Source organism: Streptomyces sp. NBC_01433, assembly GCF_026340105.1.
Classification (GTDB): domain Bacteria; phylum Actinomycetota; class Actinomycetes; order Streptomycetales; family Streptomycetaceae; genus Streptomyces.
This window is the reverse complement of record NZ_JAPEPM010000001.1, coordinates 2,516,495-2,631,837: the sequence shown is the minus strand read 5'-3', so window position 1 is coordinate 2,631,837 and position 115,343 is coordinate 2,516,495. Positions and strand designations below refer to the sequence as shown.

At 70.8% G+C, this 115,343-nt stretch carries 97 protein-coding genes and 1 pseudogene (1 of these 98 cut by a window edge); 48 read left to right on the top strand and 50 right to left on the bottom strand.

What is annotated here, in order from left to right; translation table 11 throughout:
• Positions 1-386 precede the first annotated feature (386 nt).
• Positions 387-1,169 (bottom strand): polysaccharide deacetylase family protein, encoded by a 783-nt coding sequence (locus OG413_RS11830; protein WP_266804907.1) that lies wholly within the window; start codon positions 1,167-1,169, stop codon positions 387-389.
• Between the two features lie 256 nt (positions 1,170-1,425).
• On the bottom strand, positions 1,426-2,025 hold the full coding sequence (locus tag OG413_RS11825; protein ID WP_266804905.1) for a hypothetical protein: 600 nt from the start codon (positions 2,023-2,025) through the stop codon (positions 1,426-1,428).
• A gap of 346 nt (positions 2,026-2,371) precedes the next feature.
• Here OG413_RS11825 and OG413_RS11820 point away from each other — a divergent pair.
• Positions 2,372-2,467: pseudogene (locus tag OG413_RS11820) on the top strand (DNA-binding protein); the annotation flags it as partial.
• Between the two features lie 242 nt (positions 2,468-2,709).
• On the opposite strand, the gene OG413_RS11815 reads toward OG413_RS11820, so the two are convergent.
• Positions 2,710-3,111 carry a thiol-disulfide oxidoreductase DCC family protein gene (locus OG413_RS11815; RefSeq protein WP_266804903.1) on the bottom strand — a complete coding sequence of 134 codons (402 nt, stop codon included), beginning with the start codon at positions 3,109-3,111 and terminating at the stop codon, positions 2,710-2,712.
• Positions 3,112-3,576: 465 nt separating this feature from the next.
• On the opposite strand from OG413_RS11815, the gene OG413_RS11810 reads away from it, so the two are divergent.
• Complete coding sequence (locus OG413_RS11810; protein ID WP_266804901.1) at positions 3,577-4,713, top strand: hypothetical protein; 1,137 nt, start codon at positions 3,577-3,579, stop codon at positions 4,711-4,713.
• A 108-nt stretch (positions 4,714-4,821) separates the two neighbouring features.
• Here OG413_RS11810 and OG413_RS11805 read toward each other — a convergent pair whose 3' ends face one another.
• The 4 genes from OG413_RS11805 to OG413_RS11790 form a co-directional block, all read right to left on the bottom strand.
• Positions 4,822-5,820 carry a D-alanyl-D-alanine carboxypeptidase family protein gene (locus OG413_RS11805; RefSeq protein WP_266804899.1) on the bottom strand — a complete coding sequence of 333 codons (999 nt, stop codon included), beginning with the start codon at positions 5,818-5,820 and terminating at the stop codon, positions 4,822-4,824.
• Positions 5,821-5,935: 115 nt separating this feature from the next.
• The gene (locus tag OG413_RS11800; RefSeq protein WP_266804897.1) at positions 5,936-7,186 is read right to left on the bottom strand and encodes a HAMP domain-containing sensor histidine kinase; all 1,251 of its coding nucleotides are present in this window, start codon (positions 7,184-7,186) and stop codon (positions 5,936-5,938) included.
• A 5-nt stretch (positions 7,187-7,191) separates the two neighbouring features.
• Positions 7,192-8,007: a response regulator transcription factor gene (locus tag OG413_RS11795; RefSeq protein ID WP_266804895.1), complete on the bottom strand. Its 816-nt coding sequence runs from the start codon at positions 8,005-8,007 to the stop codon at positions 7,192-7,194.
• Positions 8,008-8,095: 88 nt separating this feature from the next.
• Positions 8,096-9,100 (bottom strand): endonuclease/exonuclease/phosphatase family protein, encoded by a 1,005-nt coding sequence (locus OG413_RS11790; protein WP_266804893.1) that lies wholly within the window; start codon positions 9,098-9,100, stop codon positions 8,096-8,098.
• A gap of 444 nt (positions 9,101-9,544) precedes the next feature.
• Between OG413_RS11790 and OG413_RS11785 the strand changes: the two genes are divergently transcribed.
• The 11 genes from OG413_RS11785 (at position 9,545) to OG413_RS11735 (ending at position 25,739) form a co-directional block, all read left to right on the top strand.
• Positions 9,545-10,168: a hypothetical protein gene (locus OG413_RS11785; protein WP_266804891.1), complete on the top strand. Its 624-nt coding sequence runs from the start codon at positions 9,545-9,547 to the stop codon at positions 10,166-10,168.
• 143 nt (positions 10,169-10,311) lie between these two features.
• Entirely contained in the window at positions 10,312-12,408 is a 2,097-nt protein-coding gene (locus tag OG413_RS11780) for a flotillin family protein (RefSeq protein ID WP_266804889.1), read from the top strand.
• Positions 12,409-12,572: 164 nt separating this feature from the next.
• Positions 12,573-17,552, top strand: a complete 4,980-nt coding sequence (locus tag OG413_RS11775; RefSeq protein WP_266804887.1) for a DNA repair ATPase — start codon at positions 12,573-12,575, stop codon at positions 17,550-17,552.
• Between the two features lie 302 nt (positions 17,553-17,854).
• Positions 17,855-19,078, top strand: a complete 1,224-nt coding sequence (locus OG413_RS11770) for an ATP-binding protein (protein WP_266804886.1) — start codon at positions 17,855-17,857, stop codon at positions 19,076-19,078.
• Entirely contained in the window at positions 19,075-19,479 is a 405-nt protein-coding gene (locus tag OG413_RS11765) for a roadblock/LC7 domain-containing protein (RefSeq protein WP_073728024.1), read from the top strand. Before OG413_RS11770 ends, OG413_RS11765 begins: the two co-directional genes overlap by 4 nt.
• On the top strand, positions 19,476-19,850 hold the full coding sequence (locus OG413_RS11760; RefSeq protein WP_073728022.1) for a DUF742 domain-containing protein: 375 nt from the start codon (positions 19,476-19,478) through the stop codon (positions 19,848-19,850). Before OG413_RS11765 ends, OG413_RS11760 begins: the two co-directional genes overlap by 4 nt.
• Positions 19,825-20,415 (top strand): ATP/GTP-binding protein, encoded by a 591-nt coding sequence (locus OG413_RS11755; protein ID WP_073728020.1) that lies wholly within the window; start codon positions 19,825-19,827, stop codon positions 20,413-20,415. Before OG413_RS11760 ends, OG413_RS11755 begins: the two co-directional genes overlap by 26 nt.
• 61 nt (positions 20,416-20,476) lie before the next feature.
• Positions 20,477-21,883, top strand: coding sequence for a cytochrome P450 (locus OG413_RS11750; RefSeq protein WP_266804884.1), 1,407 nt, complete (start codon positions 20,477-20,479; stop codon positions 21,881-21,883).
• Between the two features lie 443 nt (positions 21,884-22,326).
• A complete protein-coding gene (locus OG413_RS11745) occupies positions 22,327-23,457 on the top strand; it encodes a cytochrome P450 (protein WP_266810090.1) in 1,131 nt (376 codons plus the stop codon).
• Positions 23,454-24,269, top strand: a complete 816-nt coding sequence (locus OG413_RS11740; protein ID WP_266804883.1) for an enoyl-CoA hydratase/isomerase family protein — start codon at positions 23,454-23,456, stop codon at positions 24,267-24,269. Before OG413_RS11745 ends, OG413_RS11740 begins: the two co-directional genes overlap by 4 nt.
• A gap of 195 nt (positions 24,270-24,464) precedes the next feature.
• Positions 24,465-25,739: a phosphoribosyltransferase gene (locus tag OG413_RS11735; protein WP_266804882.1), complete on the top strand. Its 1,275-nt coding sequence runs from the start codon at positions 24,465-24,467 to the stop codon at positions 25,737-25,739.
• A gap of 24 nt (positions 25,740-25,763) precedes the next feature.
• Here OG413_RS11735 and OG413_RS11730 read toward each other — a convergent pair whose 3' ends face one another.
• Positions 25,764-26,372: a GNAT family N-acetyltransferase gene (locus tag OG413_RS11730; protein WP_266804880.1), complete on the bottom strand. Its 609-nt coding sequence runs from the start codon at positions 26,370-26,372 to the stop codon at positions 25,764-25,766.
• 153 nt (positions 26,373-26,525) lie between these two features.
• Here OG413_RS11730 and OG413_RS11725 point away from each other — a divergent pair, with 153 nt between their 5' ends.
• A complete protein-coding gene (locus OG413_RS11725) occupies positions 26,526-27,323 on the top strand; it encodes a VOC family protein (protein WP_266804878.1) in 798 nt (265 codons plus the stop codon).
• 45 nt (positions 27,324-27,368) lie between these two features.
• Here the strand turns inward: OG413_RS11725 and OG413_RS11720 are convergent, their stop codons facing one another.
• Complete coding sequence (locus tag OG413_RS11720) at positions 27,369-27,647, bottom strand: hypothetical protein (RefSeq protein ID WP_266804876.1); 279 nt, start codon at positions 27,645-27,647, stop codon at positions 27,369-27,371.
• A 140-nt stretch (positions 27,648-27,787) separates the two neighbouring features.
• On the opposite strand from OG413_RS11720, the gene OG413_RS11715 reads away from it, so the two are divergent.
• Positions 27,788-28,153 (top strand): PH domain-containing protein, encoded by a 366-nt coding sequence (locus OG413_RS11715; RefSeq protein ID WP_266804874.1) that lies wholly within the window; start codon positions 27,788-27,790, stop codon positions 28,151-28,153.
• Between the two features lie 88 nt (positions 28,154-28,241).
• On the opposite strand, the gene OG413_RS11710 is transcribed toward OG413_RS11715, so the two are convergent.
• From OG413_RS11710 to OG413_RS11700, 3 genes are all read right to left on the bottom strand, one after another.
• Positions 28,242-29,012 (bottom strand): peptidoglycan recognition protein, encoded by a 771-nt coding sequence (locus OG413_RS11710; RefSeq protein ID WP_266804872.1) that lies wholly within the window; start codon positions 29,010-29,012, stop codon positions 28,242-28,244.
• Positions 29,013-29,115: 103 nt separating this feature from the next.
• Positions 29,116-30,342 carry a cation:proton antiporter gene (locus tag OG413_RS11705; protein WP_266804870.1) on the bottom strand — a complete coding sequence of 409 codons (1,227 nt, stop codon included), beginning with the start codon at positions 30,340-30,342 and terminating at the stop codon, positions 29,116-29,118.
• Between the two features lie 155 nt (positions 30,343-30,497).
• Positions 30,498-32,027: an alpha/beta hydrolase gene (locus OG413_RS11700; protein WP_266804868.1), complete on the bottom strand. Its 1,530-nt coding sequence runs from the start codon at positions 32,025-32,027 to the stop codon at positions 30,498-30,500.
• 247 nt (positions 32,028-32,274) lie between these two features.
• Between OG413_RS11700 and OG413_RS11695 the strand changes: the two genes are divergently transcribed.
• Complete coding sequence (locus tag OG413_RS11695) at positions 32,275-34,563, top strand: MMPL family transporter (RefSeq protein ID WP_266804866.1); 2,289 nt, start codon at positions 32,275-32,277, stop codon at positions 34,561-34,563.
• A 346-nt stretch (positions 34,564-34,909) separates the two neighbouring features.
• On the top strand, positions 34,910-35,188 hold the full coding sequence (locus OG413_RS11690; protein WP_266804864.1) for a hypothetical protein: 279 nt from the start codon (positions 34,910-34,912) through the stop codon (positions 35,186-35,188).
• On the opposite strand, the gene OG413_RS11685 is transcribed toward OG413_RS11690, so the two are convergent.
• The 5 genes from OG413_RS11685 to OG413_RS11665 form a co-directional block, all read right to left on the bottom strand.
• A complete protein-coding gene (locus OG413_RS11685; protein WP_266804862.1) occupies positions 35,173-35,376 on the bottom strand; it encodes a hypothetical protein in 204 nt (67 codons plus the stop codon). The two genes, OG413_RS11690 and OG413_RS11685, sit on opposite strands and share 16 nt — an antisense overlap.
• Before the next feature lie 255 nt (positions 35,377-35,631).
• Positions 35,632-35,997 carry an SCO5918 family protein gene (locus tag OG413_RS11680; RefSeq protein WP_266804860.1) on the bottom strand — a complete coding sequence of 122 codons (366 nt, stop codon included), beginning with the start codon at positions 35,995-35,997 and terminating at the stop codon, positions 35,632-35,634.
• 254 nt (positions 35,998-36,251) lie between these two features.
• The gene (locus OG413_RS11675; protein WP_266804858.1) at positions 36,252-37,826 is read right to left on the bottom strand and encodes a DEAD/DEAH box helicase; all 1,575 of its coding nucleotides are present in this window, start codon (positions 37,824-37,826) and stop codon (positions 36,252-36,254) included.
• 247 nt (positions 37,827-38,073) lie between these two features.
• Positions 38,074-38,277 carry a cold-shock protein gene (locus OG413_RS11670; RefSeq protein WP_073727988.1) on the bottom strand — a complete coding sequence of 68 codons (204 nt, stop codon included), beginning with the start codon at positions 38,275-38,277 and terminating at the stop codon, positions 38,074-38,076.
• A 283-nt stretch (positions 38,278-38,560) separates the two neighbouring features.
• Positions 38,561-38,887 carry a MerR family transcriptional regulator gene (locus OG413_RS11665; protein ID WP_266804855.1) on the bottom strand — a complete coding sequence of 109 codons (327 nt, stop codon included), beginning with the start codon at positions 38,885-38,887 and terminating at the stop codon, positions 38,561-38,563.
• A 660-nt stretch (positions 38,888-39,547) separates the two neighbouring features.
• On the opposite strand from OG413_RS11665, the gene OG413_RS11660 reads away from it, so the two are divergent.
• The 5 genes from OG413_RS11660 to OG413_RS11640 all read left to right on the top strand — a co-directional run bounded on the left by OG413_RS11660 (position 39,548) and on the right by OG413_RS11640 (position 43,583).
• The gene (locus OG413_RS11660; RefSeq protein ID WP_266810088.1) at positions 39,548-39,991 is read left to right on the top strand and encodes a hypothetical protein; all 444 of its coding nucleotides are present in this window, start codon (positions 39,548-39,550) and stop codon (positions 39,989-39,991) included.
• Between the two features lie 14 nt (positions 39,992-40,005).
• Positions 40,006-40,587, top strand: a complete 582-nt coding sequence (locus OG413_RS11655) for a toxin (protein ID WP_266804853.1) — start codon at positions 40,006-40,008, stop codon at positions 40,585-40,587.
• Between the two features lie 39 nt (positions 40,588-40,626).
• Positions 40,627-41,943 carry an MAB_1171c family putative transporter gene (locus OG413_RS11650; protein WP_266804851.1) on the top strand — a complete coding sequence of 439 codons (1,317 nt, stop codon included), beginning with the start codon at positions 40,627-40,629 and terminating at the stop codon, positions 41,941-41,943.
• Between the two features lie 167 nt (positions 41,944-42,110).
• Positions 42,111-42,629, top strand: a complete 519-nt coding sequence (locus OG413_RS11645; protein ID WP_266810086.1) for a hypothetical protein — start codon at positions 42,111-42,113, stop codon at positions 42,627-42,629.
• A 105-nt stretch (positions 42,630-42,734) separates the two neighbouring features.
• A complete protein-coding gene (locus OG413_RS11640; protein WP_266804849.1) occupies positions 42,735-43,583 on the top strand; it encodes a GNAT family N-acetyltransferase in 849 nt (282 codons plus the stop codon).
• A gap of 53 nt (positions 43,584-43,636) precedes the next feature.
• Here the strand turns inward: OG413_RS11640 and OG413_RS11635 are convergent, their stop codons facing one another.
• The 3 genes from OG413_RS11635 to OG413_RS11625 form a co-directional block, all read right to left on the bottom strand.
• Positions 43,637-44,116: a hypothetical protein gene (locus OG413_RS11635; RefSeq protein WP_266804847.1), complete on the bottom strand. Its 480-nt coding sequence runs from the start codon at positions 44,114-44,116 to the stop codon at positions 43,637-43,639.
• A gap of 37 nt (positions 44,117-44,153) precedes the next feature.
• Positions 44,154-45,878 carry a SpoIIE family protein phosphatase gene (locus OG413_RS11630; RefSeq protein ID WP_266804845.1) on the bottom strand — a complete coding sequence of 575 codons (1,725 nt, stop codon included), beginning with the start codon at positions 45,876-45,878 and terminating at the stop codon, positions 44,154-44,156.
• 90 nt (positions 45,879-45,968) lie between these two features.
• Positions 45,969-46,862 carry an alpha/beta hydrolase gene (locus OG413_RS11625; protein ID WP_266804843.1) on the bottom strand — a complete coding sequence of 298 codons (894 nt, stop codon included), beginning with the start codon at positions 46,860-46,862 and terminating at the stop codon, positions 45,969-45,971.
• Positions 46,863-47,018: 156 nt separating this feature from the next.
• On the opposite strand from OG413_RS11625, the gene OG413_RS11620 reads away from it, so the two are divergent.
• From OG413_RS11620 to OG413_RS11610, 3 genes are all read left to right on the top strand, one after another.
• Complete coding sequence (locus OG413_RS11620; RefSeq protein WP_266804841.1) at positions 47,019-47,504, top strand: peroxiredoxin; 486 nt, start codon at positions 47,019-47,021, stop codon at positions 47,502-47,504.
• A 104-nt stretch (positions 47,505-47,608) separates the two neighbouring features.
• Positions 47,609-48,118 (top strand): hypothetical protein, encoded by a 510-nt coding sequence (locus OG413_RS11615; RefSeq protein WP_266804839.1) that lies wholly within the window; start codon positions 47,609-47,611, stop codon positions 48,116-48,118.
• A 162-nt stretch (positions 48,119-48,280) separates the two neighbouring features.
• Positions 48,281-49,747, top strand: a complete 1,467-nt coding sequence (locus tag OG413_RS11610) for a flotillin family protein (RefSeq protein ID WP_266804837.1) — start codon at positions 48,281-48,283, stop codon at positions 49,745-49,747.
• Positions 49,748-49,887: 140 nt separating this feature from the next.
• Here OG413_RS11610 and OG413_RS11605 read toward each other — a convergent pair whose 3' ends face one another.
• From OG413_RS11605 to OG413_RS11595, 3 genes are all read right to left on the bottom strand, one after another.
• Complete coding sequence (locus OG413_RS11605; protein ID WP_266804835.1) at positions 49,888-52,239, bottom strand: FtsX-like permease family protein; 2,352 nt, start codon at positions 52,237-52,239, stop codon at positions 49,888-49,890.
• Positions 52,236-52,943 carry an ABC transporter ATP-binding protein gene (locus OG413_RS11600; RefSeq protein WP_266804833.1) on the bottom strand — a complete coding sequence of 236 codons (708 nt, stop codon included), beginning with the start codon at positions 52,941-52,943 and terminating at the stop codon, positions 52,236-52,238. The genes OG413_RS11605 and OG413_RS11600 overlap by 4 nt, the downstream gene beginning before the upstream one ends.
• A gap of 84 nt (positions 52,944-53,027) precedes the next feature.
• Complete coding sequence (locus OG413_RS11595) at positions 53,028-53,441, bottom strand: hypothetical protein (protein WP_266804831.1); 414 nt, start codon at positions 53,439-53,441, stop codon at positions 53,028-53,030.
• A 284-nt stretch (positions 53,442-53,725) separates the two neighbouring features.
• On the opposite strand from OG413_RS11595, the gene OG413_RS11590 reads away from it, so the two are divergent.
• Both OG413_RS11590 and OG413_RS11585 read left to right on the top strand, forming a co-directional pair.
• Positions 53,726-54,196: a cation:proton antiporter regulatory subunit gene (locus tag OG413_RS11590; protein ID WP_266804829.1), complete on the top strand. Its 471-nt coding sequence runs from the start codon at positions 53,726-53,728 to the stop codon at positions 54,194-54,196.
• A gap of 2 nt (positions 54,197-54,198) precedes the next feature.
• Entirely contained in the window at positions 54,199-55,578 is a 1,380-nt protein-coding gene (locus OG413_RS11585) for a cation:proton antiporter (RefSeq protein ID WP_266804827.1), read from the top strand.
• Between the two features lie 103 nt (positions 55,579-55,681).
• Here the strand turns inward: OG413_RS11585 and OG413_RS11580 are convergent, their stop codons facing one another.
• Positions 55,682-56,164, bottom strand: a complete 483-nt coding sequence (locus tag OG413_RS11580; RefSeq protein ID WP_266810085.1) for a MarR family winged helix-turn-helix transcriptional regulator — start codon at positions 56,162-56,164, stop codon at positions 55,682-55,684.
• A 242-nt stretch (positions 56,165-56,406) separates the two neighbouring features.
• On the opposite strand from OG413_RS11580, the gene OG413_RS11575 reads away from it, so the two are divergent.
• The 3 genes from OG413_RS11575 to lysA all read left to right on the top strand — a co-directional run bounded on the left by OG413_RS11575 (position 56,407) and on the right by lysA (position 59,000).
• Positions 56,407-56,862 carry a tellurite resistance TerB family protein gene (locus OG413_RS11575; RefSeq protein ID WP_073727960.1) on the top strand — a complete coding sequence of 152 codons (456 nt, stop codon included), beginning with the start codon at positions 56,407-56,409 and terminating at the stop codon, positions 56,860-56,862.
• Positions 56,863-57,215: 353 nt separating this feature from the next.
• The gene (locus OG413_RS11570; RefSeq protein ID WP_266804824.1) at positions 57,216-57,608 is read left to right on the top strand and encodes an SAV_915 family protein; all 393 of its coding nucleotides are present in this window, start codon (positions 57,216-57,218) and stop codon (positions 57,606-57,608) included.
• 12 nt (positions 57,609-57,620) lie between these two features.
• Entirely contained in the window at positions 57,621-59,000 is a 1,380-nt protein-coding gene (gene lysA, locus OG413_RS11565; protein WP_266804822.1) for a diaminopimelate decarboxylase, read from the top strand.
• A 60-nt stretch (positions 59,001-59,060) separates the two neighbouring features.
• Here the strand turns inward: lysA and OG413_RS11560 are convergent, their stop codons facing one another.
• Complete coding sequence (locus OG413_RS11560; protein WP_266804820.1) at positions 59,061-60,680, bottom strand: MFS transporter; 1,620 nt, start codon at positions 60,678-60,680, stop codon at positions 59,061-59,063.
• Positions 60,681-60,945: 265 nt separating this feature from the next.
• Positions 60,946-62,019 (bottom strand): CdaR family transcriptional regulator, encoded by a 1,074-nt coding sequence (locus OG413_RS11555; RefSeq protein ID WP_266804818.1) that lies wholly within the window; start codon positions 62,017-62,019, stop codon positions 60,946-60,948.
• Positions 62,020-62,462: 443 nt separating this feature from the next.
• On the opposite strand from OG413_RS11555, the gene OG413_RS11550 reads away from it, so the two are divergent.
• On the top strand, positions 62,463-64,487 hold the full coding sequence (locus tag OG413_RS11550; RefSeq protein ID WP_266804816.1) for an NAD(P)-binding protein: 2,025 nt from the start codon (positions 62,463-62,465) through the stop codon (positions 64,485-64,487).
• A gap of 77 nt (positions 64,488-64,564) precedes the next feature.
• On the opposite strand, the gene trpS is transcribed toward OG413_RS11550, so the two are convergent.
• Positions 64,565-65,698, bottom strand: a complete 1,134-nt coding sequence (gene trpS, locus OG413_RS11545; RefSeq protein WP_266810084.1) for a tryptophan--tRNA ligase — start codon at positions 65,696-65,698, stop codon at positions 64,565-64,567.
• 406 nt (positions 65,699-66,104) lie between these two features.
• Entirely contained in the window at positions 66,105-66,233 is a 129-nt protein-coding gene (locus tag OG413_RS11540; RefSeq protein ID WP_241838796.1) for a DUF6126 family protein, read from the bottom strand.
• A gap of 267 nt (positions 66,234-66,500) precedes the next feature.
• Between OG413_RS11540 and OG413_RS11535 the strand changes: the two genes are divergently transcribed.
• The 4 genes from OG413_RS11535 to OG413_RS11520 all read left to right on the top strand — a co-directional run bounded on the left by OG413_RS11535 (position 66,501) and on the right by OG413_RS11520 (position 72,762).
• Positions 66,501-67,628 (top strand): LLM class flavin-dependent oxidoreductase, encoded by a 1,128-nt coding sequence (locus OG413_RS11535; protein WP_266804814.1) that lies wholly within the window; start codon positions 66,501-66,503, stop codon positions 67,626-67,628.
• A 4-nt stretch (positions 67,629-67,632) separates the two neighbouring features.
• Positions 67,633-68,301 (top strand): FMN reductase, encoded by a 669-nt coding sequence (locus OG413_RS11530; RefSeq protein WP_266804812.1) that lies wholly within the window; start codon positions 67,633-67,635, stop codon positions 68,299-68,301.
• Positions 68,302-68,535: 234 nt separating this feature from the next.
• Positions 68,536-68,958: a universal stress protein gene (locus OG413_RS11525; protein WP_266810079.1), complete on the top strand. Its 423-nt coding sequence runs from the start codon at positions 68,536-68,538 to the stop codon at positions 68,956-68,958.
• 261 nt (positions 68,959-69,219) lie between these two features.
• Complete coding sequence (locus OG413_RS11520) at positions 69,220-72,762, top strand: AAA family ATPase (RefSeq protein ID WP_266804810.1); 3,543 nt, start codon at positions 69,220-69,222, stop codon at positions 72,760-72,762.
• Between the two features lie 104 nt (positions 72,763-72,866).
• Here OG413_RS11520 and OG413_RS11515 read toward each other — a convergent pair whose 3' ends face one another.
• The 5 genes from OG413_RS11515 to OG413_RS11495 form a co-directional block, all read right to left on the bottom strand.
• Positions 72,867-74,144 (bottom strand): MerR family transcriptional regulator, encoded by a 1,278-nt coding sequence (locus OG413_RS11515; RefSeq protein WP_266804809.1) that lies wholly within the window; start codon positions 74,142-74,144, stop codon positions 72,867-72,869.
• A 119-nt stretch (positions 74,145-74,263) separates the two neighbouring features.
• Positions 74,264-75,121: an ABC transporter permease gene (locus OG413_RS11510; RefSeq protein WP_266804808.1), complete on the bottom strand. Its 858-nt coding sequence runs from the start codon at positions 75,119-75,121 to the stop codon at positions 74,264-74,266.
• Positions 75,118-76,089 (bottom strand): ATP-binding cassette domain-containing protein, encoded by a 972-nt coding sequence (locus tag OG413_RS11505; protein ID WP_266804807.1) that lies wholly within the window; start codon positions 76,087-76,089, stop codon positions 75,118-75,120. Before OG413_RS11505 ends, OG413_RS11510 begins: the two co-directional genes overlap by 4 nt.
• Before the next feature lie 117 nt (positions 76,090-76,206).
• On the bottom strand, positions 76,207-76,776 hold the full coding sequence (locus OG413_RS11500) for an NADPH-dependent FMN reductase (protein WP_266804806.1): 570 nt from the start codon (positions 76,774-76,776) through the stop codon (positions 76,207-76,209).
• A gap of 139 nt (positions 76,777-76,915) precedes the next feature.
• Positions 76,916-77,323, bottom strand: coding sequence for a hypothetical protein (locus OG413_RS11495; RefSeq protein WP_266804805.1), 408 nt, complete (start codon positions 77,321-77,323; stop codon positions 76,916-76,918).
• 131 nt (positions 77,324-77,454) lie between these two features.
• Between OG413_RS11495 and OG413_RS11490 the strand changes: the two genes are divergently transcribed.
• From OG413_RS11490 to OG413_RS11480, 3 genes are all read left to right on the top strand, one after another.
• On the top strand, positions 77,455-78,345 hold the full coding sequence (locus OG413_RS11490; RefSeq protein WP_266804804.1) for a hypothetical protein: 891 nt from the start codon (positions 77,455-77,457) through the stop codon (positions 78,343-78,345).
• Positions 78,346-78,541: 196 nt separating this feature from the next.
• Entirely contained in the window at positions 78,542-78,787 is a 246-nt protein-coding gene (locus OG413_RS11485) for a DUF2630 family protein (RefSeq protein ID WP_266804802.1), read from the top strand.
• 39 nt (positions 78,788-78,826) lie between these two features.
• Positions 78,827-80,794 carry an FUSC family protein gene (locus tag OG413_RS11480; protein WP_266804800.1) on the top strand — a complete coding sequence of 656 codons (1,968 nt, stop codon included), beginning with the start codon at positions 78,827-78,829 and terminating at the stop codon, positions 80,792-80,794.
• A gap of 122 nt (positions 80,795-80,916) precedes the next feature.
• Here the strand turns inward: OG413_RS11480 and OG413_RS11475 are convergent, their stop codons facing one another.
• The 3 genes from OG413_RS11475 to OG413_RS11465 all read right to left on the bottom strand — a co-directional run bounded on the left by OG413_RS11475 (position 80,917) and on the right by OG413_RS11465 (position 85,469).
• Positions 80,917-81,336: an RNA-binding S4 domain-containing protein gene (locus OG413_RS11475; protein ID WP_266804799.1), complete on the bottom strand. Its 420-nt coding sequence runs from the start codon at positions 81,334-81,336 to the stop codon at positions 80,917-80,919.
• Between the two features lie 150 nt (positions 81,337-81,486).
• Positions 81,487-83,160, bottom strand: coding sequence for a hypothetical protein (locus OG413_RS11470; protein WP_266804798.1), 1,674 nt, complete (start codon positions 83,158-83,160; stop codon positions 81,487-81,489).
• 239 nt (positions 83,161-83,399) lie between these two features.
• Entirely contained in the window at positions 83,400-85,469 is a 2,070-nt protein-coding gene (locus tag OG413_RS11465; protein ID WP_266804797.1) for a PhoX family phosphatase, read from the bottom strand.
• A gap of 303 nt (positions 85,470-85,772) precedes the next feature.
• Between OG413_RS11465 and OG413_RS11460 the strand changes: the two genes are divergently transcribed.
• Positions 85,773-87,362 carry a VWA domain-containing protein gene (locus OG413_RS11460; protein ID WP_266804796.1) on the top strand — a complete coding sequence of 530 codons (1,590 nt, stop codon included), beginning with the start codon at positions 85,773-85,775 and terminating at the stop codon, positions 87,360-87,362.
• Here OG413_RS11460 and OG413_RS11455 read toward each other — a convergent pair.
• The gene (locus OG413_RS11455) at positions 87,296-88,609 is read right to left on the bottom strand and encodes a cell wall metabolism sensor histidine kinase WalK (RefSeq protein ID WP_266804795.1); all 1,314 of its coding nucleotides are present in this window, start codon (positions 88,607-88,609) and stop codon (positions 87,296-87,298) included. The genes OG413_RS11460 and OG413_RS11455 overlap by 67 nt on opposite strands.
• On the bottom strand, positions 88,606-89,259 hold the full coding sequence (locus tag OG413_RS11450) for a response regulator transcription factor (RefSeq protein WP_266810077.1): 654 nt from the start codon (positions 89,257-89,259) through the stop codon (positions 88,606-88,608). The genes OG413_RS11455 and OG413_RS11450 overlap by 4 nt, the downstream gene beginning before the upstream one ends.
• Before the next feature lie 223 nt (positions 89,260-89,482).
• Here OG413_RS11450 and metG point away from each other — a divergent pair, with 223 nt between their 5' ends.
• Positions 89,483-91,099, top strand: coding sequence for a methionine--tRNA ligase (metG, locus tag OG413_RS11445; RefSeq protein WP_266804794.1), 1,617 nt, complete (start codon positions 89,483-89,485; stop codon positions 91,097-91,099).
• 176 nt (positions 91,100-91,275) lie between these two features.
• Here metG and OG413_RS11440 read toward each other — a convergent pair whose 3' ends face one another.
• The gene (locus tag OG413_RS11440) at positions 91,276-92,079 is read right to left on the bottom strand and encodes a L,D-transpeptidase family protein (protein ID WP_266804793.1); all 804 of its coding nucleotides are present in this window, start codon (positions 92,077-92,079) and stop codon (positions 91,276-91,278) included.
• 427 nt (positions 92,080-92,506) lie between these two features.
• A complete protein-coding gene (gene aspS / locus OG413_RS11435; protein WP_266804792.1) occupies positions 92,507-94,291 on the bottom strand; it encodes an aspartate--tRNA ligase in 1,785 nt (594 codons plus the stop codon).
• A gap of 201 nt (positions 94,292-94,492) precedes the next feature.
• On the opposite strand from aspS, the gene OG413_RS11430 reads away from it, so the two are divergent.
• On the top strand, positions 94,493-96,697 hold the full coding sequence (locus OG413_RS11430; RefSeq protein ID WP_266804791.1) for a SpoIIE family protein phosphatase: 2,205 nt from the start codon (positions 94,493-94,495) through the stop codon (positions 96,695-96,697).
• Positions 96,698-96,850: 153 nt separating this feature from the next.
• Here OG413_RS11430 and OG413_RS11425 read toward each other — a convergent pair whose 3' ends face one another.
• The 3 genes from OG413_RS11425 to OG413_RS11415 form a co-directional block, all read right to left on the bottom strand.
• Positions 96,851-97,954, bottom strand: coding sequence for an AI-2E family transporter (locus OG413_RS11425; protein ID WP_266804790.1), 1,104 nt, complete (start codon positions 97,952-97,954; stop codon positions 96,851-96,853).
• A gap of 64 nt (positions 97,955-98,018) precedes the next feature.
• Positions 98,019-98,975 carry a pirin family protein gene (locus tag OG413_RS11420; protein ID WP_266804789.1) on the bottom strand — a complete coding sequence of 319 codons (957 nt, stop codon included), beginning with the start codon at positions 98,973-98,975 and terminating at the stop codon, positions 98,019-98,021.
• A gap of 250 nt (positions 98,976-99,225) precedes the next feature.
• Positions 99,226-99,666: an SseB family protein gene (locus OG413_RS11415; protein WP_266804788.1), complete on the bottom strand. Its 441-nt coding sequence runs from the start codon at positions 99,664-99,666 to the stop codon at positions 99,226-99,228.
• A 167-nt stretch (positions 99,667-99,833) separates the two neighbouring features.
• Between OG413_RS11415 and OG413_RS11410 the strand changes: the two genes are divergently transcribed.
• From OG413_RS11410 to OG413_RS11395, 4 genes are all read left to right on the top strand, one after another.
• Positions 99,834-101,660: an acyl-CoA dehydrogenase gene (locus OG413_RS11410; RefSeq protein WP_266804787.1), complete on the top strand. Its 1,827-nt coding sequence runs from the start codon at positions 99,834-99,836 to the stop codon at positions 101,658-101,660.
• A 135-nt stretch (positions 101,661-101,795) separates the two neighbouring features.
• Complete coding sequence (locus tag OG413_RS11405; RefSeq protein ID WP_266804786.1) at positions 101,796-102,461, top strand: hypothetical protein; 666 nt, start codon at positions 101,796-101,798, stop codon at positions 102,459-102,461.
• A 105-nt stretch (positions 102,462-102,566) separates the two neighbouring features.
• On the top strand, positions 102,567-103,865 hold the full coding sequence (locus OG413_RS11400; protein WP_266804785.1) for a M18 family aminopeptidase: 1,299 nt from the start codon (positions 102,567-102,569) through the stop codon (positions 103,863-103,865).
• 152 nt (positions 103,866-104,017) lie between these two features.
• On the top strand, positions 104,018-104,239 hold the full coding sequence (locus tag OG413_RS11395; RefSeq protein ID WP_266804784.1) for a DUF6458 family protein: 222 nt from the start codon (positions 104,018-104,020) through the stop codon (positions 104,237-104,239).
• Between the two features lie 187 nt (positions 104,240-104,426).
• Here the strand turns inward: OG413_RS11395 and OG413_RS11390 are convergent, their stop codons facing one another.
• Positions 104,427-106,244 (bottom strand): NHL domain-containing thioredoxin family protein, encoded by a 1,818-nt coding sequence (locus OG413_RS11390; protein WP_266804783.1) that lies wholly within the window; start codon positions 106,242-106,244, stop codon positions 104,427-104,429.
• A 64-nt stretch (positions 106,245-106,308) separates the two neighbouring features.
• Here OG413_RS11390 and OG413_RS11385 point away from each other — a divergent pair, with 64 nt between their 5' ends.
• Positions 106,309-106,800: an LURP-one-related/scramblase family protein gene (locus OG413_RS11385; RefSeq protein ID WP_266804782.1), complete on the top strand. Its 492-nt coding sequence runs from the start codon at positions 106,309-106,311 to the stop codon at positions 106,798-106,800.
• A gap of 127 nt (positions 106,801-106,927) precedes the next feature.
• Here OG413_RS11385 and OG413_RS11380 read toward each other — a convergent pair whose 3' ends face one another.
• On the bottom strand, positions 106,928-107,719 hold the full coding sequence (locus OG413_RS11380) for a carbon-nitrogen family hydrolase (RefSeq protein WP_266804781.1): 792 nt from the start codon (positions 107,717-107,719) through the stop codon (positions 106,928-106,930).
• Positions 107,720-107,918: 199 nt separating this feature from the next.
• Here OG413_RS11380 and OG413_RS11375 point away from each other — a divergent pair, with 199 nt between their 5' ends.
• The gene (locus tag OG413_RS11375) at positions 107,919-108,743 is read left to right on the top strand and encodes a maleylpyruvate isomerase family mycothiol-dependent enzyme (protein WP_266804780.1); all 825 of its coding nucleotides are present in this window, start codon (positions 107,919-107,921) and stop codon (positions 108,741-108,743) included.
• A gap of 53 nt (positions 108,744-108,796) precedes the next feature.
• Here the strand turns inward: OG413_RS11375 and OG413_RS11370 are convergent, their stop codons facing one another.
• Positions 108,797-110,107: a nitrate/nitrite transporter gene (locus OG413_RS11370; protein WP_266804779.1), complete on the bottom strand. Its 1,311-nt coding sequence runs from the start codon at positions 110,105-110,107 to the stop codon at positions 108,797-108,799.
• Positions 110,104-110,787: a GntR family transcriptional regulator gene (locus OG413_RS11365; protein ID WP_266804778.1), complete on the bottom strand. Its 684-nt coding sequence runs from the start codon at positions 110,785-110,787 to the stop codon at positions 110,104-110,106. Before OG413_RS11365 ends, OG413_RS11370 begins: the two co-directional genes overlap by 4 nt.
• 217 nt (positions 110,788-111,004) lie before the next feature.
• Between OG413_RS11365 and OG413_RS11360 the strand changes: the two genes are divergently transcribed.
• Positions 111,005-111,904 (top strand): D-alanyl-D-alanine carboxypeptidase family protein, encoded by a 900-nt coding sequence (locus OG413_RS11360; RefSeq protein WP_266804777.1) that lies wholly within the window; start codon positions 111,005-111,007, stop codon positions 111,902-111,904.
• Between the two features lie 314 nt (positions 111,905-112,218).
• Here OG413_RS11360 and OG413_RS11355 read toward each other — a convergent pair whose 3' ends face one another.
• The 3 genes in view from OG413_RS11355 to pdhA are tightly spaced (at most 11 nt apart) and all read right to left on the bottom strand, a layout consistent with a single transcriptional unit that may run on beyond the window.
• Positions 112,219-113,673, bottom strand: a complete 1,455-nt coding sequence (locus OG413_RS11355) for a dihydrolipoamide acetyltransferase family protein (RefSeq protein WP_266804776.1) — start codon at positions 113,671-113,673, stop codon at positions 112,219-112,221.
• 11 nt (positions 113,674-113,684) lie between these two features.
• Positions 113,685-114,665 carry an alpha-ketoacid dehydrogenase subunit beta gene (locus OG413_RS11350; RefSeq protein ID WP_073727877.1) on the bottom strand — a complete coding sequence of 327 codons (981 nt, stop codon included), beginning with the start codon at positions 114,663-114,665 and terminating at the stop codon, positions 113,685-113,687.
• 2 nt (positions 114,666-114,667) lie between these two features.
• A protein-coding gene (pdhA, locus tag OG413_RS11345) for a pyruvate dehydrogenase (acetyl-transferring) E1 component subunit alpha (RefSeq protein ID WP_266804775.1) crosses the window boundary here: on the bottom strand, positions 114,668-115,343 show its 3' portion. The gene runs 482 nt beyond the window's last position; 676 of the gene's 1,158 nt are visible here — the last part of the coding sequence; the start codon falls outside the window, past its right edge; it ends in the stop codon at positions 114,668-114,670.

Genomic DNA, 115,343 nt, shown 5'->3' with positions numbered 1-115,343 from the left:
AGTGCCGGGCCGAGGTCAGTGCAGGATCTTCTCCTTGCGGCGCCGGAGCGCCCCGTCGGCGATGTCACCCTGGAGCGGACATCGCAGATTCGTGCCGACTGCTCGGGTTCGCGTCGTTCACGACCTCGTCGCCGGTACCGCAGGCGAAGCCGAACGGTCCCTGATGGTCGGGTGTTGCCTTCGCCGGAGAACGCACAGGGTGGACGGGATACGGCACTGACAACGCTGACAGAAACGACACAAGAGTCAAATCAGGGACGATTCGATCCCGGGCGAGCGACGGCCTCCACACTGTCCGGGCACACCTTCCCGTCCGTGTCCTTCGGACATGTCTGTCTGCCGGTAGCGGAGGTCCGGGTCTTGATGTCGGTGCGGGCGGTCCTCGCTCAGCGCACGGGGAAGCCGTAGGAGTATCCCTGCTCCCTCAGCCACGGCAGGACCTCGCGCAGAGCGGCCAAGGTCTGGGAGCGGTCTCCTCCCGCGTCGTGGAAGAGGACGGTCGGCCCGTTGGAGATCTCTCTCTTGACGGTGGCGACCATGGTGTCCACGCCGGGACGCTCGAAGTCCTTGGAGTCGACGTTCCAGCCCAGCGGCCGCATCCCGCGGGACGCGGCGAGCTGTCGGCTGAACGGGGTGAAAGCGCCGCCCGGGGCCCGGTAGTACTGCGGCCGGACGCCTCCGGACGCCTTGGTGATCATGCGTTCGGCATCCAGGATCTGCTGGGACTGGTACGCCTCGGACTTGGTGTCCATGGCGGTGTCGTGCGAAACCGTGTGGTTGCACAGCCGGTGCCCGGCCGCCACGACATCCTTGACCAGGTCCGGGTGCGCCTGGGCCTGCGTGCCCACCATGCAGAACGTGGCCTTCACATCGCTGTCCTTCAGCAGTCGCAGCACCTGCGGCGTCCAGACAGGGTCCGGTCCGTCGTCGATGGTGATGTTGACGCCCCGGTCACCGCGGTCCGAGGCGTGCGCGATGTCCGCCGCCACCTTGGCCACGGGCCCGCCCTGGTGCCGGGAATCCGGCGCCGAGACACCCGCTTCCAGCTGCCGTCCTCCGGAAGTGTCGGCCTGCGCGGACCACACCGAGGTGGCAGCGGCCACCGCCGTCACCCCGAGCGCCGCCGCGAGAAGCCGACCGTGCCATCCCCTTCCCTTGTGCTTCGCCATGTCCGCCCACCCCTTTGCCGTCTCCGCCGATGCCGTGCCCCTATGAAGACATACGAACGCCCCCACAAGATCCCCTGTTACCGATCGCGGACGAACCCGCAGGGGACCGGCGACAAACGCAGGGGTCCCGGCACGGATGAGGGGCGCCACGGCCTCGGGAAGGCGCCGCGAAGCAGTGTCGGCAAACGAAGAAGAGCCCGTCAGCAAGCTGACGGGCTCCCGCGAAGGATCAAGGCTAACCTGCCATCAGGTCAGGTCAGATCGTCGGTGTCTCGTCGACGATCTCCTTGTGCGGTTCGACAATGAACTTCCAGCCCTCGCTGGGCTCCAGGAACCGCACTCGGGTCGGGTAGATGTCCAGGGCGCGGCGGTCGCGGTTCTGGTTGTTCGTGTTCTTCCGCCCCCGGGCCGGCTCCTCGTACAGGTCGACCTTGACGTCCGGCACCGCGACGACTTCTTCGCTCCAGCGCTGGACGACCCCCGCACCGAACGCGTCCCGCGCGGCGGAGTAGAGCGCCTCCAGGGATTCCATGTTCCCGCTGGGCACGAAGAGGGCGAGGTTCAGGAGGACGCCGGCACTCTGGAGAACCTCGACTTCCTCCCCCGCCTTGTCGGCGATCCAGATCCCGCCCTCTTCAGCATTGTCCGGCAGGACGTGAATCTCCTCACCGAAGACCGTCCTCGCGGCGAAGGACCCTCCCTCAAAATTCTTGCCCGGCTCCGTAAGGAAAGCCGGGGCATAGCAGTCGAGAGGAAGGCCATCCATCCCTGCCGAGACGAAGATGGCGTCCTGGAGGCCCAAGCCTGAAACCTCTTCGGCCGTAAGACGTCGAGCCGTAACCTTCTCGGTATTCACGCCAATCCCCTTTTATCGCGGCGTCCTGTGAATTCATTAATACTCTACCACGAAAAGGGTCAACCACTTCTCATTGCACATGACTTGGCACCCACCATGACACCGGTCACCCCTGCGAGAAATACTCCTCGCGCATCACCGGATAAATACAGCACTCGTAGAGAAAAACGGCGATACCCATGAGACACCATCCTGCTTGGACGTCGTTTCGGCAACGAAGCCAGTCGCGGGGTTAAGTCAATCGAAAGTGCACATTCACCGTGCTCTATGTTCACACCGAATCAAAATCGAGTGGGCTTTCCGTTTCAGCGACATGGCGGCGGCCGCGAACCACCGTGGCAGAAATAGCCTTCGTCAGCCCAAACCGGTCGCGCTGCTGATGTCCGACAGCGACGACCTGACCAAACTCCGCGGCGACCAGGTCCGGATCATCCCTCTCTGACCCACCAGGCCACTTCGGGCAGTTGCACCTCGATGCCTCCCGATCGAAACGGCTCGTGACATGCAATCCTGATGAATGTCACCGCATCGCCGACGGGCTCGCTCCCCATCCGCGCCGGGGCGCGTCCACGGCTGCGTATCACCGGCTCGCAACGCATTCGGCCACCGCAAGCCCCGGTGATTCCCGAGCTCGGAGCGCGAGTTCGACCCTCATCGCCGTGCATCCCCCGTACGCGGTTGTCCTCAGCCCGCAGGCCGTGCGCCGGGCCTTCGGTCCGCCGGCAGCGCGCAGGCCGGCGAGCCGCCGGGCAGGCGGTCGCGGTTGGTGGCGATGAGCCGGTAGACACCGTGGGCGATCCAGCGCACCGGGGGCAGGGTGAGCAGACCGCCCGGCCAGGCCCAGAAACCGCCGGCGCTCAACAAGAGCTTGGCGACGGCCTGCGCGCCGCCGTACACCGTGCCGGACGGCGAGATGTACAGCAGCTCGTGTTCGGCTCGCTGCTGGGTGACACCGAGAGCCTCCAGGTTCGCGAACTGCCACGGGGTAACGGTGCAGTTCGGGCGCAGCCGCCGCATGAGGTAGTTCACCGAGGTCGTACAGAAGGCACAGTCACCGTCGTAGACCAGGACAGATCGATTCGGCATGGGCCCATCCTGCCTGAGCGGACTCCCCTGAGCTGCGGAGCTGCGGCGGTACGGCGGTACGGTTCGCGAACTGGCCCTCCTGGGTGAGTCGGCCGTCGTTGACCCATTCGCCTTGGATTCCCTCGCATGGCGTCAGGCTGTCATTCCATGAGCGAGGTTCTACCCTCTTCCGGCATGGAGTGGATATCGCCAGTCAGCACGGCACTTGGTGCGGTGATCGGGGTCGGCTCTACCTTGCTCGCTGATCGATTTTCGATGCCGCGGTGGCCGAGCTCCGCACCGTCATGCGCCTCGACCTCGGAACAGTTGAGTCGATCACGGAACGATGACGCGGCATTTGCTGCCCGGCCGATTTCGGCCCCCGGCGGTGAGTGGTCCGATCGGCTGCGCACACTGGTGCGGTGGAGCGCCGCGAACGTGGCGGCGTACGGGGAACGGGGAATGGGGGAACGGGTGGAGAGCTGGGTGCGGCAGCATCGTGGGGGGCTGTGGGGTTCGGTCTGTGCGCTCGTCGTGCTGGCCGTCGTCGGGTTCTCGGTCCGGGCGCCCGTGAAGGACTGGTGGCTGGCGCGTGAGGCGTGCGGGGGCGCGTTGCCCGGCGGTGATCTGGAGACCGTGCGGACGGACGTGCGGCTCGGGTCGGAGCGGGAGTCCTTCGATCCGTATCTCGGCCAGTACCACTGCGTCCTGAAGAGCGACAAGGGCAAGGTCGTGGTCGCCGTTGACGCCTATCGGGACGGGGCGGACCGGGAGGAGAAGTTGGCGTACATCGGCAGCTCCCGCCCGCCGCACGCCGTGCTGCCCGGCGGGCTGCCCGGCTTCGAGGACGAGAACAGCCTCGTCTACCTCATGCCCGAATGCCCGCGCGGCGGCCAGGGCGCCTCCGGGGAACACCGCAGGCTGCTGGTGGGGACCTGGACGTATTTCGCCGGGAGTCGCGAGGAGAAGGCCGCCATGCTGCGGCTCGCGGTGCGGATGACGAACGAGGTGACCGAGAAGCTCGGCTGCGGTGGCGAGCCGCTGCCCGCGCCGGCGGACGGGGCGGTGCCGGACACGGGCACGTACGTACCCCGCGCGGAGGCCAGGGGCACCGCCTGCGACGCTCTCGCCACCACCCGTGTCCCCGCGCAGGGGCGCGACGGGGATGTGCGCATCGCCGTCGCCGATGGCGGGATCGTCGGACGTTGCACCCTGTACGCGCCGAAGGCGGCCGACGATGACGCGTACCGCAGCGACGACAGGCCGGGAGCCGGTACGTCGCTTGTCGAACTGACCAGTTGGCGTGGTGACGGAGGTACGAGCCCGCGCGGGTCGGGGTACGGCACCGATCGGCTGCTGATGGGCGGCGGCTCCGCCCGCAAGCCCGCGCTGACCGAGGACAGGGCGTGGGCCGTCGCCGAGTGCGACGGCGAGAACGTCGGATTCGCCGCGCACTGGGGCGACGGCTACCCCTACCGGGAGGCGGGCGAGCAGCCCGGCCCTCCCACGGCGGCCGAGCGCGGTGAGCGGCGCGGGCTGTTGCGCGAGTACGTTGCCGCGTTCGCCGAGGATCAGGTGCGGCGCGGGAAATGCGCGGGGTTGCGGCTGCCTGCGAACCCGTGAGGCGTACCGCTCCTGAGACGTACCGCCCGCGAGGCGTGATGCGCTGACGTATCCCCCGGTTTGAACGTGCGTTGCCGTGAGTGTGTCCCGACCACCGCCGCCCGATCGTCACTTCTGGTCGGCGGCGGCCCGGCTGAGGGCGGCCGGGAGCTCGGAGCGGATGGCGGTGATCAGGGTGCGGCTGGCTTCTTGGGCCGCGGTGCCGCCTTCGGTGGGGGTCGTGTTGGCGCGCTGGTGCAGGACCACCCCGAGGATCAGGCGGGCGGTGCCGTCGATCTTCTGCGTGGTGGCCCACATGAGGTTGCCGCCCGCCGGGGTGGAGGAGCCCGTCTTCAGGCCGATGACCCCCTCCTCGCCGAGGAGTCTGTTGGTGTTGTGGATCTCTACGCCGATGCCGGGGGCTGTGACGGTGGGGGTGGCCACGATCTGGCGGAAGGCCGGGTCCTTCATGGCGGCTCGGGCCAGCTTCAGTTGGTCGGTCGCCGTGCTCCTCGTACTGGCCTCCATGCCGGTCACCCCCGTATAGGTGGTGCGGTTCATGCCGAGCGCGGCGGCGGCCTTGTTCATCTTCCTGACGAATGCCTCCTCGCCGCCCGCGTCCCAACGGGCCAGCAGACGGGCGATGTTGTTGCCGGAGGGCACCATCATCAGTTCCAGCAACTGGCGTTGGGTGTACGCACGCCCGGCCAGCACCGGGGCTGTCGTCTCCACGGACGAGTACGACTCGTCGGCGGACCGCTGGTCGGCGATCAGCTTCGCACCGGGGGCGTCGGCCCGCATCGGGTGGTTCTTCAGGATCACGTAGGCGGTCATGACCTTGGTGAGGCTGGCTATCGGAACCGGCGTCCGCTCACCCCTCGTACCGAGGCTGCCGATCCCCTCGACCTCCACGCTCGACTGGCCCTCGGACGGCCAGGGCAGGTCCATGGCCTTCGCCACAGGAGCCACGGGGGTCACAGGGGTCACGGCCGCGGTGGTGGACCCGGCGGGGTGGGACGGGCCGTCGTCGGCCAGTGCGTACCAGGTGCCCGCGCCGGTCGCGAGTACGACGGTGGCGGACAGCGGTACGAGGACGGAGCAGCGGAAGCCGGAGCGGGCGGCGAACATGGGCACCTCCTGGGGGCGTGTGCGGTTTGCACACACTCATCACCTTCGAGGAGCCGTTCTTCCGGACCGGTGCGACGCCGTTTCCGCCACCGCGAGACTGCGTATCGGTTCCGTTTCAGGCCGTTGCGGGGGCCAGGTCGAGGGTCGCGACCGCTCCCCCGTCCGGGGAGTTCGCGAAGGTCAGCCGGGCCCCGAGGACGCCTGCCTGCCCCTGCGCGACGGTCAGCCCGAGCCCGTGCCCGTACCCCCGCTCGCTCGCTCCGGTACGGAAGCGCTGCGGGCCCTGGTCGAGCAGCGCGGCGGGGAAGCCGGGACCGTGGTCGCGTACGACGATCCGCGCGCCGGTGACGGTGACCTCGACGGGGACGGCTCCGTGGCGGTGGGCGTTGGTGACGAGGTTGACCACGACACGCTCCACCCGGCGCGGGTCGGTCTCCACCACCCGCGCGTCCCCGGCGGTGACGTGGGTGTCCGTCCCCGTGCGCCGCACCACGTCGATGACCAGTTCGCCCAGCGGCACCGCGTCGGGACGGGCCTGTTCGGCACCCGCGTCGAGGCGGGAGATCTCCAACAGGTCCTCGATCAGGGCGTGCAGCGCCCGCACCCGGTCCCGTACCAGCTCGGTCGCCTCGTCGTCCTCCGGGAGCAGTCCGGCCGCGGTGACCAGTCCCATCAGCGGCGTGCGCAGTTCGTGCGCGACGTCGGCGGTGAAGCGCTGCTCGTTCTCCAGCCTGCGTTGCAGGGCCTCGGCCATTCCGTCGACGGCCGCCGACATCTCGGTGATCTCGTCGCGGGCCCGTCCGGTGCGGCCGATGCGGGCGTCGAGGTCGCCGTCGGCGATCACCCGGGCGGTACGGGCGCCGTGGCGCAGGCGGCGGTTGATCGGTTCGGTGGCCAGGGCGGCGAGCGGGACGACGACGGCGAGGGCTGCGAGTACGGACGTGAAGATGCTGCGGTCCAGGAGCTGGAGGCTTCGTACCTCGAAGCTCATGTCCGTCCGTACGACCAGCACCTGGTCGCCGACGGCCACGGCCCCCCACATCCAGTACCAGTTGGGGCTCTTGACGTCGTACCAGATGCCGTAGCCTCCGCCCCTGCTCGTGTCCTCGGCCAGGTTCCGCGCCAGCGGCTCGGGCAGTTGGTCCGGCGACATGATGTCGGCGCTGGGCGGTCGCTCTCCCGTCCGGGCGTACTCCCGTTCCGCCGCGGACAGGGCGGCGGAGACCCGCTCCTGCCCCACCTTCATCCCCCGGTCGCGGGTCGCGTCGTGGACGAGGAAGCCGATCACGGCCGCGACCGCGCAGCAGGCGGCGGCGGTCAGCGCGGCGATCTTCCAGCGCAGGGCGAGGGGGTTCAGGAAGCGCACGGCGCTCAGCCGCGGACGAGTTTGTAGCCGAAGCCGCGGACGGTCTCGATCCGGGCGCTGCCGATCTTCTTGCGCAGGCGGAGCACACACAGGTCCACGACGCGGGTGTCGCCCTCCCAGCCGTAGTCCCACACCTCGCGCAGCAGGCGGCGGCGGTCGAGGACCGCGCCGGGGGCGGCGGCGAACTCCAGCAGCAGCCGCAGTTCGGTGGGGGTCAGCGGGACGACCCGCCCGGCCCGGCGCACCTCCATGCCGAGGGTGTCCACGCTCAGGTCTCCGAAGACCAGCAGCCCGTCGCTGTCAGGGGCTCGGCCCGTGTCTCCAGTGGCGGTGGAGGCGGTTCCGGTGGCGGTGCTCCAGGTGGTGGCGGCGGTAGTGGACTGTGCCGGTCCTCCGGCGGGCTGCTCGAAGGTGGCGCGGCGCAGCAGGGCGCGGATACGGGCGACCAGGACGCCGGTGTCGACGGGCTTGATCACATAGTCGTCGGCGCCCGCCTCCAGGCCCGCGACCACGTCGAGGGCGTCGCCGCGCGCGGACATCATCAGGACCGGGACCAGGCTCGACTCGCGGATCCGGTAGCACAGGCCGATCCCGTCGAGCTCGGGCAGCATCACGTCGAGGATCAGCAGGTCGTGGCCGCCCGCGCGGAACGCCTCCAGGCCGCTGAGGCCGTCGGCGGCCACCGCGACCTCGTAGCCGTAACGCTGCAGGGCGAGCTGGACGGCGCGGCGGATGGTCGCGTCGTCCTCGACGACGAGCACGCTGACTGGGTCCGGGACCCGGGCTTCCGACACTCCACCTACCTGGCCGTTTTGGGTCATTCGTCGCTCGCATCGTAGTCAGTCGGCTGTCCGGGGGCGGGGGGTGCCGGGCGGCACGGGTGGTGCCGGGCGCCGGAGGCAGGGCCGGTCACAGGCGCAGGGACGCCGCTACGGGAAGGTGGTCGCTGCCGGTGGCGGGCAGGTTCCAGGAGGAGAGCGGCGTCATCCCCTTCACCAGGATGTCGTCGATACGGACCATCGGGAACGCCGCCGGCCAGGTGAAGCCGAAGCCGTCGCCGGACTCCCGCTGCGCGGAACGCAGCTGCGAGGTCACCGGGGCCAGCGCCCGGTCCTGGTACGTGCCGTTGAAGTCGCCCACCACCACGGTGCGGGGCGACGGCTCCGCCCGTATCGCGGCGGCCAGCTCCCGGGCCGCCTCGTTGCGGCGGGCCGTGGTGAAGCCCGCGGCCGGGTGGACGCGTACCGACGCGAGGTGGGCGGCGTAGACGGCGACGGGCCCCTTCGGCGTCCGGGCCGTGGCCCGTATCGCGCGGGTCCACGGCATGATCGGCACCGCCTCCACGTCCTGGAGCGGGTGCTTGCTCCACAGGCCGACACCGCCGATCACCGCGTGGTGCGGGTAGGCGGGGGCCAGCTCGCGCTCATAGACGCGCGCGGCCTCCTCCGACAGTTCTTCCAGTGCCAGCACGTCCGCGTCCGCGTCGGCGAGTATCCGGGCGGTTCCCACCGGGTCGGTGTTCCCCTCGTCCACGTTGTGGCTGACCACCGTCAGGTCGCCGCCCCCTGAGCGCTTGTCGGTGAGGGCACCGCCGAAGAGCGTCACCCACACCACGGCGGGTACGAGTGCCGCCGCGGCCGCGAGCCGGGAGCGGCACACGGCCGCCAGCACGAGCAGGACCGGCACGCTCAGGGCGGTCCAGGGCAGCAGCGTCTGGAAGAGGCTGCCGAGGTTGCCGATCCCGTTCGGGATCCGAGCGTGCGCCGCCATCAGCGCCGCGCAGAGCAGGGCGGTGGCGGCGAGCAGCAGACCGTGGCGACGGCCGCCGGTGGAGCGAGGCGGGGCGGCGGGCGCCTCGTCGGTGGCGGGCGCCTCGTCGGTGGTGAGCGCGGAAGCCTCCGGAGAACTCAGCACGGCATGTGCCTCCCAGCCTTCTCGTACACCGAAGGTCGGGTACCCGCACAGCCTCCGGGAGGCGCGCTTCCGGCCGGTCAGGGCCGCGCTTCGGGCACCGCGCGGCTGTGTATCAGGTGGGTATCGGCGCCCGGCCCCGCGCGGAAGCCCCCGCGCCCCCCGAAGCCCGCGCCCCTACGCCACGGTGCCGGAACCGGAACCGGAGGAACGTAGCCATTCCTCCCCCAACATGACCCGACATGACCCGGCATTAAGAACGCGTAAAGATTGCCGCTTTCCGGCAATGCGAACGATCGCGCCCCTTTGCCAGGATGGCGGTGGGGAGCGCGAGGGACCGACCCGCTGCCGGAACACGGAAGCGGCTTCCGGGTGGGGACGACCCCGCGTCCTGTCGGGGGACACCGTGCCCCCGACGGCGGTGACCACGGACAAGGGGGCGGAACAGTGGGGGAATTCCTTGATGCCGCGTTCGGATTTCCCGCTTCGCTGTTCAGTGCGGCTCTCGTCGTGGTCGTCGCCTTCTGGCTGCTGGTCCTGTTCGGTGCCGCCGAGCACGACAGCTTCGACGGGGACGTGCCGGGCGGCGCGCTGGGCATCGCCGACGGCGTGCCGGTCACGGTCGGGGTGTCGCTGCTGACCGGAACCGCCTGGTTCACCGCCCTGGCCGGGACCCTGGCGCTGCATCGCGCCGGAGCCGAGGGACCGGCCCGTGCCGCGCTCGCCGTCGGAGTCCTGGCCGCCTCGCTGCTCCTCTCGTGGTGGGTCACCCGGCTGCTCGTACGCCCCCTGGCCTCGCTCCTCCCCGAGGAACCCGGGCCGTCCCGGGCCGACTTCATCGGGTTGACCTGCACCATCCGCACCGGGCGGGTGGACGCCGGATTCGGTCAGGCAGAGGTCGCCGCGAAGGACGGCTCCACCGCCGTCGTCCAGGTACGCCGCCTCGACAAGGACCTCGCGGCCGCACTGACGCGCGGCAGTACCGGGCTCTTGTACGCGTACGACGACGACGGCGAGTTCTTCTGGGTCGCGCCCTTCGACGCGGCGCTCGATCCACGTACCGCCGCCTGAGCTGCCTGAGTCGTCTGAGCTGCCTGAACCGTCCGGCCGGCAGGCCGTCCGAGCCCGCCCGGCCGCCCGAGCCCACGCCCGGTCCGCACGCTTCATCCCACTTTCGGCGGCTTCCGCCGTACCTTCATCGCAAGGACTTCACCATGGATGCCATCTCCTTGGGCATCGGCGTGCTCATCGCCGTTGTCCTGCTCATCGCGGTCGCTCTGCTCTTCGTCGTCAGCCGGCTCTTCCGGAAGGTCGAGCAGGGCAAGGCGCTGATCGTCTCGAAGATGCGGAAGGTCGACGTCACCTTCACCGGGCAGGTCGTCCTGCCCGTGCTGCACAAGGCCGAGATCATGGACATCTCGGTCAAGGCCATCGACATCAGCCGGACCGGGCGGGACGGGCTGATCTGCCGGGACAACATCCGTGCCGACATCCGGATCTCGTTCTTCGTACGCGTCAACAAGACCGTCGAGGACGTCATCAAGGTCGCCCAGGCCATCGGCACGGCACGGGCGAGCGACAAGGAGACACTGCAGGAGCTGTTCAACGCCAAGTTCTCCGAGGCGCTCAAGACCGTCGGCAAGCAGCTCGACTTCACCGATCTCTACACCAAGCGCGACGAGTTCAGGGACCGGATCATCCAGGTCATCGGCACCGACCTGAACGGGTACAGCCTGGAGGACGCGGCCATCGACCACCTGGAGCAGACTCCGCTCCAGCAGCTGGACGCCACCAACATCCTGGACGCCCAGGGCATCCGCAAGATCACCGAACTGACGGCGATCGAGCACGTGCGCACCAACGAGTTCCAGCGCACGGAGGAGAAGGAGATCACGCGGCAGAACGTCGATGCCCGCGAGGCCATCCTGGAGCTGGAGCGGCGTCAGGCCGATGCCGAGATCAAGCAGCACCGTGAGATCGAGACCGTCCGGGCCCGCGAGGAGGCCGAGACCGCACAGGTCCAGGAGGAGCAGCGGCTCCGTTCGCAGGCCGCCTTCCTCAAGACCGAGGAGCAGCTCGGCATCCAGCGCGAGAACCAGGCCCGTGAGGTCGCGGTCGCCGAGAAGAACCGTGAGCGGGTCATCGCGATCGAGAGCGAGCGCATCGAGAAGGACCGCCTCCTGGAGGTCATCGCCCGGGAGCGGGAGACCCAGCTCAGCCGTATCTCCGCCGAGAAGGAGGTCGAGGCGGAGCGCCGGGACATCGCCGAGGTGATCCGGGAGCGGGTCGCGGTGGACCGTACGGTCGCCGAGCAGGAGGAGTCGATCAAGCGGCTGCGGGCCGTGGAGGAGGCCGAACGCAACCGTCAGGCGATCGTCATCGCCGCCGAGGCCGAGGCGCAGGAGCTGCTGGTCAAGGACATCAAGGCGGCGGAGGCGGCGGAGCAGGCGGCCGTGCACCGGGCCGCCGAGGAGATCACCCTCGCCGAGGCGCGGGTCAAGGCGGCCGAGCTCGACTCACGGGCCAAGCTGCGGCTGGCCGAGGGCGATCAGGCCGAGGCGGCGGCGGCCGGTCTCGCCGCGGTGCAGGTGCGGGAGAAGGAGGCCGACGTGATCGAGAAGGCGGGGCGCGCGGAGGCCGAGGCCACGTCCGCCCGGCTGCGGGCGGAGGCGGAAGGGGCCAAGCTCAAGGCCCTGGCGGTCGCGGAGGGCACCCTGGCGCAGGCGACGGCGGACGCGGCGGTGATCGGCGAGAAGCTGAAGGCCGAGGCGGCGGGGCTGACCGAGAAGGCCGCGGCGATGGCGGCGCTGGACGAGGCTTCGCGCGGTCATGAGGAGTACCGGCTGCGGCTGGCGGCGGAGAAGGAGATCCGGCTGGCCGGGCTCGACACGCAGCGCCACGTCGCCGAGGCGCAGGCCACGATGATCGCCACCGGCCTGGAGAGCGCCGACATCAACATCGTCGGCGGCGAGTCCGTCTTCTTCGACCGGCTGGTCTCCTCCATCTCGCTCGGCAAGGGGGTCGACGCCTTCGTCCAGCACTCCGACACCGCGCAGGCGCTGGGGAGGAACTGGCTGGACGGCACGTCCGACTTCACCGAGGACGTGACCCGCGTGCTCGGCTCCGTATCCACCGCGGACGTACGGAACCTGACAGTGTCGGCCCTGCTGATGAAGCTGATGAAGTCGGGCGGCGCGCAGGCCGGGCAACTGCGCGAACTCCTCGACAAAGCAGGGCAGTTGGGCCTCGCCGACATTCCGCTGGCGGAGCTGGGAGCCGGACTCAACGGGGCCGGGACCGCCAAGGTCTGACCAGCACGGCCACGGCCACGACCATGGCCACGACCACGGCCGGAGCGGTCGCGCGAAGAGCGATACGTACGACCGCTCCGGCCGACGCCCACACCCGCCCCCGGCCAAGAACCCGCACCGCCGAGCACCGCCGACACCGTACGTATCCGCAGGGAGCCATCACCATGACCAGCACGTCCCCCATGGACGCGGGCACCTACGAGGTGCTGCGGGACCGGCTCGGCGCGCAGGCCGGGGAACTGGCCCGCCGGGCCGAGGCGCTCAACGCCCGCCGCACCGAGGAGTTCGGCTCCACCGAGCTGGCCCTGGCGGGCACCGAGCACCTGCGCACCGGGCAGCTCGGCGTGCCCCGCGACCTCGTGGCCGTCGGGGACCGGCTGCTGTTCGGCTACAACACCTTGCCCGGCCTCAGGCCCGGGACCACCGTGGGCGATGTCTTCGCCCTGCACGACCGTGATCTGGAACCGCTCCCCGAGGACGCCGTTCCCGGCCTTCTCGACGATCCCGCCTTCCTGCGGGAGTTCGCCGACCTGTACCGCTACTACCGCGAGGCCCGGCTCCTCCAGCTCCGGCAGGTCGACGGCAAACTCCTGGCCGTGTTCCGGACGGGGGAGAAGAGTGACGACATCCGCGTCCTGCGCTGGGCCCTGGACGCGGACGGCGGGACCGCCTTCCTGGACGCCCGGGGAGAGCGCGACCATGTCTTCCCCCCGTCGCACGACGTCGAGTGGACCGCCACCACCCGCGAGGATCACGTCCTGGGCCGCCACCCCCATGTGTCCATCGGCGGCCAGGTGTTCGTCGCCTCGGTCGGCGGCACCCTCACCGTGAAGACCGAGGACGACACCGAGACCGGCGAGGGGATCCACTCCGAGCCGGTGGACGAACCCCTGCAGTCGCTCGCCGACGCCGAGATCGCGTACGCGCGGGTGGGACCGCTGATCCTGCTGCGCGTCCGCCCGTACAAGGAGGAGACGCGGCGCCACCTCGTCTTCAACAGCGTCACCGGGACCGTCACGCGCCTCGACGGCATCGGCCGGGCGTGCCGACGGCTCCCCGAGGACCAGGGAATCGTCTTCCCCGGCGGCTACTACCTCACCTCCGGCGAGGCGAAGACCTTCGACACGGACACCGGCACCGAGGACATGGAGTTCGAGCGGGTGGTGCGCTCCCCGAACGGCGAGGACGTGCTGTACGCGTTCCACGCCCGCGTGACCGGGCGCGGTCTCCTCCTCCCGTACAACGTCATCCGCAAGGCGGTCGCCACCCCGATCTCCTGCCACGGCCACGCGCTCTTCGACGACGGCACGCTCATGGTGCTGCGCGCCGGTTCCGACGAACCGTCCCGGGTGCACCCCCTCCAGCGGTGGCACTCCTCGTACGTCTCCGACACCTATGCCGCCGGGTCCGGGTCCGCCACCGGCTCCGGCTCCGGCTCCGGCTCCGGCTCCGGCTCCGGCGCGTTGTCCCGCATCGGAAACGCGGACCTGGTGCGCGGCATCTCCGACTGCCTCTCGATCGCCCGCGGCGTCTTCGAGACGGATCCCACCACCGGCGTGTACGAGACACTCGTCGCCTCCTGCGTCCGGGCCGGGGACCGCTACCACTGGCTCGGCGACCCGGAGGCCGGTGACCTGGGAACGCCGCTGGACGAGGTGCGGGCCACGGCCGAGCAGGTGCTGTCGGAGTTCGAGACCGTACGGACCCTGACCCGCCGGGCCGCCGACGCGCTGGCGGAATCCGCCGAAGGGGTCGCCTCACTGGTACGACGCGCCCGCGGGGAGGTACCCGGCGGGGCCGGTGAATGGGTGCGGCGGCTGAACGAACTGCGCCGCGCGCAGGGGCACTTGCTCACGCTCAAGGAGATGCGTCACGCGGACACCGGGCGCATCGACGCACTGGCCGCCGACGTCGACACGGACATCGGGTCCTTCGCCCGGCGCGCCATCGCGTTCCTGGAGCGGAAGGACGCCTTCAGCGATTACCACGACGACGTCGAGCAGCTCACCGGGGCGGCCGGGACCATCCGCACCGTCGCCGAGGCCGAGCCGATCGCCTCCCGGCTGGACGAGCGGACCGAGGGGCTCCGGACCGTCACCGAGGTCGTGGCCGGGCTCGACATCGGGGACGCCACCCTGCGCACGTCCGTACTGGAGCGGATCGCCGAGGTACTCGCGGGCGTCAACCGGTCCCGCGCCGTCCTCGACGCCCGCCGACGCGAACTCCGCGTCCACGAGGGCCGGGCCGAGTTCGCCGCCGAGTTCGCGCTGCTCGGTCAGGCCGTCACCGGCGCACTCGCCGCCGCGGACGCTCCGGAGTCCTGCGACGAGCAGCTGGCCGGTCTTCTTCTCCAGCTGGAGAACCTGGAGTCCCGGTTCGCGGACTCCGATGCCTTCCTCGCCGAACTGGGTGCCCGGCGGACCGAGGTGTACGAGGCGTTCTCGGCCCGCAAGCAGACGCTCCAGGACGCCCGCGCCCGCCGCGCCGAACGTCTGGCGGACTCGGCCACGCGGGTCCTGGAGACCATCGCCCGCCGGGCGGCGACCCTGGCCGATCCCGACGCGGTCAGCACCTACTTCGCCTCCGACCCCATGGCCGCCCGGATCCGCCGCACCGCCGACGAGCTGCGCGGACTCGGCGAGGACGTGCGGGCCGAAGAACTCGACGGCCGGCTCAGGGCGGCCCGGCAGGAGGCCGCCCGCGCGCTGCGCGACCGCACCGAGCTGTACGCGGACGGCGGCCGGACCGTCCGTCTGGGCCGGCACCGGTTCGCGGTGAACACCCAGCCCCTGGAACTCACCCTGGTCCCGCAGGACGACGGCCTCGCCTTCGCCCTCACCGGTACCGACTACCGCTCCCCCGTCACCGACCCGGACTTCGCGGCCACCCGCCCGTACTGGGAGCAGTCGCTTCCTTCGGAGAACGCCGACGTCTACCGCGCCGAACACCTCGCCGTACGCCTGCTCACCGAACACGGCGCCGCCGCCCTGGCCGACGCCGACCTTCCCGCCCTCGTACGGAGCGCCGCCGAGGCCGCCTACGACGAGGGGTACGAGCGGGGCGTCCACGACCATGACGCGACCGCCCTCCTCCGTGCCCTGCTGCGCCTGCACGACGGTGCGGGGCTGCTGCGCTACCCGCCCTCGGTGCGCGCCGAGGCCCAGCTGTTCTGGGCGCACGGAACGACCGGGCGGGACCGCTCGACGTGGGTGCGCCGCATGACGTCGCTGGCCCGCGCGCGGACGGTCTTCGGCGCCGCCCCGGCGATCGCCGGTCTGCGGGCCGAACTGGCCACCGCCATGGGCGGACCCGGCAGGGAACTCGCCGCCGAGTACCTCTTCGAGGAGCTGACCAGCGGCCCGGAGGGCTTCGTCACCAGCCCGGCGGCCCGCACCCTGCTCGCCGCGTTCCGCCGCGCGGCGGGCACCGCCGCCTACGACGAGGATCTGGTGCGGCTGGACTCCCTGGCCGACCGCCGCCAGCTGGTCGAGGCCTGGCTGGCCTCGTTCACCGCCACGACGGGCGAAACCACCGGACCCGGCGGACCCACCGGACCCACCGGACCCGGCGAACTCGCGGAGGCCGTGGCCGTCGAACTCTGCCCCGCTCTCGACCGGTACGAGGTCCACGCCCCGCTGTCCGAGACGGTCGAAGGGCTCCTCGGCACCCACCCCCGCGTCACCGGCCGCCGGCTCACCCTCCGTATCGACGAAGTGCTGGCACGGGCGGGGGACTTCAGCACCCGGGTGACGGAAAGGTTCCGCGACTACCAGCGGCGGCGCGCCGCGCTCGTCGCCGCCGAGCGGGCCCGGCTGCGCCTCGACGCGTACCGCCCCCGGGTCATGTCCTCCTTCGTCCGCAACCGCCTCCTGGACGAGGTCTTCCTCCCCCTCATCGGCGACAGTCTCGCCAAGCAGCTCGGCACCACCGGCGGCGCCCGCAGGACCGACACGCACGGCCTGCTGCTGCTCATCTCGCCGCCCGGCTACGGCAAGACGACGCTCATGGAGTACGTCGCCGACCGGCTCGGCCTGGTCCTGGTGACGGTCAGCGGCCCGGCTCTCGGCCATGCCGTGACCTCGCTCGACCCCGCCGAGGCGCCCAACGCCACCGCCCGCCGGGAGGTCGAGAAGATCAACTTCGCGCTGGAGACCGGCAACAACACCCTGCTCCACCTGGACGACATCCAGCACACCTCACCCGAACTCCTCCAGAAGTTCGTCTCGTTGTGCGACACCACCCGCCGGATGGAAGGTGTCCGCGACGGCGGGAGCCGCACGTACGACCTGCGCGGCAAGCGCTTCGCCGTCTGCATGGCGGGCAATCCCTACACCGAGGCCGGCCGGCGTTTCCGCATACCCGACATGCTCGCCAACCGGGCCGACGTCTGGAATCTCGGCGATGTCCTCACCGGGAAGGAGGACGCCTTCGCGTTCAGCTTCGTCGAGAACGCCCTCACCTCCCACCCCGTCCTCGCCCCGCTCGCCGGGCGGGAGCGCGCCGACCTCGATCTGCTCGTACGTCTCGCGGAGGGCGACCCCACCGCCCGCGCCGACCGGCTCGTCCACCCCTACGCCCCCGCCGAACGGGAGCGCGTCCTGGCCGTGCTGCGGCACCTGCTCACCGCACGGTCGGCCGTCCTGGCGGTCAACGCGGCCTATATCGCCTCCGCCGGGCAGCCCGACGCCGCGCGCACCGAGCCGCCGTTCCAGCTCCAGGGCTCCTACCGCAACATGAACAGGATCGCCGCACGCATCGACCCCGTGATGAACGACGCCGAACTCGCCGCGGTCATCGAGGACCACTACACCGGCGAGGCCCAGACCCTCACCACCGGCGCCGAGGCCAACCTCCTCAAGCTCGCCGAACTGCGGTCCGCCCTCACGCCGGAGCAGTCCGCACGCTGGGCCGCCGTCAAGGCCGCGCATGTACGCGCCCGAGCGCTCGGCGGCCCCGAGGACGAGCCGGTCACCCGCGCCGTCGCCGCGCTCGGACTGCTGGCCGACCGGATCGCCGCCGTCGAATCGGCCATCGTCCGGGCCGGCGCCCCGTGCGCATCCGGTGTTCCCGGCGGATCCGCGGGGAACACCGGCCCAGGCGGCCCCGATGACCCCGGCGGCCCGGACGGCCCCGATTCCCCGTAATTCCCCGTAAGAAATCGGCTCTGTCCGCGTTGTCGGCCTTGTCGCGCCCCGTGTGAACATTCCGCATGGAAATCAACTGGCGTGGGCTTCTTGACAATTAGCCGACACCCCGATGATAAGATCATCTTACTTCCAGTGGGCTGATGGCATATGGGGGCATTCCGGGAGGGATGAGTTCCTCGGCCCCACGTTCGGAGGGGCCTTCCCGAAGCGGGAGCACCCAGGACTCGACCGGTTCTGATGGTGCTTCACATGAGGGAGCGTCACACCGTCTTCCAGCCATGGCACTTGAAGTGAGTCTCATGACCTTTCCGCAGGGCCCCGTCATCTGGGCACTTGCTGTCGTCGCACTGGTCGCTGTGGGTGCCGTGCTACGGGCTCGCACGACCAACATCAGACTGCGCAGACACCACTCCGAGCTCCAAGGAGAACGCGACACGCTGCTACGGCAGCGCGACGAGCTCCATGTCTCGCACAACGGGCTGCTCCACCGGCACGCCTCGGAGCTCTCCGAGGTCCGCAAGGACGCCGAGGAGGAGACCAAGGCCGTCCTCAAGGCGGCGGTGCGCACCCTCCAGGGGCTCGCGGACGAGCAGCAGGTGGTCCTTGAGAAGGCCCAGCACAAGTACGGCGACGATCCCGGGATCCTCGCCGACCTGATGGCCATCGACCACGCCAACAGCCAGTTCGGCCGCCGGGCCCAGGGCATCGCCGTGCTCTGCGGCGGCTGGCTCGGGCGCCGCGAGACCGTCGCCTCCGTCTTCGACGTGGCCCGCAGCGCGCAGGGGCGCATCCGGCAGTTCGACCGGGTGCGGATCAACGGGCAGGTGAACTTCTCGGTCGTCAGCAAGGCCGTGGAGCCGGTGGCCGTGGTCCTCGCCGAGCTGCTGGCCAACGCCACCAACTACTCCGCCCCCGGTACCCCGGTGGAGATCAACATCCAGGCCGTCCCGACGGGCGTCTGCCTGATCGTGGACGACGCCGGACTCGGCATGGGCCAGGAGGAGAAGGACCGCGCCGCGGCTCTCCTCTCGCCCCGTGCGGCGATCAGCGTCTCCAGCCTGGGAATCCCGCCGCAGTTCGGATTCGCGGTCTCCGGCCTGCTGGCCGCCCGCTACGGGTTCAGGATCTCGGTGGACTCCGTTTCCCCCTATGGAGGCGTACGCGCGGTGGTTCTTCTGCCCGACGAGCTTCTCACCAGCGAAGTACCCCCGGTCCCCGTGGCCGACATCCACGAAGCGGCCCCCTCGGAGCTCTCGTGGCGCCAGGACCCCACGCCGCCGCCCACCCCGCTGTTCCCGCCGGCCACGGCTCTGCCGGACCACGCCGCACAGTCCGCGGTTCCGGTCACCACCGCCGGTGGGCTGCCCAAGCGCCGTCGCAAGAGCCCCGTGTCCGCGGTGCCGTCGGCCGACGGCGGGCCGGCGCGCAGCAACGAGGAGACCGCTTCGCGTCTGGGTGCGTTCCAGCGCGGAACACGGTCCGGGCGTGACACGACGACGATGGAAGGACCCGAGATCCAGTGAACCCCGATCTGTCGTGGGTACTGAACGATGTGCTCCAGGTACCCGGCGCACGCCACGCGATCCTCGTCTCCGCCGACGGCCTGTTGCTGGCCAACTCCAGTGAGATCGGCCGGGACGACGCGGAGACCGTCGCCGCGGCCATGAGCTCCATGCAGTCGCTCAGCCGGGCCGTCGCGCCCTTCATCGGCACCCGCTCCCCCGGCCGGTGGCGGCAGACGCTCCTGGAGTACGAGGACGGCTGGATCTTCCTGATCGCCGCGGGCACCGGCGCCTACCTCGCGGCGACCGCCGCGGCCGATGTGGACATGGAGGCCATGTCCTTCCGCATGCAGCAGCAGGTCACCGCACTGGGGAAGGCGATGACCACTCCTCCCCGCCAGAACGCGGGAAGCGACGTATGACGGCGCCGGGCGAGGAGCAGCAGGTCAGCAGCGGGTTCGTCCGCTCCTACGTCATCACCGGCGGGCGCGGTCTGCCCGCCGCGGACGATCTCTCCCTCGTCACCCTGGTCACGCTCGCCCCCGACCGGCAGCCCCCGCCGAGCCCGAGCCCCGAGGTCCGGGCGATCTGGGAGCTGTGTTCCGGCGGCTATCTTTCGGTGGCCGAGGTGGCGGGGCACCTGGAGCTGCCCGTCGGAGTGGCGCGCCTGCTGCTGAAGGATTTAGCGGAACAGGGGCATCTCCTCCGCCGCAAAGCCCCGCCGCCGGCCCAACTCGTTGACAGGAAGATCCTCGAAGAGGTGTTGCATGGACTCCAGGTCCGGTTCGGCTGAGAGCATCTATGTGCCGGACGCGGTGCAGCGTGCGGCGAAGATCCTCGTCGTCGGGCACTTCGCCGTGGGCAAGACGACGCTCATCGGCACCCTCTCCGAGATCACCCCGCTGCGCACCGAGGAGCGGATGACGCAGGCCGGGGCGCACATCGACGACCTCCGGGGCGCGCCCGACAAGAAGACCACCACGGTCGCGCTGGACTTCGGCCGGCTGACGCTGAGCGACGAGCTGGTGCTGTACCTGTTCGGCACGCCCGGCCAGCAGCGCTTCGTGGAGCTGTGGGAGGACATGGCGCGGGGTTCACTCGGCGCCCTGCTCCTCGTCGACCCGGCCCGTCTCGCCGACACCTTCCCCGTCATCGACCTGGTCGAGACGTACGGCCTGGAGTACGCGGTCGCGGTCAACAGCTTCGACGCGCAATCCCAGCACGCCGAGGAGGAGCTGCGCGAGGCTCTCGATCTGCTGCCCGACACCCCGGTCGTGTACTGCGATGCCCGGGACCAGAGGTCGTCGGCCCAGGCACTGATCACCCTCGTACAGCACCTTCTCGCGCACGTGGCCTGACCCCCGTTCCCCCCGAAGCCCGGGGCTCCCGGAGCCCCGCGATCACACCGAGGAATCACACATGGACTCTCAGCCGGGAGCCACCCCGTACAGCGCCCCCGCTGGGTGCCCGATGCACGAGGAGCGCCAGACCTCCCTCTACGGGCCGGAGTTCGCGTCCGATCCGCACCGGGTGTACGACGCTTTCCGGGCGAACGGGCCCGCCTCGCCGATCGAGCTGGCCCCCGGGGTGGAGGCCACGCTCGTCGTGCAGCACGAGGCCGCGCTCCGGGTCCTGCAGAACCCGGCCCTCTTCGCCCGGGACTCGCGCCGGTGGACCGCGTTGCGGGAGGGCCGCGTACCGCTCGACTCGCCGGTGCTGCCGATGATGGCCTACCGGCCCAACTGCCTGTTCACGGACGGCGCCGAGCATCTGCGGCTGCGCAAGGCGGTGACCGAGAGCCTGGGGCGTCTCAACTTCAGCCGGCTGAGCCGGGATGTCGAGCGCATCGGTGACTACCTCATCGACCAGTTCATCGAGCGCGGCAGCGCCGACCTGCTGGGCGAGTACGCCAAGCTGCTGCCGCTGCTGCTGTTCAACCAGCTCTTCGGCTGCCCCGGCGACATCGGCGACCGGCTGACCCGCAGCATGTCCGCCATCTTCGACGGCGAGGACGTCCTGCGCGCCAACGACGAGCTGACGGAATGTCTGATGGAACTCGTCGCGCTCAAGCGCCGCCAGCCCGGCGAGGACATCACCTCCTGGCTCATCCAGCACCCGGCGGGCCTGCGCGACGAGGAGCTGAAGGACCAGCTCGTCATGCTGATGGGCGCGGGCGTCGAGCCGGAGCGCAATCTGATCGCCAACGCGCTGCTGCTCCTGCTGGCCGGTGACACTCCCGGCCCCGGCACGGAGCGGCGGGGTTCCGGGATGCTGGTCGAGGACGCGCTGGACGATGTGCTGTGGAACAACCCGCCGATCGCCAACTACGCGACGCACTTCCCGGTCCAGGACATCGAGCTGGACGGCGTGACGCTGAGGGCGGGCACCCCCGTCCTGATCAGTTTCGCCGCCGCGAACAGCGACCCCGCGCTCACCGACGCGCGCCAGACCCTGAGCAAGGGCGCCCACCTGGCCTGGGGCGCGGGTCCTCACGTCTGCCCGGCCAAGTCGCCCGCCCAGCTGATCGCCCTCACCGCCATCGAGAAGATCCTCAACACCGTGCCGGACCTCGCCCTGGCCGTGCACCCCTCGGGCGTCGAATGGCGGCCGGGACCGTTCCACCGGGCCCTGGTCGCCCTGCCGGTGCGATTCAGCCCGACCCCCGCGCGCGGCAGCGGCGCGGCGGTCCGCACGACGGCCCCGCCGGCGGCGCAACCGGCCGGGCAGGCTTCCCCCGCCGCCCCCGCCCCGCACCATCACGCCGCGCACGCGCAGAAGAAGCCGAAGGGATGGTGGAGTTCCTTCCTCGACGTCTTCCGCGTGTGAGCGCGCGGAGGTGCCGACGGGTGCCCGTCGGAGTGTTCCGGAGGAATACGGGTAGTGACTCCGCGTATACGTACGCGGAGTCCACGTACCGCTGGAAGCCCGTAGAGGCGGGCCGGTGGGTGCGCAGATGAGTCCGGGTGTACGCGAATGAGTACCGGCGCCACTCATTACGTGAGTCCGCATATGGCAATTCGCCTATGACAAAGGATATTCACGACTTTTGCATGTGACGGGGGCAACAAAGATCGGCGCTTGGCGGAGATATCCGGAGGGGTAGGTTCTGGCGGTAACCCGGAGCCTAGGTCAAGGAACTCTGCGTGAGCACTGTGAGTGGCATAGCCGCGCCGCCTGTCGACCGTCGTGCCCTGATCTCGCTCCTCCGCCGCCTGAACTCCCCGGAAGGACAGGCGGATCCCTACCCGCTCCTGGGTGAGCTGAGGGCCATGGGGGATGTCGTACGCGCTCCGTGGAACGGCTACTTCGTCACCGGTTTCGACGCGTGCAGCGAGGTGTTGCGCGGCCGGAACTGGCTGGCGCCCGACTTCGCGTGGCAGGAACGCCAGGACGACACCGGTCGCTGGGACGCGATCGCCACGCGGGAGATGACCAAGACCCTCTCCCGCCTCAACGCCCCCGCGCACACCTGCCAGCGCCGCACCCTCGGCAACCTCTTCGACCGTTCGACCATCGACCGGCTGACCCCGGTCGTCGAGGCGCACGTCGACCGCCTCCTTGACGAACTGGCGGACAAGCTCCAGTGGGGCGATGCCGACCTCGTCAGCACGGTCAGCGAACAGCTCCCGATCAGCACCATCGGCTCCTGGCTGGGCATCCCGCCCGAGGACCACCCCCACATCCTGGAGATCACCCACAACCAGGTGCACGCCCAGGAACTGCTGCCCACCAAGAGCCAGCTCGCCGTGTCCGCCGAGGCGACCGTGCGGCTGCGGGCGTACTTCACCGGCCTGGTCGCGCAACGCCGTGCCGCACCCGCCGATGACGTACTGACCGGCTGGATCCACACCTGGGACGGGCTCGAACCCGACCGGGAGGCGGCGGACGAGATCCTCTACCGCCTCACCATGTTCGTCACCATCGCCTCGCTGGAGACCACCGCGACGCTGCTGTCCGCCATGGTGGGCCTGCTGCTGGGCGAACCCGGCCGCTGGGGCTGGCTCCGGGAGCACCCCGAACACGTCGACGCCGCGGTGGACGAGGTCCTGCGGTACGACCCGCCCATACACATCAACAGCCGGATCGCCGCCGAGGACACCGTCCTGGCCGGGGTCCCGATCGCGAAGGACAGCATGGTCCACGTCATGTACGGGGCCGCCAACCACGACCCCCGGCGCAACGAGAACCCGGACGCCTTCGACGTCCTGCGGGGCGGCAGCCACCTCACCTTCGGCGGCGGCGTGCACTACTGCCTGGGCGCGGCCCTCGCCCGCCTGGAAGCCCGTACGCTCCTGACCGCTCTCCTGGAGCGCTTCCCGGCCCTGCGCGTCTGCGCGCCGCCCAGTTACGCGTCCCGCATGGTCTTCCGGCGCGTGACCTCGATGGGCGTGGCGATATGAAGCTCTCCCTGCCCGACTTCCTGACCCCCTACGGCCGCCCCTGCACGGTACGCACCGTTCGCGAGGGCCCCGTCCTGCGCGTGGAGCTGAACAGCCCCGCCACGGGCAACGCGGTCACCGAGGCGCTGTTGGACGACCTGCTGGACGTGCTGGCCGTACCGGACCCCGACGTCCGGGTGCTGGTGCTCAGCGGTGCCGGGGACGACTTCTGCCTCGGCGGGGACCGGAACGAGTTCGCCGACTGGCTGGAGGAGGACCCGACCGGGCGGGGCATCCGGCTCGCGGGTGACAAGGCCCGCCGGGTCTGCGAGGCGATCTCCGGCAACCGGGCCGTCACCATCGCCCGGGTACAGGGCAAGGCCATCGGCGCCGGACTGGCGCTCGCCCTCGCCTGCGACCTGCGGGTCGGCGCCGACACCGCCGGTTTCCGGCTGCCGGAGCTGGCCCTCGGGCTGCCCACCGCCTGGGGCGGGGTGCTGCCGCGCCTGATCCACGAGGTCGGCGCCGCCCGCGCACGCGAACTCATCCTCACCGGACGGGCCTTCGACGCCGCCGAGGCGTACAGCCTGTCGATCCTCCAGCGCGTCGTGCCCGAGGACGCCCTGGACGAGGCCGTCTCCGCCTGGGCCAGACCCGTCGTCCGCCGCCCCGAAGCCGCCCTGCGCGTCACCAAGGCCCTGCTCAGCTCCTACGCCGCCGCGACCCGCCTCGCCGACCCGTCCTTCCTCGACGCGGAACTCATGGCCTCCGTGGCCGCCGCGACCCGGCGGCCCCGCGACAGCGGGGAGTCCGGAGCGGTGCGGGTTCCCTGAAGCGTGCTGCCGGTGGGGCCGGTGTCGCGGATGGGACCAGCGCCGCCGATGGGGCCGGTGCTGCTGGTGGGGCCGCTGTCGCGGGTGGGGCCTGACTTGCGGAAGAGCCGCTGACGGGGTTGCGTCGAGGTAGGTACGCGGCCGTGCGCCCGTACGTACGTGGTCTCCCGTCTCCCCCGCTGGAGGTGAACCGCCGTGCTGTTCACCGACCGCACGGATGCCGGGCACCGGCTCGCCCACGCGCTCCGGCGGCTGGAGGGCGACCGTCCCGTCGTCCTGGGCCTGCCCCGCGGCGGGGTCCCGGTGGCCTTCGAGGTCGCGCGGGCGCTCCGAGCGCCGCTCGATGTGATCGTCGTCCGCAAGCTCGGCGTCCCGTCCCACCCGGAGCTGGGGTTCGGCGCCATCGGCGAAGGCGGCGTACGGGTCATCAGCGAGGAGATCGTGCGGCGCGGCGGCGTCACGGAGGAGGACACAGCGGCGGTCGAGCACGCCGAGGAGGCGGAGCTCGTACGACGGGCGCGCAGGTTCCGCGCACACCGGCCGCGGCAGGACCTGGACGGCCGGACGGTCATCGTGGTGGACGACGGGATCGCGACCGGTGCCACCGCCGAGGCCGCGTGCGCGGTCGTACGGGCCCAGGGCGCGGCACGCGTCGTGCTGGCCGTCCCCGTGGCGCCGCCGGACGCGGTGGCCCGGCTGCGGACCGGGGCCGACGAGGTGGTGTGTCTCGCCACGCCGCACCCGTTCTCCTCCGTCGGCGAGTGGTACCGGGACTTCTCCCAGACCTCCGACGAGGAAGTCGTCGCCCTGCTGGCACGGGCGGGCGGCGGAAGCGGCCTGGAGGCGGTCGGGGATCTCGTCCTGCCGGAGGGCGCCGAGGCGGTCGTGGTGTTCGCCCACGGCTCGGGCAGCAGCCGCCACAGCCCTCGCAACCGGGCCGTCGCGGCGGCCCTGAACGAGGCGGGCCTGGGCACCCTCCTCTTCGACCTGCTCACCCCCGCGGAGGAGGCCGACGGCGGACACGTCTTCGACATCGGGACCCTGGCCGGGCGCCTGACCGGGGCCACCCGCCTGCTGCGCGACCGCGTGCCGCTCCCGATCGGCTACTTCGGGGCGAGCACCGGGGCCGCGGCGGCGCTGCGGGCCGCCGCGACCGCCGACGCGGACACCGGCAGGGGCGCCGGCATCGGCGCGGTGGTCTCGCGCGGCGGCCGGCCCGACCTGGCCGGGCCGCGGCTCGGCGACGTACGCGCGCCCACGCTCCTGATCGTGGGCGGCCTCGACACGACGGTGCTGGCCCTCAACCGGCGGGCCGCGTCGGAGCTGACCTGCGAGAACCGGCTGGAGATCGTCCCCGGCGCGACCCATCTCTTCGAGGAACCGGGTGCGCTGGACACGGTCGCGGAGCTGGCGCGGAACTGGTTCACCGAGCACCTGGTGGCGCGGTCCGGGAGCGGTACCGAGGACTGACGGGACCCTGGCGCTCCGGCCGGCTCAGGTCATCCCCACGTCCAGGCGGGCGGCGAGGCGGGCCTTGGCGGCGGGCCACTCCTCGGCGAGCAGCGAGAAGTAGACGGTGTCCCGCCAGGTGCCGTCGTGGCGGAGCCGGTGACGGCGCAGGACTCCTTCGCGGCGGGCGCCGAGGCGGGCGATCGCGGCCTGCGAACGCTCGTTGAGGTGGTCGGTCTTCAGCTGTACGCGGCCCATGCCCAGCTCCTCGAAGGCATGGGTCAGCAGGAGCAGCTTCGCCTCGGTGTTGACCACCGACCGCCAGTACGCGCGGCCGTACCAGGTCCAGCCGATCTCCAGGCGCTCGTGCCGCTCGTCGACGTCCATGAGCGTCGTCCAGCCGACCGCCCGGCCGCTCGCGCGGTGGATGACGGCGAACGGCAGGTACGTGCCCTCCCGCGCGGCGTCGAGCAGGCCCGTGAGCTTGGCCCCGAGCTCGTCGCGCGTCCGCGGTGTCGGGCCGCCCTGCCAGCGCCAGACCTCGTCGTCCCTGCCACCGGCCACGAAGAGGTCGTCGAGGTGGTCCGTCGTCAACGGCACGAGGCTGATGTGGCGCCCGGTCAGGGTCACGGGCCGTGGGGTTGTCGCAGGCATGGCGAGAGTCTAGGACATTTTGAACTAGTCAGATAATTTTCTGCACTAGAGCAAAAAGCGGACGCGCGTTCTCGACGCGCGCGGAGGCCGGTGGCTGACTAGCGTGACAGTGCGGGGCGGGACCACGCGAGCGAGCGGAAAAGAGTGGGAGCCATGGCTGTACAACCTGAGGGCACACCGTGCTGGGCGGACGCGATGTTCGCCGATGTCGAGGGCGCGAAGAGCTTCTACGGTGACGTGCTGGGCTGGACGTTCGGCGAGTCGTCGTCGGAGTACGGCAACTACACGCAGGCGTACGTCGACGGCAAAGCGGCAGCGGCCGTCGTCCCACCGATGCCCGGAGCGGAAGGGCACTCCGCCTGGTGCCTCTACCTCGCCTCGCCGGACGCCGCCGCGACCGCCGCGAAGATCCGTGAGCACGGGGGCGAGGTACTGATGGAGCCGATGGCGGTCGGCGAGTTCGGCACGATGGTGCTGGCGCGCGACCCGAGCGGGGTCGTCTTCGGCGTGTGGCAGGCCGGTACCCACGAAGGGTTCGAGGCCACGTCCGGGCCCGGCACGTACTGCTGGGCCGAGGTCTTCACACGGGAGCCCGCGACGTCGGACGCGTTCTTCTCGGCCGTATTCCCTTACCGCATGCGGCAGATGGAGGGTGACGCGGTCGACTACCGGGTGTTCGACGTCGGCGGCGACCCGATCCTGGGGCGGATGAAGATGGGCGACGAGTTCCCGCCCGAGGTACCGCCGTACATCAGCGTGTACTTCTCCGTCGCGAACTGCGACGCGGCGGTGGCGAAGGCGACCGAGCACGGCGGCGTGCTGCGGTTCGGGCCGATGGACAGCCCCTTCGGCCGGTTCGCCGCGCTCAGCGACCCGCAGGGTGCGACGTTCGCCGTGATCGACACCGGTACGGTCCAGGGCGAGATGCCCACGATCACCCCCGTGTCCTGACCACCGCCCGGGTGCTCTGAGGGCGCCCGGCGGCGCGCGTGCGGCTCAGGGCCCCGAGGGATCCGCCGTCCCGGGCGCCCCGCCGCTCCCCGCGCCACCCGGGTGGACCGGCCAGGGTTCGCCGTACGGTGAAGTCGTCGGCGTCGGGGTGGGTTCCGGGGGCGCGTAGGGGCCCGAACGCGTCTCCATGAGGAGCATCATCACGCCCCAGATGAGCAGACTGATCATGATCAGCGCCAGGCCCACGGGGTTCCGGGGGTTGTACACGTACCGGCTGGAGCCCCACTTGCCGCGCTTGAATATCGGCTCGTCGTCAGGATGCACAGCGGAATCCTAGGGACGCCGCCCCCGGAGGGGCCTGTTCCGGGAACCGGAAACCCTGTCCGGTGCGTAATACCGTACGAAGATCGTCCGACTCGGGACGGTTGATCCACGGTGAACACGCAGGAAAGACGGGGACCCCCATGGCACTGTTCGGCAACGCGCACACGGTCAACCCGGCCACGGCGCAGCAGGATTACGCACGGCTGCTGGGCCAGGGCGAGCAGGTGCACGCCGCGTACCAGCTGATCCGCGACACCATGCTCTTCACCGACCGGCGGCTCCTCCTGGTCGACAAGCAGGGCATCACCGGCAAGAAGGTGGAGTACCACTCCGTCCCGTACCGCAGCATCACGCACTTCGCGGTGGAGACGGCCGGGACGTTCGACCTGGACGCGGAGCTGAAGATCTGGATCTCGGGAAGCGCCACCCCGATCGAGAAGACGTTCACCAAGGGCGTCGACATCTACGAAGTGCAGGCGATCCTCACCCAGTTCGTGGCCCGGTAGGCCCTGGGCCGCCGGGTCCCTGGGCCACCGGGTCCCTGGGCCGCCGGGTCCCTCCGATGTGCGGCGCCCGATACGCGGCCGGCCGGTGTCAGAGCGTCGGGCGGAGCCGGGCCGTGGCGATCTGCCGTCCGGTCTTCGCCCGCAGCGCGGCCACCTTGTCCCGCAGCACGGGCAGCAGTGCGTACAGCACCTCGCCGGGGCAACTGGTCCCGTAGCTGTCGCGGTGCCCCGAGATGACGTGGAGCCTGGCCGTCTCGCCCTTGTCGTACAGGCTCTCGTCGTTCGTCGAGACCAGCTCCACCGTGCCGCGCGGATCGGCGCCGGGGCGCAGTTTCCAGGCGGCGACCTTCGCGATCCCGTCCGCGAGCGCCTTCGGCACCGTCGTGCCGGGGCCGAAGCTGCCGAGGGCCGCGATGCCCACGGTGTCGGCGTTGAACCCCTTGGTGTGCGCCCCGCGCACCGGACGGGCGACGCCGCCCGCGCGGCCCTCGTAGATGGTTCCGCACCGGTCGACGACGAAGTTGTAGCCGATGTCGTCCCAGCCCTCGCTCCTGACGTGGTCGGCCTGCACGCCGCGGATCAGGTCGGGGGCATCGGCGCAGTCGTACCCGTTGGAGTGGCCCGTGTGGTGGACGAACACCGCCTTCGCCGCCCCCGTGTAGCGCGGCCCCTCCTTGAGCAGGCCCTCGTCCGCGTGCCAGGACGCCCGGCTCACGATCACCGGCTGCGGCAGCCCGCGCGGCGCCACCGGGCCGATCGCGGCCGGAGCGGGCGGCACGGTCCCGGCCGGGGCGTCCCGGAGCACCAGGAAGGCCAGCGGCAGGAGCAGGACGCCCGGGGCGAGTCGGCGGGACCACATGGGTTCCAGACTGCGCTCCGGCCTCCGGCTTCGCAGAGGAGCGGGCCAACCGGGTGAGGGCGGCGATGCCGGTGGGCCCGGCGGGGCCGCAGGTCCGCCCCGCTCACCAAGGGTCCGTGCCCTCCGAGGACCGGGACGGCGCACCCGGCACCGCGGCGTCCGCACCCCGGCGCAGCAGCCGGAAGGCCAGCAGCGGGAACGTCAGCACGGACACCATGGCGGCCCCGACGAGCGCGGCGCCCTCGCCCGCCCCGAGCACCTTCTCGTCCAGGCCGATGGTGGTGATCGCGACGACGAGCGGCAGACAGGTGGACGCGAACAGCGCCAGCGCCGGCCGCTCCGCCCCGGCCGCCAGATCGCGCGGGGCGAGCAGATACGCCGGAGCGCCCCGGACGAGCAGGAAGAGCAGCAGGAAGACCGGCAGGAGCACCAGCGGACGGCCGCCGTCGAGGAGCGCGGCGAGGTCGAAGTCGATGCCGGTGACGATGTAGAAGAACGGCACCAGGAAGCCGAAGCCCATCGCCTCGATCCGGCCGAGGATCTCCGTGCTGCTGTCGGGCACCGCCCCCTGGAGCACCAGCCGGGTCAGCATTCCGGCGGCGAACGCGCCGAGCAGGGTGTCCAGGCCGAAGACATGGGACAGGCCGAGCATCCCGGCGAGCAGCAGCATCACGAAGCGGACGGCGAACTGGCCGCTGCTGTGCAGGGTTTTGGCGATGATCCGGGCGAACCACGGCGGCCGGGGCCGCATCGCCCAGAACACCGCACCCGCGGTCACCACGGCGAAGGCGGCCAGCACCACACTGGCCGCCCCGGGACTGCGGCCGCTGAACAGCAGGGCCATCGCGATGATCGGGCCGAACTCGCCGACCGCCCCGAACGCCATCACCACCGTGCCGAACCGCCCCTCCAGGCGCCCCGAGTCACGCAGGATCGGCAGCACGGCACCGAGAGCGGTGCTGGTGAGCGCGGTGCCGATGACCAGGCTCTTCGCCAGGTCGGCCCCGGTCAGCGCCAGGGCGATACCGAGCCCGGCCGCGAACGACACCCCCCAGGCCCACCCCGAGCGGCGCAGGGTGTCGCCGCGCACGGCGGCGAACTGGATCTCGTACCCGGCCAGGAAGATCAGCATCGACAGGCCCAGGTCGGAGAGCGCGTCGATGACCGCGTCGTGATGGGCCCAGCCGAGCACATCGGGTCCGATGATGACGCCCAGCGAGATCTCGAAGATCACCACGGGGACGGAGAGCCTGCGCCCGACGGCGTAGGCGAGCAGCGGCGCGAGGACCGCCATGGCCATGATCAGGATGAGGGTCCCGGGGTGCTCCATCGCTTGTGTATAGCAAGAAACCGCATCGGATCATCTGATATCACCCACCAGGGCGCCGCCCCGCCCCACCGGCCTCCGGCATCCCGCCCCCACCGGTCTCCCACTGCCGCCCCCACCGGCCTCCGGCTGCCGTCCCGCCGGTCTCTCTCCCCCGTTCAGCTCGCGCAGTGCGTGTCCTGCGCCGGTCGCCGCCCGGTGACGAGGAATTCGCTGACCGTGCGGTCGCCGCACGCGTTCCCGCCGCCCAGATACATGCCGTGCCCGCCCCGGCCGACCGTGACCATCCTGGCCCGCTCCCCGAACGCGCCGCGCATCTTCAGGGCGCCGCTGTACGGGGTGGCGGGGTCGCGCAGGCTCTGGATCATCAGGACGTTGGACGGCCCCTCGTCCGTGATCCGGGTGGGCCTGTCGGCCGGAGCGTCCTTCCAGAACGCGCACGGCGTGATGTTCGCGGGCATCCCGGCCGTCAGCGGGTACCGCTCCCGGTCGGCGGCCACCGCCCGCCGGTACCCGGCGACGGACCCCGGCCAGCGCACGTCGTTGCAGATCACCGCGACCATCACCGCCGCGTCCTCGTCCGGGACCACCTGGGCGAGGTCCTGCGTCAGGACCGGGCTCCCCTGCGGATCGCGCGCCGCCCGGATCATCCCGGCCAGCGGGGCGAAGGCGCTGTCGCTGAACAGGGCGCTCTGGAGCGCCTGCCGCAGCCGGTTGCCGGTCAGCGGCAGGCCGGGGACGTCCGACTCCTTCGGCTCCCGGTCCAGCTTCCGGGCCAGCGCGAGGAACAACGGCTTGACGTCCTCGGCCCGTTCGGCCAGCCGCAGGCCCTGCTCCTCGCGGGCCGGGTCCGCCGCCCAGGCCGCGAAGTCCGGGAAGCGGTCGGCGGCGCCCACCGCCATGTTCTCCATCCAGCCGCGCCCGACCCGCGCCGGGTCCGGGTCACCGTTGGCGTCCAGGACCCAACGGTCCGTGTGCCGCGGGTACTTCTGGGCGTAGACCGCGCCGACGTAGGTCCCGTACGAGCTGCCCCAGGCCGACAGTTTCTCCTCGCCCAGCGACTGCCGGAACAGGTCGATGTCGCGGACCTCGTTCTGCGTGGAGAAGGAGCGCAGGACCTCGCCCCCGTTACGGGCACACGCCTCGGCGGTGCGCCGGGCCCGGTCGACGTTCTCCGCGATGCCCCCGTCCGCCCCCGGCCAGGCCCGCAGGGTCACCAACTGCCGGTCCCCGTCGGCGATTCCGCAGCCCGCCCGGGTACTGCCCCCGACGCCGCGCGGGTCCAGGCTGACCAGGTCGTACGCACCTCGGGTCGCCGTCCGCAACGCCTCCCCCTTCTGCGCGAGCCGCTCCACGCCCGACGAGCCCGGCCCGCCGGGGATCACGACCAGCGTCCCGCGCCGCGCCTCGGGCCGGTCGGAGCGCAGCCGGGTCACGGCGACGGTGAGGGTGCGGCCGTCCGGATTCCGGTAGTCCAGCGGTACGGGCAGCTCCGCGCACTGCTGCCCCTCGACGCCCGTCGAACCGTCGGGCAGCTCGCAGTCGTGCCAGGTGAGGGAGGGCGGAGAAGAGACCGGGGACGCCCGAGGTCCGGCGTGGGCCACCGGGGTGACGGAGGCGGTCAGCGCCGAGGCGACGGCGGTGGCGGAGAGGGCCAGCAGGAGGGTCTTTCGCGTACAAGTCGTCATGGGGCCAGGGTTGTTGACGTGGCGACTGTTGCCCATGCGGCAGACCCGAGACCCGGGGTGGGGCTAACCCCTCAGGGTGCCCGTCGGGGTTCATGCCGGGCAGCGTGCCGGGCGGCCTGCCGGGCGCCTCATCGGGGTGCCCGTCACCCGTTCCCCCGCACCGGCGTGCCGCGTCCCGGCAACCGACCTTGAATACGGAGTGTCCGAGGCGCCCGCGGGGCGCCCCTCTCCGGGAGCGGGAGCCCCCATGCCGTCGACACAGGCCACCGGACACCGGGGGCCGGGACCCGCCGCCGACCGCCGTACCGGTGTGCTGCGCCGGACCGGCGCGTGGTGCGCCCGGCACTTCGTGATCGTCCTCGTGCTGTGGCTGGCCGCCCTCGCCGGGCTCCAGGTCCTTCAGCACGCGTACGGCGGCGACTACTCCGACGACTTCTCGCTCCCCGGCACCCAGTCCCAGGACGGTCTCGACGTCCTGCGGGCCCACGCGCCCACCGCCGGCGGCTACAGCAGCCAGGTGGTGCTGCACGACGGGTCCACGGCACTCAGCGAGGTCAGCGGCCAGGTCTCCACGGCCGTCGCCGACCTCCAGAAGCTCCCCGACGTGCTCTCGGTCCAGAATCCGCTGCCGCCGACCGGCTCGACACCGCCCCCGCCGCCGCCCACCGGCACGCCGAACACCGGGCCGCTCTCCACCGACGGGAGGACGGCGTACATCACCGTCCGGTTCGGCGTCCAGCCGTCCACGTTCGACCCGTCGTACCTGGACGGGGTCGATGCCGCCGTACAGCCCCTGCGGGCCGCGGGCGTCGAGGTGGAGTACGGCGGACCGCTCGGCGAACTGGCCCGGCCCGAGGCCGACGACCGCACCAGCGAGGTCATCGGCTTCGGCGTCGCGATCCTTGTCCTGCTGATCGGCTTCGGCAGCCTGTTGGCCGCCGTGCTGCCCCTGGTGACCGCACTGATCTGTGCCCTGTGCGGACTGGCCCTGCTGGGGCTGCTGGCCGCCGCCGCCACGTTCGCCACCGTGTCACCGACGCTCGCCACGATGATCGGCATCGGCGTCGGCATCGACTACGCGCTGTTCCTCGTCACCCGGCACCGCCAGAACCTCGTCGACGGCGAGGACCCGGTGACGGCCGCCGGGAACGCGGCGGCCACCAGCGGGCGGGCCGTCCTGCTCTCCGGCTGCACCGTGATCATCGCCCTGTCCGGGCTGTGGGTCTCCGGCATCGGCTTCATCGGCAAGCTCGGCCTGGCCGCGGCGGTCACGGTGGTCACCGCCGTGATCGGGGCCCTCACCCTCGTACCGGCCATTCTGGGCCTGATCGGACGGCGCATCGACCGGCTCCGGGTGCGGACCCCCGTCGCGGAGACCGACGCGGCGCCCGGCGAGGAGGCGCACGGCGGCTGGCACCGGTACGCGCAGCGGGTGGAGCGGCGCCCCTGGTGGTTCCTGGCCGGCGGGGTGGTCACCCTGGCCGTCCTCGCCTTTCCCCTCTTCTTCATCCAGCTCGGCCACATCGGGGACGGCGCCGACCCGAAGTCGTTCACCGACCGCCGCGCCTTCGACCTGATGTCCACCGCCTTCGGACCCGGCTCGAACGGCCCGCTGACGCTCGTGATCGACCAGAGCGAGGTCCCGCAGTCCGACCGCTCCGCGCTGGCGGACCAGGCGCAGAAGGCACTGACCGGGGTGCCCGACGCCGCCGTGATCACCCCGCTCACCGCCACCTCGGACGGCGACGTCCTGACCGGCACCGCGTACTCGGTGGCCGCCCCGCAGGACGAGCGCAGCACCGCCCTGGTGAACCGGCTGACCGACGACGTCCTCCCGCAGGCCGTCTCCGGCACCGGGGCGAGCTCCTATGTGACCGGCACGACCGCCGCCCAGGTCGACTTCCTGGACATCGTCTCCAGCCGACTGCCGCTGATCATCGCGGTCGTCGTCGCACTCGCCTTCCTCGTCATCCTCATCGTGTTCCGCGGCCTGCTCGTCGCCGTCAAGGCCGCCGTACTGAACGTCCTGTCGATCGCGGCCTCGTACGGCGTCGTGGTGGCCGTCTTCCAGTGGGGCTGGGGCGGCCCGGCGCTGGGGGTGTCGGGGGCCGTCCCGATCGAGAGCTATGTGCCGATGATGATGTTCGCCATCGTCTTCGGGCTCAGCATGGACTACGAGATCTTCCTGCTCTCCCGCATCCACGAGGCCTGGCTGCGCACCGGCGACCCGAAGGCGAGCGTGGCGCACGCGTTGGAGATCACCGCCCGGGTCATCACCTGCGCGGCGCTCATCATGGTCAGCGTGTTCGCCGCCTTCGTCATCAGCGACAACATCGTGGTGAAGATGCTGGGCCTGGGCCTGGCCGCCAGCGTGCTGATCGACGCCACCGTCGTACGGCTGCTGCTGGTGCCCGCCGTGATGACCCTGCTGGACAGATCCGCCTGGTGGACACCGCGCTGGCTGGACCGGATCCTGCCGCATCTGGACACGGAGGAGAAAGGACAAGGGACCTCGGACACGGCCCAGTACACCTAGGGTGTCGGCGTACCTTCCCTGACCTCGCTGACCTCACTGGCCGCCAAGCGGCCACGCCCCGCCGCCTCCGGCACGGCGACGACGGCCAAGGCCACGGCCACGGCCACCGGCGAACGCCCCGCCCGGCGGGACCACTTCTTCGACAACGCCAAATACCTGGCGATCGTGCTGGTGGCGATGGGCCACGCCTGGGAGCCGCTGCCGGACAGCGGCCGCCCGGCAGTACAGCGCGCAGGAACTCGGCTCGCCCGCGTGGGCGGGGCCCCTGGCGACGGTTCTCCTGTTCGGCTGCTCCGTACTGCTCGGCGCGTGCTTCCTCGCCCGGGTGCCGAACCGCCGGACCTGGATGAGCGCGCTGGGAACGTGCACCCTCTACGGCTACCCGCTGCACGGCTTCGTCATCCGTACCGCCCTGTACCGGGGCGTCTACGACGAGCCGTTCCTCTCCACCCCGCTGGACACCGTCGCGGTGACCGTGGGCGGCGCGGTCGCGGTGACCCTGCTGTGCACGCCACCCGTCCGGCGGGTGCTGCGTCCTGTCGTGGAGCCGCGGATGAACTGGGCGAGGCAGGGGCGCCGGGGGGGTCTGAAGCCCCCCGGACGGGGACCTCAGCCGATGACGTAGGTCTTGCCGAGCACCGTGGCGTGCTCCAGCACGTCCTCCAGCGGATCGTCGATCTGGCCCGTGGAGATCAGAGCCACTTGGGGGCCGTTGTGCGCGTTCCTGTGTGTCTCGTCGGCGTACGCGGTTCCGGCGGCGGGCAGCACGGACGCGACAACTGTCACTCCGAGCGCGGTCAGCTTGCTCTTCATGGCACCGATCCTCCCCTTGCCGGGGAAGTGCAACTCGCGCATGCCATCCGTTTGGCGGAGCCTTTGTTACACACGATCACACCTGGGCACAGTCGGCTTGTCACATTGTCGCCGTCACGGTCGGGCAGCCCCTGGGCGCGTCCCGGCAGAACCGGCCCCGCACCAGGAAAGCCGAACGGGCCCCACCGGCGGCGAGGGTGAAGTCGCCGGCCGACAGGGCCCGTTCGTGCGGCGGCCGGGAGGACCCGGCCCCGCTCACATCTGACCGGCGCCCGGAGCGGGCAGCGGCTCCGCGGCCGGGAGGACCGGCTCCGGCCGCGGCTCCGGCGTTCCGAGCAGCGCCGACGCCGTCTCCAGCGGCGTCAGCGCGGGGGCGGGGACGGCCGCCTGGGCCGTACGGCAGGTGAAACCGAGGCGGGTCAGCGCCCTGGTCACCTCGGCGGAGGAGAAGTCGCGGCGGTCCTGCCGGGTGATCACTTCCCCGACCTGCTTGACGGGGTAGACGCGGCGGCTGATGACCACGGCGTCTCCGGTGACGGGTTCGGGCTTGATGCCCTTCATCGAATCCTCCACTTCGTTCTTGAACAGATCGAAGGGGAAGCGGGCGATGACACAGCGCATGGTGCCTCAGCAAGGTCGAGTCGAAGAGAAACCGGACGGGGACTGCCGGTAGGAACTGGCGGTACGGGACGGGCACGGGACGGCGGTACGGAACCACCGGCCCGGAACTGCCGGTACGAGAACTACCGGCACGGGAACTACCGGCACGGGACGCCCGGTACGGAACTGCCGGTACGAGACTGCCAGGAGCGAACGGCCAATGCGAGACGGCCGGTACGGAACAGACCAGTACCGGCCGTCTCCTACCGGGAAGGCTACGCGGCGCGGTTGTTCCGGCGCTGCGAGGCGGCGGCGCGCGCCTCGGGTGTGGGCACGCCCGGACGGCGTCCGCGCGAGGGCGCTCCGCCGCCGCGCTTGCTGCCACGGCCCATGAACGCTCCGCCGGTGCTCCTGGACCGCTCCTTGGGCGCCGCGCTGATGACGACGGGAACGCCCGAGGGCGTCTGCGCCCCGGTGATCCGGCTCAGCTCGGCCTCGCCGGAACGGACCTGGGCGATCTGCGGGGTGATCCCGGCATCCGCCATCAGACGCGTCATCTCACGGCGCTGCCCCGGCAGCACCAGCGTGACGACACTGCCGGACTCACCGGCACGGGCGGTACGGCCGCCGCGGTGCAGGTAGTCCTTGTGGTCGCTGGGCGGGTCGACGTTCACGACGAGGTCGAGGTTGTCGACGTGGATGCCACGGGCGGCGACGTTGGTGGCGACCAGGACCGTGACGTGCCCGGTCTTGAACCGCTCCAGGGTGCGGGTGCGCTGCGGCTGCGACTTGCCGCCGTGCAGCGCGGCCGCCCGGACGCCGCTGTGCAGCAGGTGGTCGGTCAGCTTGTCCACGGCGTGCTTGGTGTCCAGGAACATGATGACGCGGCCGTCGCGGGCCGCGATCTCCGTGGTCGTGGCGTACTTGTCGGCGCCCTGGACGTAGAGCACGTGGTGCTCCATCGTCGTCACCGCACCGGCCGCGGGGTCCACGGAGTGGACGACCGGGTCGTGCAGGTAGCGACGGACCAGAAGGTCGACGTTACGGTCCAGGGTGGCCGAGAAGAGCATCCGCTGCCCCTCCGGGTTCACCTGGTCGAGCAGCTCCGTGACCTGGGGCATGAAGCCCATGTCGGCCATCTGGTCGGCCTCGTCGAGAACCGTGATGGTGACCCGGTCCAGCCGGCAGTCACCGCGCTCGATGAGGTCCTTGAGCCGGCCCGGGGTGGCGACGACGACTTCGGCACCGCCACGCAGCGCACTGGCCTGCCTGCCGATCGACATGCCGCCGACGACGGTGGCGAGGCGCAGCTTCAGCGACCGGGCGTACGGGGTGAGCGCGTCGGTGACCTGCTGGGCCAGTTCCCGGGTGGGGACGAGGACCAGGGCCAGCGGACGGCGGGCGTCGGCGCGGCGGCCCTCGGTACGGGCCAGCAGAGCCAGGCCGAAGGCCAGCGTCTTGCCCGATCCGGTCCGGCCGCGGCCCAGGACGTCACGGCCCGCGAGGCTGTTCGGCAGGGTCGCCGCCTGGATGGGGAACGGCACCGTCATGCCCTCGGCGACGAGAGCCGCCTTGAGCGGGGCCGGCATGTCGAGCTCGTCGAAGGCGGCAGCGGCGGGCAGCGCCGGGGTGATGGTGACCGGCAGGGCGAACTCACCCTGCTTCGCGGCGGGCCGACGGCCGAAGCCGCCGGACCGCTTCGGTCCACCGCCGGAGCGCTGCGACCCGCCACCGGAATACGATCCGCCGCCGGAGTACTTCGGCGCGCCGCCGGTGCGGCCGCCGCTGGAACCGCCCGAGCGGGTCCGGGAAAATCGGTCGTTCGTGCGAGATGCGCGTTCGCGGTTCATGCAGAACCTTTCCTCGATGTGGGGCACGTATCGAGGGATTCTTTTTGGACAGGAGCCTTGGAACGGCGCCCAGAATCGCAAGAACGAGCCGATGAAATGACAAAAGAAATCGAAGCCCGGCCGCCGGGAATCACTGCACCGGACACGGCTTCGGGAGGGGGCACGGAATGCGGGCCCCGGAAACGACAACGAGCTGGGGCCCGCACCCCAAGGTGCGGGCCCCAGCTGCGCAGTACAACCTGAGTGATCAGGCGGGGGTGATGTTCTCGGCCTGCGGGCCCTTCTGGCCCTGCGTGACGTCGAAGTTCACCTTCTGGCCTTCCTGCAGCTCGCGGAAGCCGCTGGAGGCGATGTTCGAGTAGTGGGCGAAGACGTCAGCGCCGCCGCCGTCCTGCTCGATGAAGCCGAAACCCTTTTCGGCGTTGAACCACTTCACGGTGCCAGTAGCCATGTTCATATCTCCTTCGGGGCAGAGCCCGTGGACTCACACTGTGCGAGCCCTACGTCGCCGCGATGATTACCCCGTCCGGAAAAACTACCGGAAATACAAAAGCGCACCCACCGGTACAGAACCGGCGAGAGCACTTGAAGTTTTGGGAACCACAACTGCAACTGAGATCAACCGTAGCACGATGCGAGCGGAAGAGGGCTGTACGTAATATCACTCCGCCTGGCGTGGCATAAACCCTCATCGCACATTGCACAAAATTCTGTGCTGGCGAATACAGATATGTTCAGGAGTCCGTCGGCCGTCGCATCTCCGCGTTGAGGCGCAGCGCCTCTTCGAGCTGGTCCTCCAGGATGACGATGCGGCAGGCGGCGTCGATCGGCGTACCGGCGTCGACCAGCTCGCGCGCGCGAGCCGCGATGCGGAGCTGGTAGCGGGAGTAGCGGCGATGGCCGCCCTCGGAGCGCAGCGGGGTGATCAGGCGCGCCGCGCCGATCGCCCGCAGGAAACCCGGTGTCGCACCGATCATCTCCGCGGCGCGCCCCATGGTGTAAGCGGGGTAGTCGTCGTCATCGAGCCGATCACCGGCGTGCGAGGGGGTTTCCGGGGGCATCTGCACCTCTTCGTGTCACACATGTTCCGCCACGCATGCCTGAGGGCCCTCGGCGCCGTACGCCCCCAGGGTGTCCCTCTGCTCGCGTACCGCTGTTTAGCTCGACCGCACAAGAAACCCTAATCGTACGAGAACGTCATGTCTATCGCGGCCACGACAGATTCCCGGCGCCGGGGGCGGAGGGCCGGACTGGGCGCACAGCACAGCTGACCGACCGGTCAGTTGTCGCCGGATGGAGTAAGGGCCATAATGCTCGCGTAGCCCTTCACGCATCCCCCGTCGTGAAGGGCTACGCCTATGTCCGGTCACAGCAAACGGACTTCACGATTCCGGATATCCCGTTTCCCGCGCGGGTCTCGCCGCGTTTCCCGCAGGGGCCTCGCCCCGGTTTCCCGCGCGGGCCTCGCACCCGGGCTTCACGAAACATGGGCAAGGGACTCCCCTCGTGGTCCCCTGCCCATGTTTTTTTGAGTTAACAGTGACGTAGAGTGTTTGCGCAAGCTCATTCCGGCTCTGAAGCCGATTGGTCCGCTTCGTCACCCACGCTGCCGAAACCCTGTCGGGGTTCGTTACAGTACGAGCCCGTTGACCGAATCGAACATCGCGCAGCGCACGACCGAGCGCCCCGTGGTGGACGTGATCGTGGGGGGCCGGATGGCAATGGACAACGGTGAAGAGCGCGCGCCGGAGCTGAATTCGCTGCGGCAGAAGGTCGAGTACATGGTCGAGAAGACCTTCCCCGGCCAGAAGATCTCGGGCCGGGTCTTCGCGGAGCTGGTCAGGGAGCGCGGCGGTTCGCTCTCGCACAGCTACTTCTCCAACATCCTCGCCGGGAAGGTCACCCAGCCGTCCGAGGAGATCCTCAAGGCGCTCGGGCTGGGGTTCGGCGTGGACTGGCACTTCTTCAAGGAGGAGTCCGAGGTCGTCGACGATGTCGTGGCCGGACTTCAGTTCCTCGCCAAGCGGCGCACGGGGGAGATCAGCGGGCTGGCGGGCCGGGGCATCGGCGACGACGGGCTCTCTCCGGAACTGCTGCAGTTCGCGATGTCGCTGCTGGAGGACGCCTCCAGAGGCCGGGACACGGACCCGGAACCGGAAGCGTAGGCGGCGACAGCGCCATGTCTCTGCGCAAGCTGCGGAAAGAGTGCGAGGCGGGGCTGGCCGACCTGCCCATACCGACCCCTTTCTCGCTGCCGGGCCTGGTGGCGAACATGGAAGCGGCACGCGGCCGCACCATCCGTCTGCATGAACTGCCGGACCGGCTGGCGCGCGTCAACGCCGCCTGCGGACTGCGCCTGAAGGCGGGCGACACCAGTTTCGTGCTCTACCGCCGACGGCCGACCGCGTACCAGACCCAGCACGTCATCCTGCATGAGCTGTGCCATGAGTGGTTCGACCACGGAACCACGCTCTCGGCGGAGCAACTCCGCACGCTCCTCCCGGTCTTCGACACCTCGCTGATCGCCCGGATGGTCTCTCCCACGGTCGCCGAGGCGTTCGAGGCCGACGGCAGCACGGTCCAGGCCCGCGCCCAGTACGACACCCACGACGAGCGGATGGCCGAATTCGGTGCGTCGCTGATTCCCCGGATGGCCAGGGACATGACCACCGATGACATGGTGGGGCGGCTGGCCAACTCGCTGTCCCGCCCCGTCGCCCACCGGCGCCGAGGTCTGTTCCGTCGGCCCGACGACGCCTGACACCCCTGCCACCCCGCCCCCGAAGGAACAAGGACCGCCGTGACCCCCCTCGATCTCGCCGGCTACCTGATAGCCGGCCTGATGACGGCCGTTGCCCTGTGGCGCATGCCCGCAGCCCTGTGGGGCGGCGAGGAAGACAAACGGCGGCGGGCCCTGTGGGGCTGCTACGCCGGATTCGCCATCGCCCTGTGGACCAAGACCCGGGCCGTACGCATCGGCCTCAACAACAGCGCCGTGACCGACCTCGCCGTACTGATCAAGCACTACACGGCGACCATCGCGATCCTGGCCATTCTCAGCTACATCGTCGCCATCTACGGCCGCTACCCCGAGGGGGACGGCATCCCCCGGCACGTCCGCTTCGCCCGCCTCGTCCAGCAGGTGGCGGCCAAGGCGTCCGTGGCGACGCTGATCCTGCTGACCGTGCTCTTCTTCACGGTGGTCGACCGCTCCGTCCCCTCGGACCGGTTCGTCTCCGACCACGCGGGGCAGTGGGGCGCCACGCTCTACATGAGCGTCTTCTACCTCTACCTCGGCGCCGCCTCCGCCGTGTGCGCGTACCAGTGGGCCCTGGCCACCGCCGACGCGCGGCTGCGCCATCTCCGCGTCGGCCTCGGGATGATGACCTTCGCGATGTTCATCGGGGTCGGCTACACGGTCAGCCGGACCCTGTTCCTGTGGATCAGCGTGATCGACCGGCCCAGCGAGAGCTTCGCCCTCCGGTTCGACGAGATCACCGAGGCGGCGCAACTGGTGCTGTTCGGGTTCTTCGCGCTGGGCGCCTCCATCCCGGCCTTCAGCAAGGGCGCGCACCGGGCGAAGCTGTGGCGGGCCCAGGTGAAACTGCACGCGCTCTGGTACGAGTTGATGACCGCCTTCCCCGACCAGCCCTTCGACCCGCCCGCGTCGCTGGCCCGGGAGCTGACCCGGTTCGACACCCCGTCGGACCTCCGGGTCGACCGGTGGGCCGCCGATATCGCGGACGCGGTCGAGAAGTTGCGGCACTACGTGCCCGACGATCTGCTCGCCGCCGCCGAACGCGCGGCCGCCGAGGACACCCGGGACCCGCGGCGGGCCGCCCCGCTCACCGACGCGTACTGGATCAAGGCCGCGCTCGCCGCCAAAGCCGGGGGCGCGTCCGCGGGCGGCGCCGCGAGGGTGGCGGCCCAGCAGAACGCCGACCAGGACAGCGACCACGCCACCGACCAGGACGGCGAGGTGGCCCGACTGGTGCGGGTCGCCGGCGCGTACCGGACGGTCACCGAAGCACGTACCCGCCGGGTCCTCGCGTCCGTGGGGGTCCCGGCGGCAGCGGAATCCGTACAAGAGCCGGGAAAGGCAGCGAAGACGGCATGAACAGCACCACCGAGAACGATCCCGGTTCCGAGGCACCGGCAACACCTGAAGCACCGGCAACACCCGGAGCACCCGGAGCACCCGGAGCACCGGCAACACCTGAAGCACCTGCGACCGCTACGGCGTCCGTGGCCCGCGCCGTCACCGATGCGCTCCAGCCCCGCAACATGCTGCTGGCCGGGATGCTCGGCGTCGGGCTGGCAGCCGCGGGCGACTGGACCGGTCTCCTCTGGGGCTTCCTCGGCGCGCTGTGCGCCGGGCTCATCCCCGCGGGCTACATCGAGTGGGAGCGCAAGCGCGGTACCTGGGGCGACCGCCATGTCGTCGACCGCACCAAACGGGCCCCGATCTTCCTCGTCATCCTCGGTTCCATCGGCGTCGGCTCGGTGGTCATGGTCATGGGGCACGCCCCCACGGGCATCCTCGTCGCGATGCTCGCCCTCTGGGCGATGACGATCGTCCTGCTGACGGTCAACACCGTCTGGAAGATCTCGGTGGACTCGGCGGTCGCCTCGGCGGTGGTCGCGCTGCTCGCCGTGGTGCACTCCCCGTGGTGGCTGCTGGCCGGGACGCTGACCGTGGCCGTGTGCTGGTCCCGGGTGGCGCTGCGGTACCACTCGGTCGCGCAGACCGTGGCCGGGGCGGCGCTGGGCGCGGCCACGACGGTGGCGTACGCCTTCGGCTGACGCGTGGGGCTCATCGGCCCCATCGGCCGCACACCCGCCGTACCCCTTCCGGCCAGGTCGGCGGCACGACCGCTGAACGGCTCCCGGACGGGGTACGACTGGTCCGTGCCAACTTTCGAGATCACCACCGCGAGCGCCGACGACATGACGACCCTGGCCGGGTGGGCCCATGACGAGGGCTGGAACCCCGGGCTCACCGACACCCGGCCCTTCTTCGCCGCCGATCCGTGCGGCTTCCTGATCGGACGCCTGGACGGGGAGCCCGTCTCCTCCGTCTCGGTCGTGCGCTACGGCGACGACTTCGGCTTCCTGGGCTTCTACCTGACCCGCCCCCCGCTGCGGGGCCGGGGATACGGGATCCAGGTCTGGCGTGCCGGGATGGCCCGGCTCTCCGGGCGCACCATCGGCCTGGACGGCGTACCCGCCCAACAGGACAACTACCGCAGATCCGGCTTCCGTTCGTGCTGGAGCAACGCCCGGTACGAAGGGCTGCCGGACACGGGAATCGCCGCGCCGCCGGGCATCACCCTGGTCGATGCCCGCACGCTCCCGTTCGGGCGGCTCGCCGCGTACGACCGGCAGTTCTTCCCGGCCGCCCGGGACAGCTTCCTGGCGCCCTGGATCACGACCTCCGGGCATGTCGCGGTGGCCGCGGTCCGCGACGGCGAACTCCACGGCCTCGCCGTCCTGCGCGCCTGCCGGGCCGCTTCCCGTATCGGTCCGCTGTACGCCGCGTCGCCGGAGGTGGCCGCCGCGCTCGTGAGTGCCCTCGCGGCCACGGCGCCGGACACCCCTGTGGCGATCGATGTCCCCGACATCAACCCGTCGGCGGTACGTCTCGCGGAACAGCTCGGCCTGACACCGTCGTTCGACACGGCGCGCATGTACACCGGACCGGAGCCGGTCTTCGACCGGACCGGCCTGTACGGCATCACCAGCCTCGAACTGGGCTGACCCGTCGGACGGACCGGCCGGCACATCGGCCGACGCTCCCCCAACCCGCCGCCCTACTCCCGCCGGAGGCGCTCCAGGACCCGGTCGCGCAGCAGCTCGTACTCCTCGCGGAGCCGGACGATCTCGTCGGGCCTCGGTATCACCGTGCCTCCCGAGACGCGTTCGTGCGGCCCGAACTGCTCACGGGTGAGGTCGATCTCGACACCCGCTCCCAGCCGGTTCCACCAGTGGTAGTCCGTCCACTCGCCGTCGGCATGCACCTCGCCCCGGATCAGATCGCCGCCCAGCAGGTCGTTGATCACCAGTGCGGTGACCCCGCACTGGTCACGGGCCGGGTTGTCCGCGCTCCACGACGGCCGGTGCTCCGGTGTGGTCGTGGAGGCGTCCCAGCTGCCGCGGACGGCGGCCTCGATGTCACCGAGGAGCCAAGGAGCGGAACGGGAGTCGGTACAGGAATCGGTAGGAGTGTCTGTACGGGTGTCTTTACGGGTGTCTTTACGGGGCTGCGTGGACGGTGCGGTGCCGGCTTCCATGCCTCGTATCCTCGCACCGGGCACTGACAACGCCCCTTCAGCGGACCGGCAGCGCTCCCTCCCGGATGCGTGAGGCGAGAACCGCGATGTCGTCCTCCGCCCCGTCCCCGAACCGGTCGAGCACGGCGTCCAGCAGGTCTTCGAGCCGTCCGCCCACCGGCAGGGTCAGCTCGGCCAGCCGTCCCACGGACACATCGATGTCCTCGCCCCGGCGCTCCACCAGACCGTCGGTGTACATGAACAGCACGGTCCCCGGACCGCACGGCACCGACGACGTCCGGTACCCGCCGAATCCGGTGCCGAGCGGCGGCCCCACCGGAACCCGGACCACCCGTGCCCCGGCCTTCCCCGGATCGATGAACACCGGCGGCAGATGGCCCGCGCTGGCCACCTCGCAGTTGCCGCCGAACCGGTCGACGACCGCGAGCAGACAGGTCGCCGCCCGGTCCATACCGGACCGTTCGACCATGGTGTCGAGCCGCTCCAGAATGAGGTGCGGCGGCAGGTCGTCACCGGCCAGGAGGCGCAGCAGCGAGCGGTAGTGGCTCATGGCGACGGCCGCCTCCACGCCGTGGCCCATGACATCACCCATCGCCTTCAGATGGCGCCCGTCCCGCAGCGGTACGACGTCGAACCAGTCGCCGCCCACCAGGACGCCGTGTTCGGCGGGCAGATAGCGGGTCGCGATCTCCACGTGCGCGTGCGGGCCCCAGGGTTCGGAGAGCAGGGAACGCTGGAGTTCCAGGGCGACGCTGTGTTCGTGGGCGTAACGGCGGGCGTGGTCGAGGTCGACGGCGGCCCGGCCCGCGAGCTCGCGGGCGACGAACATGTCCTCGTCGGTGAACGCGGGCGATTTCCCGGCCCGTACGAGGTTCAAGGCGCCCAGCGCACGACCGCGCGCGACGAGCGGCACGAAGGCCGCCCCGCGCAGGCCGAAGGCACGGGAGGCGGCGCGGAATCCGGCCGTGCGCGGCGGACCGTCGAACTCGTCCGGATGTTCCGCATCGTCGTCCCGGTTCTCCACCACCGGCTGATTGGCCGCCAGGCAACGGGCGACGCCCGCGTCCTCCTGGTAGTCGATGTACTCCCCCGGGTGCCCGAACTGCCGTGCCGATTCGGCGAGTTCGGGGACTGCGGACAGCGCGGCCCGGCGCAGTCGCAGCACCCCGGGCGCCGCGCGCCGCACCTCGTGCCCGATGTCCGGCGGGAAGATCTCCACGGCGGCGATGTCGGCCAGCGCGGGCACGACGAAGTCCGCGAGTTCGCGGCAGGTGGTGTCCATGTCGAGCGTCGTGCCGATACTGACGGCGGCGGTGTCCAGGAGGGCCAGATGACTCCGGGCCCGTTCCAGCTCCTGCTGCTGGCGCACATGGCCGGTGATGTCCAGGACGATCGCGACGAGCCCCTGGACCCGGCCGTCCGTCTCCAGGCGGTGGTACGCGGAGTGCCAGTACCGCTGATCCGGTAGCGATGCCACCCAGGTCCGCCCCCCGACCGTGGTCTCGCGCGGCTTCCCGTCGGCCAGCACCAGCCGCATCAGGTCCTTGTGCTCATCGAGTTCCGGCAGGATCTCGGCGGGGGTCCGGCCGAGATGGGCAGCGGCCGGGATGCCGTTGATCCGTTCGAGTGCCGGATTGACGTAGAGGTAGCTCAGCCCGGTGTCGAAGACGGCCACCCCGACCGTAGTACCGCCGAGCAGGGCGGCCACCGGCGCGGGATCGAACGGCACCGGCGCGTCGTCGTCGTGCGGTTCGGCCTGCAAGAGGGCCTCCTGCCGTCGTCGGCCACCGGTCTTCCATCGTCGGCCGCCGCTCCCTGCCCCGCATCCGCAGCCCCGGCCCCGCGTCGTACGTCACCGCTGCGGCTCGGCGGGCGCCGGGCCCGCCCGGTCGGCGCGCAGCCGGTCGAGGTCCAGGGTGCCCTCGGTCGCCTCGGCGTGCAGCGGGAGCCCGAGGGCCGTCGTCACCGGGTCCGGCAGTGCGGTGAGACCCAGCAGTCCGGTGACCAGCGCCGCCGTCAGATGGTGCCAGGCCGGGGCGCGACGGATCATCGCGTGATCGCCGCCCCGGACGGTGATCATGCACGTACGGGCGCCCGCGCGACGGGCTCGGGCCGTGAGGGACTGGGTCGCCTGGGGGCTCGTGACGCGGTCGCGGGTGCTGTGCAGCAGAACGACGTCGCGGCCCGCGAGCTGGGTGACCGGGTCGCCCGGCGGGCACCACGGAGCAAGGCCGACCACCGCACGGACCGAGGGGTGATCGGCGGCACGAAGGGCCGCGCGGGCGCCCATGGAGTGGCCGAGGAGGACCACCGGGATCTCGCCCGCCTCGTCCCTCAGCTCATCGAGGGCGCGTACGGCGTCATGGAGCGGATCCTCACGGGCGCCGTTCCAGCCGCGGTGCGTATAGCGGACACCCCGCACCAGGACCGGGCCGCGTCCGCCGCCATCGCGGCCGTCGTCGTGGCCGTCGTCGTGGCCGTCGTCGTGGCCGTCGTCGTGGGGATCACCGGGATCACCGGGGTCACCGGGGTCGCAGGAGTCGTGGGGGTCGTGGGGGTCGCAGAAGTCGTGGGGGTCGTGGGCCTCGTGGTTTCCTTCGCGGCGGGTGGCCCGTGCCACGGCCCGCGCGAACGGCCTCATGCGCAGGGCGGGCAGGTTCAGGAGTCCGGGCGGAGGCGGTTCGATCCCCGTCTCGTGGCCGCCGTGAAGGATGAGCACCGCTGCCGACGGCGGTCGTTGCGCCACACGTACCTCCAGTTCCGGGCGCGGGCCACCGCACCCGCCCACCCCATATTCGGTGCGGGGCAGACTACGGATGGGTCAAACGTGTCAATGAGCGAGAAGTGCCGTTCACTGTACGAGTCCCGTGCCCATCCGCGTAGCGTCGACAAGGGAGCCGTCATGGCATCAGGACCACAACCGGGCAGTCCCGCACCCGACTTCACTCTCCCAGGAGGAATTCTGTCGGGCGAGAACTTCGAACGCGGCGACTACCGCCTCTCCGCCTCACTGGGCCGGGCCGTCGTCCTGGCCTTCTACCCGGGCGACAACACCGCTGTGTGCACCAAGCAGCTCTGCTCGTACTCGTCGGGGCTGGACACCTTCGACGGGCTCGACGCCGAGGTGTGGGGAATCAGCCCACAGGGTGTGGACAGCCATGAGTCGTTCGCCCGCACCCACGGACTGCGCATGCCGCTGCTGGCCGACGGGGGCCGGGAGATCGCCAGGACGTACGGAGTCGCGGCGCCCGGCATCGGCGTACGGCGCGCGGTCTTCCTCATCGGCCCCGACGGGGTCCTGCGCTGGAAGCACGTCGCGCTGCTCGGGGCCACGTTCCAGTCGCTCGACACCCTCACCGCCCGCCTCTCCGGCATCAAAGCGGCGTAAAGACTGCCGGATCCCGGCAGTGCCCCGATGTGGTGGTGTATGGGACCATCCAGCCAGTTCGACGGAAAATATTCGGGGGAAATCGAAAGCCGGGGAGTGATCACGTGACCTTGTTCCTGGGTCTCGGCATTGCGGGAATCGCTCTTCTCGCCCTCTCCCTGATCTTCGACGGAATCCTCGAAGGGCTCTTCGGCGGCGTACTGAGCGGCCTTTTCGACGGCCTGCTCTCGCTGCCGGTGATCGCGGGCTTCATGTCGATGCTCGGCTTCGGCGGCGCGATCGTGCTCGGCACCACCGGCGCCGGAACGGTCGTGGCCACGGCCGCCGGAGCCCTGGCCGGGATCGTCGCCGCCTGGCTGACCTGGAAGCTCAGCCGGGCCCTGATGCGGGACCAGACCACGGCGACGCCTCGCGGCGAGGATCTCGTCGGCACCTCCGGGTCCGTCGTGACCTCCATTCCGGCCGATGGGTACGGCGAGGTGCTGCTGCGGCTCGCGGGTCAGACCGTGAAGTACGCGGCGAAGAGCACGGCACCTGTCGAACGCGGCGCCGAGATCTGGGTGGAGGCGACGCTGTCCACCACCTCGGTCGCGGTCCGCCCGGTCGAGCGCTGACCACGCCCGACCGAAACCGGCCAGCCGACCGGCCGACCGGGCCACTCCGGCGGGCCCAAGTGCCGACCCGGCCGCCCACTGTTCACACCGTTTCGCACTGTTTCGCACTTGTTCTGAAAACGATCTGCCGTCCCCCTTCGGGAGGCAGGGGGGACACCTCTTATGAGTCCAGTTCTGATCTCCGTCATCGGCATCGTCGTACTCCTCGTACTCCTCGCCCTCGCAGTCGTCACGCGCTACAAGGTCGCCGGGCCCAGCGAGGCGTTCATCATCACCGGGCGCCGCGGCAAGAAGTCGACCGACCCGGTGACCGGCCGCACCAGCATCGACAACAGCGGTCAGAAGGTCGTCGTCGGCGGCGGCGTCTTCGTCGTGCCGTTCGTGCAGCAGAAGTTCACCCTGGACCTCTCCAGCCGCCACATCCCGATCGCCGTGCGCGGCGCCGTCACCCTGCGCGGCGTGAAGTCCAACCTCGAAGGCGTCGCGATCGTCAAGGTCGGCGGCAGCGAGGACGCGATCCGGGCAGCCGCCCAGCGCTTCCTCCAGCAGCAGGACGGCATCGTCGGCTTCACCCAGGAAGTGCTCTCGGGTGCGCTGCGCGCCATCGTCGGCCGGATGTCGGTCGAGGACATCATCCGCGACCGTGCCGCGTTCGCCGGGCAGGTCGCCGAGGAGGCCGAGGCCAGCCTCTCCGGCCAGGGCCTGATCCTGGACGCCTTCCAGATCCAGGACATCACCACCGAGGGCTCCTACCTGGAGGACCTCGGCCGCCCCGAGGCCGCCCGTGCCAAGCAGGAGGCCGACATCGCCGAGGCGATCGCGCGGCGTGCGTCGGAGCAGGCCCGGCTGAAGGCGGCCGAGGAGATCGCCATAGCCGAGCGGACCTTCTACCTGAAGCAGGCCGAGATCAAGGCCGAGACGGAAGCGGCGGCCGCCAAGGCCAACGCGGCCGGCCCGCTCGCCGAGGCCGCCCGTCAGCAGGAAGTCCTCCAGGAGCAGGAGAAGGTCGCCGAGCGCCAGGCGGCCCTGACCGACCGCGAACTCGACACCAAGGTGCGCAAGCCCGCCGACGCCGCCCGCTACCAGGCGGAGCAGGAGGCGGAGGCCCGCCGCATCGCCCAGGTCAAGGAGGCCGAGGCCGACGCGGAGCGCTCCCGGCTGACCGGTCAGGGCGAGAAGCTCCACCGCTCGGCCCTCGCCGACGCCGTGCGCATCGAGGGTGAGGCGGAGGCCGCCGCCATCGCGGCCAAGGGCTCCGCGGAGGCCGAGGCCATGCAGAAGAAGGCCGACGCCTTCGCGCAGTACGGCGACGCGGCCGTACTCCAGATGCTGGTCGAGGTTCTGCCCCAGGTCGTCGCCAAGGCGTCCGAGCCCCTGAGCGCCGTCGACAAGCTGACCGTGATCTCCACGGACGGAGCCAGCCAGCTGGCCCGGACGGTGACCGACAACGTGGCCCAGGGCATGGAGCTCCTCAACTCCACCACCGGCGTCGACTTCGCCGCACTTCTCCAGAACCTGAAGGGCCGCACGCCCGGTTCCGCCGCGGCGAACGTGCCCGCCCAGGGCGACGAGACGGCCGCGACCGCGCCGTCGAGCACGGCCAACGGCAAGATCGAGATCACTGACTGAACCGATCCCCGTCCCCAATACCCGTGCCCGGCGGTGGAACATCACCGCCGGGCACGGGTGCGTCTGTCGCCCCCGCCTCCTCAGCGGCCTCTTCCGCGGGCCTCTTCCGCAGCCTCTCCAGCAGCCGCTTCCGCGGCCCGTCAATCGCCTGTGGGGCGCCAGCGGCGGGCCGTGACCAGGGCGTTGCGAGTGGCCCAGAGTGTGGTCAGGGTGGCCAGGACCAGCAGGGTGGCCGCTGTCCCGGTGAGCAGTTCGGGCGGGAGGGAGCCCCGGCGGGGCGGGGTGGTCAGGGGCAGCGTGATCCACACCGCGAAGCCGGCCGCCAGTGGGGCCGCCAGGAACAGCGGGGCCAGAACGGTCCAGGCGGCGACGGACGCGTAGATACGGCGGCCGCCGGTCAGGACGCAGACCGGGGCGATCGCCCGCGCGAAACGCAGGATCTCGCCGAGGGTGTTCATACCGTGCGCCGCCGCGACGATCAGCACGCCGATGCACCCCAGGAACGAGGCCCAGCGCACATGCTGGGTGGTGACCATGACACCGCCCAACGCGTACTGACCGATCGTCAGCACCTCGGTGCCCGGCCCCAGGGTGGCGTGGGCGATCCTTCGCAGTTCGGTGGTGGGTAGACCGGCGCGGTGGGTGGATACGGCGGTGACCAGGGGTGGGTACGGTCCCTCACCGGCACCGGTGGAGCGACTGAGCGCGGCGGGACCGCGGGCGAGGGTGGGGGCCGGGGCCGGGGCCGGGCCGGAGACAGGCACGGGTACGGGTACGGGTACGGCCGTGACCGGGCCGCTGACGGATGCCTCGGCCAGGAGCAGCCCGGCGCGGGGCGCGTCGCGCGGTTCGACGGCGATGGGCTTCGAACTGCCGGAAACGCAGCTGATGTCGAGCGCCCGCAGCGCGGCACAGGTTCCGTGGAACGTTGCGGCGCGGGGCAAGTCACCCACAACAGGCTCGGCAGGTTCAGCCGGTTCGGTCCGCTCGGTCCGCTCGGCCGGTTCGGTCTGCTCCAGGGTGACGATCTCCGTGCCGGGCGGCAGCGCGGCGAGGAAGGCCGGGTAGCGGTCTTCCTCGGGGACCTCGATGCGGAGGAAATCGGTGCCCGCCGCGCGCTGGGCCTGGCGGGCCGCGAGGCCGAACGACGACGGGATGCTCGGATAGACCTGGATGAACGCGAGCAGGCCCGCCGCGATCACCGATCCGGCGACGAGCCGGGCCAGTCTGCCCGGACCGGCGTGCACCCAGCGGCCCGCGAGCAGAGCGCCCGGCGCCCCTGAGCGGAGGCCCAGCCGGGCCACCGTACGGCCCAGTACGCCGAAGGCCAGGGCGAGTACCGCGGGCAGGGTGGCCAGCGAGCCGATCGAGCCGGTCGCGAGCACCACCGTGGAGAGCCCGGTGTGGTAGGTGTGCGCGAAGAGGGCGGGGAACCAGGCGAGCAGGATCTGACACGGCACGAAAAGGGCCGCGCAGATCACCGTCGTACGGGAGTTGGGGGCGGCGGCCGGTCTCGTGCCGGTCGTCCTCGACGGTGCCGGGTGCAGCAGCGCCGCCGTGCCCAGCACCGTCGCACCGGCCGCCGCCACCGCCCCGAACGCCTCAGGGGCGTACGCCCGTAACTGGGCCGCATCGAGGGTGAAGCCGATCCAGGGCAGCGGGATGTCGACCGCCATGGCCGACGCGGTCACCGCCGCCGCGATCGTGCAGCCGAGGGCGACCGGGGCCAGCGCCTCGCCGACGGCCACGAGCGCCAGGTCCCGCCGGGAGGCGCCCATGGCGCCCAGCACCGCGGTGCGTCTGTCGCGGGCGGCCGCACCGGTCCGGGCCGCGACCACCAGCAGGAACCCGGCGGGCAGGCCGAGCATCACCGCGATGAGCGACAGCAGCTCCCCCAGCGGCCGGAAGCCGCTGTCGTCCCCGAATCTCGGCCCCCAGGGGGCCGAGGTGCCGAAGCCGGTCGCCGGTGACGCGTTCTCCCGGGTCAGGAAACCGGGTGCCGGTCGCACGTACGCCAGGTTCTCGCCCGCCACCGCGAGGCCCTCCACACCGATGCGGCCGACGAGGGTGCCGTAGCGGGTGGCGATGCCCTCCGCGCCCGCCGCTTCCAGGAGCGGCCCCGACAGCACGGCCTCACCCGGGCGCGGCCACGTCCGCAACCCCGGCGGCAACGGGGCGTCCGGGGTGAGCGGTTCGATGTGGATCACGGCGAAGGACACTCCCCCCGCGGCCCCGCCCGTGGTGTCCTGGTCGAGGCGCCACAGCAGTTTCGGCGGCCCCGCATCCGGCCGGAACTCGGTCAGGAGAGGCGCGCGGGCGGCACTGCGCAGGACCCGGCCCTCGTACGTCGCCACCGACAGCACCACCGCCAGGAGCGTCAGCGCGGCCACGGTCGAGGCCAGCACGAGACCGGCGAACCGCACCCCCCTCTGGTCCGCGCTGCGCGCGGCACTCCGGCCGATCCGCAGCATCTGGAGCCATCGGGACGTCATACGGTGCTCCGGGCCGTCGGAACCCGACGCTGTTCGTGCAGACCACCTTCCACCAGGGCGTACCGGCGGTCGGCCAGGGCCGCCACCGCCGGATCGTGCGTCACCACGAGAAGCCCGCAGCCCCACCTGGCAGGCAGCGAATGGAGCAGCTCGGCCACACGGTCCCGGTTGGCCGGGTCCAGCGAGCCGGTCGGCTCGTCCGCGAGCAGCAGCGCCGGCTGATTGACCAACGCCCTGGCCACCGCGGTGCGTTGGCGCTCGCCGCCGGACAGGTCGGCGGTCGCCGTACCCGTCGTGGGTACGCCCAGCTCCGTCAGCAGCCGCGACGCCCGGCCCAGCGCCCGGCCCCGACCGGTGCCGGCCAGCAGCGCCGCGAGCGCGACGTTCTCCACGGGGGACAGTTCGGGCAGCAGCTCCCCGAACTGGAACACCATGCCGGTGGTCTCCCGCCGGTGCCGGGCCAGCCGACGGCCGCCGAGGCGGGTGATGTCCGTACCGGCCACGCGCACCTCGCCGCTCTGCGGGCGCGTCAGCCCGAGCAGGCACATCAGCAGGGTGCTCTTCCCACTGCCGCTCGGACCGGTCACCGCCACCGAGCGGCCCGCCTCGACCACCAGATCCGCCCGGTCCAGCAGCACTCGGCCGGTCGGCGTCACGCAGCGCAACCCCCTGACGTCGAGCACCGGAGCCTTTTCCACTGCCATCGCCCCTCTCCTCCCCTTGTTTCCTCATCCCCCTCCCGGGCCTTCCTCCTCCCTTTCCGCGCCCGTCGTCGCGTACCGGCCCGGCTAGAAGACGAGCTCCGGGCCGCACTCATCGGGGTTGATGAACTCGGAGACACAGATGTTCATCCTGTAGAGCGCACCGCCCTTGGACGACGTGGTGTACGTGCCCCCGCCGCGTTTGTTCCAGAGGGTCTTCTTCTTGCCCGAGTCCGCTTTCCGGTAGTAGTTCAGATAGACCGGGTCCCCCGCCTTCTCCGCCGCGTCGTCCCAGGCCACCACGTACGCGGACGACTTGGACGCGTGATCGAACGAGTAGCCGTAGGCGCGGTCGGTGACCTTGACCCGGCCGTCGTGACCCTGCATCGAAGGCTCGCCGGGGGCAGGCGGAGCGAGGACCGAGGAGACCGCGGGGGACGTGCCCAACAGGGCTGCCGACACCACTACGGCGCATGACACGAGAACCTTCTTCATCACCACGGGACCGTCCTTATGGGCTGCGTGAAGTGCGTGAGGTGCGTGAGCAGTCGTGCGGGGTGTGGGGGTCTCAGCGGGCTTCAACCGGCCCGCCCGTCCTCATCAGCATCCGGCGGCGAAATGTTTCTTCATTCGGCCGAAGCGGCGCATTCATCACAATGAGTGACCACGAGAGCGATGGTCGTCTCGCTCGGACGGAGGCTGCGGAACCCTCCGGATAGGGTCATGAACAGATAAAGGGATCATCAAGTGCGCCGCCGCACCGCCGCACGCCTCGGGAGGAAGTCATGGGAACCCGTCACACGTCGCTGCCCGGAGTGGGAGCTCAGTACGACTTCACGACCGAGTCGGGGCAGCACATTTCCGTCGTCGTCCACCACGACGGACGGCGGTTCATCGGGTTCTACGAACAGGACGACCCCGACTCATGCCGGCTGTCGGTCCCCCTGACGACCTCGGAAGCCACCGCACTCGCCCACCTCATCGATCCCGCGCCCATCGACGCCGTACGGACCGAGGGCATCGACCTCGTCACCGAACACATTCCGCTCGGCTCCCGCTCCCCCTACGGCGGGCGGCTGTTGGGCGACACCCGGGCGCGGACCCGGACCGGGGCGTCCATCGTCGCCGTACTGCGGACGCACAGTGCGCACCCGTCGCCCGGACCGGACTTTCGCCTGGCCATCGGGGACACGCTCGTCGTCGTCGGTACGCGTGAGGGCGTCGACACGCTCTCCGAGATCATTGCGGAGGGCTGACCGTGCATGACACCACAGCACTGCTGGTGGAGCTGGGCTCCGTCATTCTCGGGCTGGGGATCATCGGCCGGTTCGCCGGCCGGATAGGTCTCTCGCCGATTCCGCTCTACCTGCTCGCCGGGCTGGCATTCGGTGAGGGCGGCCTGCTGCCGCTCGGCGCCAGTGAGGAGTTCACCGCGGTCGGCGCCGAGATCGGCGTCATCCTGCTGCTGCTCCTGCTGGGGCTCGAGTACAGCGCCTCCGAGCTGGTGACCAGCCTCAAGACGCAGTATCCGTCCGGGGCCGTCGACTTCTTCCTCAACGCGACACCCGGTGCGGTCGCCGCCCTGCTGCTCGGGTGGGGGCCGGTCGGGGCCGTCGCGCTCGCCGGAGTCACCTGGATCTCCTCCTCCGGCGTGATCGCCAAGGTGATGACCGATCTGGGGCGGCTCGGCAACCGTGAGACCCCCGTCATCCTGGGCGTCCTCGTCATCGAGGACCTCTCGATGGCCGTCTACCTGCCGCTGCTCACGGCGATGCTGGCCGGGGTCGGCCTCGCCGGTGGCAGCATCGCGCTGCTGATCGCCCTCGGAACGGTCGGCTTCGTGCTGTACCTGGCACTGCGCCACGGGCGGCTCATCAGCCGCGCGGTGTCCTCCGACAACCCGGAGATGCTGCTCCTCGTCGTCCTCGGTCTCACCGTCCTGGTGGCCGGTGTGGCCCAGCAGCTGCAGGTGTCGGCCGCCGTCGGCGCGTTCCTCGTCGGCATCGCGCTCTCGGGCGAGGTCGCGGAGGGCGCGCGCAAGCTGCTGATGCCGCTGCGCGACCTGTTCGCCGCGGTGTTCTTCGTGTTCTTCGGCCTCTCCACGAACCCGGCCGAGATCCCGCCGGTGCTGCTTCCGGCCGCTCTGCTGGCCGTCGTCACCGTCCTGACCAAGATATTCACCGGTTGGTACGCGGCGCGGCGGGCCGGAATCGGCTCGCGCGGGCGCTGGCGGGCGGGCGGCACGCTCGTGGCGCGCGGCGAGTTCTCCATCGTCATCGCGGGCCTGGCCGTGGCCACCGAGCCGCGGATCGGGCCGATCGCCACGGCGTACGTCCTGATTCTCGTCATCGTCGGACCGCTCACCGCCCGCTGGACCCAGCCCGTCGTGGCGAAGATCCAGGGCATGCGCGGGCGTGGGGAAGGGAAGAGCGGCGCCGCCGCGGGCGAAGCCGGGACGGCCGGGGTCGCGGTTGCCCCCGGAACCGTAACCGGAGCTGGAGCCGGAACCGTTACCGGAGCCGCAACCGGAGCTGGCGCCGGAGCCGCAACCGGAGCTGCCACCGGAGCCGAAGCCACGGCCCGGATGCCCTCGCACGACGACCTCACGCCCGAACCCGTGGGCGACCCGCGCGACTAGGGACCAGGGCGTGCCGAACGTCCACGACCGGTCCGGCGGTACGGGGCCACGTCCGGTCCCAGCGGTACAGGGCCGCGACCGGGCCGGCACAACAGGTACGTGTCTACGTCCAGCCCAGCGGGTACGCGTCCGTGCCGTCCGTCGGCACGGACGCCTCACCGCCCGCCTCGGTGAACGCCGTCAGCGCCTCGACCAGGGCCGTGCGCTGCGCGGGGGCGAGCCGTTCGACGATCGCGCCGATCTCCCGGCGGCGGCCCGCCGTCACGTCCGCGACCAGCCGGTACCCCGCCGGAGTCACGCTCAGCACCGTCTCGCGCCGGTTGACCGGGTTGACCTGGCGCTCCGCCAGACCGGCGGTGATCAGCCGGTCCAGCATCCGCATCGCGGTGGACGGGTTCACACCGAGCCGTTCGGCCAGCGCTACGAGCTTGGCGTCGCCGTGGGTGGAGAGCACCACCAGCAGACGGAACTGGGGCAGCGTCACCCGCTCCTCCACCCCCGCGAGCGATCGCGCGGCGACGGCGACGAGCAACCGCGACGCGGTCAGCACCGCCCGGGTCACCGCTTCCACATCGCCGTCCGGCATACGCGCGGCATCGGGAGTGCCGCGATCGCCCCCGCCCGTCTGTCGGTGATCGGCCATGCCTCTTTGTACCCCGCCGCCTCCGGGATGGCGATCGTCCCGTAACGCCCGATTCCATGAACGCCCTGTTCCGGGCACAGGGGCACCTCGCCCGCCGACTTCTACACAGCTGTAGAGTTTCCCTCGGTTCCGGCATGCACAGCAATGCACAGCCCCCGCAACGCAACGCAACGTATGGAGATGTCATGGCCCTGTGGGATCGGATCAAGGAATCCGCGTCGACGATGCAGACGCAGCTCGAGGCGAAGAAGAACGACCTGAAGAGCGGGGCGTTCCGTGACGCCAGCATGGCCATGTGCGCCCTGGTCTCCGCGGCCGACGGTTCCATCGACCCGTCCGAGCGGCAGCGCGTCGCGTCGCTGATCGCGAGCAACGACGTCCTGCAGAACTTCCCCGCGGACGACCTGCAGCGCCGCTTCAACGACTACGTGAACAAGCTGACCGCCGACTTCGCGTTCGGCAAGGTCAGCGTGCTCCAGGAGATCGCCAAGGCGAAGAAGAAGCCCGCCGAGGCGCGTGCCGTGATCCAGATCGGCATCATCATCGGCGGCGCCGACGGCGACTTCGACAAGTCGGAGCAGGCCGTCGTACGGGAGGCGTGCTTCGCGCTCGACCTCCCGCCGCACGAGTTCGACCTGTAGGCACTCCTCCGTGCGGGCGGACGACCCCAGTACTGCCGGAAGACCGCGGACCGGCTGACCACCGGTCCCTGCCCGGCACGGCCGGGGGTGTGTCACCCCCCCTTCACACCCCCGGCCACCCTCTTCGCCCAAGCACAACCCGCACGGCTCGCACGACCCGCACCGCCCGCACATCCGGCACGGCTCGCGCCGCGCCCCCGCACCCCGCCCCCGTACGCGCGTCAGCGTCGCGTCACGGGGGCGGGGTTTTGCGTCAAGTGCGCGTCAAGGGCGTATCCGTCCCCCTCCCCGCTGGGCATAGCTTCGGCAGACGGGCCGTGACAGCAGCGGCCGCAATCGCCAGGAGGAACACCATGTCGGACCCCGACCCTCTCGAACTCGTCCCGGCCGGAACTCTCTTCGTCCCCGTCCGGCCGGGCCTCCCACGCTGTTCGCCCTCCTTCACGGCACGGTTCTTCCGTACCCCGCTCGGCGACCGCACGGCCGTCGCCTTCACCTCCGCATCGCAGCTCGTGGCCACCCTGGGCGCCGGGCAGCCGTGGATCCTGCTCTCCGAACCCGCCCTGCGCGCGCTCGCGGCTCCACTGGGGGTCAGCGCTCTCACCGTCGATCCGCAGCTCTCCGCGCCCCGGGCCGCGACCTGGCCGCCCTGCGCCGGCCCCCGGCCACCCGTGGCTGAAGGGACACCGGTGACCGAAGGGACACCAGTGACCGAAGAGGCCGCTCTCGTCCGCCACGGCTGCTGAGAGGCACGCGCCATGACCACCACGCCTGTTGTCCACACCTCCGCCCCGGCCGGGGTCCTGCCCGGCGCTCCCGACGGCGCGGCCGACGACTCCCTCTCCGGCCTCTGGCCCGCCTCCGCACGGCCCGGCCCCGAGGGGGACGTCGCCGTCGGCGGGGTGTCGCTCACCGAGGCCGCCGACCGGTTCGGCACGCCGCTCTACGTACTCGACGAGGGAGAGGTGCGCCGACGCTGTCGCACCTACCGCGCCGCGTTTCCCCCGGCCGAGGCCGATGTCGTCTACGCCGCCAAGGCGTTCCTCTGCCGGGCCGTCGTCCGCTGGGTCCGCGAGGAGGGGCTGGGGCTCGACGTCTGCTCAGCCGGTGAGCTGCTGCTCGCCGTCGGCGCGGGCTTCCCCGCCGAGCGGATCGTCCTGCACGGCAACGCGAAGAGCCCGGAGGATCTGCGGACCGCCGTACGGCTCGGCGTCGGCCGGATCGTCGTCGACAGTACTTCGGAGATCGCCCGGCTGGCGGCCCTGGTGCCCCTGGGCAGCCGGCAGCCCATCATGGTGCGGGTGGTGCCGGGGATCTCGGCGGGCGGGCACGCGGCCGTCCGTACCGGCACCGACGACCAGAAGTTCGGGCTGTCCCTCACCGACGGTTCCGCGCAGCACGCCATCGACCGGGTACTCGGCCAGCCGCGCCTCGAACTCGTCGGTCTGCACTGCCACATCGGCTCGCAGATCACCGCCGTCAAGCCGTACGTCGCCGCCGTACGCCGCATGGTGGGACTGCTCGCCCGCGTCCGCGAACAGCACGGCATCGCCCTGCCCCAGCTCGACATCGGCGGCGGGCACGGCATCGCCTACCGGCCGGGCGAACCGGTCCTCGACGTCCCCGCCCTCGCGGCCCGGGTCCGTGCCGAACTCGTCGACGGCTGTACGCGGGCGGGGCTTCCCGTCCCGCGGCTCACCGTCGAACCGGGGCGGGCGCTGATCGGGCCCGCCGGGGTGGCCGTCTACCGCGTCCTCGCGGTCAAGCGGACCGGTACCCGTACCTTCGTCGCCGTCGACGGCGGGATGAGCGACAACCCGCGGCCCGCGCTGTACGGAGTGCGGTACGCGCCCCGCCTCGTCGGCCGCGACTCCACCGCCCCGGACCGGGTGGTGACCGTCGTGGGACGGCACTGCGAGGCGGGTGACGTACTGGCCGACGGCGTGGAACTGCCCGGTGACGTACGGCCCGGGGACCTGCTGGCGGTGCCTGCCGCCGGGGCGTACCACCTGTCGATGGCGTCCGGCTACAACCTGGTCGGCAGACCGCCCGTCGTCTCCGTCGGCGACGGGACGGCGCGGCTGCTGGTACGGCGGGAGTCGCTGGACGACATGCAACGACGCGACGTGGGGGCGTAGCGGGCTGCCGGGCGGCCCTGCCACGAGTGAGTGGCCGTGGCGGGCGGTCGGACGGCCCTGTCACGTGGTGGCAGGGCCGTCCGTCGTGCTCGTCGCACCCGGCGCGTACATGCGGGGCGCTCCCCTGCGGTACAGCACCACCGTGATCAGCAGGCCGACGGCGAAGAAGCCCGCCGACCACCAGTACGCGGTGGAGTAACTCTGCAGCTGTGACTGGGCGATGGCGGCCGGGGTCGGTCTGCGGCCCACCATGTAGCTGGCGGCGGCGCTGGTCGCGAGGGTGTTCAGCAGCGCCGTGCCGATGGAGCCTCCCACCTGCTGCATCGTGCTGACCATCGCGGACGCCACCCCCGCGTCGCGCGGGGCGACCCCGGAGGTGGCCAGGTTCATCGCGGGCGCGAAGATCAGCCCGAGACCGAGGCCCAGGACGAGCAGTGGTGGCAGTACGTGGGTGGCGTATTGGCTGCTCAGGTTGAAGGTCGTCATCCAGATCATGGCGGCGGAGGCCAGTCCCATACCGAGCGGGACGATCGGTTTCGCACCGTACCGGGGCACGAAGAAATTCGTCGTCACGACCGAGGTCACCACCATCACCGCCACCATCGGCAAGAAGGCGAGACCGGTGCGGACCGGGGAGAACAGCAGGCCCTGCTGGAGGTAGTACGTGACGAAGAGGAACACGCCGAACATCCCGGCGCCGGAGACGAAGATGGCCAGGAACGAGGCCCCGCGGTTCCGGTCGAGGATCACCCGCAGCGGCAGCAGCGGATGGGCTGCCCGCGCCTGCCACCAGGCGAACGCCGCCAGGAGGACACCGCCCGCCAGCAGGAAGCCCCAGGTGTCGACGGAGCCCCACGCGTGTTTCTCCGCGTTGGAGAATCCGTACACGATGCAGAAGAGCCCCGACGAGGCGAGAACGGCGCCCGGGACGTCGAGCTTCGGACGGTCGCTGGGCGCTCCGGGCCTCAGCAGCCGGGAGCCTCCGACGAAGGCGATGATGGCGAAGATCATGTTCACGTACAGGCACCAGCGCCAGTCCAGGTACTCGGTGAGCAGCCCGCCGAGCAGCAGCCCCACGGCGCCGCCCGCGCCCGCGATCGCACCGTAGATACCGAAGGCCTTCGCCCGCTCCTTCGGCACCGTGAACGTCGTGGTCAGGAGGGAGAGCGCGGCGGGAGCCAGGAGCGCCCCGAAGAGTCCCTGGAGGGTCCGCGCCATCACCAGGACCTCGAAGCTGGGCGCGGCGCCGCCGATCGCGGAGGCCCCCGCGAATCCGACCAGTCCCACCAGGAAGACGATCTTGCGTCCCACCAGGTCGGCGATGCGACCGCCGAGCAGCAGCAGTGAGCCGAAGGCCAGGGCGTAGGCGGTGACGACCCACTGCCGATTGCCGTTGTTGAAGCCGAGAGCCTTCTGGGCCGACGGCAGCGCGATGTTCACGATCGTGGCGTCGAGCACCACCATGAGCTGCGCCAGGCCGATGACTCCGAGCACCCACCAGCGGTGCGAGGGCTGCTCCTGCGCGGTTCCGGGGGCCGTGCCCGCGGCTGCGGAGGACCCGCCTCCCGCAGCGGCGTCCGTGTCGGCGTCCCGCGCCTGGCGGGCCTGCCCGGACTGCCTGGCATTCCCGGACTCCCCGGACTCCCCTGACTGCCCTGACTGCCTGGGCCGACGAGCCATGTGTGGATCTCCCTCGGTGCACGCACGCCCACCCCGAAAACCCCCGCGTCACACGCTAGGTGCAGGTCGGCTTCCCCGCATGCGGGGAAGGACGACGGGCAGCGGACGGTGGGCGGCGGACGGCCGAAGCTGCCGGGTTACGGCAACGGCACCGTCGGCCGCACACCGCGCACCGCGAGGTACCGCCGGTCGTGTGGCCTCGGGCGCGTGGCGTCGGGGCGCGTGGCGTCGGGGCGCGTAGTCCCGGGGCGCGTGGTCCCGGGTCTCAGAGTTCCTTGGCCGGCCAGTCCAGCAGCCGGGCGCCGATCACCGCGGTCTGGAGCGTGTAGCGGTGCGCGGGATCGGACGGATCGGACCCCGTCAGCTGGTGGATGCGCTCCAGCCGATACGTCAGCGCGCGCACACTCAGCGTCAGCCGCCGGGCGGTCTCGGCCGCGACACAGCCCGCGTCGAAGTAGACGGCGAGGGTCTTCAGCAGGGGCTCGGCGCCGCCCCTGGCTTCCTGGAGCGGCCCCAGCTCGCTGCGTACGAGGTCGGCCATCGCCTGCCGGTCCCGCGTCAGCACCGGGTAGATCAGCAGGTCGGCGGAGTACAGCACGGGGTCGTCCAGCCCCATCCGGCCCGCGAGGTCGAGGGCGTCGAGCGCTTCGTCGTACGAGTGGACGACGCCACCCGGGCCCCGGTGCGGGCGGCCGACCGCGACCTGGCCGCCGTCCGTCGCCGCGTGGGCCTGTTTGGCGAAGTACCTCAGGACGTCCGGCTGGCTGCCGGGGGCGATACAGACCAGCCGCCCGTCCTTCGTCGTCAGCAGGATCTTCCGGCCGCCGAAGCGGGCCAGCAGGGCCGTCTCGACGCGGCGCGGCACGGCATCGGTCTCGGTGTACGCCTCGGGGCCCACGGCCACCGCGACCGCGTGGGCCCGGGACAGACGCAGCCCGAAGCGGGTGGCCCGCTCGGCGAGCCGCCCCAGGTCGCTGCGCCCGTAGAGCAGGTCGTCGATGAACTCCCGGCGGGCCGCCTCCTCGCGCCGCACCGTGAGCCGCTGGGCCCGCTCGAAGCCCTCGGCGAAGGCGTCGACGGCCTGCTCCACCGCGGCCAGCACGGAATCCGTGCCGGTGTCGGTGTCCGCGAGCGCGATGCGGGGCCAGTCGGTGCGGGTCACCGACAGGTGCAGCGTCACCAGGGCGCGCAGCTGGTGCCCCGCCTCGGCGGCCTGGCGGCCCAGCGAACGGCGGGTCTCCAGTTCCTCACGCGTGAGCCGGCGGCTGGTGTCGGCGACCTCACCCAGAATGCGGGCATAGTCCCCCAGAAGCGCCTCGGATATCTCCGGCTCGGCCACGTACGTCCCTCCAGTCGCAAAGTCTCTTGTCACTTCCTTAACGCACATGGGACGGTGCCGGTGCCCGGCATCAAGGGGACATAAAGATTGCCGGATTCCGGCAGTGCGTCGGTCCGCCCTCCAGTGACACGATCCGGTCAGCAACACAGCGGGAAACCGGAGTAACCCACGGGGGAAGTACGGGGGAACGCACGGGGGACTCGGGGAAAGTACGGGGGAAATCGGGGGAAGCACGGGGGAGCGAAGGGGAACGACCCGGCTGTTGCGGCGCTGTCCTCAGTGCCGCGACACCGGGCCCCGACCGCCGTAACCGCCGCCCGGCCTTGACTGCTCCGTCCTGCCTGCCCCTGCCTGCCCGCCCTGCCCCGGCAATCTCTGCGGCCCCGCCCGCCCCGTCACGCAATGATCACCAACACTCCTTACCGATCGGGACGGAGCAAGGCATGCTGGGTTTCGTGCCCCCACTCCCCCTTCCTCCGCAGCCTCAACGCCCCCCGTCCAGCGGACACATGGTCGTCTGCGGCGACGACGCGCTGGCCCGCCGGCTCGCCGTGGAGCTGCGGTATGTGTACGGGGAACGGGTCACCCTCCTGCTGCCGCCGGGCCGCGACGCCAACCGCCCGGAGCTGCCGCTGACCCAACGGGGCCGGGCCTCCGCCCTGTTCGGCCGGATGTCGTCGGCGATGAACCGCAACGGCGGCACCACCAACGGCACCGGTACCGGGCCCGGCGCCGGGCCCGGCGACAACGACACCAACGCCGGGGTCGAGGCGGTCCGCATCATGGAGGCACCGGAGCCCTCCGACGACGTACTCGAAGAGGCGGGCGTCGACCGGGCGGCCGCGCTCGCGCTCGTGTACGACGACGACGAACGCAACATCCGCGCCGCCCTGACCGCCCGTCGCCTCAACCCGCGTCTGCGCCTGGTCATCCGGCTCTACAACCGCAAGCTCGGCCAGCATCTGGAGACCCTGCTCGACCAGGCCGCGGCCGTCACCATGCCCGGCCTGGACCCCACCGCCCTGGACGCCTCCACCACCGTCCTGTCCGACGCGGACACCGCAGCCCCCGCCCTCGCCGCCACGGCGCTCACCGGCAGCAGCAAGGTCATACAGGCCGAGGGCCTGCTCCTGCGCGCGGCCGAACGCACACCGCCCCGGCCGGGCGAAACGGCCGACCCCGGCCTGTGCACGCTCGCCCTGCTCTCCTCCACCACCCACGACCCGGCAGGCGCCGAGGGCTCCGACAGCAGCGGGGACGAAGGCCCCCGACTGCTGCCCGACGAGGCTTCGGTGGCCGCCGCGACGGGACGGGGCACCGTCGTCCTGGAAGCGATCAGCCGGGCGGACCCGGACCGGCCCGCCGGACGGATGGGCGGCCGGGGCGCGCCGCTCGCCCAGGTCTTCTCCCGGCGGCTGCGCTGGTCGGCGCTGGGGGTGGGGACGGCCGTGGTCGCCCTGGCCGTCGCCTCCGTACTGACGACGGGGGACGGTGCGCTGCACGCCGCCTACCTCACCCTGCTCGACCTGTTCGCGATGGGCGACCCGGCCGAGGACGGCCCGCCCGCCCGCCAGATCATCCAGCTCCTCTCCGGCCTCGCCGGACTGATGCTGCTGCCCCTCCTGGTCGCCGCGGTCCTGGAGGCGTTCGGCTCACTGCGCACCGCGTCCGCGCTGCGCCGCCCGCCACGCGGCCTCTCCGGCCATGTCGTCCTCCTGGGCCTCGGCAAGATCGGTACGAGGGTCCTCGTCCATCTCCGCGAACTCGACATCCCCGTGGTGGTCGTGGAGGAGGACCCCGAGGCGCGCGGCATCCCGCTGGCGCGGAGCCTGCACGTCCCGACGGTCCTGGGCGACGTCACCCAGGAAGGGGTCCTGGAAGCGGCCAAGATCCGCCGCGCCCGCGCCCTGCTGGCCCTCACCAGCATCGACACCACCAACCTGGAAGCCGCGCTGCACGCCCGCTCGGTGAAGCCGGACCTCAGGGTGGCTCTGCGGCTGTACGACGACGAGTTCGCCACCGCCGTCTACCGCACCCTGCGCACCGCGCACCCCCAGGCCCTCACCCGCTCCCGTTCCGTGTCCCACCTGGCCGCCCCGTCCTTCGCGGTCGCCATGATGGGCCGTCAGATCCTCGGCGCGGTCCCGGTCGAACGCAAGGTCATGCTCTTCGCCGCGCTGGAGGTCGCCGGGCACCCCCAACTGGAGGGCCACACCGTGGAACAGGCCTTCCGCGCGGGCGCCTGGCGGGTCCTGGCCCTGGACGCCACCCCGCCAGCCGACCGCAACCCGGACCTGGCCGCCGTCCCCCCGTACGGCGCCGAAGGCACCGAACAGCCCTCGGGCCTGATCTGGGACCTGCACCCCGGCTACGTCCTGCGCGCCGAGGACCGGGTGGTCATCGCCGCGACCCGCCGGGGCCTGGCCGAACTGCTGCGCCGTAGGCGCTCCATGTCACCGCACCGCTGACACGGGAGTCCGGGACACCGCTGACACGAAGTCCGGGACTCCGGAGTCCGGAGTCCGGACGCCAGGACTTGAGGGCCCTACCGGAGCGCGCCCATCGCCCCACGCACTTCGTCCAAGGTGGCCTCCGCGAGGACGTTGGCCCGTTCGTTGCCCGCGCGGAGCACCGACCGTACGTACGCCATGTCCCGCGCGTATTCCGCCCGGCGGGCGCGGATCGGTGCCAGGTGGGTGTTGACCGCGTCGGTCACGGTCCGCTTGAGCGCGGCGCCGCCGCCGTCCCCGATCTCATCCGCGACGCCGTGCGGGTCCCGGCCGAGGCACAGCGCGGCGAGCAACACCAGGCTCGACACCCCGGGCCGGCCTTCGGGGTCGTAGGTGATGTGCCGGTCGGTGTCGGTCTTCGCCCCCTTGATGAGGCGTGCCGTCTCGTCGGCGGTGGCCCCGAGGGGGATGGAGTTGGCGCGGCTCTTGCTCATCTTGGTCCCGTCCGTGCCGAGGAGCAGCGGTGCGTCGGAGAGCAGCGCGTCCGGTTCCGGGAAGACGGCCCCGTAGCGCTCGTTGAAGCGCCGGGCGACGGTACGGGTGATCTGGAGGTGCGGCAGCTGGTCCTGGCCGACCGGCACCACATTGCCCTTGCAGAAGAGGATGTCGGCGGCCTGATGCACCGGGTAGGTGTACATCAGCCCGCTGACCGCGGACTGCCGGGAGTGCGCGATCTCGTCCTTGACGGTGGGGTTGCGGCCCAGCTCCGCGACGGAGACGAGGCTGAGGAAGGGCAGCAGGAGCTGGTTGAGTGCCGGGACCGCGCTGTGGTTGAAGACCGTGGAGCGGGCCGGGTCGATGCCGACGGCCAGATAGTCGAGCAGCAGCCCGTCCATGTACTCGCCGAGCCGCTCGGCCACGTCCCGGTCGGTCAGGACCTGGTAGTCGGCGATGAGGACGAAGACGTCGACGCCGAGGTCCTGGAGCCGGACCCGGTTGCGCAGGGTGCCGAAGTAGTGCCCGAGGTGCAGGGCGCCGGTGGGGCGGTCGCCGGTCAGGACCCGGAAGCGGCCGGGCGTCCGCCGGATCCGGCGCTCCAGCTCGGCACTGCGGCGCAGGACGGTGGTGACGGACAGCGGGTCGGTGCGGGTGCCTAGGGCAGCGGAGACGGCTGAGGCGGCAGCGGCGGCTGAGGCGGCAGGAGTGGCGGCGGTGGGCGTGGTGGTCATGGGTGTCATGGGGGTCTCTCCTCGCTGGTGGAGTGCGTGGAGGACGGCCCGCCGGTTCCGGTGTCTGTCCGTATCCCCGCCGTACGAGAGGTGCCGTACGAGAGGTGCCGTACGAGAGGGTGCCGTACGAGGGCAGCGAAAAGGGCCGTCCTTGTCGAACGGCCCTTGTTCCGTGCAGGTGCTGTGGCCGCTCCTAGCAGGAGCGCCACCAGTTTCGGCACAGTACGGAGGTCATGACCCGAGTGTATCGCGCACCTGTCAACGGGTCACGGCCCTTCACCGGGCGTCGTCCCGGAGCCGGGCGGAGACGCTCTCGGCCCGAATCGGCCGCCTCGACGCTCTGTGATGCGACGCTCTGTGATGCGCTGCTCCGGGAGGCGGCACGACGCGTACTGCGGGGCCGAAGCTACTTCTTGGCGTGCTCACCCACGTAGAAGAGGATCCAGATGAAGCCCGCGAAGATGTGCGTCGCGAAGACGTAGACGAAGACGCGCAGAGCGACGCCCCGTTCCTTCCAGCGCTCGCTCTCGCTCATGCCGCCGCCCTTGTCGCCGGGCTCCGGCCTCTCCGGCCCGGCCTCCAGCGTACGGCCGGGGGCCTGCGGCCATCCCGGCCGGAGAGTCGGGGAGATCGGGGCGGTCAGGTTGGGGCGGTCGGGGAAGCTGGGGCGGTCGGGACGGTCGGAGCGGCGTCCGGGCGGGAACGGAATAGGACGAGGGGGTGACCCGTTGTAGGGTGTGCCCATATAGTTCAACATTCAACTATCCGCACAGCGGATTCCACGTCTTTGGAGGCGGGCGCCATGCAGTTCGGGATCTTCACCGTCGGGGATGTCACCACCGACCCCACGACCGGCACGACACCGAGCGAGCACGAGCGGATCAAGGCGACCCTCGCCATCGCGCTCAAGGCCGAGGAAGTCGGTCTGGACGTCTTCGCGACCGGCGAGCACCACAACCCGCCTTTCGTCCCGTCCTCGCCGACGACGACACTCGGCTACATCGCCGCCCGCACCGAGAACCTGATCCTGTCCACCTCCACCACGCTGATCACCACCAATGACCCGGTGAAGATCGCCGAGGACTACGCCACCCTCCAGCACCTCGCGGACGGCCGCGTCGACCTGATGATGGGCCGCGGCAACACCGGACCGGTCTACCCCTGGTTCGGCAAGGACATCCGCCAGGGCATTCCGATGGCCATCGAGAACTACGCCCTGCTCCACAAGCTGTGGCGCGAGGACGTGGTCGACTGGGAGGGCAAGTTCCGTACGCCGCTCCAGTCCTTCACCGCGACCCCGCGCCCGCTGGACGGCATCCCGCCCTTCGTCTGGCACGGCTCCATCCGCTCCCCGGAGATCGCGGAACAGGCCGCCTACTACGGCGACGGCTTCTTCCACAACAACATCTTCTGGCCCATGGAGCACACCAGGAAGATGGTCGACCTCTACCGCAAGCGCTATGCCCACTACGGCCACGGCACCGCCGAGCAGGCCATCGTGGGTCTCGGCGGCCAGGTGTTCATGCGGAAGAACTCGCAGGACGCGGTACGGGAGTTCCGCCCGTACTTCGACAACGCACCGGTCTACGGACACGGGCCGTCCCTGGAGGAGTTCACCGAGCAGACACCGCTGACCGTCGGCTCCCCGCAGGAGGTCATCGAGCGGACCCTGTCCTTCCGTGAGTCCGTCGGCGACTACCAGCGCCAGCTGTTCCTGATGGACCACGCGGGACTGCCGCTGAAGACGGTCCTGGAGCAACTCGACATCCTCGGCGAGGAAGTCGTGCCCGTACTGCGCAAGGAATTCGCCAACCTGCGCCCCGCCGGAGTCCCCGACTCCGCCCCCATCCACCCGGCGGTCACCGCCGCCCGCGCCGCCCGTACCGCACACGCGGACGGCGCCGCCCGCACCGCACAGAAGGAGGTCTGACCCCGTGTCCAACACGTTCACGACCGAGCCGCTGAGGATCGTGGCCGTCTCGGCCGGGCTGAGTCAGCCCTCCTCCACCCGACTGCTGGCCGACCGACTGGCCGGGGCCGCCCGCGAGCGGCTGACGGCGGAGCAGGACCGCACCGTCGAGGTCCAGGTCATCGAGCTGCGCGAGCTGGCCGTCGACATCGCCAACCACCTGGTCACCGGCTTCCCGCCGCGCGCCCTGAAGGAGGCGATCGAGGCGGTGACGGAGGCCGACGGGCTGATCGCGGTGACGCCGGTCTTCACGGCCTCCTACAGCGGACTGTTCAAGTCGTTCTTCGACCTGATCGACAACACGGCCCTGACCGGAAAGCCCGTAGTGATCGCGGCGACGGGCGGCACGGCCCGGCACTCGCTGGTCCTGGAGCACGCGCTGCGCCCGCTCTTCGCCTACCTGCGGGCGGTCACCGTACCGACGTCCGTGTACGCGGCGTCGGAGGACTGGGGCTCGTCAGGTGACGAGTACACCGAGGGCCTGCCGTCCCGCATCAGGCGCGCGGGCGGCGAACTGGCCTCGGCGGTCATGGGCCGGACGGTCTCCGGGGCGACCAGGACGCCCGGTGTGGACGACGGCGCGGACGCGGTCGTGCCGTTCGAGCAGCAGCTCGCGGACCTGCGACTGGACTGACCGAACTGACCGGACCGGACCGAACCAGACCGGACCGGACCGGACTGACCGACTGACCGGACTGACCCGCCGCGTGGCAGGTTGTCCCGTTTGATTACAGTTGGATGGAAAGCTGAGCAAAGAACAGCAAAGCCAAGAAAAGGTCGCACTTGACCGAACTTGGCGGAACCAGACCGACCTCGGCCGACCGACCGACCGCAATCGAACCGAGCTGTGACCGAGCTGGAGGCAGATATGGGCAGGATCGTCGTAGGCGTGGACGGCTCCGATTCGTCGATCAAGGCACTGCGCTGGGCCGTACGTCAGGCCGAACTGACCGGTGACTCGGTGGAGGCCGTGAACAGCTGGGAGTACCCCGCGACCAGTTGGGCGTCCATGATGCCGGGCATGCCGGAGGACTTCGATCCGCAGGCGCTGGCGACCGTGTCCCTCAACGAGGCGCTGGAGGAGTCCCTCGGCGCCGAGGGAGCGGCCGCGGTCAGCAAGATCGTGGTGATCGGCAACCCGGCCCAGGCCCTGCTCGACCGGGCCAAGGGTGCGAACCTGCTGGTGGTGGGCGCACGCGGGTACAGCGGCTTCAAGGCGACGCTCCTCGGCTCGGTCAGCCTCCACGTCACCCAGCACGCGCCCTGCCCGGTGACAGTGGTGCGCGACTGACGCACCGGAGCCTTCGGAACGGACCGCCGAGCCCTCGGGACGGACTGCCGGGCGCCTGTGGGGCGGACCGTCGAGCGCTTGGGGCGGACCGTCGACTGCCTGGGGCGGACCGGGGTCTTCCGGAGGGACCGCTTCCGGGGCACGGTGCGGAAGCGGCCGGTGAGTGATCGCTGAGTGGTCCGGGTTTCCGGGCGGGCGGGCGGACCTGCGCGATGTCGCGCGGGGCCGCCCGTTGTCAGTGGGGCCTCCTATCGTGTGGTCATGACCCCTGCTCTGTTCGGGCGCGACCATCCCGCAGGCGTCCTCCGTTCGGAGATCGGCCGGGCGACGGACAGCCACGGCGGTCTTGTGCTCGTCACGGGCGAGGCCGGCATCGGCAAGACCACGCTCGTCACGGACGCCGCCCACGAGGCGCGGCGGCGCGGCGCGCTCGTGGTCGGCGGTTCCTGCTGGGACTCCGACAGCGCCCCCGGTTACTGGCCATGGGTGCAGGTGCTGCGCGGCGTGCGCCGCTCCGCCACGGCGGTGGAGTGGGCCGCGGCCCAGGAAGCGTCGGACGGACGGCTGGGGATACTGCTCGGCGAGCCGGGAGGCGGACCTGCGGCCGGACTCCTGACCGGGACGGACCGCGAGGGTCCGGGCGGGGCATCCGGCGCGGCGGCGGGGCCGGGCGGGGGCCCGGATGACTCCGGCACGGGTCCGTCCGACGCGGCCGAGGCGTTCGGGCTGTACGACGCGGTGACCACCGCCCTCGTCACGGTCTCCCAGAGCCGCCCGCTGATAGTCGTCCTCGACGATCTCCACAGCGCCGACCCCGCGTCGCTGCGGCTCCTGGGATTCGCCGCCCAGCACGCCTGGTTCGAGCGCCTGCTGCTCGTCGGCACCTACCGGGACGTGGAGGTGGAGGCCCCGGGACATCCGCTCCAGCCGCTGATCCTGCCGCTCGTCTCACGGGCCTCGGCCACCCTCACCCTGACCGGGCTGGGACGCGACGAGGTGGGTGCGCTGATGGCCGTCACCGCGGGCCGGGAGCCGGCACCGCGGCTGGTCGACGAGGTCCACCGGCGTACGGGCGGCAATCCGTTCTTCGTCGAGCAGACCGCCCGGCTCTGGCACAGCGGAAGCCCGGTTTCCACCATTCCGCCGGGTGTACGGGAGGCGGTCGGGCAGCGGCTGGCCCTGCTGCCCGAGCCCGTGGTCGCCCTGCTGACGACCGCCGCCGTACTCGGCCGCGACTTCCGCCGCCAGGTCCTCGCCGTGGTGCACGGGGAGCCGGTCCCCCATGCGGAACGGCTCCTGGAACGGGCGGTCGCGGCCCGTGTCGTCGTCGCCCACCCGTCCGGGCACTACGCCTTCGCCCACGACCTGGTGCGCGAGACGCTGTACGCCTCGCTGGACGGGACGGCGGTCCGCGGGCGGCACGCGCAGGTCGTACGGACCCTGGACGCGCACGGCGGGCTCGGCGAGTCCGTCCTTCCCGGCGACCTCGCCCGGCACGCCCACCTCGCGGGCGGCGCGCTGGAGCGCGAACGCCGGATCGAGCTGATGACGGCGGCCGCCCAGGACGCCTCGGGACGGCTGGCCGACGAGGAGGCCGTCGGCCACTACCGGCGCGCCCTGGACGCGGCGACCGGGGATTCGGCGGAGGGGGAGGCACCGGACCGCCGCCGGACCGCACTGATCTGCCTGGACCTCGCCGGGCAGCTGCGGCACGGCGCCGACCCGGCGGAGGGGCAACGCTATCTGGACCGGGCCGTCACGCTCGCGCAGGAGCTGGACGAGCCCGAGCTGCTCGCCCGGGTCGCGATGACGCTGCACCGCGAGGGTTCCCTGGGTTCCCGGGAGGCCTCCACCGTGGCCCTGCTGCGCGACGCGCACCACAAGGTCACCGGCAAGGACGGTCAGGACAGACTCTCCCCCGACCGGCTCGCCCAGGAGCTGGCCATCAACATCGTGGCGCTGGCCCGGCGCGGCACGGACGACGAGGCGCTCGCCTTCTCCCTCTGGGCGCGGCACGACTCCGTATGGGGTCTCGGCTCCTCGGTGGAACGCCTTGAGCTGACCGACGAGATGATCGACGTCGCCCGGCGCACCCACCACCGCGAAATGGAGCTTCATGCCACGTCGATGCGGTGGGTGGCCCTGCTGGAACTGGGCGATCCGGGGTTCGTGGACCAGTTCCGGACGTTCGTCACGCTCGCCGAGCGGGCCGACCTGCCCCGGTTCGACCTGGGCATCGCCGTCGACACCAGCCTGATCGCCTCCCTGCACGGGCGGTTCGCCGAAGCGGAAGCCGCCCTCGCGGACGAGTCGATGAACGAGAACGCGTCCGAGCACGCGCCGTTCGGCTTCATGGCGGGCCATCTGCACTGGGCCCTCCACCTGCTCCAGGGGCGGTACGAGAACGCCGAGGAGGTCCTCGCCCGACTGCCCGCCGCCGGATATCCCTACCCCCGGCTGCTGGAGGCGATCACGGCGGTGGAACAGGGCGACGCGGCACCCGCACTGCGCCACATCGCCGAACGGTCCGACCCGGCAACCCCCTATCCGCGCGCCTTCACCCCGCTGTGGCTCCGGCTGATGGCCCAGACGGCCGCGGTGACCGGTGACCCGCAGCTCATCGCCCGAGCGGAGAACGCCCTCGCGCCGTACGCCGGGCAGTGGGTCGTCTCGCTGTACGGATGCGACATCAGCGGGCCCGTCGACCTCTGGCTCGGCCTGCTCGCCGCGGCCCGCGGGGACCGGGACGCGGCGGTGTCCGCGCTCAACGAGGCCACCGCCTCCTCGGACCGCCTGGGCGCCCGCCCCTGGTCCGTACGCGCCCGCCTCCACCTGGCGGAGTCCCTCCTCGCCCGGGTCGGGGACGCGACAGCCGAACCGCTGGGCGCGGAGAGCACGGAAGGCACGGAAGGCACGCGCGGCACGGGCGGCACGGGCGGTACGGGCGGTACGGAGGGCGACGCCGCACGGCGTGTCGCGCTGGATGTCGCGCGGGCCGACCGGCTGCTCACCGAAGTCGGCAGGGAGGCAGCCGAACTGGGCCTGCACCACCTGGCGTCCCGTGCGGCGTCCCTGCGCGCACACCGGGCGGAGACCAGCACCGCGTCTCTGCCCGCCCCCGCCCCCGGCACCGCCGGGATGAGTACCGCGCCCACCCCCGGCGCCGCCACCCCCACCTCCCGCACCCCGTCCGACGGGAACGTCCCCCCGCCGGCCCGGTCCACCCAGCGGGTTTCGCCCGGCGACACCGCCGCGCCCGCTGGGGAGTTCCGGCGGAACGGGCCTGTGTGGATGCTCCGTTGGGACGGGGTGACCGTGCATGTACCCGACGCCAAGGGGCTCCGGGACCTGCACACCCTGCTGGGCCTGCCCGGCTCGGACATTCCTGCCGTGCACCTGCTCGCCCCCGAGGGCGGCGAACTCGTCGTCGCCGCCCGGCAGCTCGGCGGCGACCCGGTGCTCGACGACGAGGCCAAGCACCGTTACAAGGAACGCCTGGACCGGCTCGACGTGGAGATAGACCGCGCGGCGGCACGGGACGACGTACGACGGGTCGAGGAGTACGACCGGGAGCGTCAGGCGCTCCTCGACGAACTCCGCAGCGCGGCCGGTCTCGGTGGCAGGACGCGCCGTCTGGGCGACGAGACCGAACGGGCCCGCAAGACGGTCACCGCCCGCATTCGCGACACCCTGCGCAAGCTCGACGGGCTCCACCCTCAACTCGCCGCTCACCTCAGGGAGTCCGTGACCACCGGTACCACCTGCGCCTACCGCCCCGGCCACACCCCCGACTGGCGCCTGTGAACGCCCCTGACAACCGCCGGCCCCTCGTGGATCTCTTCCCCGCCTCTCGGTCCTCCTCTGCCCGCAGCCGGTGCAGGATCAGGTGGACATCCGCATGCCCCACCTCACAGGGCCACGACATCGGCGACGACACACGCCACGTTGTCGGGTCCGCCCGCGTCACCGGCCAGGGTGACCAGTTCGCGTACGGCCGTGTCGGGACCGTCCGCCGCGACGAGCGCACGGGTCAGGTCCGTCTCCTCCACCACCGCCGACAGTCCGTCCGAGCACAGGAGGTAGCGGTCCCCCGGACGGGCCTCGTGCAGCCGGACATCCGGCCGGGGCGGGGTCGTGGATGCCCCGCCCACCAACGCCTTGAGCAGCAACGCGCGCTGAGGATGCGAGCGTGCCTCCTCCGCCGTCAGTGAGCCGTCGTCGATCATCGACTGAACGAGGCTGTGGTCGTGCGTGATCCGGAACAGTTCGCCGCCCCGCAGCACATAGGCCCGCGAGTCCCCGATGTGCACCAGCCCCAGCCCGGAGCCGGTCCACACCATCGCGGTGAGCGTGGTCCCCGACTCCTCCGGGACGGCGCGCCCCCCGACCGCGTCCCGCACCGCCCGCGAGGCGAGGTCCGCCGCGTCCTCCAGTGCGTTGAGCAGATCCGCCGCGCTCACCGCCGCCTGTGCGGCCGGCCTCAGCGCACCGATCGCCGCCGCGCTCGCCTCGGCGCCGCTCGCCCCGAAACCGTCGGCGACGGCCAGCAGCCGGGCCCCCGCGTGGACCGCGTCCTGGTTGGACTCCCGCACCGCCCCCGCGTCGGACAGCGCCGCGTACCGAATCCCCAGCGTGCCCAGCCCGGCCCCGGCCCCGCCCCCCGAACCACCCTGAGCCCGTGAGCCGCTCCCGCCCTGCGATCCGGTCCGACCCTGCGAACCTCCTTTGTACGGAAGTCCGTTGCTGTCCCGTAGGCCGTTACCGGGACCTGATTCCTTGCCGCCCCGTGCGTCGTTCGGCGCCTTCGACATCGTGATGTCCTCCGCTGACAGATGGTCGACGAGGAAGGTCGCCAGATCGCGCCGGGCCGCCGTCTCGGTCTCCACCCGCGCCCAGTAGGCACGGATCTCCGCCGCGGCGGCGCCCGCGTCGAGCGCCACCACCCCGGTGATCCGGGTGAGCGGCATCCCGATCCTGCGCAGCCACGCCACCAGCCGGGCCGTCTCCACCTGCGCCTGGTCGTAGTACCGGTATCCGTTCACCGGATCGACCAGGGCGGGCCGGAACAGGCCCAGCTCGTCGTAGCGGCGCAGCGCCTTCGCGGAGAGCCGGGACAACCGGGCGAACTCCCCGATCGACACCAGTCCAGCGCCACCAGCGCCCACCGCACGGCCTTCGCGTTCCACCGCGTACCTCCTCGTACCGGGCGACTTCCGCCCGGCCCCACCGATGCTGGGGCTTCCCCCGCGGGGAAGGTCAAGGATCCAGGGTCAGGGAGGCACCGGGGCCGGCCGAACCGCCCCCGTCACTTGCGGTTGTAGAGCCGCATCGTCACCGGGCCGAACACCACCACGAACAGCGCGGCCCAGCCGAGCGACCAGGCGATGTCCGCCACCGGCCAGTTCCCGGCCATCAACTCACGTACCGCCGAGGCCAGATGCGTGACCGGGCTGTTGTTCACGAACGCCTGCAGCCAGCCCGGCATCGTCCTCGGGTCGACGAACACATTACTGAGGAACGTCAGCGGGAAGATCACCATCATGCTGACGCCCATCACCGACTTCTCGGAGCGCAGCAGCAGACCGAACATCGTCCAGATCCAGGAGAACGCGAACGCGAAGACCAGCAGCAGGGCAACGCCCGCCAGAACCCCGACCACTCCGCCGTCCGGTCTGAAGCCGATGATCATGCCGACAGTGAGCATCACCAGCGAGGCCAGCACATAGCGCAGGACATCGCCGAGCAGATAGCCGACCATCGGCGCGGGCCGCCAGATCGGCAGCGTACGGAAACGGTCGAAGACGCCCTTGGTGATGTCGGTGTTGACCGAGACGCCCGTGTACATCGTGATCATCACGACGCTCATCACCAGGATGCCGGGCAGCAGGAACTGGATGTACTCCTCGGTGGAACCGGCCAGCGCCCCGCCGAAGAGATACGTGTACATCAGGACCAGCATGATCGGGAACGCCGTCACGTCGAACAGCTGGTCCGGCACATGCTTGATCTTCAGCATGGCCCGCCACCCGAAGGTGAGGGACGCCGACAGCGCACTGGGCCTCGGCGGCCTTTCCTGACCGACCAGGAGGGACGCGAGGCGCTCCGTGTCGGGGGCTGCGAGCGCGACCTCGCCGATCTCTGTCTTGGCGGTCGCGGTGCTCATGCCGCCACTCCTTTCTTGTCCGTGAGTGCGAGGAAGACCTCGTCGAGGCTGGGCTGGCCCAGCGAGAAGTTGTCGACGGTGATGCCGGACCGGGCCAGTTCGGCCAGCGCCCGCGCGGCCTGTTCCGCCGCGCCCTGCTCGGTGCCGTGCCCGTTGACCCTGGCCGTCAGCGCCACCGGGTCCGGGTCAAGTTGCACCGTCGCGTTCAGCGCGATGGCCAGCACTCGCTCGGCCTCGGACCGCTGCTCGGGGTCCCTCAGGCGCAGGTGGACGGAGCCTGAGCCGACCGACGCCTTCAGCTCGCCCTTCGTCCCCTCCGCGATCACCCTGCCGTGGTCGATGACGGCTATCCGGGACGCCAGATGGTCCGCCTCGTCCAGATACTGGGTGGTCAGCATGACCGTGGTGCCCTGGGCGACGACGGCTCGCACGATGTCCCACACCTGGTTACGGCTGCGCGGGTCCAGCCCGGTCGTCGGCTCGTCGAGAAAGAGCAGGTCCGGGGTGTTCAGGATGGAGGCGGCGATGTCGATGCGGCGCCGCATGCCTCCCGAGTAGTTCTTCACCTGCTTTCCGGCCGCCTCACTCAGTCCGAAGCCCTCCAACAGCTGCTCCGCCCGGGTCCGGGCGGCCGGTTTGCCGTGCCCGAGGAGACGTGCGAGCAGCACCAGATTCTCGGCGCCGGTCAGGTCCTCGTCGACCGAGGCGTACTGCCCGGTGAGGGAGACCCGGCTGCGGACCGCGTCGGCGTCCCTCACGACGTCCTTGCCGAACACCCGCGCCTCGCCGTCGTCCGGTCGCAGCAGCGTCGCGAGCATCCGTACGGTGGTGGTCTTCCCGGCGCCGTTGGGTCCGAGGACGCCGTAGACCGTGCCGGCCGGGACAGCGAGGTCGACGCCGTCCACCGCGCGGTTGTCGCCGAAGACCTTCACCAGCCCCGCGGTCTCGATGGCCAGTTCAGTGCTCATGTTCCATTCCTTGTACGTCGACTGGGTGAGTTCTGATGCTTGGGAGGGGCTGTTCCTGAGGGCCGGGGGGCCGGGGGACCGGGGGGAGCTGTTGGTTCGGGGCGCGGTCGGCCCGCCTCATGAGACATAGGGACGGGCCGCCCGCGCGTCTCTCAACGCGGTGCCCCACCAGCCGAGCTGGTCGAGCATCAGCCCCACCGCCCGGTCCCGCCCGCAGTCCTCCGCCTTGTCGTCCAGCCGCTCGGTCAGGAAGTCGAAGGCCACCCCGTTGCGCATGGTCACCGTGTGAAGTTCCGTGAAGACCGATCTCAGCTGCTCGACCGCGTACAGACCTGCGGAACCGTGCCCGTAACTCACGAAGGCGACCGGCTTGGCCTGCCATTCCTCGTACGCGAAGTCGACGGCCTGCTTCAGGGAGGCCGGGAACGAGCGGTTGTACTCCGGCGTCACCACCACGAAAGCCTCGGCCCGTCGGATGGATCTGGCGAACTCCGTCATCGGGTCGGTCACCCGCTCCGGATAGTGCACCGGGAAGTCGAAGTCCGCGAGGTCCAGCACGGCCAGCTCCAGCTCGTCGCGGAGCTGGGCCCGCGCCAGGAACCAGCGGCCGACGGTGTCACCGATACGCCCCTCACGCGTACTGCCGATGATCACCGCGACGCGCAGCGGCCGTGCGTCTTCCGTCATTCCTCTCCCCCTCTCCCGCCCGGGTGCCGAGCCCCGCCGGTCCCGGTCCGCTCCCTCACCCCATGGGCGCCAGACGGCGAGACGCGGCTGCCAGATTCGATCTGGCAGCCGCGCCCAGGAGAGAAACCAGCCTTCGCGCTCAGTCCTCCCTTGTGTAGAAGATGTAGAACGAAACGCAGAGCATCACGGCCCCGACCAGCACCCCCAGCCCGGTGGACCGCAGCACGCTGGTACCGGTGAGGCTGACCAGGAACCCGATCGCGCACGCGGTCAGTACCCCGTACGCCGCCGCCCTCAGCTCGCGCGGCAGCACATGCTGGATCCGGCCCAGCGCGAAGCAGAGCGCGGCCAGCGCGACTCCGGAGACCAGCCCGAGGAGGACCTGTCCGCCGGTGCTCGGGCCACCGTCCCGGCGGATGAAAGCCGCGTAGAAACCGAAGATCACGCCCAGCGTGAGCGGCAGCGCCCAGGCGAGCGGGCTGTGGTGGCGTGCCCGTGCACTAGCCCGGGAACCCCCACGGGTCGGCATGGCTGCGTGTGTGGCCATGGCGGACAGCTCCTTCCGTCGCCCCCGTCGCACGCCCCCGTCCCTCCAGAGCACACCCGACCGCGCCGCACGGCAACTCGAATGGCGTACGACCCGGGGCGCGCGGCCTCCCCGCGGGATTCCCTGGGGGTGTGCGGACCTACCTCTCAGCCACCCTGTCGGCAGTACTGCTCCTCCTGCTCGCCGTCCTGGTGCCGCTGAGCGCGCTCTCCGCCTGGGTCGACCTGGAGATCGACGACACCGACCGGTACGTGGCCGCCGTCTCCCCGCTCGCCTCCGATCCCGCCGTGCAGAACACGGTGAGCGATCTGATCACCGACGAGGCCATGAAGCAGATCGACCTCGGCCCGCTCCAGGGCACCGTCCGGGACTTTCTCCACGAGAGCGTGCGGTCGTTCACCACCACCGATGCCTTCCGCACGGCCTGGGACACCGCGAACCGCACCGCGCACAAGGCGGTGACGTCGGCGCTGGACGGTAACAGCGGGGAGGCCGTGAACATCGATCTGGCTCCGGTGATCGAGCAGGTCAAGCAGGAGCTGGTGCGTAACGGGGTGCCGTTCGCGGAACAGATTCCGGTCCAGCACACGGACATCACGGTCCTCACCGCCGATCAGGCCGACAATCTGCGCGGCTCGTTTCGGTGGCTGCGGTACTGCAGCGTCTGGCCGGCCGTGGGAACGCTGGTGTTCCTGGTGCTGGTGGTGGGCATCGCGACGGTGCGGGGCGGCCGGCGGGCCGCGCTGACGGCCTCGGCGGTCGTCGGGGCGGGGCTCCTGCTCGGCGCGATCGTGCTGCGGGTCCTGGTCGCGGTCGGCCGGAGCCGGGTGCTGAACGCGGTACCGGGCAGTGACCGGGACGCGGCCTCGGCGGTCGTCGACGCGTTGACCGCGTCGCTGCGGACGACGGTGTGGGTGGTTCTGGTGGTGGGAGCGGTCCTTCTGGTGGGGGCGGTGGTGGCGCGGCTGCTGATGCGCCGCGGGGCGCGGACACGCCGGATCGCGGGACAGGCCCCCCTGTGAACAGCACCGGGTGCCCGAAGGCGGCCACTGCCGACCCGAAGTGCGGTCGGGCAGGGGCCGGGCGACAGTAGGAATCATGACCGCCGGGGGGCGACTGAGAGGTCTTCCCTGTGCGAGCCGTCGCGGTGCCGTCGCGGTCGACATGCGAGCCGCGGCGGTCGGCGCGTACCTGGCGGACCCAGTGAAGGAGCCACTCATGGCCGACCACGACATCCTTGAATACATCGACGGGCTGGTCTCCGAGGAACGGACTCTGCGTGACCGGTCCACCGGCAACCTGGGCCTGTCCGCCGAGGAGAAAACGCGCCTGCGTACGGTGGAGGTCCAACTCGATCAGTGCTGGGACCTGTTGCGGCAGCGGCGTGCGCTCAGCGAATACGGCGAGGACCCGTCGGTGGCGAAGGTCCGCCCCGCCGACGAGGTGGAGGGGTACCAGAGCTGACCAGACCGAGGACCGCGCGGAACAAACAGGGGGTACGCAGTGGCCACGGCCGACGCCGCCGACGCAGACTCCGGAGCCGATCGGAAGCGGGCCGCGCCACCACCGTGGCTGCTGAACGGGCTGCGTCCGCAGTCCGCGCCCATCCCCTGGGCCGCGGTCCTGCGCGCTTCCATCGCCCTGGCCGCCCCGCTCGCCGTCGGCTTCGCCGTCGACCGGCCGACGTACGGCGCACTGGTCTCGATGGGCGCGCTGTCCGGTGTCATCGGCGACACCGCCGACGCCTACCGGATGCGGATCTTCAACATCGCCGTACCGCAACTGTTCGGCGCCCTCGGCATCATGCTGGGCACGCTCGTGTTCGGAACCGGCTGGGCGGCCGTCGCCGTGCTGACCTTCGTCGGCCTGGTCTCCGGCATGATGTCGACGATCGGTGCCGTCGCCTCCGTCTCCGGCCTGCTGCTCCTGCTCAACTCGGTGGTCGGGGCGGGCCTCCCGATGCCCCACCCGTGGTGGGTGGCCCCGCTCCTGCTCACGCTCGGCGGGCTGGTGGTGCTGGTCCTGACCCTGCTGTCCTGGCCGTTCCGCCGGCAGCTCCCCGAACGCGTCGCGGTCGCCGACACCTACCGGACCTGCGCCGAGCTGCTGGCCGCCGCCGGAACACCGGAGTACGAGCAGCAGCGCCAGGCGGTCACCCAGTCGCTCAACACCTCCTACGACCTGATCCTCGCCCGTCGTGCCCGCTACCACGGACGCAGCGCCCCCATGGTGCGGCTGCTGTCCCAGCTCAACGTCGTCATCCCGCTCGTCGAGGCGGCGCCCGCCGTACATGTACGGCGAATCCCGCTGTCCGCCGAGATCCCCGCGGCGGTACGTGAGCTCGCGGACGACGTCGAGCTGGGCCGTACCGGCGAGCCCGAACTGCGGCTGCCCGCCCCGGACTCGCCCGCGACCCGAGCGGTGGACAGCGCCCTGCGGCACGCGGCGACCGTCGTGCACAAGGCCGACCCCGACCCGTACAACGTCGACGACCGGCTCGGACGGCCTGCCGCACTCGGTGTACGCATCCGGCGGGCGACCCGCAGCGTGCTGTTCTCCGGGACGTCCTGGCGCTACGGGCTGCGGCTGGCCCTCTGCATCGGCCTGGCGCAGGCGCTCACCTCGCTGATCCCGGTGCCCCGCTCGTACTGGGTCGCGCTGACCGTCACGTTCGTCCTGAAGCCCGACTTCGGTTCGGTGTTCTCGCGGGCCGTGCTGCGTGCGGTGGGCACGGCGGCGGGGCTGGTCGTCGCCGCCCCCGTGCTGTCCGAGGTGCCCATCGGGTGGTGGGACGTGCCCGTGATGCTGGTGCTCGCGGCGTTGATCCCGGCGCTCACGGCCAAGGGGTACGCGTTCCAGACGGCGGCCATCACACCGGTCATCCTGTTGCTGTCCGACCTGCTGAACCACCAGGGCGTGGGGCTGGTCTGGCCACGGTTCCTGGACAGTCTCATCGGCTGCGGCATCGTGCTGATCGCGGGCTATCTGCTGTGGCCGGAGAGCTGGCACACCCGGATCGGCTCCCGGCTCGCGGACGCCGTGACGGACATCGCCGACTATGTGGCGTGCGGTTTCGACGGCCGCGGCAGCGACCAGGCGGAACGGGTACGCGCCCGGCGCCGCCTCTACCGTGATCTGTCCTCCGTGCGCTCCGAGTTCCAGCGGGCCCTGACCGAACCGCCGCCGGTCGGCACCCGGGCCGCCGCGTGGTGGCCGCTCGTCGTCGCCGTCGAACGGATCGTGGACGCGACGACGGCCGCCCGGGTCCGGGTGAACCACGGCGCCACGGAGCCCTCGCCCCATGAGGTGGCCGGGATCGAGCAGCAGCTACAGGAACTGGCCGAGGGCATACGCAGCAGCGAGGTCCTGGTGGAGGTACGGACCGAGCTGCCGGACGACGAGGACAGCGTCCTTGAGCCGCTGCGCCAGGAGGTGGCCGCGGCCCGCGCGATCGCCTCGCCCCAGCCCTGACCCGGCACGGGCCAGCCATGCCCTGACCCGACTCGGCTCAACTCGGCTCGGGCACAAATCGGCTCACCGGTACGGGGGTGGCGCGACGTTTCACGTGAAACGTCGCGCCACCCCCGTACCGGTCACTTCTCCGGTCCCGGCGCCCGTTCCGGAGCCCGGCCCTGGAGGCGCTCCATCTCCCGCCGGTCGCGCTTGGTCGGGCGCCCCGCGCCCCGGTCACGGACCGGGACCTGGATCGCCACCTCCCGGGGCGGCGGGGGCGGGCTGTTGTCGACGAAGCACTCCGCCGCGACGGGCGGGCCGACCCGCTTCCTCACGATCTTCGACACGACGACGATCCGGTCGCGCCCCGCGTGCCGGAGCCGTACCTCGTCGCCGACGCGCAGGGGCTGGGCGGGCTTGGCCCGCTCCCCCGCGACCTTCACATGTCCTGCCTGGCAGGCGGCAGCGGCCTGCGAACGGGTCTTCGTCAGCCGGACCGACCAGATCCAGACGTCGACCCGGACGCTTCCCCCCGCCTGCGGTGCGTCACCGGAAACCATGGCTCCGACTCTAGTGCGCCGAACGCACGCGGGCGCCGGACGAGCGGGATTCCGACCCCACCCGCCCGGCGCCCAACAGTCCCGGTCCATCTGCCCCGCGCCTGCCTGCCCCGCGCCTGCCTGTCCGGCGCCCGTGTGCGGCCGATGGCGTCAGGGACCGAAGCCGCCGATCACCTCACTCATGTCGTAGCTGTACAGCTCACGCTTGCAGCCCGAGCACGCGGCGCTCGGGGCATGCTCGCTGAGCGACCACAGCTGCGGAGCGAAGCCGTCCCCGCGCCCATGGGCCATGTACAGGTCCTCGGGACCGACCGACGATTCCAGGATCTTCGGATTCCCGACGAGCTGTGTGGCCCCGCCGACCGCACCCGGGGTGGCCTGGAGCAGCCGGCCGTAGCTGGAGGAGTTGCTGCGGTGGAAGTACCACTTGCCCTCGTAGCGCAGCACGCCCTGGATCTTCTGCCAGAGCCGCTCGCCGTTGAACGTCCCCTCGGTCGGCAGACCGTAGGCGAGATCCGCGCTCGCGGTGGTACCGGCGGCGCCCTCGACCGCCGCCGTGAGCGCGGTCATCGGGTACGTACCGACTCGGCCGGTGCTGTCGCCGCCGTTGTTGCGGTTGCAGTACTCGCCCAGGATCAGATGGTCGGTGCCCGTCCGGTCCAGCGAGACGTACGAAGCCTTGGGGCGCCCGGTGGCGTAGCACTGGTTCCCCGAGGTGGTTCCGCCGTTCTTCGCCGTCGTGAACTTCAAGGTGGCGACCTGGGGCATCACGTACCGGTAGCCGTAGGAGTACCAGACGTTGTTCTGCCGGCCGATCCGCTTCTTGTCCGTGACGTCGCTGACCAGACCGTCCGGCGTCGGGTCGTTCTTCTCGGCATCGTTGTCGGGGTTGAGATCCATGATCTTGCGGAGGTCGAAGACCCGCATGCCGTTGGCGGTGTCGGCCACGTACAGGTAGTCGCCGTACCAGACCATGCCACCCGCGTGGATGCCGTTCTGCGCGGCACAGCTGGCCGTCACCACGGAATCGCACAGGCCCTCGCGTGCGTGCAGCGCGTCGAAGGAGATGTGGTTCTGGGAGTTCATGTACGGCCAGGCCAGCAGGACATGGCGGTACTGCTTCGTGGCCTGATTGAAGAAGCTGACCCGGGCGCCCTTCTCATTGCAGGCATCGGACGCGGAACTCTTGAGGCAGTCGTCACGGCCCGCCGCGTAGTCGCTGCGGCCCGGATTCCTGTCGTCGTACGAGGCCACCGCGATCGGCTCGGCGTTCGACGTGCCCCAGTCCTCGTCCTCCTGGGCGTCCGAAACCCCGGTGATGGCCTGCGGAATCCACTCGGTGGAGGAGAGGTCGTCGCTCCGCCAGCAGACACGGTGGCTGGTCGACAGATCGGAGCCGTAGATGGTGGTGGTGCCGCAGTCGGCATTCCAGCCGGCGGTCCGGTTGGCCTGCTCCATCAGCCCGGTGAGGCCCTGCTTGGGCAGCGCGGCGTCCAGCTTTCCGACCAGGCCGGAGAGGCTGGTGCCCGCCGCCAGCTTGAAGTCGGCCGCCCGTCCGGGAACCGGGGCGGCCTCCACGCCGGGTTCGGCGGGTGTCCCGCCGGGGCCCACCAGGTCGTCCTGCTCACCCTCGTGCTCGTTGGCGAATCCGTCATCAGGCATGCCGGCGTGGCCCCGTACGGGATCGTCGGCCGCCGGAACCGCGGCGGGGACGGCGGTGACCGGTACGGCGACGGCACCGGCCGCCGGCACGAGGCCGGTCAGCATCGCCCCGGCCGCCACGGCACAGGCCACCAGACGTGTTCTGCGGGATGAATGTCCCATGGATGAGCCCTTCTTGAGAGCGCGTACGGATCAACGCAGATCACTGATCAGTACAGATCGCAGATCACCGATCACGACGTCACCGACCGTATGGCCGTTCATGTCGGCCGGTCGCGCTGACAGGGCAACTCCGGTCCAGGTACACCTATTTGAGCGACGCGCATCAGGCCCGCGCCACAGGGGCACGGGCCTGATGTCTCCTCACTCCACCGCAGAGAGGGCGTTCGCCCGCAGGAGCATCAGACGCCGATGTCGCGGCCGTCCTTGCGCCACACGGCGACGACCGACGGGCGGACGATCTTCCCGGGGCCGTCCGGCCAGTTGCTCGCCGGCTTCGCGACGGACGCGCCGTCGATCTCGCCCGGGTGCTGCACGGCGACCAGGACCCGGCGGTCCTGGATGAGCGGGCCGCAGGTCTCGGCGCCGGTCGGGACGGTCAGGAACTGCTTCAGCTCACCCCGGCGTTCGCCCTGGGTCGCGACTCCGAACAGCCCGTCGTGCGAACCGAGCTGGTTGCCGTCCGTGGAGATCCACAGGTTGCCGTGGGCGTCGAAGGCCACATTGTCCGGGCAGGAGATCGGGCTGACCTTCTCCTTGGGGAAGCCGGAGAAGTACGTCGCCGGGTCGTTCGGGTCGCCCGCGACGAGGAAGAGCCGCCAGGCGAAGCCGTCGCCTGCCGGGTCGTCCCAGTTCTCGGCGAGTTCCAGGATCTGACCGTGCTTGTTGGCGTTGCGCGGGTTCGCCTCGTCCGCACCGGCCTTGCCCGCCTTGCCGCGGTCGGAGTTGTTGGTGAGCGCGATGTACACGCGGCCGGTGCGCGGCGAGGGCTCGACGTCCTCGGGGCGGTCCATCTTCGTGGCACCGACCTTGTCACCGGCCAGGCGCGTGTAGACGTACACCTCCTCGGCCGTCATTCCGGGCACGTGCGAGGTGTTGCCCGTGGCCAGCGGAATCCAGACGCCGCTGCCGTCGAACTCACCGTCCGAGGGCAGCTTTCCGGTGCCGTCGAACTCGTTGACCGGCGAGTCACCGGTCAGCTTGGCGACGTACAGCGTGCCCTCGTCCAGCAGGGTGAGGTTGTGGGCGTGGGCCGCCCGCGAGTTCCCCTTCTTCATCCGCTTGCTGGAGACGAACTTGTAGAAGTAGTCGAACTTCTCGTCGTCGCCCATGTAGACGACCGGACGCCCGTCGGAGGTCAGTCGCGGCTGCGCGGCCTCGTGCTTGAACCGGCCCAGCGCGGTCCGCTTACGCGGGGTGGAGTCCGGGTCGTACGGGTCGAGCTCGACGACCCAGCCGAACCGGTTGGCCTCGTTGGGCTCCTTGGCCAGGTCGAAGCGCTTGTCGAAACGCTCCCACTTGCGCTCCGTGGCGCCCGCCGCGATGCCGTACCGCTTGTGCATGTCGGTGGAGCCGTTGGCGAAGTACTGGTTGAAGTTCTCCTCGCCGTGCAGGGTCGTGCCCCACGGCGTGGTGCCACCCGCGCAGTTGTTGAGCGTGCCGTACACCTTGCGGCCGGTGCGGTCGGCGGACGTACGCAGCAGCGGGCTGCCGGCGGCCGGGCCGGTGACCCGGAACTCGCTGGTCGCGGTGAGGCGGCGGTTCAGCGGGTGCCGGTTGACCGGGCCGAGCTTGCCGGTGCGGTGCTCCTCCTGGACGACGACCACGGAGAGTCCGTGTGCGGCCCAGGCGATCTCGACCTGCTCGCGGGTCGGGTTGGCCGGATCGTACCCACGGAACATCAGGAGCTCGTCCGTGTACTCGTGGTTGGCGACCAGGACCTGACGACCGCGCTCACCGCGGAGCGGGAGCAGGGAGAGGAAGTCGTTGTTGTAGCCGAACTGGCCCGCCTGCGCCTTCGCGGACTGCTTGTCCGGGTTGAAGGCGGGGGCCCCGCGCAGGATCGGCTCGCCCCAGCGGATCACCACGTTCTGGCCGTACCCGTCCGGGACGGTGACCTTGTCGTCCTTGTTGGGTGCGACGGGCGAGAAACGCAGGCCACGGGCGCCGGAGGGGGCGGGCCGGTGCGGGTGACCGGGCTTGTGACCCTGCCCGGCGAGCGCCGCGGCCTCGGCCTGCGGAGCGGCCGGACCGGTCAGCGCGGCGGTACCGGCGGCAGCCGCGACGGTCACCACGGCGGCGGCACGCATCATCGAGCGACGCGACAGGGCACTGGCGATGACATCGCCCGCGTACTCGTTGTCGCTGGTGTTCGGTATCTCCTGGAAGCAGGCGTCACCGCAGCGGTAGCGGCAGGTCAGCGCAGAGCGCCCGCCCGGGTGCGAGCTGATGAGCGGCAGCAGATTGCGCACGTGGTTTCCCTCCGTCTATGTGTCTTGCGTGACGGTAGGTGTGCATCCACGCGGTATGACGGACTCCCGGTGAACGGACAGTGAAGTCCGGGCCACCGCTGCTCTCTTGAGGCTCGGTCCGGACTCGGACAGGGTTCGGACAGAGATCGGACAGGGATCGGTTGCGGCTCAGCTGCCCCAGGGGCGGGCCGTACCGCCGAACGGCCGGATCCGGCCGCTAACCTTACGTATCCGCCCTGGCCAGGGATCAAATTCCGCAGGTCGGGCATTTACCGCACTCAACTCATGCGAAAGGCCTCGCCCATGGGCATTCGGAGCTTGCTGCGCAAGGTGTTCGGCCGCACGGAGCGGGACGAGCCGACCACGGCCACCGTCCCGCCCCAGGCCGAGCGCACCCAGCCCACGGCGTCGAAGCCGGAGAACACTCCGGCGTCGGCGTCCGTACCGGAACCGAAGGTCTCGGTTCCTGCCCCGGCCTCTCCTTCTTCGGCTTCCTCGGTTTCGTCGGTTTCCTCGGTTGCTTCGGCTTCCTCCTCTTCCTCTTCTTCCGTCTCTTCCGTACCTTCGCCTTCTTCCGGTTCCGGTTCCGGTTCGGGGGCTGCCGGGCGCGAGAGCGGGCTGGCGTCGGACCTGGTCGCGGCGGCGTTCGACAAGGCGGCCACGCCTACGGTCCCGGCCCAGGGCTCGGCCCCGAAGCCGAAGCCGACGCCGACTCCCGAACCGGTGAAGGTCGTGGAGCCCGTCGAGACCGCCGAGGTGGCAGCCGCCGTCGAGGACGCCGAGCCGATCAAGGCCGCGCCGGCCGTCGAGCCGGAGGCCACGTCGGACGCCACGCCGGAACCGATCACCATCGACCTGGACCCGGAACCGGCACCCGCGCCGGTCGCCGAAACCGAGCCGGTCGCTGAGGCGGAGCCGGTCGAGGCCGCGCCGGTCGCCGAAACCGAGCCGTCCGCCATCATCGAGCCGGAGACCGAGCCGAAGCCCGCCCCCGAGGCAGCTCCCGAGGCAGTTCCCGAGCCCGTCACGGCCGTCGAAACCCCCGAGCCCGTCAAGGCTCCCGAGGTCGTCGAGCCCGTGGAGGCCCCAGAAGCCCCAGAAGCCCCCAAGGCGATCGAGGTCCCCGAGACCTCCAAGCCCGTCGAAACTCCCCCCGCCGCCCCTGCCCCTGCCCCTGCCCCCACGACGGCCGCCGTTCCCGGCAAGCCCGCCGTGGCCCCCGCCCGGGTCAAGTCGCGCGCGCCCCAGCTCGTCGCCCCGTACAAGGCGGCGCAGGCCGGACTCAAGACGCACGGGCTGACGGGGCTCCGCGCCACCGTCTATCTGGTCCTGGACCGGTCGGGCTCCATGCGGCCGTTCTACAAGGACGGCAGCGCCCAGCACCTGGGCGACCGCGCGCTGGCTCTCGCCGCCCACCTCGACGAGAGCGCCACCGTGCCCGTCGTCTTCTTCTCGACCGACATCGACGGCACCGGGACGATCGACCTCACCGCACACGAGGGCCGGATCGACGAGCTGCACGCGGGCCTCGGCCGCCTGGGCCGGACCAACTACCACCGCGCCGTCGAGGAGGTCGTCGCCCACTACGAGAAGTCGGAGGCCACCGGACCCGCCCTGGTGATCTTCCAGACGGACGGGCCGCCGGACGCCAAGCAGGCCGCCAAGCAGGCACTGGCCGATGCGGCACGGCTGCCGCTGTTCTTCCAGTTCGTCGCGTTCGGCGAACAGGACGCGAAGGGCTTCGACTTCCTGCGGAAGCTGGACGTCGACAACGCCGGCTTCTTCCACGCGGGCCCGGCGCCGCGCGAGGTCACCGACGCCGAGCTCTACCGGGAGATCCTGGCCGGGCTGCCGACCTGGATCGCGGCCCGCGAGACGGTCACCGAAGGCTGATCCACCGGCAGCTGTACGGTCACGGCGAGGCCGCCCTCGGGGCCGGGCACCGCCGTGACCGTACCGCCGTGGGCCACCGCGATAGAACGTACGATCGAAAGTCCGAGCCCCGACCCCGGCCCCATACGGTCACGGCCCTCACCCCGCCGGAACGGCTCGAAGAACCCCGCGATGTCCGCGTCGGCCACCACCGGACCGGTGTTGCGCACCACCAGAACCCCCGCCGCCGTGAGCGACACCTCCACGGACCCGCCGGGCACGTTGTACGTCACGGCGTTGGCCAGCAGGTTCGCCACCAGTTGGGCGAGCAGCAGCCGGTTTCCGCGTACGGTGCAGGGCCCGCTCACCACGGTCCTCACGTCCATCACCGGCGCCTCCCGCCCGCCGGGGACGCCGGGGACGCCGGGGACGCCAGGGACGCCGCGCGCCGCACGCTGCCGGGCCTGCTGCCGGGCCGCCTCCTCCTCCACCACCCGGGCGAAGCCGACCTTCTCGCGCTCGCTCGTCGCCAGCCCCCGCTCGCTGCGTGCCAGCACCAGCAGTCCCTCGATGAGCCGCTCGCTGCGCCGGTTGGCGTCCAGAAGCGTCTGCCGGGTCCGGACGAGATCCTCCGGCGTCGGGTCGTCGAGCCCGACCTGAATCGCGGCCCGTTGTGTGGCCAGCGGCGTCCGCAGCTCGTGCGAGGCGTTCGCGATGAACCGCCGCTGACTGTCGAACGCCTTCTCCAGCCGCGCCAGCAGCGCGTCGAGCGTCTCGCCCAGTTCCCTCAGCTCGTCGTCCGGGCCGCTGGAAGCTATCCGTTCGTGCAGGGTGTGCTCGGAGAGCCGGCGGGCCTTCGCGGTCATCGCGTGGACGGGCCGCAGCACCCGCCCGGCGGTCCACCACCCCACCGCGACCGCGCACGCCGTCATCACGAGCAGCATGGCGATCGACCAGTACATGAGCTGCTGGCCCGCCGCGTCGCTGACATGGTCGGTGAGGTCGTAGACGGTGGGCGGCCCGAGACGGCTGCGGCTGATCAGCGGGCCGTTCACGGCGTAGCCGGGCTGCACGACAGCGGCCGACGAGGCGATGGCGCGCGCCTCGGAGTCCGTACCGGCGCGGGACGCCAGGTTGACGGTGGCGAGCAGGGCGGTCCCGAGAACCAGGAACACCCCGCCGTACACAAGAGCGATGCGGGTCCGGATCGTGGAGTGCGGCACGTTCGCCGCGCCCACCATCCCCCGGAGCCCGGTCCGCCGCTTCACAGGGCGTACCCGACGCCCTGCACGGTACGGATCAGGCCGGGCTCGCCGAGTTTGCCGCGCAGCTTGCTCATGCACACGCGCACGGCCCCGGTGAACGGGTCGGCGTTGGCGTCCCAGGCCCGTTCCAGCAGTTCCTCCGCGCTGACGGTCCCGCCGTCGGCCTCCAGGAGCAGCTGGAGCACCGTGAACTCCTTCGGCGACAGATCCAGGTCCCGGCCGTCCCGGGACGCGGCCCGCCGCACGGTGTCGAGCCGGATGCCGTACCGCTCCAGCTGCGGCGGTACGGGCCTGGCGCTGCGCCGCCGCAGCGCGCGTACCCGCGACACCAGCTCGGGGAACTCGAACGGCTTGGCCACGTAGTCGTCGGCGCCGAGATCGAGCCCGGCGACACGGTCCTCCATCGTGCCGGAGGCGGTGAGCATCAGAATCCTGGTCCGCGAGCCGGAGGCGACCAGCCTGCGGGCCACGTCGTCGCCGTGCACACGGGGCAGGTCGCGGTCGAGGACGACCACGTCGTAGTCGTGCAGCCCGAGATAGGCGAGCGCCGCGTCACCGCTGTACACCGTGTCGACCGCGAACCCGGCCCGGCGCAGCCCGGTGGCGACCAGCTCCGCCAGGATCTCCTCGTCCTCGGCGACAAGTACCCGCATCGTGATGTCCCCTGCCTCGTGCATGCGTGTCCACTCCCTCCCAGGATGCGTCTTAACTACCGGAAGGCATGTTTCGCAAAGCTCTCCGTCGGCTCTGCGTGGGTTCTCCGCAGGCTCTGCGTGGTCTCTGCATGGGATCTCCGCCGACGCTGCGGGCTCTGGGCTGCGCGGGCCGCGTTTATCGAGGTGAGGGGATCTCCCACGGACCGTTAGGATTTCGACCATGGCGGCCACTGGATCCCGAGAAGCAGGGGGCGAAGACGTGAAGTCCTTCTACGTATCGACCCCCATTTACTACGTCAACGACGCTCCTCACCTGGGCCACGCCTACACGACCGTCGCAGGCGACGTGCTCACCCGCTGGCACCGCCAGCGGGGCGAGAAGGTGTGGTACCTCACCGGCACGGACGAGCACGGTCAGAAGATCATGCGCACGGCCGAGGCGAACAACGTCACTCCGCAGGCTTGGTGCGACAAGCTTGTCGAAGAGGCGTGGAAGCCCCTCTGGGAGCATCTGAACATCGCGAACGACGACTTCATCCGGACGACGGAGAAGCGGCACACCGACCGTGTGCAGGAGTTCGTGCAGGACCTGTACGACAAGGACGAGATCTACAAGGGCGGGTACGAAGGCCCGTACTGCGTGGGCTGCGAGGAGTACAAGCTCCCCGGCGATCTGATCGAGGACGCGGACGGCACCAAGCTGTGCGCGGTCCACAAGAAGCCGGTGGAGATCCTCAAGGAGGAGAACTACTTCTTCAAGCTGAGCGAGTACGGCCCGAAGCTGCTGGAGTTCTACGCGGCCAACCCCGGCTTCATCCAGCCCGAGTCCGCCCGCAACGAGGTCGTGAACTTCGTCAAGCAGGGGCTTCAGGACCTGTCGATCTCCCGCTCGACCTTCGACTGGGGCGTCCCGGTGCCGTGGGACGAGAAGCACGTCATCTACGTGTGGGTCGACGCGCTGCTCAATTACGCGACGGCGGTCGGCTACGGCGCCAACCAGGAGAAGTTCGACGCGACGTTCCCGGCCGACGTCCACCTGGTCGGCAAGGACATCCTCCGCTTCCACGCGGTCATCTGGCCCGCGATGCTGATGGCTCAGGGGCTGCCGCTGCCGGGCCGGGTCGCGGCCAACGGCTGGCTGATGGTCGGCGGCGAGAAGATGTCGAAGTCGAACCTGACCGGCATCAAGCCGCAGCAGCTGACCGCGCACTTCGGCGTGGACGCGTACCGCTGGTACTTCCTGCGCGCCATCGCGTTCGGCAGCGACGGTTCGTTCTCCTGGGAGGACTTCTCCGCCCGCTACACCTCCGAGCTCGCCAACGACTACGGCAACCTCGCCTCGCGCGTGGCCGCCATGGTCGGCAAGTACTTCGGCGGGGCACTGCCGGAGGCCACGGCCGCCGGTGACGCCGAGCAGGCCGTACGGGAGGGCCTCGCGCAGGCCGTCGCGACGGCCGACCGGAAGATCGGCGAGGAGCTGGACTTCCAGGCCGGCATTCTGGCGATCTTCGACTTCGTGAAGCAGGTCAACGGCTACATCACGGAGCAGGAGCCGTGGAAGGTCGCCAAGGACACCTCGCCCGAGGGCCAGGCCCGCCTCGCGACGATCCTGTACACCGCCGCCGAGGCACTGCGCGGGGTCGCGGTCCTGCTGAACTCCGTGATGCCGGACACCTCGCAGAAGCTGTGGGAGTCCCTGGGCGCCGAGGAGTCCCTGGGGGCCCTGGCCGGCCAGCGGGTCCAGGACGCGGGCACCTGGGGCCTGCTGCCCGCAGGATCGACCGTCACCAAGGGCGCGGTGCTGTTCCCGCGCCTGGAGGAGAAGCCGACCGCCTAGCGGTCGGCAGCCGGATACACAGACAGCCGGCGAAGGGCCCGGGACCGCCGAGCGCGGTTCCGGGCCCTTGTGCGTGGGCCTTCGGGACACGGGGCATGTACGCGGTCGCGGGCGCGGGGGACGTACCGGTCGCTGGGGATGCACGCCGGTCGCGGGGGATGTACGCGGTCGCTGGTTCAGCGTTCCAGGGCGGCGGCGTCACCCATCACGATCACCGGGTTCTTCGCCGGGTCCAGGGTGCGCAGGAGTTCCTCCATCCGCTCCTCCGGGAGCGAGACGCAGCCCTGGGTCGGGCCACCGTGGTCCACGTGGATCCAGATGCCGCCGCCCCGGTCCATGCCGAGCGGGCGGGTGCGGTCGAGCGGGGTGACGCCTGCCGTGCGGTTGTAGTTGATCGCGACGACGTAGTCGAAAGAGCCTTCCAGGGGTTCGCCGAAGAACCCGTCACCGCTCACCGCGAAGTGCGGCTGCTCGTCGTACGGCAGCAGGGTGCCGGGATCGGGCAGCCTGCCGCCCGCGTCGGTGAGGGAGTAGACGCCGTTGGGGGACTTGAGGTCGCCCGCCATATGAAGGTCCGTCCACCCCTGCATCCCGTTGTGGGCGGGCCATCGGCCGGTCGCCGGTCTCCAGCTCTTCGTCGGGCCGTCGCGGGTGTAGAGCACGGCGGTGGACCGGTTGGAGTCGGCGGCCTCGCCGGTGACGACGAGCGCCTGCCGGGCGGTGGACGGGATCAGCCCCCTAGTCCCCGGACCCAGGTACGGGATCTCCTCGGGGCGGGCAGGCTGAGCCGGAGCGGCCCGCCCGGCCATGGCGGCGGACTCCGGCCCCGCCGCACCACCCGGGGGTCCGGCGAGCGCGGCGGCCGTGGAGTCCGCGGCTTCCGTGGCTTCCGTGGCTTCCGTGGAGCAGCCGGTGAGGAGCAGGGCCAGGAGGACGAACGGGGCGGCGAAGAGAACGTACGGGCGACGGGGGACGAGCACGGTGGCAGACTCCTCGGTGATTCCGGCTGTCGGCACGAGACGGCACGGCGGTCTCAGGTGCCAGTCTTTGCCGACCACGGCCCGCGCGAATCCGGACCGGGGCCATCCGGCTGTACCGGTGGCCGGGGCGGGAACGGCCGCAACTCCACGTGCCCGTACCCGCCGGTGAGTTGAGTGCCCCGCAGGTACGGCTCGTCGTGGGTCGGGTCGACGCGGTTCGTCACACCAAGGGCCCCACACAGCGAAACAGTCCCCGATCAGGTGATCGGGGACTGTTTCACGTGAAACAGGCGCAGGGCCTACTTCTCGGTCCTGCTTCTGGTTCTTTCCTCAGGCCTACTTCGCGGCCCTACTTCTCGGCCCTACTTCTCGGCCCTACTTCGCGGCCATGTGTCTCGGCCCTACTTCTCGGCCATGTGTCTCGGCCCTACTTCTCGGTCTTGTCCTTCGCCGAGGCGACCGGCTTGCGCAGCTGGATGTTCAGCTCGCGCAGGCGGGTCTCGTCCAGCTCGGTGGGAGCGCCCATCATCAGGTCCTGGGCGTTGCCGTTGAGCGGGAAGGCGATCGTCTCGCGGATGTTCGGCTCGTCGGCGAGCAGCATCACGATGCGGTCGACGCCCGGAGCGATGCCGCCGTGCGGCGGGGCGCCGAGGCGGAACGCGCGGAGCATGCCCGCGAACTCGTGCTCGACGGTCTCGCGGTCGTAACCGGCGATCTCGAACGCCTTGAGCATCAGCTCGGGCTCGTGGTTCCGGATGGCGCCCGAGGACAGCTCGATGCCGTTGCAGACGATGTCGTACTGCCAGGCGAGGATGTCCAGCGGGTCCTTCGTCTCCAGGTCGTCCAGGCCGCCCTGGGGCATCGAGAAGGGGTTGTGCGAGAAGTCGATCTTGCCGGTCTCCTCGTCCTTCTCGTACATCGGGAAGTCGACGATCCAGCAGAACCGGAAGACGCCCTCCTCGAAGTGGCCGGACCGCTTGGCGGCCTCGACCCGGACCACCGACATGATCTTGGAGACCTCGTCGAACTCGCCCGCGCCGAAGAAGATCGCGTGGCCCGGCACCAGCGAGAGCCGCTCGGTGAGGGTCTTGACGTCCGCCTCGGTGAGGAACTTGGCGATCGGACCGGCCAGCGTGCCGTCCTCGCCGACGCGCACCCAGGCGAGGCCCTTGGCGCCGTGCTCGACCGCGTAGGCGCCGAGGCCGTCGAAGAACTTCCGGGACTGACCCGCGGTGTCCGGCACCGGGAGGGCGCGGACGTGCTTCCCGGCGAACGCCTTGAACTCGGAGTCCGCGAAGACGTCGGAGATGTCCACGAGTTCCAGCTGGGCCCGCAGGTCCGGCTTGTCGTTGCCGTACTTCAGCATCGACTCACGGAACGGAATGCGCGGGAACGGGGAGGTGACGTGACGGCCGTTGCCGAACTCCTCGAAGAGCTCGGTCATCAGCTTCTCGATCGGCCGGAAGATGTCCTCCTGCTCGACGAACGACATCTCGACGTCGAGCTGGTAGAACTCGCCCGGCGAACGGTCGGCGCGGGCGTCCTCGTCGCGGAAGCACGGCGCGATCTGGAAGTAGCGGTCGAAGCCCGAGATCATCAGCAGCTGCTTGAACTGCTGCGGGGCCTGCGGCAGCGCGTAGAACTTGCCGGGGTTCAGCCGGGACGGAACCACGAAGTCGCGGGCGCCCTCGGGGGAGGTCGCGGTGAGGATCGGGGTCGCCATCTCGTTGAAGCCGAGGGCGGTCATCTTGTGCCGGATCGCGGAGATGACGGCGGTGCGCAGCATGATGTTGCGGTGCATGCGCTCGCGGCGCAGGTCGAGGAAGCGGTACTCCAGACGCCGCTCCTCGTTGACCCCGTCCTCGGCGTTGATCGTGAAGGGCAGCGGGGCGGCCTCGCCCAGTACCTCGACCTCGGTGACCTCGATCTCGATGTCACCGGTCGGCAGTTCCGGGTTGACGTTGTCGGCGCCGCGGGCGGAGACCTTGCCGTCGATACGGACGACGGTCTCCTTGGTCAGCTTCGCCAGGGCGTCGTTGCCGGGGGTGCCGGGGCGGGCGACGAGCTGCACCAGACCGTAGTGGTCGCGCAGATCGATGAAGAGGATGCCACCCAGGTCTCGGCGATTGTGCAGCCAGCCGCTCAGCCGGACGTCGGTACCGACGTCAGAGGCGCGGAGCTCGCCGCAGGTGTGGGACCTGTACCGATGCATCGTCGTTCATCCAGTCTTCGCGGTTCGGGGTGGATTGAGCCACCCCAGGCTACCGCCCACGCCCGCACCACTTCATTGCCTTTGACAGTTCAAGATCATCCAGGGGTGGTGCGGGCCGCGTCGGCGGGCGCCGGGCACGGACTCCCACGCTCAGCGACCCCTCGGTGGCGTCGATCGCGGACATCTTCCTAAAGTGGGGCAATGCGCACCGAGGAAATCCTGGCCGCGATCGCGACAGGTCTGTGGCGCTGGGACAACGCAGCCGGCACGGTCACGCTCGATGCGGAGGCGGCCCGGTTGCTCGGCCTGCCCACCGAGCCCGGCGTCTACCGGGAGGCCGCGGTGCGTTCCCGTTTTCACCCCGTCGACTGGAACGAGATCTACGGGGTCGTGAATCTGGCTGTCGCCGAGGGCACCCTGGCCGAGGCGCGGCTGCGGATCGTGGACGAGCGGGGCCGGGTCCTGCGCACCGTACGCAGCAGGTCCAAGCCGACCTATCCGGTCGACCACAGGTTCGAGAGCTATGTGCTGATCGGCACACTCCAGGAGGTCGCCGAGCCGCAGCCGGGCGCCACCGCGGCGCACACCTCCATCACCGGGGACTGGCGCCGGTCCAGGGAGGCGTTCCTGCTGGACGCCGGGCGGGCGCTGGCGGAGGCCCGGTCCACCCAGGAGGTGCTGCGGGTCGCCGCCTCGCTCTCCATGCCCGGGTTCTCGCCGGACGGGCTCGCCGTGTTCGGCGCCGCCGGGGAGCGGCTGACCATCATCGGGCACCACGGGCACAACGTGGGGGACGAGGAACCGTTCGCCGACATGCCGTTGGAGACCGACTATCCGGCCGCCGAGGTCGTCCGCACGGGGCGAGCCATCTATCTGCCCTCCCCCGACGACTACCGGCGCCGCTACCCGGCCACCTGGCCGCTCGCCAGCCGCTTCGGGCGCCAGTCCTGGGCCTTCCTGCCCCTGATCTCCGCGGGCCGCACGATGGGGGCCTGGATGGCGGGGTTCCGGCACCCCGTGGCGTTCTCGCCCGACGAGCGTGCCGTACTCACGACGGTCGCGCGGATGCTCGCCCAGGCGCTGGCCCGTGCCGGGGTCGCCGAGACCGAGCGCGAGCTGTCACTGGGGCTCCAGCGCTCGATGATGCCGTCCCTCGGGCCGGACATCCCCGGCATGACCGTGGCCGCGCGCTACATCCCGACCGGCGGCGGCCTCCAGGTCGGCGGCGACTGGTACGACATGATCCCGCTCCCCACCGGCCGCATCGCGCTCGTCATCGGCGACGTCCAGGGCCATGACGTGCGGGCGGCCGGCCTGATGGGCCAGCTCCGCATCGCCCTGCGCGCCTACGCCTCCGAGGGGCACCGTCCCGACGCGGTGCTCTCCCGCGCGTCGCGCTTCCTTTCCGGGCTCACCGAGGCGTACGAGGACCTGGGTGACGGGGACGGGGAAGAACCCACGGCGCCGCGCTTCGCGACCTGCCTGTACGCGGAGGTGGACCCGGCCGACGGGACCCTCGACATCGCCCGTGCGGGCCATCCGGACCCGGTGGTGATCAGCGTCGACGGCACCGCGGTGATCCGGCAGACCGCGGGCGGGCTGCCCCTGGGCATCGAGGCGGACTCGGACTACCCGACGACCCGGGTGGTCCTGGAACCAGGCGAAACGATCATGCTGTGCACGGACGGGCTCATCGAGACCGGCGGGCACGACATGGCCACCGGCTGGACCCGGCTCCGGCCGGTCCTGGAGCAGCCCGTCGAGGACCTGGAGAAGCTCGCCGACGCGCTGGTGCAGGCCGTGCACGGGCCGACCTCGCACTACACGACGGGGCCACTGGCGGACCGCCGCGAGGACGACATCGCGGTGCTGGTGCTCCGTCGCGAGAGCTCCACGACGCGACTGGCACCGCCGCGTCGCACCGCGATGACGATCGCCCAGGCCGAGCCCGAGCGGATCGCCGTCGCCCGGCAGCAGCTGCGCGAGATGCTGCACGACTGGGCGGACGCGGAACAGGTCGACGCGGCCGTGCTGATGATCTCCGAGATGGCCACCAATGTGCTGGTCCACACGGACGGGGACGCGCTGATGGTCGCCGAGGCGGCCGGTGAGCGGGGGGAGCGGCGGCTGCGGGTCGAGGTGGCCGACGGCAGCGACGAACTGCCGCACAAGCGGCGGCCCGGCGAGATGGCGTCCAGCGGCCGGGGGCTGGTGCTGATGGAGATGCTGGCGGACTCGTGGGGGGTCGATCCCCGGGGGGAGGGTAAGTCGATCTGGTTCGAGCTGTACGAGTCGGCCGAGCCGGGGGAGTTCACGGAGCCGGTGGAAGGACCGGAGGCGGGGGAAGGACCGGAGGCGGGGGAAGGCCCGGAGCCGGTGGAGGGAGCGGAACCCCCTGCCGCGTGAGCGGTCCCCCGGCCCGGGAAGACGTCCCAGGCGTCCCAGGCAGCCCAGGCGGCCCAGGCCCAGACGCCGCGGGCGTCTCAGATGTCCCGGTCGTCACGGACATCGCAAGCAGCCCCAGACGTCGCGGGCGTACCGGGCGGCCGGGAGCCGTCCTCAGGCGCCCGACGGGCCCGGGGAGACGTCGGGGGGCGGGTCCGTCGGGGTTGCCGGGGAGGTCTCGCCGTAGCCCTTCCTCAGCTCGCCGATCACACCGAAGGCCGCCGCGCACAGCGGTACCGCCAGCAGCATCCCCAGCAGCCCCGCGACACTGGCGCCCGCGGTCAGGGCGATCATGATCATCGCGGGATGCATCTGGACCGTACGGCTCTGGATCATCGGCTGGAGGATGTGGCCCTCCAGCACCTGGACCGCGAGCACCACCCCCAGGACCCAGAGGGCGATCACGAGGCCCCGGTCGGCGAGCGCGACGAGCACGGCGACGGCGCCGGAGATGAAGGCCCCGAGATACGGGATGTACGCGCCGACGAAGACCAGCGCCCCCAGCCCCACCGCACCGGGCACGTCCAGGATCAGCAGGCCGACCGTGATGCACAGGGCGTCGATCAGCGCGATGAACGTGGTGCCGCGCATGAAGCCCTCGACGGCCTCGAAGGCCCGCCGGCCCATGGCCTCCACCAGGTCGCCGGTGCCGCGCGGGGCGACGGAGTGGGCGAGGTTCACCGCACGGTCGGAGTCGCGCAGGAAGAAGAAGGTCAGCAGCAGGGCGAGGACACTGGTCGCCACCAGCGAGCCGACCAGGCTGATCCCGCTGAGCAGGCCGCCCGCCGCACTCGCGCCGAACTTCTCGACGAGGCTCTTGGCGTTGTCGGCGAGGTCGTTCACATTGGTGTCGCCCGCGACGCCGAGGTGGTCGACCACCCACTGCCCGGCGTCCTTCAGCGAGGCGACGATCTGACCGCCGGTGTCGATGAGCGCGGTGACGACGATGTACCCGGCACCGCCGACCACCGCGACGAGCACGGCGCAGGTCAGCCCGGCGGCGAGGGAACGATTCACCTTACGGGCGGTCAGCCAGCGGTGGACGGGACCGAGCAGCGCGGTACCGAGCAGCGCGAGCAGCACCGGAGTGACCGCGGTCTTGAAGACGATGCACAGCCAGACGGCGACCGCGACGACGCCGGTGACCAGCAGAACGACACCGCACCAGGCGGCCGTGCGCCGCGCGGTGTCGGGCAGGAGGGGTTTTTGGGTATGCACCCTCCCACCCGATCACAGCACGGGGCCACTGTCCCACCCGCACCCCCGTACGAGTGAGCGAACGTCACATGCCGTGGACCGCGGGCACGGTGCCGAGGCGGCCGGCCTGGAAGTCCTCGAAAGCCTGCTTCAGCTCGGCCTGACTGTTCATCACGAACGGCCCGTAGTGCGCCATCGGCTCACGGATCGGACGGCCGCCGAGCAGGACGACCTCCAGGTCCGGAGCGTGGGCGTCCTGCTGCTCGTCCGCGCGGACGGTCAGCGAGGAACCGCTGCCGAACACCGCGGTCTGCCCCATGTGGACGGGGCGGCGCTCCGCACCGGCGGTGCCGCGTCCGGCCAGCACGTAGGCGAGGCCGTTGAAGTCCTCGCGCCACGGCAGGGTCACCTCGGCGCCGGGCCGGACGGTGGCGTGGATCATCGTGATCGGGGTGTGGGTGATGCCGGGCCCGTCGTGCCCGTCGAGTTCACCGGCGATGACACGGAGCAGCGCGCCGCCGTCCGGGGAGGTGAGGAGCTGGACCTCACCGCCGCGGATGTCCTGGTAGCGGGGAGCCATCATCTTGTCGGCCTTGGGCAGGTTCACCCAGAGCTGGAGGCCGTGGAAGAGGCCGCCGGACATGACGAGGGACTCCGGCGGGGCCTCGATGTGCAGCAGGCCGGAGCCGGCCGTCATCCACTGGGTGTCGCCGTTGCGGATGGTGCCGCCGCCACCGTTGGAGTCCTGGTGGACGAAGGTGCCGTCGATGAGGTACGTGACGGTCTCGAAGCCGCGGTGCGGGTGCCAGGGGGTGCCCTTCGGCTCCCCGGCCTCGTACTCCACCTCACCCATCTGGTCCATCATGATGAACGGGTCGAGGTACTTGTAGTTGATCCCGGCGAACGCACGGCGCACCGGGAAGCCCTCCCCCTCGAAACCGCTCGGCGCGGTCGTGACGGCGAGCACGGGACGGGCCGCGGCGTCGCCCGAGGCGGCGACCTTGGGCAGGGTCAGCGGGTTTTCGACGGTCACTGCGGGCATGAGAGCCACCTCCGGGCGAGTGTTCTGCGTTCAATTTAGTTGAACAGTGAACATCTTGCAAGGTGGCATTCATTCCCGGGCACGCCCCACGCACCCCCGGAGGCACGATCCGGTCCCGGACAGGCACAATCCGGTCCCAGGCAGGCACGATCCGCACCCGGACAGGCATGATCCGGTCCCGGACAGCGGAAAGGGTCCGTGCCACCCATCGGTGGCACGGACCCTCCCCCCGGAGACTGGAAGCCGGGGCTCAGCCGTACATGCGGCGCATCGCGAAGTCGACCATCTGCTCCACGGCCTTGGCGTCGAAGACCATGCGGTGATCACCCTCCATGTCCAGGACAAAGCCGTAGCCCGTCGGCAGCAGGTCGATCACCTCGGCGCCGGTGATCACGAAGTACTTGGACTCCTTGCCCGCGTACAGCCGCAACTCCTTGAGCGTGGTGAACATCGGGATCACCGGCTGCTGGGTGTTGTGGAGGGCGAGGAAGCCGGGATTGTCGCCGCGCGGGCAGTAGACCTTCGACGTGGCGAAGATCTGCTGGAAGTCCTCGGCGGACATCGAGCCGGTGGTGAAGGCCCGTACCGCATCGGCCAGGGAGGGCGGCGAGGGCTCGGGGTACAGCGGCTGCTCGCCGTAGCCGCCGGCCATCTGCTGCTGTGCAGCCTGGTTCTGGTCGTAGCCGTACATGCCGCAAAGAGTAATCGGACACATCTACGGCTTGAGGGGTTGCGCCTTATTACTGACGGGTAGCATCATCGGAGAGGTCAGCTGATATATCCACGCCGGCCTGTCGCCCGACCCGCATCACTCCCCGGGGCGCTGTGCGCCACTGCTATTGATTACGGAGCCTTCCCATGGGGCACTACAAGTCGAATCTCCGCGACATCGAGTTCAACCTCTTCGAGGTCCTCGGGCGCGACAAGCTGTACGGCACCGGCCCGTTCGCGGAGATGGACGTCGAGACCGCGAAGAGCATCCTCGACGAGGTCAACCGCCTCGCGGAGAACGAGCTCGCCGACTCCTTCGCCGACGCCGACCGCAACCCGCCGGTCTTCGACCCGGAGACCAACACCGCACCGGTCCCGGAGAGCTTCAAGAAGTCGTACCAGGCCTTCATGGACTCCGAGTACTGGCGCCTGGGCGTGCCCGAGGAGATCGGTGGCACCACCTCTCCGCGCTCCCTGATCTGGGGCTACGCGGAGCTGCTGCTCGGCGCGAACCCGGCGGTCTGGATGTACTCCTCCGGCCCGGCGTTCGCCGGCATCCTCTTCGATGAGGGCAACGAGGCGCAGAAGAAGATCGCGGAGATCGCCGTCGAGAAGCAGTGGGGCTCGACGATGGTGCTGACCGAGCCGGACGCCGGTTCGGACGTCGGTGCGGGGCGCACCAAGGCCGTGGAGCAGGAGGACGGCTCCTGGCACATCGACGGGGTGAAGCGCTTCATCACGTCGGGCGAGCACGACATGTCCGAGAACATCCTTCACTACGTGCTGGCCCGCCCCGAGGGCGCCGGCCCCGGCACGAAGGGCCTCTCGCTCTTCATGGTCCCGAAGTTCCACTTCGACTGGACCACCGGCGAACTGGGCGAGCGCAACGGTGTGTACGCGACGAACGTCGAGCACAAGATGGGCCTCAAGGCGTCCAACACCTGCGAGATGACGTTCGGCGACAGGCACCCCGCCAAGGGCTGGCTGGTCGGCGACAAGCACGACGGCATCCGCCAGATGTTCCGCATCATCGAGTTCGCTCGCATGATGGTCGGCACGAAGGCCATCGCGACCCTCTCCACGGGCTACCTGAACGCGCTGGAGTACGCCAAGGAGCGCGTCCAGGGCACGGACCTGTCGCAGTTCATGGACAAGAGCGCGCCCAAGGTCACCATCACGCACCACCCCGACGTGCGCCGCTCGCTCATGACCCAGAAGGCGTACGCCGAGGGCATGCGCTCCCTCGTGCTGTACACCGCCTCCGTCCAGGACGCGATCCAGGAGAAGGAGGCCGCGGGCGAGGACGCCAAGGCGCTGCACGGCCTCAACGACCTGCTGCTCCCGATCGTGAAGGGCTACGGCTCCGAGAAGTCGTACGAGCAGTTGGCGCAGTCGCTCCAGACGTTCGGCGGCTCCGGGTATCTCCAGGAGTACCCGATCGAGCAGTACATCCGTGACGCCAAGATCGACACCCTTTATGAGGGCACGACGGCGATCCAGGGCCAGGACTTCTTCTTCCGGAAGATCGTCCGCGACCAGGGTGTCTCGCTGAACGCGCTCTCCGAGGAGATCAAGAAGTTCCTCTCGGGCACCCAGGGCAACGAGGAACTGGCCGGCTCGCTGGACTCCCTCGCCAAGGCCGCCGTGGACCTGGAGGCGATCGTCGGCGCGATGATCACTGACCTCACCGCGACCGGCGAGGACGTCAAGAACATCTACAAGGTGGGGCTCAACACCACCCGCCTGCTGCTGGCCTCCGGCGATGTCGTCGTCGGCTACCTGCTGCTCAAGGGCGCGGCCGTGGCGGCCGAGAAGCTGCCGACCGCCTCCGCCAAGGACGTCGCCTTCTACCGGGGCAAGATCGCCGCCGCGAAGTTCTTCGCCGCGAACATCCTGCCGGGCGTCTCGGCCGAGCGCGCGCTCGCCGAGTCCGTCGACAACTCGCTGATGGAACTGGACGAGGCCGCGTTCTAGTACGCCTCTCCGCGTTCTTGTCCGCCTCTCCGGCACCGCGGGGACATTCCGCACACCATCGCTACGGCCCGCCCCTCCCTGAGGGGCGGGCCGTCTCTATGATCGGCATCCAGATCCGGAGGGGGAGTGTCCGTCGTGAGTTCCATGGGTTCGGCCACGCGCACGTGGTCCGTACGGTGTGCGGCGGCCGGAGTGGCCGCCGTGCTGCTCGTCGGCTGCGGCAGTGGCGGCGGCGGTGACAGCGACGGCAAGGCGACGGCACTCGACAAGGCGCAGGTCGCGGCGATGCTGCCGGACAAGGCCGCGATGCCGGGCTGGAAGCGCGGGGAGAACGCGTCGGCCTCGCCGATGAACGATCTCGCCAAGAGCGCCATCTGCCCGGTCAAGGGCCGCGCGGGGTGTGAGAACTCCAGCTACATGGGCTCCGTCTCCTTCGAACGCGAGGACCGGGACGCCTCGGTCCGCTTCTGGCTGGTCGCGTACAAGGACGAGAAGGCCGCCGACGCCGCGTACGAGGTGCTGTGGAAGCACACCGCGCGCACGAACGGCCGTGACAAAGCGGACCTCGGCACCCTGGGCGACGAACGTGACGCCCGCTCCGGACCTCAGGGGTACGGCGGAGCCTACGGCCTCACCGGGCAGCTGCGGGTCGGCACGACGGTGCTGTGGGCGGCCACGGACGCCCCCTCGAAGGCCACGTTCGACAAGGACCTCGCCAAGGACCTCGCGGCGCTGTTCGCGAAGCGTTCGCAGCAGGCGCAGGACGGCGAGAAGCCCTCGGCAGGGCTTCCCTCACCGTAGGCACACGCGGGGCGCACGTACCTCACACGCGGGGCGCACGATCGACATGTGCCACCGTCGGCCAACCGTCAGCTCTCCGGGGCGGTCCTCGTTACAGTGAAGAACATGAGTTCTCCCCTCCGCTTCGATCGTGCGCACACAGACGACCTGATGTCCTTCCTGGCGGCCAGTCCGTCCCCGTACCACGCCGTGGCAAGCGCGGCGGCCCGGCTGGAGAAGGCCGGCTTCCGCCAGGTCGAGGAGACCGCGGCCTGGGACGCCTCCACCGGGGGGAAGTACGTCCTGCGCGGCGGGGCGATCGTCGCCTGGTACGTACCGGAAGGTGCGGGTCCGCACACTCCGTACCGGATCGCCGGCGCGCACACCGACTCGCCGAACCTGCGCGTGAAGCCGCTGCCCGACACGGGCGCGTACGGCTGGCGGCAGGTCGCGGTGGAGGTCTACGGGGGCCCGCTGCTCAACACCTGGCTGGACCGCGACCTGGGCCTCGCGGGACGGATCTCGCTCAAGGACGGCACGCACCGGCTGGTCAACATCGACCGGGCGCTGCTGCGGGTCCCGCAGCTGGCCGTGCACCTGGACCGCTCCGTGAACACCGAGGGCCTCAAGCTCGACCGCCAGAAGCACATGCAGCCGATCTGGGGACTCGGCGATGTCGCGGAGGGCGATCTGATCGGCTTCGTCGCCGAGGAGGCGGGCGTCGACGCCGCGGACGTGACCGGCTGGGACCTGATGCCGCACGCCATCGAGCCGCCGTCCTACCTGGGCCGGGACCGGGAGCTGGTGGCCGGGCCGCGGATGGACAACCTGCTCTCCGTGCACGCCGCGACCGCCGCTCTGGCCGCCGTCGCCGGGCAGCCGGACGCGGAGATTCCGTACATCCCGGTGCTGGCGGCGTTCGACCACGAGGAGAACGGTTCGCAGTCCGACACCGGTGCGGAGGGGCCGCTGCTCGGCACGGTCCTGGAGCGCTCCGTGTTCGCCCGCGGCGGTTCGTACGAGGACCGCGCCAGGTCCTTCGCCGGGACTGTCTGCCTCTCCTCCGACACCGGCCACTCCGTGCACCCCAACTACGGCGAGCGCCACGACCCGACGCACCACCCGGTGGCCAACGGCGGGCCGATCCTCAAGGTCAACGTCAATATGCGGTACGCGACCGACGGCAGCGGCCGGGCCGTGTTCGCGGCCGCCTGCGAGAAGGCGGGCGTGCCGTGGCAGACGTTCGTCTCCAACAACTCGATGCCGTGCGGCACCACGATCGGTCCGATCACCGCGGCCCGGCACGGCATCCAGACCGTCGATGTCGGTGTCGCGATCCTCTCCATGCACAGCGCCCGCGAACTGTGCGGTGCCGACGATCCGTATCTGCTGGCGAACGCCCTGGCGGCGTTCCTGGCGGGCTGACCCGACGCCTTCGACGGCCCCGGGGCGTCCTCCGCCGCCCCGGGGCCTCCCCATTGTCCGCCCAACGCCTTCCCGGGACATGGTCGTTGCCGGGGCGGGTACCCGGTCGCTACCGGCCCGGAACCACCGGGTCGTCCAGGAGGGCAGTTTTCATGGGACTCGGAGGATGCATTCTTCTCATCGGTGGCGGGGCGATACTCGCCTTCGCGACCGACTGGGAAATGGACAGCGTCAACGTCGGTCTGGTCGGCTGGATCATGATGCTCGTCGGCCTCGTCGGGGTCTTCGTGTACATGAGCGTCGCGCGCCGCCGCCGCATGATCGTGCCGCCCACCACCACCGTCGTGTCCGAGGACGACCGCCGGTACCAGTGACCCGCGCGTCCGGCCGGAGAGATCGCACCGGCCGGGCGTGACCCTTCGCCGGCACCCCGGACTCCCCCGATATTCCACGACCCGTCCCGCGCCCCCACCACCGGTGCGTACAGGGACGACGCCCCTCCGCTGCACGCCCGTAGCGTCATCCAGGGCGGCACGGTGGAAACCGACGGCTTCCGAGCCGTCAGCCCCTGTCGTCCATCCCCGCCAGCACCAGCGGCAGCCGGGACGTTCCCTCCGCGGTCACGCGGACGGGAACGCCCCAGTCCTGTTGGTGCACGTGGCAGGCCGGGTACTCGTTGGCCGGGTCGTCGTCGCAGGACGCCGCCATCGCCGAGACGTGCAGGACGCCTTCGGTGACCCCGTCCGCCAGGACCAGGTCCCGCCCCAGGCCGCTACCGGCTCCGGAGCCCCGCGCCAGGAGTTCGGGCGGGGTCGTGGAGACCAGCAGCCGGGTCGAGGGCCCGTACCGGGTGTCCAGCTTCTGTCCGGCGGGCGCCTGGAAGACCACGTCGAGCCGCAGGGTGCCGGGCGCGATCTCGGTGGCCGCGCGCTGTGTGCGGTGCGCCTGGTCCGCGACGCGTACGGCCTCCTCGGGCAGCCGCAGCCGGGTCAGCCGGTGGCGGGCGGACTCGACGACGACGAGGTCGCCGTCGACCAGCACGGCGTCGCTCGGCTCGCGCAGATCCGTCGCCAGCGTGGTGACCTCGCCGCTGTGCGGGTCGAAACGCCGCAGCGCGTGGTTGTACGTGTCGCAGACGGCGACGGACCCGTCGGGCAGCGCGGTCACACCGAGCGGGTGCTGGAACAGTGCCTGGTCCGCGGCTCCGTCTCGGTGCCCGAAGTCGAAGAGGCCGGTGCCGACGGCCGTGTGAACCATCTCGTCGCGGTCGACGTACCGCAGCGACGAGGTCTCCGAGTCGGCCACCCACAGCCGCTCTCCGTCGGCCGAGGCCGCGAGCCCGGACGGCTGGGCGAACCACGCCTCGGCGGCCGGTCCGTCCACCAGGCCCTCATTGGTCGTCCCGGCCGCGACCCGTACGGTCCCGCCCGCCGGGTCGTACGTCCACAGCTGGTGCACGCCCGCCATGGCGATCCACAGCCGGTCCGCGAACCACGCGACGTCCCACGGCGAGGACAGGTCCACCTCGCGCGCCGGGCCGCTGGTGAGCGTGCCCTGCCACCACTGGCGGCCGGTACCGGCGAGGGTGCTCGTCAGCCCGGTCGACAGGTCGAGGGCGCGGATCGCGTGGTTGACGGTGTCCGCGACGGCGATCCGCCCGTCGGGCAGCACGGCGAGCCCCTGCGGTTCGCTGAACCGGGCCTCTCCCGGACCGCCGTCCACCAGACCCCGGTCACCGCTTCCGAAGTACCGGCGCACGCTCTCGCCGTCCGCGTCCAGCTCGACCAGCCGGTGCCGGGTGGTGTCGGAGACCAGGAAGCCGCCGTCCGGGAGCAGCAGTGCCTTGCCGGGGAAGCGCAGGTACGTGGCGACGGGCTCGGGCGCGACGTACGGGCCGTCGCCGCGGCGCAGCGTGCCCTTCCCGGTGTGCTCGGTCTCCAGCTCCTCGACGAGCTTCTCGATGGCGTGGGCGTGCCCCTCGCCCGCGTGCTGGGCGACCACATAGCCCTCGGGGTCGATGACGACGAGGGTCGGCCAGGCGCGTACGGCGTACTGCTTCCAGGTGGCCAGCTCGGGGTCGTCGAGGACCGGGTGGTGGACCTCGTAGCGCTCGACGGCGTCGACAACGGCCTGGTGCTCGGCCTCGTGCACGAACTTGGGCGAGTGGACACCGATGATCACCACGGTGTCGCGGTGCTTCTCCTCCAGTTCGCGCAGCTCATCGAGAACATGCAGACAGTTCACACAGCAGAACGTCCAGAAATCCAGGATGACGATGCGTCCTCGCAGATCAGCGAGGGTGTACTGCTGGTCGCCTGTATTGAGCCAGCCGCCCTTGCCGATGAGTTCGGGGGCGCGGACGCGTGCACGTGTAGCCATGTCACAAGTCAACATCACGCCAACCTGCGCGCATTCCGCCGGGGCTCGGGGGAACCTGTGGCCCATGAGACTTCTTGTACGTGAGCGGCTGTTCGCTGTCGGTGACGACTACTGGATCGAGGACACCGAGGGACACAAGGTCTTCCTCGTCGACGGCAAGGCCATGCGGGTGCGCGACACCTTCGAGCTGAAGGACCGGGACGGACGGGTCCTCGTCGAACTGCGGCAGAAGCTGATCAGCCTGCGCGACACGATGGTCATCGAGCGCGGCGGCGAGGAACTGGCCACGGTCCGGCGCAAGCGGCTCTCACTGCTGCGCAATCACTACCGGGTGACGCTGGTGGACGGCACGGAACTGGATGTCAGCGGCAGGATCCTGGACCGCGAGTTCGCCGTCGACTACGACGGCGAACTGCTCGCGCAGATCTCCCGCCGCCGACTGACGATCCGCGACACGTACGGCATCGACATCGTGCGCGAAGACGCCGATGCCGCGCTGCTCATCGCCGTATCGATGTGCGTGATCGTGCTCGCGGAGAAGGAGCACGAGGGATGAGCCCTCGCTGAGCGCTTTCGCGCCCGGTGCGTCGCCCGTAGCGTCTCCCGGTACGTCTCCCGTGGCGTCACCCGTAGCGTCTCCCGGTGCGTCGGTTTCACGTGAAACCGACGGGGCCGCCCGCGTCTCAGTGCGGCGCGGCCAGTCCCAGTCGGCGGTCCTTCAGCGCGGGGAACTGCTCCCGCGTGGTGGCGACCTTCGCCGGGTCGAACTCCACGCTCAGCACCTCCTCGCCCGCGCCCGCCTCGGCCAGCACCTCGCCCCACGGGTCGATGGCGATGCTGTGCCCGGCCTGCTCGATCCCGGCGTGCGTGCCCGCGGTACCGACGGCCAGGACGTACGACTGGTTCTCGACGGCGCGGGCCTGCGCGAGCAGCGTCCAGTGGGACCGGCGGCGCTCCGGCCAGCCCGCCGCGACGATCAGCGTCTCGGCGCCCGCGTCGACGAGGCCGCGGAACAGCTCCGGGAAGCGGAGGTCGTAGCACGTGGTGAGGCCGAGCGTGGTCCCCGGGAGAGCGACCGTGACCAGGTCCTCGCCCGCGCCCATCATGACCGCCTCCCCCTTGTCGAAGCCGAACCGGTGGATCTTGCGGTACGCGGCGCGGCGTTCGCCCTCGGGCGAGAAGACGAGCGAGGTGTTGTAGAGGGTGCCGTCCGCGGCCCGCTCGACGAACGAACCCGCGTGCAGCCAGACCCCGGCCTCGGCGGCGGCCTTCGCCATCACGTCATGGGTGGGACCCTGGAGGGGTTCGGCCTCCGCGGCGAACTCCGTGTACGCGAAGGCGCCGACCGGCCAGAGCTCGGGGAGGACCACCAGATCGGCACCGCGCTGAGCGACGACCAGCGAAGCGGCCCGTTCTCGACGGGAATTGACGGATTCGTCCTGGTCTACTGCGATCTGGATGAGGGAGGCGCGCACACTACCACCGTCCTGGCATTCGAGCCGTCAACACGGGCCTACGATCGTCACACGAAAGCACTGCCGGGGTGCCTGCTCGCAGCGTAACTTAGCCAACGAACCTCCCACGCAGCTCGCCGACAGCGCCGTCAGTGCCAGCCCGCCCGCCAGCACTTCCTGCTCTCCAGCCCATGCACCGCAGAACCGCACGAGGGGTCCCGTGACCGTCCATCCCAGCCTCCAGACCTACGCCGACGCCTGGACCCACTCCATCGAGTCGATAGCCGAGCTGGTGAAGCCACTCGTCGAGGGGGAGTGGAACCGCCGTACGCCATGCCCCGCCTGGTCGGTGCGTGATGTCGTGTCACACATCATCGGCATGGAGTGCGAGATGCTCGGCGACCCGCGCCCCATCCACACCCTGCCGCGCGATCTCTACCACATACAGAGCGACTTCGCCCGCTACATGGAGATGCAGGTAGACGTCCGGCGCCACCACACCGCGCCCGAGATGACCTCCGAGCTGGAGTACACGCTCATCCGCCGCGCCCGGCAGCTGCGCAACGAGACGCGCGCCCCCGACACGATGGTGCGGGCGCCCCTCGGTGCGCAGCAGACCCTCGAACTGGCCATGCACATGCGGGTCGTCGATGTCTGGGTGCACGAACAGGACCTGCGCACCACGCTGGGCGTCCCGGGCAATCTGGACTCCCCCGGCGCCCACATCGTCCGGGACACCCTGCTCGAAGCGCTCCCCAAGGTGGTCGCCAAGCACGCGGGCGCACCGGCCAATTCGGCGGTCGTGCTCGATGTGCACGGTCCGTTGGAGTTCCTTCGGACGGTCCGGGTCGACGCGGAGGGCCGCGGTTCGATCGACGGCGCGCCGTCGCTGGGCCCCGCGGTGACGCTGGCGATGGACTGGGAGACGTACTACCGCCTGGCCTGCGGCCGGGTCCGGGCGGCGGCGGTCGCGGACCGGATCAAGATCGAGGGCGACCAGGATCTGGCGGCCGCGATCCTGCACCACTTCGCCGTCACGCCGTAGTTCCCCGATCGGCGGCGCCCGTCCTGAGGACGAGAGACGGGCGCGCCGCCGTACTACACGGGTACGTGCACCGCTTCGACCCGGCTGACCACATGGTGGTCGCGTTCCCTGAGCGTGGCCCTGGCATGCAGCCGCAGGATCTGTACGACCCCGAGCGCTTCCAGGACGAAGACCGAGGCGAACGCGACGCGGTAGTTGTCGCCGGTCGCGTCCAGCAGCACGCCGACCGCGAACAGTGTGGTCATCGAGGCGACGAAACCGCCCATGTTCACGATTCCCGACGCGGTGCCCTGACGCTCCGGCGGATTGGCGGGCCGGGCGAAGTCGAAGCCGATCATCGAAGCGGGCCCGCAGGCACCCAGCACCGTGCACAGGACGATCAGCAGCCACATCGGCGCGTGCTCGCCCGGGTGGAGGATCGTGGCGGCCCAGAGCAGAGCCGTCACCGCCACCGTGCCCAGAGCGAGCGGCGCGCGCGCCGCATGGTGCCGGGCGATGATCTGCCCGTAGACGAGCCCGACCGCCATGTTGGAGAGCACCACCAGGGTGAGCAGTTCACCGGCGGTCCCCCGGCTCAGCCCCTGCGCCTCCACGAGGAACGGCATCCCCCACAGCAGCAGGAACACCATGGCGGGGAACTGCGTGGTGAAGTGCACCCACATACCGAGCCGGGTGCCGGGCTCCCGCCACGCGGCGGCGATCTGCCGGCGCACGTACGCGGCGCCCGCGTGTTCGGCGGGTGGCGGCTCATGGCCCTCGGGGTGGTCCTTGAGGAACAGCAGCAGCAACACCAGCACCACCACACCCGCGAACGCGCTCCCCGCGAAGGTCGTGGTCCAGCCGAGGCCGTGCAGCGCGCGGGCGATGAAGAGCGTCGAGACGAGGTTGCCCGCCATCCCGAAGAGTGCCGCGACCTGGCCGATCAACGGCCCGCGCCGGGCCGGGAACCAGCGGCTGCCGAGCCGCAGCACGCTGATGAACGTCATCGCGTCACCGCAGCCGAGCAGCGCCCGGGAGGCGAGCGCGGTGCCGTAGGAGGGGGAGAGCGCGAAACCCAGCTGCCCGATGGTGAACAGGACGGCCCCGATGGTGAGGACCTTCTTGGTGCCGAGCCGGTCGACCATCAGGCCGACGGGTATCTGCATGCCCGCGTAGACGAGCAGCTGAAGGATGGAGAACGTCGACAGCGCCGAGGCGTTGACATCGAACCGGTCGGCGGCGTCGAGCCCGGCGACCCCCAGGCTCGTACGGAAGATGATGGCGACGAAGTAGACGGCGACCCCGATGCCCCAGATCCGGGCGGCGCGCCGGCCGCCGGGCGGATCACCGGGCAGGGACAGCGTGGGAGCGGCGGCAGAACTCACCGGTCCTCACCCCTGACCAGCACCTTGACCCTGCTGACATGGCGCCGCACGACCTGTGCTGCACCCTCCGCGTCACCGGCCCTGATGGCTTCCAGGAGCTCACCGTGCTCGGTGATGTTGGCGGCGATCCTGCCGGGGTGGGCCTCCATCACGGCGACGCCCATCCGCAACTGGCGGTCGCGCAGCTGGTCGTAGAGGCGCGAGAGGATCTCGTTCCCGGCGTTCCGCACGATCTCGGCGTGGAAGCAGCGGTCCTTCACCGACACGGCCGCCAGGTCCCCGTCCTCCGCCAGCTGCCGCTGCTCATCGAGGAGTTGTTCGAGCCGGGCGATGAACCGCGCCGAAGCGGGTACGGCCTTGCGCGCGGCGAACTCCTCGACGAGCAGCCGGGTCTCCACCACGTCCGCGATCTCCTGCGCGGAGACGGCGAGCACCAGAGCGCCCTTCTTCGGATAGAGCTTGATCAGCCCTTCCACCTCCAGCCGCAGCAACGCCTCGCGCACGGGCGTCCGGGAAACGCCCACGGCCTCCGCGAGATCACCTTCGGTGAGGAGCGTCCCACCCTCGTAGCGGCGGCCGAGGACGGCCTCCTTGATGTGGGTGTAGACGCGTTCGGCGGCGGGCGGCCGCTTGAGGGAGGTCGTGGGCGGCTGTACGGGGGCGGGGGGCGCGGCAGACATGCGCACAGCATAGATACAACATGCACGCATGGGGGATCCGGTCCGGATTCTGGACGTCCCCGGGCGCGGCGACCACCTCCCCGGGACTTGAAGAAAACGTGACCGAGCAGGCACAAATTCACCCGCTCGGGGACACATCCATTCCCCCGCCCCAGGAGTCTCACCACCGAGCGGCACCCTTATGTGGCCGCAATTCAGGGGCATTTGGAGCGTTCAGTTGAATATCGGTATCAAGCGTATTAATCGCGCATCCGCCACCGCCACCGTGGCTCTCACCGCGGGTGCCGTGCTCGCGGGCAGCGCCTTCGCCACCCAGGCGCAGGCAGCGGCGCCGCCGACGCCGAAGATCGTCGCCAAGGGCGGCTTCGTGATGAACAACGGCAGCGGCAAGACCCTCTTCACCAAGTCGGCGGACACCCGCCGCTCCACCGGCTCGACCACCAAGATCATGACGGCGCTCGTGGTGCTGTCGCAGAAGAACGTGAACCTGAAATCCAAGGTCACGATCCAGAAGGCGTACAGCGACTACATCGTCTCCAAGAACGCCTCGTCCGCCCGGCTGATCGTCGGCGACAAGGTCACGGTGGGCCAGCTCCTCTACGGCCTGATGCTCCCGTCCGGCTGCGACGCCGCCTACGCGCTGGCCGACAAGTTCGGTTCCGGCAAGACCCGCGCGGCCCGCGTGAAGTCCTTCATCGGCAAGATGAACTCCACGGCGAAGAGCCTCAAGCTGAAGAACACCCACTTCGACTCGTTCGACGGCATAGGGGGTACGAAGAACTACTCGACCCCCCGCGACCTGACGAAGATCGCCAGTAAGGCGATGAAGAACTCCACGTTCCGCTCCATCGTCAAGACGAAGTCGACGAAGCAGAAGGTGACCACGAAGAGCGGTGGCTTCCGCAACATGTCGTGGAGCAACACCAACAAGATGCTCAGCAGCTACAGCGGCGCGATCGGCGTGAAGACCGGCTCCGGCCCGACGGCCAAGTACTGCCTGGTCTTCGCCGCGACGCGTAAGGGCAAGACCGTCATCGGCACGGTGCTCACCTCGTCCTCCGAGGCGAACCGCACCGCGGACGCGAAGAAGCTCATGGACTACGGCTTCAAGAAGTAGCCCGTCCGCCGCCTCGAAGCGTTCGCTTCGAGGAGGCGCTCGTCTCCTGGAAGCCCTGCGGGGGTGCGGCCACCATCACGGTGGCCGCACCCCCGTTCGCGTACGAGGAGCGGCCGGCGGTGACCGCGAATTCGACCTGATGACACCGCGCTCCGGCCCGGGGACGCCGCGCCTTGCCCTGGGGCACCGCGCCTCGGCCTGGGACACCGCGCTTCTTCCTATGACGCCGCGCCTTGTCCTGTTTCACGTGAAACAGGCCGGTGGGCCCGCGCGTTCAGCCGCGCGGGCCCACCGGTTCCGGAGTGTCCGGGCGCTCAGGCCCAGGTGATCAGCCGCTTCGGCTGTTCCAGGATCGCGGCGACATCCGCCAGCACCTTGGAGCCCAGCTCGCCGTCGACCAGGCGGTGGTCGAAGGAGAGCGCCAGGGTGGTGACCTGGCGCGGCTTCACCTTGCCCTTGTGGACCCACGGCTGGGGCTTGATGGAGCCGACCGCGAGGATCGCGGACTCGCCGGGGTTGAGGATCGGCGTGCCCGTGTCGACGCCGAAGACGCCGACGTTGGTGATCGTCACCGTGCCGCCCGCCATGGCCGCGGGCGACGTCCTGCCCTCCCGGGCCGTGGTGACCAGCTCGCCCAGCGCCGCGGCGAGCTGGGGCAGGGTCTTGTCGTGCGCGTCCTTGATGTTCGGCACGATCAGACCGCGCGGTGTGGCGGCCGCGATGCCCAGGTTCACGTAGTGCTTCCGAACGATCTCCTGGTTGGCCTCGTCCCAGGCGGCGTTGACGTCCGGGTTCCGCTTGATCGCGACCAGGAGTGCCTTGGCGATGATCAGGAGCGGGTTGACCCGGACTCCCGCCATGTCCTTGTCTTCCTTGAGCTCGGCCACGAGCTTCATCGTGCGCGTGACGTCGACCGTGATGAACTCGGTGACGTGCGGCGCCGTGAAGGCGCTGCCGACCATCGCCTGGGCGATGGCCTTGCGGACACCCTTGACCGGGATACGGGTCTCCCGGGCGGTTGCCGAAGCCTGTGCGGCCGGTGCCTCGGGCGCGGCGCCCGTGGTGGGCTCCGCGGCGACGGACACGGCCGCGGGGGCCGGGGCGGGCACGGCCGCCGCGTGGACGTCCTCGCGGGTGATGATGCCGTCCTTGCCGGTCGGGCTGACCGACGCCAGGTCGATGCCCAGGTCCTTGGCGAGCTTGCGGACCGGCGGCTTGGCGAGCGGGCGGCTCCCCGGCACGTCCGGTACGGCCTGCACGACGGTCACGGCGGTGTGGCCGTTGTGCCCGTTGAACTCGGCCTGCACAGCGGCGACCGCGGGCTCCGGGACCGCGGCACCCTTGCGCGGGCGGCGCTTGGTGGAGGACTCGGCCACGCCGTAGCCGACCAGGACCGGCTGACGGCCCTTCGGCGCCTCGGCCTCGGGTTCGGCGGCCGCCGGGGCCTGCGCGGGAGCCGGGACCGCAGCGGCGGCAGCGGCCGGAGCGGCGTCACCGCTGCCCGGCGCCACGTCCACCACGATGATCACCTGGCCGACATCGACGGTCGTGCCCTCGGGGAAGCGCAGTTCGTGCACCACCCCGTCGAACGGGATCGGTAGCTCCACGGCCGCCTTGGCCGTCTCGACCTCGCACACGACCTGCCCGTCGGTGACCGTGTCACCGGGCTGGACGTACCACTTGAGGATTTCCGCCTCGGTCAGTCCCTCGCCCACATCGGGCATCTTGAACTCACGGAAGCGAGCAGACGTTTCGGTCATCGTCGTCACGACCCCTCTCCTCAGTACGCCAGCGAGCGGTCGACGGCGTCGAGCACCCGGTCGAGGCCCGGCAGGTACTCGTCCTCAAGACGGGCCGGCGGGTAGGGGACGTGATAGCCGCCGACCCGCAGCACCGGTGCTTCCAGATGGTAGAAGCAGCGCTCGGTGATCCGGGCGGCGATCTCGGCTCCGGAGCCGTAGAACACGGGCGCCTCATGGACCACGACGAGCCGGCCGGTCTTCTCGACCGACGTCTGGATGGTGTCGAAGTCGATCGGGGACATCGACCGCAGGTCCAGGACCTCGACCGACTTGCCCTCCTCCTGGGCGGCCGCGGCCGCTTCCAGGCAGACCTTCACCATCGGGCCGTAGGCGACGAGGGTGAGATCGGAGCCCGTACGGGCCACGGACGCCTTGTGCAGCGGACCCGGGATGGACTCGGTGTCGACCTCGCCCTTGTCCCAGTAGCGGCGCTTCGGCTCGAAGAAGATGATCGGGTCGTCGCTCTGAACGGCCTGCTGCATCATCCAGTAGGCATCGCTCGCGTTGGACGGCGAGACCACCTTCAGGCCCGCGACGTGCGCGAAGAGGGCCTCGGGCGACTCGCTGTGGTGCTCGACGGCACCGATGCCGCCGCCGTACGGAATCCGGACGACGACCGGCATCTTGATCTTGCCGAGCGCACGGGCGTGCATCTTCGCGAGCTGCGTGACGATCTGGTCGTACGCGGGGAAGACGAAGCCGTCGAACTGGATCTCGACGATGGGACGGTAGCCGCGCAGGGCCAGCCCGATCGCCGTACCGACGATGCCGGACTCGGCGAGCGGGGTGTCGATCACCCGGCCCTCGCCGAAGTCCTTCTGCAGTCCGTCGGTGATACGGAAGACACCGCCGAGCTTGCCGACGTCCTCGCCCATGATGAGGACCTTGGGGTCCGTGTCGAGGGCGAGGCGCAGCGACTCGTTGAGCGCCTTCGCGATGGACATCTTTTCCACGGCCATGGCTAGTTGCCCTCCTCGGCAGAGTCTGCGAACGATGCCTGGTAGGCGGCGAACTGGGCGCGCTCCTCGTCGACGAGGGAGCTGCCGTCCGCGTAGCCGTGCTCGAAGATCGCCATCGGGTCGGGGTCGGGCATGGCCCGTACCGCTTCGCGCACCCGCTTGCCGAGGGTCTCGCTCTCCTCGTCCAGCGCGGTGAAGAACGCGCTGTCCGCGAGCTTCTGCTTCTCCAGGTACGTACGCAACCGCAGGATCGGGTCCTTGGCCTCCCAGGCCGCCCGCTCCTCGTCGGCCCGGTACTTCGTCGGGTCGTCGGAGGTGGTGTGGGCACCCATCCGGTAGGTGAACGCCTCGACGAGGGTCGGCCCCTCGCCCCGGCGGGCCCGCTCCAGTGCCCACCTGGTGACCGCCAGACAGGCGAGCACGTCGTTGCCGTCGACCCGGACGCCGGGGAAGCCGTAGCCCTGGGCACGCTGGTAGAGCGGGACGCGGGTCTGCCGCTCGGTCGGCTCGGAGATGGCCCACTGGTTGTTCTGGCAGAAGAACACCACGGGGGCGTTGTAGACCGCGGAGAACGTGAACGACTCGGCGACATCGCCCTGGCTGGAGGCACCGTCACCGAAGTACGCGATCACGGCCGAGTCCGCGCCGTCCTTGGCGACGCCCATGGCGTAGCCCGTG

Coding starts and splice junctions, on each gene's coding strand:
- OG413_RS11635 (WP_266804847.1), bottom strand. CDS start 44,116: ATGGAAGCCGGCACCGCACCGTCCACGCAGCCCCGTAAAGACACCCGT.
- OG413_RS11470 (WP_266804798.1), bottom strand. CDS start 83,160: ATGGGACATTCATCCCGCAGAACACGTCTGGTGGCCTGTGCCGTGGCG.
- OG413_RS11680 (WP_266804860.1), bottom strand. CDS start 35,997: ATGCGCTGTGTCATCGCCCGCTTCCCCTTCGATCTGTTCAAGAACGAA.
- OG413_RS11705 (WP_266804870.1), bottom strand. CDS start 30,342: ATGGAGCACCCCGGGACCCTCATCCTGATCATGGCCATGGCGGTCCTC.
- OG413_RS11620 (WP_266804841.1), top strand. CDS start 47,019: ATGGCATCAGGACCACAACCGGGCAGTCCCGCACCCGACTTCACTCTC.
- OG413_RS11475 (WP_266804799.1), bottom strand. CDS start 81,336: ATGGTTTCCGGTGACGCACCGCAGGCGGGGGGAAGCGTCCGGGTCGAC.
- OG413_RS11365 (WP_266804778.1), bottom strand. CDS start 110,787: ATGTCTGCCGCGCCCCCCGCCCCCGTACAGCCGCCCACGACCTCCCTC.
- OG413_RS11645 (WP_266810086.1), top strand. CDS start 42,111: ATGCTGCTGGCCGGGATGCTCGGCGTCGGGCTGGCAGCCGCGGGCGAC.
- OG413_RS11710 (WP_266804872.1), bottom strand. CDS start 29,012: ATGTGGTCCCGCCGACTCGCCCCGGGCGTCCTGCTCCTGCCGCTGGCC.
- OG413_RS11350 (WP_073727877.1), bottom strand. CDS start 114,665: ATGGCCGTGGAAAAGATGTCCATCGCGAAGGCGCTCAACGAGTCGCTG.
- OG413_RS11830 (WP_266804907.1), bottom strand. CDS start 1,169: ATGGCGAAGCACAAGGGAAGGGGATGGCACGGTCGGCTTCTCGCGGCG.
- OG413_RS11510 (WP_266804808.1), bottom strand. CDS start 75,121: ATGAGCACCGCGACCGCCAAGACAGAGATCGGCGAGGTCGCGCTCGCA.
- OG413_RS11450 (WP_266810077.1), bottom strand. CDS start 89,259: ATGCGGGTACTTGTCGCCGAGGACGAGGAGATCCTGGCGGAGCTGGTC.
- OG413_RS11755 (WP_073728020.1), top strand. CDS start 19,825: ATGGACTCCAGGTCCGGTTCGGCTGAGAGCATCTATGTGCCGGACGCG.
- OG413_RS11605 (WP_266804835.1), bottom strand. CDS start 52,239: ATGACGTCCCGATGGCTCCAGATGCTGCGGATCGGCCGGAGTGCCGCG.
- OG413_RS11540 (WP_241838796.1), bottom strand. CDS start 66,233: ATGAGCGAGAGCGAGCGCTGGAAGGAACGGGGCGTCGCTCTGCGCGTC.
- OG413_RS11660 (WP_266810088.1), top strand. CDS start 39,548: ATGGACAACGGTGAAGAGCGCGCGCCGGAGCTGAATTCGCTGCGGCAG.
- OG413_RS11725 (WP_266804878.1), top strand. CDS start 26,526: ATGGCTGTACAACCTGAGGGCACACCGTGCTGGGCGGACGCGATGTTC.
- OG413_RS11535 (WP_266804814.1), top strand. CDS start 66,501: ATGCAGTTCGGGATCTTCACCGTCGGGGATGTCACCACCGACCCCACG.
- OG413_RS11685 (WP_266804862.1), bottom strand. CDS start 35,376: ATGAAGAGCAAGCTGACCGCGCTCGGAGTGACAGTTGTCGCGTCCGTG.
- OG413_RS11395 (WP_266804784.1), top strand. CDS start 104,018: ATGGGACTCGGAGGATGCATTCTTCTCATCGGTGGCGGGGCGATACTC.
- lysA (WP_266804822.1), top strand. CDS start 57,621: ATGACCACCACGCCTGTTGTCCACACCTCCGCCCCGGCCGGGGTCCTG.
- OG413_RS11505 (WP_266804807.1), bottom strand. CDS start 76,089: ATGAGCACTGAACTGGCCATCGAGACCGCGGGGCTGGTGAAGGTCTTC.
- OG413_RS11770 (WP_266804886.1), top strand. CDS start 17,855: ATGACCTTTCCGCAGGGCCCCGTCATCTGGGCACTTGCTGTCGTCGCA.
- OG413_RS11495 (WP_266804805.1), bottom strand. CDS start 77,323: ATGGCCACACACGCAGCCATGCCGACCCGTGGGGGTTCCCGGGCTAGT.
- OG413_RS11520 (WP_266804810.1), top strand. CDS start 69,220: ATGACCCCTGCTCTGTTCGGGCGCGACCATCCCGCAGGCGTCCTCCGT.
- OG413_RS11385 (WP_266804782.1), top strand. CDS start 106,309: ATGAGACTTCTTGTACGTGAGCGGCTGTTCGCTGTCGGTGACGACTAC.
- OG413_RS11400 (WP_266804785.1), top strand. CDS start 102,567: ATGAGTTCTCCCCTCCGCTTCGATCGTGCGCACACAGACGACCTGATG.
- OG413_RS11775 (WP_266804887.1), top strand. CDS start 12,573: ATGACCAGCACGTCCCCCATGGACGCGGGCACCTACGAGGTGCTGCGG.
- OG413_RS11560 (WP_266804820.1), bottom strand. CDS start 60,680: ATGGCTCGTCGGCCCAGGCAGTCAGGGCAGTCAGGGGAGTCCGGGGAG.
- OG413_RS11815 (WP_266804903.1), bottom strand. CDS start 3,111: ATGCCGAATCGATCTGTCCTGGTCTACGACGGTGACTGTGCCTTCTGT.
- OG413_RS11690 (WP_266804864.1), top strand. CDS start 34,910: ATGAGCGCGCTGGGAACGTGCACCCTCTACGGCTACCCGCTGCACGGC.
- OG413_RS11430 (WP_266804791.1), top strand. CDS start 94,493: ATGCGCACCGAGGAAATCCTGGCCGCGATCGCGACAGGTCTGTGGCGC.
- OG413_RS11580 (WP_266810085.1), bottom strand. CDS start 56,164: ATGCCGGACGGCGATGTGGAAGCGGTGACCCGGGCGGTGCTGACCGCG.
- OG413_RS11805 (WP_266804899.1), bottom strand. CDS start 5,820: ATGTTCGCCGCCCGCTCCGGCTTCCGCTGCTCCGTCCTCGTACCGCTG.
- OG413_RS11745 (WP_266810090.1), top strand. CDS start 22,327: ATGGGGGATGTCGTACGCGCTCCGTGGAACGGCTACTTCGTCACCGGT.
- OG413_RS11795 (WP_266804895.1), bottom strand. CDS start 8,007: ATGACCCAAAACGGCCAGGTAGGTGGAGTGTCGGAAGCCCGGGTCCCG.
- trpS (WP_266810084.1), bottom strand. CDS start 65,698: ATGACCACCACGCCCACCGCCGCCACTCCTGCCGCCTCAGCCGCCGCT.
- OG413_RS11740 (WP_266804883.1), top strand. CDS start 23,454: ATGAAGCTCTCCCTGCCCGACTTCCTGACCCCCTACGGCCGCCCCTGC.
- OG413_RS11500 (WP_266804806.1), bottom strand. CDS start 76,776: ATGACGGAAGACGCACGGCCGCTGCGCGTCGCGGTGATCATCGGCAGT.
- OG413_RS11750 (WP_266804884.1), top strand. CDS start 20,477: ATGGACTCTCAGCCGGGAGCCACCCCGTACAGCGCCCCCGCTGGGTGC.
- OG413_RS11420 (WP_266804789.1), bottom strand. CDS start 98,975: ATGCCCGCAGTGACCGTCGAAAACCCGCTGACCCTGCCCAAGGTCGCC.
- OG413_RS11665 (WP_266804855.1), bottom strand. CDS start 38,887: ATGCCCCCGGAAACCCCCTCGCACGCCGGTGATCGGCTCGATGACGAC.
- OG413_RS11485 (WP_266804802.1), top strand. CDS start 78,542: ATGGCCGACCACGACATCCTTGAATACATCGACGGGCTGGTCTCCGAG.
- OG413_RS11550 (WP_266804816.1), top strand. CDS start 62,463: ATGCTGGGTTTCGTGCCCCCACTCCCCCTTCCTCCGCAGCCTCAACGC.
- OG413_RS11700 (WP_266804868.1), bottom strand. CDS start 32,027: ATGACGACTTGTACGCGAAAGACCCTCCTGCTGGCCCTCTCCGCCACC.
- OG413_RS11415 (WP_266804788.1), bottom strand. CDS start 99,666: ATGTACGGCTACGACCAGAACCAGGCTGCACAGCAGCAGATGGCCGGC.
- aspS (WP_266804792.1), bottom strand. CDS start 94,291: ATGCATCGGTACAGGTCCCACACCTGCGGCGAGCTCCGCGCCTCTGAC.
- OG413_RS11760 (WP_073728022.1), top strand. CDS start 19,476: ATGACGGCGCCGGGCGAGGAGCAGCAGGTCAGCAGCGGGTTCGTCCGC.
- OG413_RS11780 (WP_266804889.1), top strand. CDS start 10,312: ATGGATGCCATCTCCTTGGGCATCGGCGTGCTCATCGCCGTTGTCCTG.
- OG413_RS11460 (WP_266804796.1), top strand. CDS start 85,773: ATGGGCATTCGGAGCTTGCTGCGCAAGGTGTTCGGCCGCACGGAGCGG.
- OG413_RS11715 (WP_266804874.1), top strand. CDS start 27,788: ATGGCACTGTTCGGCAACGCGCACACGGTCAACCCGGCCACGGCGCAG.
- OG413_RS11525 (WP_266810079.1), top strand. CDS start 68,536: ATGGGCAGGATCGTCGTAGGCGTGGACGGCTCCGATTCGTCGATCAAG.
- OG413_RS11610 (WP_266804837.1), top strand. CDS start 48,281: ATGAGTCCAGTTCTGATCTCCGTCATCGGCATCGTCGTACTCCTCGTA.
- OG413_RS11655 (WP_266804853.1), top strand. CDS start 40,006: ATGTCTCTGCGCAAGCTGCGGAAAGAGTGCGAGGCGGGGCTGGCCGAC.
- metG (WP_266804794.1), top strand. CDS start 89,483: ATGGCGGCCACTGGATCCCGAGAAGCAGGGGGCGAAGACGTGAAGTCC.
- OG413_RS11675 (WP_266804858.1), bottom strand. CDS start 37,826: ATGAACCGCGAACGCGCATCTCGCACGAACGACCGATTTTCCCGGACC.
- OG413_RS11570 (WP_266804824.1), top strand. CDS start 57,216: ATGTCGGACCCCGACCCTCTCGAACTCGTCCCGGCCGGAACTCTCTTC.
- OG413_RS11390 (WP_266804783.1), bottom strand. CDS start 106,244: ATGGCTACACGTGCACGCGTCCGCGCCCCCGAACTCATCGGCAAGGGC.
- OG413_RS11410 (WP_266804787.1), top strand. CDS start 99,834: ATGGGGCACTACAAGTCGAATCTCCGCGACATCGAGTTCAACCTCTTC.
- OG413_RS11575 (WP_073727960.1), top strand. CDS start 56,407: ATGGCCCTGTGGGATCGGATCAAGGAATCCGCGTCGACGATGCAGACG.
- OG413_RS11600 (WP_266804833.1), bottom strand. CDS start 52,943: ATGGCAGTGGAAAAGGCTCCGGTGCTCGACGTCAGGGGGTTGCGCTGC.
- OG413_RS11590 (WP_266804829.1), top strand. CDS start 53,726: ATGGGAACCCGTCACACGTCGCTGCCCGGAGTGGGAGCTCAGTACGAC.
- OG413_RS11670 (WP_073727988.1), bottom strand. CDS start 38,277: ATGGCTACTGGCACCGTGAAGTGGTTCAACGCCGAAAAGGGTTTCGGC.
- OG413_RS11730 (WP_266804880.1), bottom strand. CDS start 26,372: ATGCCTGCGACAACCCCACGGCCCGTGACCCTGACCGGGCGCCACATC.
- OG413_RS11695 (WP_266804866.1), top strand. CDS start 32,275: ATGCCGTCGACACAGGCCACCGGACACCGGGGGCCGGGACCCGCCGCC.